Consider the following 115,343-nt stretch of genomic DNA (forward strand, 5'->3'; position numbering starts at 1 on the left):
ATTCATCAACAGTTGGCCTATGGATGTTCTGGAGGCACGAACTCGCTCAACGAACCTGGCAAGTTCTGCCAAATCAGGGTCTGGATTAAGCGGATCCGGCCCCAACCGCCGCTCTACAATTTGCGCCTCGGCTGCCGAAATTACCTCGCAAACGGTAGGCCCCCGAAGATCGGCCAAAACCTCACCGTTGAAGAACCTCGCCCGCACTTGACCTACTGGATCCGGCACAGCATCGGGGTTCACGTTCGACCAGGTCCATTTGCCATAGATTCCGAGGTGAATTCTCAGAATCAGATCGTTGTCAAACCTCAAGAACAACTGCTTACCGATGGCTTTTGCTCGGGTGAGATTGCGATCAGAGACTAATCGAGCAGAATCTGAGAACCTGCCCTGTGGCGAGGTTATGACCAAACGCGTGTCCGCGAACTTCTTATTGAACTCGTTGGCCGTTCTATGGACGGTGTGACCTTCAGGCACCCAAGCCCCTAGAGGATGTCGCCGGTTTGCTCGTAGGTTGCAATTTTCGCGATGCGACGCTGGTGGCGTTCATCCTGGCTGAATGGCTCGCCGATGAAAAGTTCGATAAGTCGTAGGACTTCGTCAGGTGAGTGCTGACGAGCTCCTACTGCAATTACGTTGGCATCATTGTGCTGACGGGCTAAAACAGCGGTTGACTCATTCCAGGCCAAGGCTGCACGAATGCCCTTTACTTTGTTAGCAGCGATTTGCTCACCGTTACCAGATCCGCCTAGGACAATACCGAGCGACTGAACCTGGGCCTGCTGATCCGCTACAACGGCAAGCGCAGCATTGATGCAAAAGCTTGGGTAGTCATCAAGCGGGTCGTAGGACGATGGGCCGTGATCAAAAACTTCGTGACCCATTTTGGTCAATTCACGAATCAAAAAGTGGCTTAGTTCGAGACCTGCGTGATCGGTTGCAATGTGAATGCGCATGCTTAAAGTTTAGGCTTCTTTTTGGCCCGGGCCTTTTCGAAGCTGCTCCTGAACGAACGCAACGCAATTGAAGCTGCGAGCGAGGTGAGCAAAACGTAGGTAATCGTCAAAGCCTGCAATTGACCGCCAAAACTAGTGCTGGCGGCAAGGCCGGCGATCACGATTGAGAACTCACCTCTTGGGATCAGGAATGCTCCAGCACGTTTCCACGCGTTACCGTCTGACATGTCGCGGGCGATATTCCAACCCACATACATTTTTCCGGCAATACCGAGGGCGGTAAGCACAACGGCCAACGGAAGTACGTCAATCATCTCGGCCGGCGAAACACTCAAGCCAAAGAATAGAAAGAAAATCGCAGCAAACAAATCTCTAAGTGGCGCCAATCTGAGGCGAACCGCGTGGGCAACCTCACCGGTGAGCGCTAGTCCGACCAAAAACGCGGCAACGGCAGATGAGAACCCGACCAATTCAGCCGAACCGGCGGCCAGCAGGGCAGCACCGAATACCGACAGCAGCAAACCACCCTGCGCCTGAGTGTTAATGAGTTTTCCGAGGGCGTTTTCTCCGCGGAACGAAATCACTAGCGCGACAGCCGTTACCAAGATGGCCACGGTGACTGAAATAAACCCGGCGATAGCCCCTGCACCGGTAACCAGCGTGGTTAGCAAAGGAAGATATGGAGCGAGCGTTAGGTCTTCGACAACCAAAACTGTGGTTACCCGGCGCGATACCTCAGACCTCTGCCAGCCAGTTTCCTTCATCATCTGGGCTGCGATACCGGAAGAGCTCACGTAGGTGATTCCTCCGAGCACAACGGCCCCCAAAATTCCCCAACCCAGAAGCAAACCGATTAGAGCACCGGGAACAGCATTCAAAAAGAAATCGATGGCACCTATCGACTTGCGTTCCATAAATGCAGCCGCAAGATTTGGCCCGGAGTGCTCAAGACCGAGCATAAGCAGCAAGAGAATGGCACCTAGCTGGGCGCCGGTATCGAGAAAAGTTTCACTTAGGTCAAGCGGAACCAAGCCGCCTTTGCCGAGCGAAAGCCCGATTACCAAATAGAACGGTACGACTGAAAGTTTTACTTTTACGGCAACGAAAGCTGCAACGCCCAGGACCAGCAAAACCAGACCGATTTCTGCCAGGGCCATGCTTTCGACCCAGGTTGAATTTGTTGCAGTAATCGGTGACCCCATTAAACGATTATCCCTTATAAATCACAGCGATTAGGCTAGCCCTGTCTAATAAACCGATGCTTGGAGAGACGATGCCTGGAGAGAACCTAACCCGTAAAGAGGCGCAAGAGCGCGCTGAACTTATCAAGGTCGCAAGCTATGAGGTTAAGTTGGACCTCACTACCGGCGACAAAACATTTGGTTCCAGCACCCGCGTTAAGTTTTCAGCTAATCAGCCAGGCGCAAGCACCTTTATCGATGCAATTACCGAATCAGTGCAGCGTGTTTGCCTGAACGGCGTTGAGCTTGACCCGGCTGAGGTTTCGGATGGCGTTCGAATTACGCTGCCGAATCTCGAGGCCGAAAATGACCTCTTGATTGAAGCCAAGGCAATTTACATGAACACCGGTGAGGGCCTTCACCGATTTGTCGACCCAGTTGACAACGAGGTCTATCTCTACAGTCAATTCGAAGTTCCTGATTCACGACGCATGTACGCGGTTTTCGAGCAGCCGGATCTAAAAGCAACCTTCAAATTTGTTGTCACCGCTCCGACCGAGTGGAAGGTTATTTCAAACCAACCTACTGAGTCAGTGGATCAGCTCGATCAGGTCAATTCAACCTGGACCTTCAAGCCGACTCCGGTCATCTCGAGCTACATCACAGCGCTTATTGCCGGCCCATACACCGAGATTCGCAGCGAACTTAAGAGCGCCGATGGCCGAGAGATTCCACTTGGCGTCTTTTGCCGAGCCTCGTTAGCTGAATTCATGGACGCCGATTACGTGTTCGAAAAAACTCGACAGGGATTCGAATTTTACGAAAAAGCTTTTGATCAGCCATACCCATTCGAAAAGTACGATCAGCTCTTTGTTCCCGAATTCAACGCCGGCGCTATGGAAAACGCTGGCGCGGTTACTTTTACCGAAACCTACGTATTTAGGTCCAAAGTAACTGACGCAATTCGCGAACGCCGCGTGGTAACAATTTTGCACGAGCTGGCTCACATGTGGTTCGGCGACCTGGTAACGATGAAGTGGTGGAATGATCTCTGGCTCAACGAGTCCTTTGCCGAGTATGCCTCGACATTGGCCACAGCCGAAGCCACCGAATGGAAAGGTGCCTGGACAACCTTCACCGCGCTTGAGAAGTCATGGGCCTACCGCCAGGATCAACTTCCTTCCACTCACCCGATCGTTGCCGAAATCAATGACCTAGCTGATGTTCAGGTCAACTTCGATGGAATCACCTACGCCAAGGGTGCATCGGTGTTGAAGCAGTTGGTTGCCTGGGTCGGCCAAGAGAAATTTCTTGCCGGTGTTGCGCAGTACTTTAAGAAGCATGCCTTTGGAAACACTGAACTCGAGGACCTTTTGGTTGAACTCGAGGAGACCTCAGGTCGAGAACTGCGCAGTTGGTCAAAGCTTTGGCTTGAGACAGCGGGAGTCAATACCCTGCGGCCTGAGATTTCCACCGATGAATCTGGAAGAATCACCAGCTTTGCTGTGACTCAAACAGCCGTGCCCGAATACCCGACGATTCGCCCGCACCGAATGGCAATCGGCTTCTACAACCTCATTGACGGAAAACTCCAGCGTGAACACCGAGTTGAGCTGGACGTAGACGGAAGCCGCACCGAAGTTATCCAGTTGGTGGGCCTTCAGCGCCCTGACCTCGTTCTACTCAATGACAATGACTTGGCTTACGCCAAAATTCGACTCGATGACAAGTCCTGGAACACTGCACTGGAACACCTGAGCAGTTTTGAAGATTCATTGGCCCGCACATTGATTTGGGGTGCCGCATGGGATGCCACGCGCGACGCAGAAGCAAGTCCGCGTGACTTTATCAAGCTGGTACTGAACAACATCGGTACAGAGTCCGAATCCACCACGATGCTCACCTTGCTGCGTCAACTAATCACAGCCGGAAACATGTTTGTGGCTGAAGAGCACCGCGCCGGGACTCTTAGAGAAATCGGAGCTGGCCTTTTGAAACTGGCACGTGAGGCCGAAGCCGGTTCAGACGCCCAGTTGCAGTTCACGAAATTCTTTGCGCAATTTGCCACCGGGTCAGATCAACTTGATGCCCTAGCTGCCATCTTGAATGGAGACGAACAGCTAGCTGGCCTTGCGATTGATGCAGACCTGCGATGGGAGTTGCTCACTGGCCTGGCAGTTGGCGGGCGCGTCGAAAAGACACGGCTTGACGATGAGCTTGCTTCAGACAACACCTCGAACGGTCAGCGCGCACATGCCGCGGCGGTGGCAGCCATTCCGACCGCGGAGGCAAAAACCGCAGCTTGGCACCAACTTACCGAGACCAATGAGCTTTCAAATGTGCTGGTGAACGCTGCGAGCCTCGGCTTTGTTCGCACCCAGGATGCCAGCCTGTTGGAACCATTCGTTGACAAGTATTTTGACAACGCAGTGCGTATCTGGACCAGCAACACGTTCAAAATCGCCGAGTACCTCATGGAAAATCTGTACCCGGCAGTTCTGGCCAACGATTCGTTGGCCAACAAGACTCGGGAATGGCTTGATCGCCCCGAGATTGTCGAAATTCCAGCGCTTCGAAGAATTTTGGTAGAGAACCTCGCTAACGTGGAGCGCGCGTTGAAGGCACAAAAAAGAGACTTGGAGGCGTAAATGCCAGAGATTACTGTGGCACTTGATTGGTTTGAAACCGCTTGGCGCGACTGGAGCACTCTGATCCGACTTGGGCTAATCATCTTCGCGGCAATCGTGCTGCGAATAGCTCTGCTGCTGTCGGTGAAGAGAATCGTCGCCGGAATTATTTCGGGCGCCAAAAAAGGCACAGGCAAAAAGGCCGTGGCCTCTTCAGATGCTTCTCCCCTAGCCAAAGCTCGACTCGTTCAGCGTGCTCAGACTATGGGATCGGTACTGAGCAATTTCATCCGATGGACGATCTACATAGTTGCAGTAACCATGATTCTCAGCGAGCTTGGTGTTGCTGTCGGCGCCTTGGTTGCCGGCGCTGGAATCTTGGGTGCCGCCCTAGGTTTTGGTGCTCAGAGCCTGGTCCGCGACCTTATTACCGGTCTCTTCATAGTCTTCGAAGACCAATACGGGGTTGGTGACTCGGTTGACCTTGGCCAGGCCACTGGAGTCGTCGAAAACGTTGGCCTGCGAGTAACCCAGGTTCGTGACTCTTCAGGAACGCTTTGGTATGTGCGAAATGGTGAGGTTGTTCGAGTTGGTAACTCATCGCAGGGCTGGTCACGCGTTGTTTTGGATGTTCCACTGGAGTACCAAACCGACATCGCCAAAGCCACCGCAGCAATCTCTAACGCGGCTTCTCAGATTGCTCTCGATGAAACACTGGCTCCGGCACTAATTGGAACACACGAGGTTTGGGGCATCGAGGCACTAAACGGCGCCCAGGTGGTCATTCGACTTGCCCAGCAAGTCAAACCTGAGAAGCAAGATGCAGTCGCACGCGCCATGCGTGCTCAAATCAAAGCAGCGCTGGATCGAGAGCAAATCAAGTTGGCTACCGGTAACCAATCGGTGTACGTCGAAATTGCGGGCAAGGCAGCGCAGTAAATGGCCAATGGCTTTGAGGAAGCCGGCCGAGTTGAGCCGGTACGAATTAAGGGCACCGATGGAACCCATGTTGGTGGCAACTTTTACGAGCAAATCGGCGGTTCGGCAACCTTTGAAAAGCTGGCAAATAAGTTTTATGAGGGCATAGCCGGCGATGAAGTTTTGCGCCCAATGTACCCGGAAGGCGACTTAGCCCCCGCTGCCCGCCGCATGCAATTATTCTTGGAGCAGTATTGGGGTGGCCCAACCACGTACCAGGAAGAACGTGGCCACCCGCGGCTGAGAATGCGTCACAACCCATACAAAATAAATCCTGATGCTCGCGACCGCTGGCTGAACCACATGAGAGTGGCGGTGGCCAGTTTGTCACTACCTCAACTACAAGAAGCCGAACTTTGGGGCTACCTGGAGCGCGCGGCAACATCGATGCTGAACACCTACGAGGACTGAGCCTCAGTAACAGCTAGAACTTGGTAGCGACCTTGGCAAGAACGTGCCCGTGTTGGCTACTCAAACGCACCCAACCATCAGCGTGATACAGGCCGACTTCTTCGTTTTCGGTAAGGAATCCAAGGCCTGCAGCAACGAAAGCGGCTCCGGTCGGAACCTTGGTCTCGAGGTCAATTCCTCTTCCCCAAATCTCACCCCTGATTCGGGCAGCAATAGGGCCTCCGACCGATTCGGGCAAAGAGGCTGCTACTTCAGCGATTCCATCGCGAGCAATTTGGGTTAGTCGAACCTCGTTGATTGCGCCCATCTGGACCCAACCCTGGCGTGGAGGTGAGATACCAGCCCAAGGTGCACGCTGGGTCTCAATCATCTGAATTTTGAATTCTTTGGTTTCAGAATCCCCAAGCAGGCGGGCCAATCTTTCCAACACAGCAGCAATCGGAACCAAGACATCTACCTCAGCTGGTTCCGCCAGTTCGCAGGTACGGAGGCCAAGCACGGTCGGCCCTGAATCCATCAGGTTTCCTGAGAAAATCGGGGCCACATAAGCAGCTAGGACGTTCCCGAAGGCACGCAAGCGCACCAAGCCCTCTGGATCAAGTCGCTTGGCGCGGTTGAGGAACGATTGGAGATCGGCTGCGGTCTGCTCATCAGCTAGGTAAAACGGGTTAATCATGACGTGTCTAAACTAGCCTGTATCCGGCAAAGTTGCCTATCCGAGATGAGTAACTCATGAACACTACAATCCCAAATAATCCTTTGGAAGAAATGATTGCCACGCTCAACCTCAGCGATGCAAACGGCGCGAAGACTCGCGAAGACATTTTTACGGGGCCCAGCCAGTGGATGCCGCACGGCCGCGTATTTGGCGGTCAGGTACTAGCCCAAAGTCTTGTGGCTGCCACCAGAACGGTTGAAAACCGTTTCGTTCACTCACTTCACGGATACTTTCTGCGCCCAGGAGACATAAACCTGCCGATTACTTTTTCGGTAGATCGCCTCCGCGACGGCCGTTCTTTCAGCACCCGCAGAGTCCAGGCCTACCAAAAGGGCGAGCCGATTTTCTCGATGATCGCCTCGTTTCAGGTAACGGACCCGGGCCTTGAACACCAAGACGCATTTCCTGCAGGAATTCCCGACCCTGAGACGCTCCCGAGCGCTGCGGAACTAATCGGTGAAAACCCGCACCCAGTTGCCCAATACTGGGCCAAGGCCAGACCTTTTGACATGAGACATGTCGGCTCACCGATCTATTTCTCTGTCCAAGGCGAGCAGGTGCCGCACCAGGCAGTCTGGCTGAAGGCACTCGGAACAATGCCTGATGACCTGACTCTCCACACCGCAGCCTTGGCCTATGCCAGCGACTATTCGATTCTGGAGAGCATTTACCGCGCTCATGGAATTGCCTGGTCGCATCCGGGACTTAAATCGGCCAGCCTTGACCATGCAATGTGGTTCCACCGCCAGGCAAAGGTAGATGGCTGGATGCTCTATGTTCAAGAATCCCCGAGCGCTCAGGGTGGTCGTGGGCTGGCAATGGGCAAGATTTTTAGCCGGGATGGACAACTGCTAGCCACGGTGGCTCAAGAAGGTATGGTTCGGGTTCCAGAAATGGCAGACTAGAGGCATATCCTCTGGAGTTCGGGCAGTAGTCAGCGCATAGGAGCACTGGCGGGGGACCCAGGAATGGACCATTGGTTCGAATGATTAATCGCGAGAAATTATCAGCACTCTACGCGCGCGAGCAGGCAACATTTGCTGAGCGCAATCCAAAATCAAAAGCGGCCTACCAGAATGCCAACCACCTATTTGGCAAAGTTCCGATGACTTGGATGAACAAAAAAGCCGGCGGGTTCCCGATTTACTTTGACCGGGCAGTCGGTAATCGAATTTGGGACATTGACGGCCATGAGTACATCGACTTTGCCCTTGGTGACACCGGAGCCATGGCAGGGCACTCAGCTCCAGCTGTTGTCGATGCCATTACCAATCAGGTAAAAGACAAAGGCGGCCTGACTGTGATGCTGCCAACTGAGGATGCCGAGTGGGTTGCCCGAAACCTGACCGAGCGCTTTGGAATGACCAAGTGGAGCTTTTCGCTGACCGCAACCGACGCCAACCGTTGGGCAATTCGCCTGGTTCGTGCCATCACCGGCAAACCAAAGATCTTGTTCAACGCCTACTGCTACCACGGTTCTGTGGATGAGGCATTAATTGTGGTTGGTCCAGATGGCGAAGGCATGAGCAGACCCGGCAACGTTGGCTCCCCCGTCGATGTGACTATGACGTCTCGTGTGGCTGAATTTAATGACCTTGAAGGCCTCGAAAGGCAGCTAAAGAACGGCGATGTTGCCGCGGTACTGATGGAACCGGCCTTGACCAACATCGGTATCGTCCTGCCTGAACCTGGATATCTTGCCGGAGTCCGCGAACTGACACGAAAGTATGGCGCGCTGCTGATCATCGACGAAACTCACACGTTCTCAGCCGGCTACGGAGGCATGACAAAGCGGGACGGACTCGAGCCTGACGTTTTTGTTATTGGCAAGGCTATTGCCGGTGGAATTCCGACCGGAACTTACGGATTGAGTGAAGCATTCGCTGAAAAAGTATTGAGCCGAACCGACCTGGACCTAGTAGACATGGGTGGCGTGGGTGGGACCCTTGCCGGCAACCCGCTTCAGGTGGCAGCTATGCGAGCCACGCTTGAGCATGTTCTGACCGAAGATAACTTCAAGTACATGATTGATCTGGCCACAGTTTTCACCGACGGCGTCGACGAACTATTCAATCGGTACAACCTACCTTGGTCGATAAACCAATTGGGCGCCCGCGCAGAATACCGCTTTGCGAAGCCGTACCCGAAAAATGGCACCGATGCTTATCATTCAGCCGATGCCGAACTAGAGGACTTCCTCCACCTCTACCTGGTGAATCGTGGAATTCTTTTGACACCGTTCCACAACATGGCTCTCATGTGCCCAACCACAACCCTGGCGGATGTTGAGAAGCACAACGCTGTATTCGAAGACGCCATAAAAGAATTGGTTGGCTAATCCCGTCCGATTAAATGAAAAGGCCCACTCAATGAGTGGGCCTTTTCATTTGCCTGTTTTAGTCGCGAGTCAGGCGGCGATAGGTGGAGCGGTGCGGTTTGGCCGCATCGGCACCTAGGCGGGCAATTTTATTTTCTTCGTACGCTTCGAAGTTACCTTCAAACCAGTACCACTGATCTGGGTTGTCATCGCTGCCCTCGTAGGCCAGGATGTGTGATGCCACACGGTCCAGGAACCAACGGTCGTGGGTAATCACAACTGCACAGCCAGGGAAGGCCAACAAAGCGTTTTCGAGGCTACCCAGGGTCTCAACATCCAAGTCGTTGGTTGGTTCGTCAAGGAGCAGTAGGTTTCCGCCCTGCTTCAGAGTTAGGGCAAGGTTTAGGCGGTTACGCTCACCGCCGGAAAGCACTCCGGCAGCCTTCTGCTGGTCTGGGCCCTTAAATCCAAAGGCTGCGACGTAGGCACGTGAAGGCACTTCTTGGTTTCCGACCTGCATGTAGTCGAGGCCGCCTGACACGACTTCCCAAAGGCTCTTGTTCGGATCGATTCCTTCGCGAGACTGGTCAACATAGGAAATCTTGACGGTCTCACCAATCTTCAAGTCACCGCCATCAAGTTTTTCGAGGCCAACAATGGTCTTGAACAGCGTTGACTTTCCAACACCGTTTGGACCAATAACACCAACGATTCCGTTGCGAGGCAGGCTGAAGGATAGGCCGTTGATCAACGAACGACCATCAAAACCCTTTTGCAGGTTCTTGGCTTCAATAACAATGTCACCGAGACGTGGACCCATTGGAATCTGAATTTCTTCAAAGTCCAGCTTTCTGGTGCGGTCCGCCTCAGCAGCCATCTCTTCATACTTGGCCAAACGCGCCTTTGACTTAGTCTGGCGTGCCTTCGGTGAAGATCTAACCCAGTCAAGTTCTTCGCTAAGACGCTTGGCTAGTTTGGCATCTTTCTTACCCTGTACCTCAAGACGTTCACGCTTCTTCTCTAGGTAGGTCGAGTAGTTACCCTCGTATGGGTAGGCGCGGCCTCGGTCCAATTCAAGGATCCACTGGGCAACGTTGTCAAGGAAGTATCGGTCGTGGGTAACAGCCAATACAGCACCCGGATACTTGGCTAGGTGCTGCTCTAGCCATAGGACAGACTCGGCGTCGAGGTGGTTAGTCGGTTCGTCAAGAAGTAGCAGGTCAGGCTTCTCAAGCAGCAACTTACATAGGGCGACTCGGCGACGCTCACCACCTGAAAGGTTAGTTACTGGAGTGTCGCCCGGTGGGCAGCGCAGCGCATCCATTGCCTGCTCAAGCTGCGAGTCGAGATCCCACGCGTCAAGGTGGTCAATTTGCTCCTGCAGGTGACCCATCTCTTCAAGCAGGGCATCAAAGTCGGCATCTGGCTCGGCCATCAAAGCTGAGATTTCATTGAAGCGGTCCAACTTGGCCTTGGTGTCCTTCACGGCCAGCTCAACGTTGCCAAGAACGGTCAGGGTCTCGTCAAGCGGCGGCTCCTGCATAAGAATGCCAACGGTGTGCTCTGGGCTTAGTCGGGCCTCACCATTACTTGGGGTGTCAAGGCCAGCCATAATTTTCAGAACGGTTGACTTACCTGCTCCGTTTGGTCCGACAACACCGATTTTTGCACCTGGCAAAAAAGCCAGGGTTACATCATCGAGGATTACTTTGTCGCCGTGCGCTTTTCGCGCCTTGATCATCTGATAGATGAATTCAGCCATGTGAAATTGGTCACTTTCGGTAGAAATTTGAAGCAGCCGGGCCACAAAGAGAAATGGCACCCTCTAGCCGTGAGATTGCTGTGGGTATAAGTTTACCCGACCAAAATTGGCTTCAAAATGAGCCTGAGAATGCAATCCAAAACTAGAGGGTGCCGCCCTCCCAAGGGGTAGGAGGTTTGGACTGAGCCGCCTTGAGGGGCAAAACGACTCAGTGGCTTTGCAGAGGCTTACTTGGTTTTACCGGCGCCAACCAACTCGGGTGCGTCGTCGATCATGGCCGGTGGTTCTTCCGACTCGTCAAACTCTCGAACCAGAACCGTTCTGGTAAACACCGAACTGCCCCAGGTTAGGTCGTGCCCGAGGCTGTCCGCCTCAATTTCAACCGAGGTACCGGCGCGTTCGCCGTTGTCCCAATCGCGAACTCGAAGTCTGCCGAAAAGCGTGACTCGATCACCCTTGGAAACGGAACCCGCTGCGTTGATTGCCAATTGGCGGAATGCGGTGACGGTGAACCAGTTGGTCTCGCCGTCGACCCATTTATTAGCTGAGCGATCAAAGCGCCGTTGCGATGATGCCAGTCGAAAAGACGTGATTGGTAGTCCGTCCTGGGTAACCAGATGACGCGGTGTTGTTGCCACTAAACCAGAAACTGCGAGCGACTCCGACATTTTTTGCCTTTCTCTTTACTCCGAGAGCCGGTTGCTATCGGTGTGTATTGAGTTTGGCTAGTGGAATGACCTGGGTGTCAGCAACCCCAGAAAATGTGGAAAACGGCTACTTAATGAAGCTTGTGAATGATTCGCGAATTTTTGCCATTTTCGGCGCAACCACAGCATTGCAGTAACCCTGAAACGGGTTTTTGGCAAAGAAATCCTGGTGGTATTCCTCACCAATCCAAAACTCAACGGCTGGCTCAACAGCAGTCACGATGTTCGGACCCCAAACTGACTTGGCTCGCTCGATTGCCGATTCAAACAGAATCCGCTGAGCTTCATCGCGGTAAAACATAACCGAACGATACTGAGTGCCAACGTCATGCCCCTGTCGGTTTAGCTGGGTAGGGTCGTGCATCGTAAAGAACATGTCCAGGATGACCTCGGCCGGAATAACCGTCTCGTCAAAGATCACTTCTGCTACTTCAACGTGCCCCGTGGTTCCCGAGCAAACAGCCTCGTAACCGGGGTTAGGTGAGGCGCCACCCATATAACCAACGACCACGTCAGAAACACCGGCCACCTGCATGTAGGCGCTATCAAGGCACCAGAAACAGCCACCACCAAGAACGAAACTCATCATGCACCTAGCCTAGGCTTTACACATGAGCTATCAAGCAGCGGATGACCGCTATTCGAGCATGAACTATCGCCGCACTGGAAAGAGTGGATTGAAGCTTCCGGAGCTTTCACTCGGACTGTGGCACAACTTTGGCACCAATGATTCGATGACGAATCAGCGTGCAATTTTGCGTCGAGCATTTGACTTAGGAATCACCCACTTTGATCTGGCCAATAACTACGGTCCGGTTCCCGGATCAGCCGAAGAAAATTTTGGTGTCCACCTCGACAAGGACTTCAGACCTTACCGCGACGAGCTTGTAATCTCAACCAAAGCCGGTTACGACATGTGGCCTGGGCCTTACGGTGAATGGGGTTCACGCAAGTACCTACTCGCTTCACTCGACCAAAGCCTGAAGCGCATGAACCTTGACTACGTTGACATTTTTTATTCACACCGATTCGACCCAAACACCCCGCTTGAAGAGACGATGGGTGCGTTGGCAACGGCGGTGCATTCTGGTCGGGCTCTCTATGCAGGTATCTCCAGTTATGACGCCGAGCAGACCCGTCAGGCCAAAGCCATCCTTGAATCTAAAGGTGTACCTCTCTTGATTCACCAACCTCGTTACTCAATGTTCGATCGGACAGCAGAAAAGTCACTATTCGATACGCTAGGCGCCGAGGGCATTGGCTCGATTGTCTTCTCACCATTGGCGCAGGGTTTACTAAGCGACCGCTATTTGGGTGGCGTGGCGCCAAAAGGCTCTCGAGCCGCCCTCAATCACTTTCTAAAAGCTCAAAACATCAGCGATGACTACCTACTGCACGCCAACGCTCTCAACGAAATTGCCAAGCAGCGAGGTCAAACCCTTAGCCAATTGGCGCTGAGCTGGGTTTTGCGGCAACCAACAGTTACCTCAGCCCTCATCGGAGTAAGCAGCGTAAAGCAGTTGGAACAAAACGTTGCAACTTTGAGTTCACCAAAGTTGAGCCTCGAGGAGATTCGGGCAATTGAACCTCATGCCATTCATGGTTTGGGATTGAACTAAAGGAACAAACACACATGGCAACTATTGAACTTGGCGCGGCAAACTTTGGCGACACTGTCGTAAAAGAGGGCATCACCATCGTTGACTTTTGGGCGGAATGGTGTGGCCCTTGCCGCCAATTTGCGCCAGTTTTCGAAGAAGCGTCGAATAAGCGCCCAGAAATCACTTTCGGTAAGGTCGACACCGAGGCGGAGAAACAGCTTGCTGGCGAGGCTGGCATCAGCTCGATTCCAACTTTGATGGTGTTCCGCGATGGCATCTTGCTTTACAACCGCGCTGGGGCATTGCCTGCGGCAGCTTTGGACGAACTAATCACAGCTGTTGAAGGTTTGGACATGGACGAAATTCGCAAAGAAGTCGAGGCCCAGGGCGGCGAAATCGGCGACGTTTCAGAACCTAACTAATCGGTCAAAGAAATAGGCCCGGGGCTGCTGCTCTGGGCCTATTTCTTTAAACAGAATATGGTTCTTTGGTATTCAAGTGAATTGCTCGCTGCCTGAGCTCGAGCCAAACCACAACCAACAAGAGTGGCAACAGAATGTCGGTGACGACGAAAATCGGGTAGTCGGCAAGATAACCGGTGTACCACTGACCTTCTTGGATGAAGAGACTGATGTGGTTGATGATTAGGGATACCGGCCACACCAGAGCGATCACCGGCAAGAATTTTATTGCCGCGGTTCTACCAGCTGCATACAGGCCCATCAGTACCACCGGGCCATTGGCAATCAGCAACCAGCCAAGACCTGTGAGGGTAAGAACAACGCTCCTGACGCCTTCACCCTGGGCATAGGGATTGAATAGGAAGAACGACGGGTAGGTTGCAATCACTAACCAGAACATTGCACTGATAAATACTCCAAAGGTGGCAACCACCAATCGCGTGGTTGCCAGATTCGAGCGGTATCCGTTGGTCATTTTTTCCTCTAATCGATTTCTTTGTTAAGCATTATGGGTAGTCACAGACAATAATCCAGCGGGCTCCGGCAAGGTTGTGCCAGCCATAAACTCCGGTGCCCACTTGCCCCGGAACTTGGCACGCCGATCCAATAATCGGCTCAAAATTCTGGAGTGGTGAGACGTAAATTGCCCCATCTACCGCGTCACTGTGGACGACATAGCCCAACTGAATAATTCGTCCGTTTACCGGCCGAGTCGAGGTCAACTCTCCATCGCCGTTTAGGTACAAAGGAGACCCAGCGGTCCAGGCAGCGGTGTTCAAATCGTGCACTAGGCCGTAGGTGGTTACAAACCCCTCCGCTCCCGGAGCAATACCCTCAGTCAAAACACCGATTACACCGGTTGCACCCAAAACGGAGTTGTTATCGGCATGCACCACATCTAGGAGCCCATTGGATGTTCCAGCCACTCTTACGGCACGGCCATTGACCAGAGCCGTTGCACCGTTGTTGTGAACTCGCTGCACCGACTCTTGGCCAACTTGAAGCGTGACCATGCCACCCTCGAGCTGAAGGTCAAGCGTGCCTACCTCCGGGTTCCAGGTAAATCTGCCTGGCGCCTCGGTTGCATCTTGGGTTACATCAAACTGTAGGTACCCAAGATTCCCTAGGTAATCAAAATCATTCATGTTGAGCGAGATTGACTGATTCTGCGAGTCGTAAACCAGTGGAGCGGTGGCTGAGATCACACCACTCGGGCCCTGTGGACCGGTTAGACCGATGGGACCCTGCACACCTTGAATACCCTGTGGGCCAATTGGACCCTGTGCTCCATCAGCACCGTTTAAGCCTGCCGGACCCTGCGGACCCATGGGTCCTGTGGCGCCAGTCGAACCCTTAGGTCCAGCAGCGCCCGTTGCGCCCATCGGCCCTCGGGCACCGTCTTGGCCTGGTTCTCCCGGGGCACCTGGTTCACCGGGTTGCCCAACCGGACCGGTTGGTCCCTGTGGGCCTGACTGCCCCTGAGATCCACCGGAATTACCCAATGCTCCGCCACTTCCGCCAGAACCACCATTTGAGACCAGATAACTTCCGAGGTCCTCGGTCACGCGAGAAAAGCCGTTCACCGTTGCGACCACGAGTGTGGTGTTAGTGAGGGTTAGAAAAGTTGCTAACGCCAAGACAGCGTTCGAACTTAGTTTGACTGCCATGACATCACCTCTCCCCTTGAGTGCCTATTTTTGATTCTAGCCACAGGAATTCTGTTTACTGGTTTCAAGTTGTTTGATCTAGCGAAAGGAACGAACATGCGAGTAGCCAACAATTCGATGGCAATGGTGGCAACAATTAGCGCCGTTGCCCTGTTCGCTTCCCTAATCGGTTTCTTTGATCCGGCTACCTGCATCGACGTTCAGGCCGAAGGTTGGACCAGCTGCGAGGCTATCGCCGAACAGAGACGTATTGGCTCTTGGTCGATGCTCGGATTGGCGATTATTGGCTTCGCTGTTTCGCTGGTTCGCCGCAAGCGCCGCTAAGCGCCCAAAACCTCTTCGACCGCAAGGTATGGCAGGTCGGGAAAAGCCTGGGCCACGCCGGTAAAGGTTAGTTTTCCATCGTGGGTATTTAGACCCTTGGCCAAAGCTGAATCAGCTGCAACAGCTGCACGCCACCCTAGGTTGGCAATCGCAATTGCATACGGAAGGGTTGCGTTAGTCAACGCGCGCGTGGCAGTAGCAGGAACCGCACCCGGCATATTTGCAACGCAGTAGTAGGTGCAGTTGTGGACTTGAAAAGTTGGGTCGTCGTGAGTGGTCGGTCTGGAATTTTCAAAACACCCACCCTGATCAATTGCGATGTCAACCAGCACCGATCCAGGCTTCATGGCCTGAACCATCTTGCCGGTCACTAACTTCGGCGCTTTTTCTCCGGGAATCAGCACAGACCCAATTACCAAATCGGCATCACGCAACTGCTCAGCAATTTCGTACGCCGTAGAGACTCGAGTCTTAACAGCGCCAGCGAAACGGGCATCGAGTTCGCGCAACTTTGGCAGCGAAACGTCGATCACGGTCACATCGGCCTGCATCCCAAGCGCAATGGTAGCTGCGTGCTCGCCGGCAACGCCGCCACCGATAACCACTACCTTTGCCTTTGGAGCACCAGGGACACCGCCCATCAATAGGCCGGCACCGCCTTGGCTTTTCATCAGGTGATAGGCGCCAATCTGGGCAGATAGGCGTCCAGCGACTTCACTCATCGGCTGCAGAAGCGGAAGCGAACGATTTGCCAGCTGGACCGTCTCATAGGCCAGCGCTGTGGTGCCAGCCTTGAGCAGTGCCTCGGTGCAAGCTCGCGAGGCAGCGAGGTGCAGGTAGGTGAAGAGGATTTGGTTTGGTCTCAATAAGTCATACTCGCTGGCGATTGGCTCTTTAACCTTGATGACCATCTCGGCACCCGACCAAACCTCAGAGGCTGTAGCCAACACTTGCGCACCTTCTCCCAGGTAATCAGCGTCACTGAAGCCGGAACCGACACCCGCACCCGCTTGTACAGCCACCGAGTGACCGTGCCTAACAAGTTCGTGCACTCCAGCTGGAGTTAGTGCTACTCGGTTTTCGTTGTTTTTTACCTCTTTAGGTACACCGATGTGCATTTGAATCTCCTTCGATACTTGCGGTCAAGTTTGCAGGATACTCAAGCGTGCGGTGAGTTAACCGTGGATTATTCGACAAATTATGAGTATTCTCAAAATAACTTCACAAAGGGGCTCGAGAATGAACGGTTCAGCGAAGAAATTTCAGCGTGAACTTGATGAGATTGACATCGAATTGCTGCGCTTACTGAGCAGCAATGCCCGCATGACCAACGCCGATCTAGCCGCATCGGTCGGAATTGCTCAATCAACCTGCATTACCCGAGTTCGCAGCTTGATTAGTGACGGGGTGATCCGCAGCTTCACTGCCAACATCGAGCCCAGTGCAGTAGGCCTCGAAAGCCAGGTGCTTATTTCGGTAACGCTGAGAGCTGGTGCGCGCGCCCACCTGAGCGATTTTATGAATGAAATGCGGGCACTACCCGAAGTGATTCAAGTGTTCTTTCTCGGTGGCGCTGAGGACTTTATGGTTCACCTAGCGGTCAAGGACAACAATCAGGTGCGTGAATTCGTGCTGGAAAATCTCTCGAACAATGCAACCGTTGCGTCAACCAGAACCAACCTGGTCTTCGAACACTTCCACAAGGGGCCACTCACATAGTTTTACTTGGCGGCTATCGCTGCTTCAATTGCCGAAACAACCTCTGGGGCATCCGGCTTGGTGGTCGGTCTAAAACGCTTGATTGAACCGTCTCGCAAGACCAAGAACTTTTCAAAGTTCCACATGACGGGTCCGGCTAGGCCCGCACTGTCCTTGGCTTTTACTAACTCCTCGAACAGCGGGTGTCGGTTTCGGCCGTTTACCTTGACTCGCTCGGTCAGTGGAAAAGTGACCCCAAATGTGGTTTTGCAGAACTCTGCAATCGCGTCGCTCGATCCAAGCTCCTGCATGAACTGATTCGAAGGCATACCCAAAACCGTGAACCCTTGATTTTCATATTTCTCTTGCAGCGCTTCTAAAGCCTCATACTGCGGCGTTAGCCCGCAGCGTGATGCAACATTTACGACCAAGACAACCTTGCCGGCAAAATCAGCAAAAGATTTCTTGGTGCCATCAATCATGGTGAGTTCGATCTGGTTTAGAGTCATGCGCTTATCAAGTGACTGTTTAGCAAATTACTTCCCGAATAATTCCCAATCGAAACGCCCGTACGATAAGAAAACCATTGAGGTAACTTCAAGTGCCACCTAAAAGCTAGGACAGAAATGAACCCGCTACTGAACCTGCGTAAGTCGATCGGCTTTGGTTTTATGAATGCTTCATGGCCCGGGTCGCCAGTGCTCACTGACGAAAAGGCTCGCGAAGCTTTTCTTGATGTCTTGAGATTCGCACTTGATGAGGGTGTCGCTTTCTTTGATACCGCAGACATCTATGCCCCTAGCTGGGACGCGATGGGCCACAACGAAATTTTGCTGGCTGATGCAATTGACGGCTGGTCAGGCTCGGCTGAACAAAAACAGAGTCTCATTTTGGCCACCAAGGGCGGAATCACTCGCAGCGAAGGTGAAGTCTGGGGTCGAAACGCAAGTGCCGATTACCTAGTTAGGGCCGCTGAGCGCTCGGCTAAAAATCTGAGGGTAGCCGTTATCCCGGTTTGGCAGCACCACCGGCTAGATCCATCACGAACTTTTTCTGAGGCATTGGCTGGCCTCAAGGCAGTCAAAGCCTCGGGCATCGCAAGGCACATCGGTGTAAGCAATTACAACGCCAAGCAATTGCGAGCCGCTTTTGATGCTGTCGGTGGCCCCGCCGATGGTGGCTTGGTGTCAGTTCAGAATCAACTGAATCCGGTTTATCACCACGACATGGATGTTCTGGAGATTTGCGAGGAACTGGGTCTGGCTTACCTGCCCTGGTCGCCGATGATGGGTGCGCGCAGCACCGAGAGCGAGAGCAAGTCATACGGGATTCTGGATGCAATTGCGCAGGCTCAGGGAGTCAGCAGATTTGCCGTAGCCAGCGCTTGGCTGCGAAGCCTTTCACCAAACTTGGTGGTTATGCCTGGAGTCACAAAACGTGAATCGGTGGTGGATTCCCTAACCGGTTTGGATTTTCTTTTGTCGGATTCCGATTTAGCTCGACTCAATCGCGAATTGGAGTCCGGTCCGGTGCATCACGAAATCATCAGCGATCAACCGCTGGCTGACTAAAGGGCGCCCCCGGCAGGAATCGAACCTGCGACCAAGAGATTAGAAGGCTCTTGCTCTATCCACTGAGCTACGAGGGCTAGCCCCGACATTGGGACCCTGATAGTTTACCGTCGACTTCGAGACCATGGTTAGAGTTAGAGCGTGCTAGGGCGATTGATAACTATTTCCAGACCGGTTCTGTGGATTAACACCATCGGAACGACACTCATGGCCGTTTGGCTTACCGGAGAGCTCTGGCGGTGGGACTCCATCTGGTTGCTGATTTGGGTGACACTGCCTTTCAACCTGCTGATTTATGGCATCAACGACATCTTTGATCAAGAAACAGACAACATCAATATTCGCAAGGGTGGATTTGGTGGCGCCAAGATTGACCCGCGCGAGGTGCCCTGGATTACATGGGGTGTAATTCTGACCAATGCACCCTTCTTGATTTTCTTTGGCCTCAACTACTCACTCGAAGCCAACATCTGGATTTGGGCCTACAGCCTAACTTTCTTGTTCTACTCAGCCCCGCCGGCTAGGTTCAAGGGCCGCCCGTTCTTGGACTCAATTAGCAACGCGGATTACGCCTTTCCGCTGGCTTTTGTGCCTCTTGCACTCGGCGAGGAACCAATCTGGCTGGCAGTGTTTGCCCTGATGGCCTGGAGCCTTGCCAAGCACACCTACGACGCAATCCAAGACATCGATGAGGACGCATTTGTTGGAATCAAAACCACTGCCGTGTATCTTGGCGTCAACAAATCGCTGGTGTGGGTTGGCTTCTGGTGGATTGTTTCGACAATCCTGTTCTGGTTTGTCAACATTCCACTAGCTCTAGCAAACTTGGCCTACGCAGCCTGGTTGATATGGCTGATTAGACAAGACAACTCAACCCAGAACGCCAAGCGCGTCTATAAGTACTCGGTGGCTTACCCCTATGTGGTTGGTTCAGTAGCGGGCGTTCAAATAGTCACCGCTATTGTCTTGGGCGCAATCTGATGACCAAAAGAATTGTTGTAGTTGGCGCCGGCCTAGGTGGCCTAACGGCTGCCGCGCTTTTAGCCAAAGCCGGCCACCACGTCACAGTTCTAGAGCGCAATAGCTGGATCGGCGGTAAATCAAGGCGCATCGATGTGGCCGGCCAGCGGATTGACACCGGACCATCGCTGGTGACATTCCCCACCGTGCTTGAAGAGCTTTTCAACCGCTATGACGCGCGGGGCACCACTGGGGAGGCTGCGAAACTCGCGGCACTTGAGCTAGAAAAACTGCCCGAGGTTGGCAGGTATTACTTCGGGTCCGAAATCGTTGACTTACCTGTTCCTGCGGACCACCCGTGGCACGAGGCTTGGGTGCGATTTGAATCCGAACATGGCCACCTCGGCCCCGAAATCACCAACCTGTTGACCTCAGACCCTTTTGATGCGGCAACCCTGCCGGCGGTGACCGCGATTACCAAGACCTATGGGCGTCACCTATCAACTCGGGCGTACCTGAATAGCCTCGATTGGATGCCTGACGGATTGCGAGAGGTGATTGCCATTCACACGCTAAATGCGGGCATCTCGCCAGAACGCACTTTGGCGCTTTATGCAACAATTGCGGGCGTCATGGCCAAGGAGGGAATCTTTGTTCCACGCGGTGGCGTTTATGAAATTGCCCTGGCCCTTGGCCGACTTGCCTCGACAGCCGGCGCAGAAATTATCACTGGCGTTGAAGTCAAGAAAATTTCAAAAGGCTCAGTACGCACCAGTGACCAAACTTATGAGGCTGACTACATCATTGCGGCCACTGATGCTCAAGTCACCGATCGACTGCTCGGCAACAAGCGCCGCAAACCAAAGCGCGTATCTTGCTCGGGAGTAGCGATTTTTGCCGTCTTGAAAGAGCCGCTCCCTGCGGGCACAGTTACCCACTCGGTAATAATGCCCTCAGACCCTCGAGCCCTGCACAAGGCTTTGGACCAAACTGTGGTTCCCAACGAGACTATGGCGTTTTTGAATTACTACGAACCTGGCCACATTTACCCAAATGACAAAGCCACCGCCGCAATATTGCTCACAGCCCCGGCCAACGGTGAGCACTTTGACCTAAATGACGAGTTCGTTCAAGCTCAACTAAAACGAATCAGCGATCAGATTGGCTTGGAGAGAAACATCCAAGACCTGATTCTGGACTACAAAATTTTGGACCCCGGATACTTTGCTGAATTTGGAGCAAACGGAGGCTCGCTTTACGGGACTACTCGACCAATTTGGCAGGGCGGCCCGCTTCACCTACCCGGATACAACTCGCTGTGGCGCCCATGGCTTTGGCGTGTAGGGGCCTCGGTGCATCCAGGCGGCGGAATTCCAGCCGTCCTAGGTGGCGCGATGATCTCTTCGGCTCGTCTAATCAATCGAATCGGGGCTAAAAATTAAGGCTGTTCGCGCTATAGCCCGGCTTTTACTGGGGGCGGCATTGGTTTTTGCCGGAACCGGTCACCTAACTTTTGCGCGTTCCGAATTTCAAGCTCAGGTTCCAACCTGGGTTCCGCTCGATCCTGACTTTGTAGTCGTTGCCTCCGGTGTGGTCGAGGTGCTAATCGGTTTGGGATTAGTTTTTTGGCCAAGCAAAAAGCGCGTTTTCGGCTGGCTAGCAGCAGGACTATTCGTGGCCGTGTTTCCCGGCAACATCTCACAGTGGATCACTCAGACTGACGCATTTGGTTTAAATACCGATTCGGCAAGAGCGATTCGACTGGCCTTCCAACCGCTGCTAATTCTTTGGGCACTGTGGTCGACAGGGATCCTCGGTGATGTTTGGCGCAAACGGGCGTATTCTAAAAATAAGTTCTAGTTAGAAGGAGAATTCCATGAAGGTCCCGGGGAAAGTAATAGTCGTTACCGGCGCCGGCAGCGGAATGGGGCGTCAGCTAACGATTGAACTGGTAAGCCGTGGAGCCAAGGTTGCTGCAATCGACCTTCGCGAGGAATCCCTGCTTGAAACAAAAACACTTGCCGGCGGAAGCGTTGAAACCTTCGTGCTCGACATAACCGACGCAGCAGCGGTGGCGGAGCTACCTCAAAAAATAGAAGCCGCCCTCGGTTCTGTTGACGGTCTAATCAACAATGCCGGCATCATCCAACCTTTTGTAAAAATCAACGAACTTACTTTGGAACAAGCTGCGCGAGTCATGAAGGTGAACTTCGATGGCCCGCTAATGATGACCAAGGCATTTCTGCCTGGTTTGATTAATCGCCCAGAAGCCCACATTCTCAACGTCTCTTCAATGGGTGCTTACGCCCCGGTCCCTGGCCAAAGCGTGTACGGAGCTTCCAAAGCTGCCATCAAGTTGTTCACCGAAGGACTTCGATCTGAACTGGCAGCCACCAACATCGGTGTCACCATCGTGTTCCCTGGAGCTATTGCAACTAACATCGCGGCGAATTCTGGAATGGCAATGCCTGCCGATGCGGCAACTGAAAGCAAATTCAAGACGACTCCCGCACCGATTGCGGCACACGCGATGATTGAAGCGATTGAGCACAACCGGCCGCGAATCACTATCGGCAGCGATGCTCGACTTATGGATATCATTAGCCGCATCAATCCTGTTTTTGCAGCCAACCTGATCCAGAAGCAGATGGCCTCACTACTCAAGTAAACTTGGGTCTCATGACTAAAGTTCTTGCATCCCTACCTGTTGGTGAAAAAGTCGGCATTGCCTTTTCTGGTGGCCTAGACACTTCTGTTGCTGTGGCATGGATGCGTGAAAAAGGCGCGGTTCCTTACTCATACACAGCCAACCTTGGTCAGTACGACGAAGACGACATTGATTCAATTCCAGATCGCGCTCTGGTTTACGGCGCCGAAGCTGGACGCCTAGTCGACTGCCGCCAGTCACTTGCAGAAGAGGGACTTGCTGCCTTGGCGTGCGGCGCATTCCACATCCGTACCGGCGGCAAGGTTTACTTCAACACCACTCCCCTGGGCCGAGTCGTCACCGGAACCATGCTGGTGCGCGCAATGCACCAGGACGGTGTTGAAATCTGGGGCGACGGATCAACCTACAAGGGCAATGACATTGAGCGCTTCTACCGCTATGGTCTTTTGGCCAACCCAAACCTAAGAATTTACAAGCCTTGGCTTGACGCTGACTTTGTCAACGAGCTCGGCGGTCGCCACGAAATGAGCGAATGGCTACTCGAGCGCAAACTGCCTTACCGTGCATCAGTAGAGAAGGCGTATTCAACGGATGCCAACATGCTGGGCGCGACCCACGAGGCAAAGACCCTGGAAAACTTGGATACCTCATACGAAATCGTCGAGCCAATCATGGGTGTGAAGTTCTGGGACCCATCAGTGGAAATTGAGACTGAAGACGTTAAGATCACATTCCGTCAGGGCCGACCGGTGGCAATCAATGGTGAAAGCCTTGAAAACGCTGTTGACCTAATTATGAAAGCCAACGAAATTGGTGGGCGCCACGGGCTAGGCATGAGCGACCAGATCGAAAACCGCATTATTGAGGCCAAGAGTCGCGGCATTTACGAGGCTCCGGGCATGGCTTTGATTCACATCGCCTACGAGCGCCTAATCTCGGCAATTCACAATGAGGACACCGTAGCGGCTTACCACGCAGAAGGCCGCCGAATGGGCCGCCTACTTTACGAAGGCCGCTGGCTAGACCCTCAGACCCTGATGCTGCGTGAATCACTCACTAAGTGGGTTGCCTCAGCAGTAAATGGATCTGTGACCCTGCGCCTACGTCGCGGAGATGACTACACCATTGTGAACACTGAGGGTGAAAACTTTAGCTACCACCCTGAGAAGCTGTCGATGGAACGCACCGAGGATGCAGCGTTTGGCCCAACCGACCGAATCGGCCAGCTGACCATGCGCAACCTTGACATCGCTGACACCCGTCAAAAGCTAGACATGTACCGCAAGCAAGGACAAATTGAAGGCGGCCAGTTCGAACTGGCTTAAAAAGCTTTTCTAGGAATACCTCTACTGACCCCTGGGTTAGCCTAGAGGTATTGCTATTTAAGGGGCCCAATGCATCTTCTATCCAAGCTCAGTCTTGCTAATCGCTCAGTCGTCGCGCTAATCACCGCAATTGTCGCGGTTTTCGGCTTCATCTCACTCGGATCATTGAAGCAAGAGCTCATTCCGAGCTTTGAGACACCGCAGGCTGCAATTGTCACGACCTACATCGGGGCCTCTCCAGAGGTTATCGATAAGCAGGTAAGCCAGCCAATTGAAAATGCCGTTCGGCAGCTAGATGGGCTAGTCACCTCGACTTCAACCTCCCAAAGCAACATCTCTATTGTTCGCGTTGAGTTTGACTACGGAGTCACCTCCGCACAGGTCAAAGAGGACCTTGCCGCTGCCCTAGCTACAGTTCAATCCTCACTTCCAGAGGATGCAAATGCTGAGATTTTGTCGGGCAGCTTTGACAGCGTTCCTATTTTGGTGCTGGGTGTATCTGACAACTCGGGCAACAACGATGAGCTGGCTCAAACTTTGCCAGACATCGCAGAACCACTGTTCGGCGAGATTCCGGGCATGCGCGAAGTCTCAATTTCTGGCGCGGCCGAGAAACGAATCAATCTGAAACTTGACCAGGCCAAACTGGCGGCCAACGGTCTTTCTCAGCAGTCGATTACCACTGCCCTTCAGTCAAATGGTTTCGTGATTCCTGCGGGAACCATCGATGATGCAGATGGCCAGATTTCTGTAGAAGTTGGCGAGACCGTTAATTCAGTGGAAGATTTTAAGAACCTTCCGCTCATCGGCACCAGAACTTCGGTGACCACCCCTACGGTTCCGACAATCCCGGGAATGCCAAGCTTCACCGGCACCCCGACGGTTTCTACCTCGACCGTTGCGTTGAAGGTGTCGGACGTTGCAACCGTGAGCTACGAAGATGCCCCGGTTACCAGCATTGCGCGCGTAAACGGCAACTCGGTATTGTCTATCGCGTTTACCAAGACTCAGGATGCAAACACAGTCGCCATCTCCCACGCCGTTGAAGAGAAGTTGACCGAACTTCAAGACAAGCTTGGTGGCGATGTCACTATCGTGACTGTTTTTGACCAGGCACCTTATGTTGAAAAGTCGCTCGAGAACCTAACCACCGAGGGCCTACTGGGACTTGGCTTTGCAGTGCTAATCATCTTGGTTTTCTTGATGTCCGTTCGATCAACTTTGGTTACGGCAATTTCCATTCCAACCTCGGTTCTCATCACGTTTATAGGTTTGAGCGCCTTTGATTACTCACTGAATCTGTTCACATTGAGCGCTTTGACTATTGCTATCGGTCGAGTCGTCGATGACTCAATCGTGGTAATCGAGAACATCAACCGTCACCTTTCGTACGGCGAAGAAAAGAAACAGGCAATTATTCGCTCGGTTCGAGAGGTTGCCGGAGCAATCACCGCAGCGACCATCACCACAGTTGCGGTGTTCCTGCCGATTGCCCTAGTCGGCGGCCTGGTGGGCGAGCTATTCCGTCCGTTCTCATTCACCTTCGCAATCGCGCTGGTTGCCTCACTGTTCGTCTCGTTAACCATCGTTCCGGTGTTGGCTTACTGGTTCTTGAAGTCACCTAAGGGCATCGTTCACGAATCGGAAGAGGCAGCACGTCAGCACGAGGCAGAGGTCCGCGAGGCCGAGGAAGCCAAGGAAAGAAAGAGCTGGTTGCAGCGCGGCTACATCCCGGTTCTAAATTGGACCCAGCGCCGACCAGTGGTAACCCTACTGGCGTCTTTCTTGATTTTGGTGTTCACTTTTGGACTTGTGCCTCAGTTGAAAACCGACTTCATCGGCTCATCGGGTTCAAATAGCTTTGTGCTGAACCAAACCCTGCCTGCCGGCGCAACATTCGAACAACAGGATGAAGCCGCGGCAAAACTCGAGGCCGTGCTCTTAGACGAACCAGCAGTGGACGTTGTTCAGACAACCATTGGCTCATCGGGCGACGGACGTGTGGCATTTGGTGGTGCAGCCGGCGGAACATCACTTCAGGTGACAACAGCTGACGGAACCGATCAGGTTGCCCTTCAGGAAAAGCTTGAGGCCAAGTTCGCAGCCGACTCAAGCCTCGGAGAGGTCAAATTCACATCGGGTGGCGGCGAGGCCTTTGGTGGCTCGAGCACCATCGACATCAAGGTAATCGCCTCTAGTGATGAAAATCTGAACCAAGCAATCTCCGCGATTCAGGCAGCTATGGCCGACACTCCGGATGTATCAGGTGTGACAAACTCGCTTGCCGAAAAACAAAGGACCCTGCGCATTACGGTAGACCGAATGGCAGCAGCTGAGAAGGGTCTTACTGAAGTTGCTGTTGGTGGCATCGTGGCGTCGACCATGCGTCCAACCAGCATCGGCAAGGTCAACATCGATAACGTCGAGACACCGATCTACATCGTCAAGACCGACATCCCTGAGACCGTCGCGGAAGTTGAAGCCATCAACATTCCAACAGCGACCGGCCTAATCAAGCTTTCATCGATTGCCAAAATCGAAGAGGTTGAGGTGCCGGTATCAATCTCGAGCGAAAAGGGTGACCGAACCGCAAAGGTCTCATTGACCCCTTCGGGAGATAACTTGGGTGCCATCTCAGCAGACGTAACCAAGCGCCTAGAAGATGTCAGCCTTCCGGCCGGAACCACAGCAACAATTGGTGGAGTCAGCGCCTCACAGGCTGAATCATTCGGCCAGCTCGGGCTAGCGCTGCTGGCTGCGATTGCGATCGTATTTGTTGTCATGGTCGCAACGTTCTCAAGCATCATTCAGCCGCTGATCCTGCTCATCTCCATTCCGTTCGCCGCTACCGGCGCCCTGGGCATGCTACTCATTACTGACACAGCACTGGGTGTTCCTGCGCTGATCGGAATGTTGCTCCTCGTGGGCATCGTAGTAACCAACGCGATTGTGCTGATCGACCTAATCAATCAGTACCGAAGAGAAGGTCGCCCAACGCAGGTTGCCATCATGGACGGCGCAAGACAGCGTCTTCGCCCAATTCTGATGACTGCGCTTGCCACCATTTTTGCCCTAACTCCGATGGCCCTCGGGTTCACCGGCGGTGGCGGTTTCATCTCGCAGCCTCTGGCCGTGGTTGTTATCGGTGGCTTGTTCTCTTCAACCGTGCTAACCCTGGTGATCGTGCCGGTTCTTTACTGGCTGGTAGAAGGCCGCAAGGAGCGCAAGGCAGCTAGACGCACCCGAAAGGCAAGCAAAGCCGCAGGTGCGGTTTCGCCTGCTCAGCTTGATAACTAGCCGCAATCGGTAGAATTGGGAGGTCCTCGGCTTTTGTCGGGGGCCTCCTCTACTTTTGGAACGTGATTGAGATTTCAGAGAACCTCGTTTGGATCGACTGTGAAATGACCGGCTTGAACCCGGAGTCGGATTGCCTAGTTGAGGTAGCGGTAGTTATCACTAACTCCGAGTTAGAAATCCTCGACGAAGGTTTTGATGTGGTCATCAAACCACGTGAGGATTCTTGGGCAAACATGAACGATTTTGTTCGCAACATGCACACCGAATCCGGCCTAATCAACGAGGTAGAAAACGGCCTCGAGCTTGCTGACGCAGAGCACCTGATCCTCGAATACATCAAGCGCTTTGTACCTAACGCCAAAGAGGCTCCCCTAGCGGGCAACACCATCGGCACTGACCGCATGTTCCTGAACCGCTACATGCCAGAACTAGACCAACACCTGCACTATCGAAACATCGATGTCTCTTCGATCAAAGAACTTACCCGTCGTTGGTACCCGAGAGTTTATTTTCAGATGCCAAAGAAGGGCGGCGGTCACCGCGCTTTGGCTGACATTCTCGAATCGATTCAAGAGCTTCGCTACTACCGCGAGACCGTTATGGTTCCGCTTCCTGGCCCAACCTCAGAGCAGGCCAAGGCAGCTGCCGAGTTGGTAGCTAAAAACTAACCGCATTCATCTCCACAATCTAGCCGAACGCACGTAAACAACTGATAGACTCTATGAGTTGTTGCGTAAGGCACAGCACTTGGTGGGTATAGCTCAGCTGGTAGAGCACCTGGTTGTGGTCCAGGGGGTCGCGGGTTCAAGCCCCGTTACTCACCCCAAGAAAAAATCCCGATGACTTAGGTCATCGGGATTTTCTGCTTTTTGATGGCTTGTTTAGGCGTTTGCTTTCTCAATCAGCAATTCGCGAACACGACCAGCATCAGCCGAGCCCTTCATTGCCTGCATCACTGCACCGATAACGGCACCAGCGGCCTGCATGCGGCCCTCACGGATGGCATCAAGAACATCTGGCTGCTTGGCCAAGGCTGCATCAATTGCGGCAATCAGTGCGCCGTCATCTGAAACAACTTCAAGACCGCGTGCGGCCACAATCTCTGATGGAGAGCCCTCTCCAGCCAAAACATAGGTAAGTACCTCACGAGCTAGACGGTCGTTTAGCTTTCCAGCCTCTACTAGTCCGGCAAGCTCAGCCACCGAAGCACCAGAAATGTTCAACTCGGTGACATCCTGGTCTTGGCTGTTGGCAATTCGGGCAAGTTCGCCGGTCCACCACTTGCGGGCCGCCTGAGGCTTGGCTCCAGCGGCAACTGTTTCTTCAATCTGGTCAAGCAGGTCCGCGTTTACAACATCGCGGAATTCAAGGTCGGCAAAGCCCCATTCAGCCTGAACCCGCTTGCGGCGGTCAGCTGGCTTCTCCGGTAGCTTGGCGCGAAGCTCCTCAATCCACTCCTTTGAAGGCTGAACTGGAACCAAGTCTGGCTCTGGGAAGTAGCGGTAATCATCAGCATCTGACTTAGGGCGTCCTGAGCTGGTCGATCCCTTATCCTCGTGCCAGTGACGGGTCTCCTGGATAATTGAGCCGCCTTTGGCCAAGATTGCTGCCTGGCGCTGAATTTCGTAGCGAACCGCACGCTCGATTGAGCGAAGCGAGTTAACGTTTTTGGTCTCTGTACGAGTGCCTAGTTTTTCTTGACCGTGTGGGCGAAGCGAAACGTTGGCGTCACAGCGCACATTTCCGCGCTCCATCTTGGCGTCAGAAACACCCAAGCCCTTTACGATTTCACGAATCGAGCGCACGTAAGCCGCTGCCAGCTCTGGTGCCTCAGCACCGGCACCGTAGACAGGCTTGGTAACGATTTCAACTAGCGGAACACCGGCGCGGTTGTAATCAACTAGTGAGTACTCAGCGCCTTGAATACGACCGGTTGAACCACCAACGTGTGTTAGCTTGCCAGCGTCTTCTTCCATGTGAGCGCGTTCAATCTGAACTGTGAAACTCTTGCCAGAAGGAACCTCAACGTCAAGAGAACCTTCAAAAGCAATTGGCTCATCGTACTGAGAGGTTTGGAAGTTCTTGGCTAGGTCTGGGTAGAAGTAGTTCTTGCGAGCAAAGCGACCGGTAGGCGCAATTTCGCACCCCAAGGCCAAACCAATTGAAATGCTTGATTCAATGGCGCGCTTGTTTACAGCTGGCAATGATCCCGGTAGTCCAATACAGATTGGGCAAACGTTGGTGTTTGGCTCATCACCAAACTCGTTGCGGCAACCACAGAACATCTTGGTGTTGGTGTTTAGTTCAACGTGAACTTCTAGACCAATCACAACCTCGAACTGCTCCAAGGCCTTTTCGTAATTCATCAATTCGTCTTTAGCCATTAGCCGCGAACCTCCAACTCTGGTGCAAAATCAATCATTCGCTTGCCCCAGACATCTTCATGCATCTTTTCAAGCGCGGCACCTACCTGGTACAGGCGGGCATCGGCACGAGCCGGCGCCAGCAACTGAATACCCGATGGCAAATTAGTGTCTTCGGCCAAACCATTTGGAATTGCCATACCCGGGATACCTGCCAAGTTGGCCGGAATGGTGGCGATGTCATTGAGGTACATGGCCAGTGGGTCTTCAAGCTTCTCGCCCAACTTAAATGCGGTGGTTGGTGCAGTCGGTGAAACCAGTACGTCGGCTTTTGCAAACGCGGCATCGAAGTCACGCTGAATTAGTGTGCGCACCTTCTGGGCTGATCCGTAGTAGGCGTCGTAATAACCACTCGAAAGCGCATAGGTACCCAGGATAATTCGGCGCTTTACCTCAGGGCCAAAACCAGCCTCACGAGTAGCAGCCATAACGCGCTCGATGGTAGGCGCACCTTCTGGAGTTACGCGCAGACCAAAGCGGACCGAGTCGAATTTAGCCAGGTTTGAAGAAGCCTCGGCCGGAAGAATCAGGTAGTAGGCAGCAATTGCGTATTCAAAGCTTGGGCAATCGACCTCAACAATTTCGGCACCCGCGTTTGTCAGGAGCTCAAGGCTCTCGTTGAAACGCGCAGAAACACCTGGCTGAAAACCCGCGCCGGTGAGCTGCTTGATTACACCTATGCGCATGCCCTTGACGTCAAGTTTTTTAGCGGCCTCGGTCATAGAACCTAGAGATTCTGGCAACGAGGTGCTGTCGTGCGGGTCGTGGCCGGCGATTACGTCCTGAAGCAATGCGGCATCCAGAACATTTCGCGAAACTGGACCGATCTGGTCAAGTGAGCTTGCCAGAGCAATCAGGCCGTATCGAGAAACCGCACCATAGGTTGGCTTGGTTCCCACAGTTCCGGTTACGAATGCTGGGTAGCGAATCGAACCACCGGTATCAGAACCAATGGCCAGAGGCGCCTGGAACGAGGCAACGACAGAACTTGAGCCACCGCCCGAACCGCCTGGGATTCGGTCTAGGTCCCAAGGGTTGCGGCTCGGCCCGTAAGCCGAGAATTCGGTAGATGAACCCATGGCAAATTCGTCAAGGTTGGTCTTACCCAGAATTGGCATGCCCGCATCGCGAAGCTTCTTAACTACAGTTGCGTCGTACTGCGGAACCCAGCCCTCAAGGATTTTTGAACCAGAGGTAGTCGGGGCATCTGTGGTGGTTAGGTTGTCCTTGACTGCGATTGGAAGACCGGCAAGCTCGTGAAGCTGCTCCCCCGCCGCACGTCTACGGTCAATGTCTGCTGCGGCAGCAAGAGCCGCCTCTGGACCAACGTGCAGGTAAGAGTGGACTGCATCATCAACGGCAGCAGTGCGGTCTAGATGCGCCTGGGTGACTTCAACAGAAGAAACCTGGCCAGACTTGAGCAAATCAACCAGTTCACTGGCATTTTTACGAATGAGTTCAGACATTAACTACTCCCCATCCAGGATTGCGTGCACGCGGAAACGTCCATCAGCACTGTCGGCTGCACCTGACAAAGCCTCGGCTTGAGTTAGCGAAGGCTCGACGATGTCCTCGCGGAAAACATTTGCCATTGGGATTGGGTGGCTTGTTGCCGGAATGTCACCCTCAACCGCTGCTTTAACGGTTGCAACCGAATCAACGATCAGGCTAATTTGTTCGGCAAAAAGGGCTACTTCTTGATTAGTAACGTCAATGCGGGCCAGGTTGGCAAGATGCCTAACCAGGTCGGGCGTAATTTCAGACATAAATCCACTCGCTAGGCAACAGATGATTGACTCCTAGCCTACCAAACCGCCCCCAAAGGCACGGCTGTCTAGCCCTTGAGTCTGAGGATGAACTCATCCTCAGTAATTACCTCAACGCCAAGTTCCTCTGCCTTTGAAAGTTTGGATCCGGCATTTTCACCAGCCACCACAAAAGCGGTCTTTTTTGACACCGATGACGCCGCCTTGCCTCCGTTGGAAATGATGGCTTCCTCAATCTGCTCACGAGTGAAATTCTTGAGCGAACCAGTGGCAACGATGCTCATACCTTCAAAAATCCCGCCCGAAACAGCGGCCTCGCCCGGGCCTGCGTGGCCTGGAATTTCAAGTTGCACGCCAGCTACACGCCACTTTTCGATGATCTCGCGGTGCCAATCGATTGAGATCCACTCTTTGATTGACGCGGCAAGCGTTGGCCCAACGCCATCGACACGCGAAAGTTCGTCTTCGGAAGCAGTGAAAATTCGATCCAGCGAACCGAAGAAACTCGCCAACGACCTGGCTGCTACCGGACCAACATGCCTAATCGACAGAGCAACCAAAATTCGCCAGAGCGGCTTGGTCTTGGCCTCTTCAAGGTTTCGAATCAGTTTTAAGGCAACTTCAGCCGGCGAACCGTCTTTCTTTCTAAAAAAATCGACGATTTTTGGATCGCCGTTGGCATCAAGTTTTGGTAATCCAGAGTCTGGATCTAGAACCAGAGCCCGGATAGGCAGCAACTGATCGAGAGTTAGGTCGAACAAATCAGCCTCGGACCTAAGCGCTGATGAAGCAGGTTCGACCGGCTGGGTAAGTGCACAGGCGGCCACGTAACCCAAAGCCTCAATATCGAGGACTCCCCTTGAGCCTAAATAAGCTACCCGTTCACGCAACTGGGCTGGGCAACTGCGAGAGTTTTGGCAACGCAGGTCAACATCTCCCTCAGAAGATGGCGCTAGCGGCGAACCACAATCTGGGCACACGGTCGGCATGACAAAGGCGCGTTCCGCACCGGTCCGCAGCTCAACCACCGGCCCAAGAATTTCAGGAATTACATCGCCGGCCTTGCGAAGAACAACTGTGTCACCAATCAAAACACCCTTGGCCTTGACGACATCCTGGTTGTGAAGGGTCGCGAACTCAACCACAGACCCAGCGACCTTAACCGGCTCGACAACCGCGTAAGGGGTAGCCCGGCCGGTGCGGCCAACCGACACTCGAATGTCGAGAAGTTTGGTGTTCACCTGTTCGGGGGCGTACTTATAGGCAATAGCCCAACGAGGTGCGCGGGACGTGAATCCCAGATCTCGTTGGACAGCAAGGTCATCAAGTTTGACCACCACGCCGTCAATTTCGTGCTCTAGCGAGTGGCGTTTTTTCTCAAATTCATCGATGTATTTCAAAACCTCATCGACAGAATTCACAACCCGGAAGCGCTCTGAAGTCGGTAGACCCCAAGATTTAAGGAGTTCGTAAAGGTCCGACTGATTTTTGACCGGAGCATCAGGCCAAGCACCAATGCCGTGAACCAGCATTTTGAGCGGGCGGGTGGCTGTGACGCCGGCGTCTTTTTGCCTGAGCGAGCCACTGGCCGAGTTTCTAGGGTTTGCAAACGGAGCCTTACCCTCAGCAACTAATCCCTCATTCAACTTGGCAAAATCTTCGAGGCCAAAATAGATCTCACCGCGAACTTCGACGACCGGCGGATGGCCAGAACCAGAAAGTTTGCGCGGGATCGACTGGATAGTCAATACGTTTGCAGTTACGTCCTCGCCGACCACGCCGTCGCCTCGTGTGGCGGCCGAAACCAAACGGCCATCGACATACCGAAGGTTGATTGCCAGGCCATCAATTTTTAATTCACACAGATACGGGCCATCGCCACCTCGTTCGGCCCAAGAGCGAAACTCTTCGAACGAAAATACATTGTCGAGGCTCATCATCCGGTCCAGGTGCTCGACCGGTGCAAATGCCTGATTGGCAGAACCACCCACGGTTTGTGTTGGACTGTCGCCCGAAATAAGTTCTGGATTTTCGGACTCCAGAGCTTCAAGCTCGTGCAAGAGCGCGTCGTACTCTGCATCGCTAATCAGAACGGTGTTGCCCTCGTAATACGCAGCACGGTGATGATTGAGTTGGTCAACTAGTTCTTCGATGCGTTTAGCTGCCGCCGCCTTCAACAGATCCACAGGTTACTCAGCACCGACTGGAACTGCCGATACGGTTTGATCAATTGTCATCTGACCTAACACCCTGGTACCGAGGTACAGAACGGCGGTCTGCCCTGGCGCAACACCAAGCAGTGGTTCGCTGACTCGAATTACCATGGCGGAATCTGTGACCTTGAATTCAGCTGCAATTGCATCGCCGTGCGCACGTACCTGCACATGAATTTGCGTCCAGTCAGACGTATTTGCCGGAGCCTGTCCGCACCAGGTGAACTTTTCACCGACCATCTCAGCAATAGCCAAAGCTGCCTGAGAGCCGACCACCACAGTGTTGGTCTTTGGTCGAATTTCAAGCACATAGCGAGGTTTACCGTCAGCAGCCGGCCGACCGATTGAAAGACCCTTACGCTGCCCAACTGTAAAACCGTGTGCGCCCTCGTGAGAACCCAGAACATTGCCTTCACGGTCAATGATTGGTCCGGTCTCTTTGCCAACCTTGTCGGCTAGCCAATCCTGGGTGTCACCCTCTGGAATAAAGCAGATGTCATAGCTATCCGGCTTATTAGCTACCGCCAAACCGCGTTCCATTGCCTCAGCACGAATTAGATCTTTTGAGGCGGTGGCACCAAGGGGAAACATTGAATGCTTGAGTTGCTCAGCGGTAAGCACGCCCAAAACATAAGACTGATCCTTGGCCAGGGCTGCCGAACGGTGCAACTCAAGATTGCCTGCCTCGTCTGTCAGCAGGCTGGCATAGTGCCCGGTGCAAACAGCATCGAAGCCCAGAGCCAAAGCCTTTTCAAGTAGGGCAGCAAATTTGATTCGCTCGTTACAGCGCATACACGGATTCGGAGTGCGCCCGGCTTGGTATTCGGCAATGAAATCGTCGACAACATCAGCCTTGAACCGCTCGGAGAAGTCCCACACATAGTAGGGAATTCCGAGGATATTGGCCGCACGCTGGGCATCCATCGAGTCTTCAATGGTGCAGCAACCACGGGAACCGGTTCTGAGCGTGCCAGGCATGCGCGAGAGTGCTAGGTGCACTCCCACAACTTCATGGCCGGCTTCAACGGCCCTCGCAGCAGCAACGGCTGAGTCAACCCCGCCAGACATCGCAGCTAAAACCTTCATGCCACAAGTCTACTTTCCAGCACCGTCAGGCTATTGAGTTACCGACCTGAAACCCCAGCCTTTCTGGCGGAGGCGTAGGCTGCCGGCAACGCAGCTAAAAACTGATCAATTTCAGCGCGAGATGTTTGTGGACTGATTGAAAGCCTTAGGCAACTTCGAGCCTCAACCTCAGACCTACCGGTTGCAATCACTACGTGCGATGGGTCAGCGACTCCTGCTCTGCAGGCTGAACCAGTAGACACTGCGATGTTGGATGTGTCCAGCAAGAACAGCAAGGAGTCTCCGGCGCAACCTGGAAACATGAAGTGAGCATTTCCAGAAATAGCTGGGGCATCTCCTCGCGTGAAGATCGCCTCAGGAACCAATGTGCCTACCTGCTCGCGCAAATAAACAATCAAGCCGCTCATCTGCTCAAGTTTGGCGTCAAGGTCAGTAACCGCCAGTCGACAGGCTTCGGCGAGCGCAACGGCAAGTGCAGCCGACAGCGTGCCCGAACGAACCCCTCGCTCCTGACCGCCGCCATGAATCACCTCGGTCAAATTGGTCTTTCTCGAGACAATCAAGGCGCCGATGCCTACCGGCGCACCAAGCTTGTGGCCAGAGATCGACATAGCCGCCAGCCCTGATTGGCCGAAGTTGACCGGCGTATGACCAAAGGCTGCCACTGCATCGGAGTGGACCGGAACTTGGTGAGCTGCAGCCAGAGCGGTGATTTCTCTAATTGGTGCAATTACACCAATTTCGTTGTTGGCCCACATGAGTGAAATGAAAGCGATTTCAGACGAGCGTTCGGCCAGCACATTTCTGAGCCATTCGAGGTCAAGCTCACCCCGTTGGCTTACCGGACACCAGAGAACTTCGGCTCCCTGCTCTTTCTCAAGCCACTCAAGTGGTTCGATTACAGCGTGGTGCTCGGTGGCCGCTGAAACGATTACGGTCCGCTTAGCGTCTTGCCCAGAACGATGCCAGAACAATCCCTTCACTGCCAGGTTGTCAGCCTCTGTACCGCCAGAGGTAAAAATTACCTCACTCCGGTGGGCTCCTACGGCAGCAGCAATTGCTTCGCGTGCCTCTTCGACCACCCGCCGTGCAGATTGTCCGAGGCTGTGCACTGATGAGGGGTTGCCGATGAGGTCAAGATTCTCGAGGTAGGCGCGCTTTACCTCGGGCAACAACGGAGAAGTTGCTGCGTGATCTAGGTATACGGCCATAGGTCAAGACTAATCTTTGGCCGTACTGGTTAATAAGACTGAAACCGTTTGCTGGTTAGGATTAGCGAGTTGCTTTGTTTGACCCTACGAACATAAATGGTGCAAATGTCTGATTTTCAAATGCCTGAACCAGGCCAGATGGGCGTTACCGTCTCTGACGGCATCGGCACTATTCGCGTGTACTCAGATTCGGCGACCACAATTGAAGTCTGCATTCTGAATCCTGAGAATCCTCGCGAAACAATCGAAACCATCGACTTGGTTCGCGGTGCCCACGGAATTTGGTCGGCTTCTAGCAGCCACTTGGTCCCTGGTACCAAGTACGGCCTTCGAGCAACGGGCCCAGAGGGTCCACGCCACCGCTTCAACAGCAGCCTGCTGCTGATTGACCCATACGCCAAGGGTGTTATTCGCGAGAGCGCGAGAGAGTTTCACTGTGTTGTGGTCGACGGGGACTTCGATTGGCAGGGCGTTGCCAAGCCAAACATTCCGCTAGACGAATTAGTTATCTATGAGGCACATGCCCGTGGCCTCACTCGTGGCAATAGCGCACTGCCTGATGAACTTCGCGGCACCTATGCGGCACTTGGCCACCCCAGCACGATTGAGCATCTAAAGAACATCGGGGTAAACGCCGTTGAGCTATTGCCGATTCAGATGTTCATCTCTGAACCGCGCCTGATGAACATGGGCCTCATTAACTACTGGGGCTACAACTCAATCAATTTCTTTACCCCACATCACCGATACGCCACCGCTGCGGCTATTAAGGCTGGCCCTGAGGCAATCTTGGTTGAGCTCAAGACCGCCATCCGTGAATTGCACCGCAATGGCATTGAAGTACTGCTGGACGTGGTCTACAACCACACTGCCGAAGGTGGCGGCGGCGGCCTGACCCACTCATATCGTGGATTGGACAATTCCAACTACTACCGTCAAGACGAAAAAGGTTGGTACCACGACACCACTGGTTGCGGTAACTCACTGGATTTCAGCAACCCTCATGTGGTTCACATGGTGCTCGAAAGCCTGCGCTACTGGACTACAGAGCTGCAGGTAGACGGCTACCGGTTTGACCTGGCCACCACTCTTGCTCGCGACGAGAACAACCACTACGACCCGAACCACCCGCTGCTCCGATCAATTGTGGAGGACCCTATTTTGGCCGAGGCCAAGATGATCGTTGAGCCTTGGGATGTTGGCCTTGGCGGCTGGCAAACCGGAAACTTCCCTGAACGGTTCAGCGAGTGGAACGACCGCTACCGCGATTCAGTCAGACGGTTCTGGCTCGGTGACATCGCTGCGGCAAGAAATTCTGGAAGCCACTGGAATGGCGTTAGCGATCTTGCCACCCGCCTATCCGGGTCTCGAGACATCTTTGACAGCCCGACCGGCACTGTTGGAGCGGTAAACTTCATAACCGCACACGATGGTTTTTGCCTTCGCGACTTGGTTAGCTACGACGTCAAGCACAACCAGTCCAACGGTGAGAGCAACCGCGATGGAACCAACGGCAACCACTCGTTCAACCATGGGCACGAGGGAATCGGTGCTACTGAGCAGATTGTGGCTCAACGACACAAGGCTGCCCGAAACCTGATGGCAACGCTGCTGTTCTCTTACGGAATTCCGATGATTACCGCCGGTGACGAGCGACTAAAAACTCAGAACGGCAACAACAACGCATACTGCCAAGACAACGTCATGACCTGGGTTAACTGGAATCCAAGCCGAAGTGAACGCGACTTCGAAAAAACCTTCAGCTACCTAACGCAGCTACGCCGCGAAAATCCGGTACTGCGCCCTCGAAACTACAGCTCGTTCGATGACGCCACCTCAGAACACGACCTGCTCAAGTGGTACAACGCAGCCGGTGAAATTATGTCGACCGATGACTGGCACAACACCGAATGCCGAACCATCAGCCGCTACAGCCTGCACATTGCGGCAAACGGTGAGAAAAACTCAATGCTGTTGGTAATCCACGGTGTTGAGAAAACCACCGAGGTTACCTTGCCGGCCGCCGACGGAGTAACCGGTTACGAAATGCTCTGGAATAGTGCCCACGATGTTCCACGGGCTTCAACCCAGACCTATCTGCCGGGCGACACTGTGAATCTGTCGGGCACATCGATGCAGCTTTTCCGCGCCAGCTTTGCCTAACTCACCACTAACTTGCTAACGGATATGTAAAGCCTTGGTAAACCGGGCAATCCGTCAATAATTTGTCGCTAAGTTATGGAGTGTGAGCAAAGTTAACCAGATCAGCTACCGACACGCACGACCATTTGGGCGCCTACCGATTTTGTCAGTCTCTCCGGCTGTCGAGAATGGTCGCTGGCCAGCCAAAGCCTATGCCGGTGAAGTAGTTCCTTTTGCCGCCACAGTTTTTCGCGAGGGTCACGACGCGCTCGCCGCAGAGGTGCTACTAACCTCACCGACCGGAACCCAAACCGTGCACCGTATGGTGGCTGGCGCTCCAGGCTCAGACCGCTGGCACACATCGGTGTTGCTTTCTGAAGAAGGCACCTACACCTTTCAGATTCGTGCTTTTGCAGATGATTTTGAAACCTGGCACCACAACGCCAGTGTCAAGCTTGCCGTTGGGGTTGACGAAGAACTGATGATGCTCGAGGGCATTGCCCTCTTGACCCGGGCCGCAGCCGAAAAAGGCCGCACAGCCGCAAACGCACGCAACTTGGTTGAACTAGCCGAAAAACTTGGCGACACCTCACGTTCTGCCCAATCGCGATTTGCCGAGGCCGAAACCAAAGCCATCGCAAAGGCCATCGCCAACCAACCGATTCGCAGTCTGATTACCCTCAGCGAAGATTTCGAGATCAAATCCGAGCGCTCACGGTCAGGTGTTGGCGCATGGTACGAGTTCTTCCCGCGCAGCGAGGGAGCCAAGTTTGATGCCAAAACCAAGACTTGGACCTCGGGCACTTTCAAAACAGCGATGAAGCGTCTGCCAGCTGTGGCGGAAATGGGCTTCAACGTGCTGTACATGCCGCCAATCCACCCAATCGGTGTTGCATATCGAAAGGGGCCGAACAACACGCTCACAGCCGGGCCACAGGACCCTGGATCACCTTGGGCAATTGGTTCCGAGGCTGGTGGCCACGATGCCATTCACCCAGACCTAGGAACCGAGAAGGACTTTGCCGCATTTGTTAGAGCGGCTAATGATCGTGGAATTGAAATTGCCTTGGACTTTGCGCTGCAGGCATCACCTGACCACCCGTGGGTCAGGTCCAACCCTGAGTGGTTTACAACTCGTGCGGATGGGTCAATTGCCTATGCCGAAAACCCTCCTAAGAAGTACCAGGATATTTTCCCGATCAACTTCGATAACGACCCAGAAGGCATCTACTTCGAGTCACTTCGGATTATCAAGCTGTGGGTTTCGCGCGGAGTAAAGATTTTCCGGGTTGATAACCCACACACCAAACCGGTGGCTTTCTGGGAATGGCTGATCAATGAGGTCAACGCAGAGTTTCCTGAGGTGGTCTTTTTGGCCGAAGCTTTTACTCGACCTGCCATGATGCACGCTCTTGGTAAGGCCGGTTTCCAGCAGTCCTACACCTACTACACCTGGCGAAACACCAAGGCGGAGCTAGAAAGCTACCTGACCGAGATTTCCAAGGCCAGTTCGGACTTCTTCCGCCCAAACCTATGGGTGAGCACCCCTGACATTTTGACCGAGTACCTGCAGTTTGGTGGCCCGGCAGCACACAAGATTCGCGCTGCAATCGCAGCTACTGCCTCACCTAGCTGGGGAATGTATGCCGGCTACGAACTTTGCGAGTCGGTGGCCCGCCCAGGCGCAGAAGAACACATTGATAGCGAAAAGTTTGAGTACCGGCCACGTGACTGGCAGGCTGCTGAAAAGGGCGGTCGAAGCATTGCCCCATACATCACCAAACTTAATCAGATTCGTGCCGCCCACCCTGCCCTGCGTCAACTGAGAAACTTTGAGCTTCACCACACAGACGACTCGGCAATCATCTGCTACTCAAAGCATCTGGCGGCAGAACACACCGAGAGCGGAAAAGCAGACACCGTTTTGGTGGTGGCAAATGTTGATCCGCACGCTGTGCGCGAAACAACAGTGCACTTGAATCTAGCCAAACTTGGCCTACCTGAGGGCGCAACCTTCGAAGTGCATGACCTGATTACTGGCGAGACCTACAAATGGTCCACCGATAACTACGTCCGCCTCGATGCATTCCACGAACCTGCACACATTTTCAAAATCGGCAAAGTGCTTTAAGAGAAAGATCAACCATGGCTACTCGTAAAAAGACTCAAATCACTCTGCCTGAGCTCTCTGGCGATTTCATTGAGCGGGTTGCCAATGGCGCCCACCACGACCCTCACTCGTTGCTGGGTATTCACCCGCACGAAACCGGATGGGTGATTAGAACCCTGAAGCCATTGGCAAAAACTGTCACTGCGATTCTGGACGGCGCCGACCCAGTAACCCTTGTCCACCTCTCACACGGGGTCTGGCAGGGGTTTGTGGACGCAAAGAAGGTTCCTGACTACCGAATCGTTGCCACCTATGAGGGCGATGACGCAGAGGTTGAATGGCGCATCGACGACCCTTACCGCCACGTGCCGACTCTAGGGGAACTTGACCTTCACTTGATTCGCGAAGGCCGCCACGAAGAGCTTTGGCGAGCACTGGGCTCGAACCTTCACAGCGTTAAGGGATCGTTGGGTGAAAGCCACGGCACCCGTTTTGCAGTCTGGGCTCCAAACGCTCAGGCCGTGCGTGTGGTTGGCGAATTCAATCACTGGAATGGTGTTGCACACTCAATGCGCGTAATGGGCGCCTCTGGCGTTTGGGAACTGTTCATTCCGGGCATCGGTGCTGGCACCAAATACAAGTACGAAATTTTGACCCAGGACGGCAACTGGATTACCAAGATTGACCCGCTGGCCCGGGCTACCGAAGTGCCGCCTTCAACCGCATCAATCGTGTCTGAGTCCACCTATAAGTGGAAAGACAAGAAGTGGATCGACGCTCGTACCAAGCGGGATGCTCTGAAAGCACCGATGTCTATTTACGAACTGCACGCCGGTTCGTGGAGACTTGGCCTGGATTACCGCGGACTTGCCGACGAGCTGATTCCATACGTTAAAGAGATGGGCTTTACGCATGTTGAGTTCATGCCGCTTGCCGAGCATCCTTACGCACCATCCTGGGGTTACCAGGTAACCGGTTACTACGCCCCGACCTCAAGATTTGGCTCTGCTGATGACCTCAAGTACCTAATCGACCGTCTGCACGCCGAAAACATCGGTGTGATTCTTGACTGGGTTCCAGCTCACTTTCCGAAGGATGAATGGGCCTTGGGCCGCTTTGATGGGCGTGCGCTGTATGAGGCTGAAGACCCTCGACGCGGTGAGCACCCAGACTGGGGTACCTTCATCTTTGATTTTGGCCGCACCGAGGTTAAGAACTTCTTGGTTGCCAACGCCCTCTACTGGCTTGAAGAATTCCACATCGATGGACTCCGCGTGGATGCGGTTGCTTCAATGCTGTACCTTGACTACTCGCGCGAGAGCGACAACTGGCTACCAAACCAATTTGGTGGCCGCGAAAACCTTGATGCCATCTCGTTCATGCAAGAGGTAAACGCCACCGCGTATCGCCGCAATCCTGGAATCATGATGATTGCTGAGGAATCAACCAGTTGGGGTGGCGTAAGCGCACCAACCGACGGTGGCGGACTTGGCTTTGGATTCAAGTGGAACATGGGCTGGATGAACGACACCCTCCAGTACATCGAAAAAGACCCGGCCTACCGCAAGTACCACCACGGCGAACTGACCTTCTCGATGCTCTATGCCTACGACGAGAAGTTCATCCTGCCAATTAGCCACGACGAGGTAGTACATGGTAAGGGCTCGCTGCTTTCAAAGATGCCGGGCGACCGCTGGCAGCAATTGGCCAATGTTCGTGCCTACCTGGCATTCATGTGGGCTCACCCTGGCAAGCAGCTGTTGTTCATGGGTTCAGAGTTTGGTCAGCAGTCAGAGTGGAACCAAGAGCGCGGACTCGAGTGGTGGATTTTGGACCAGCCGATTCACCGCGGTCTGCAGCAGTTGGTAGCAACGCTCAATCGCGTTTACCTAGAAAACCCATCGATGTGGCAACTTGACCACGACCACAGGGGCTTTGTTTGGATCGACGGCGGCAACGCAGACGGCAACCTGCTCTCATTCCTTCGCTATGACGAAAAGGGCGAGCCAATAGCTGTCGTGATCAACTTTGCCGGCCACCCTCACCATGACTTCAAGCTCGGATTACCAAAGTCGGGCAAGTGGAATGAAATTTTGAACACTGATGCCGCTGAGTTCGGTGGCTCGGGAGTCGGAAACTTTGGTCAAATAGAAGCGACTGGTGACGGAACCCACGGTCAACCGCACTCGGCTAGCATTTCGGTGCCACCGCTCGGTGCCGTTTGGTTCAAGCCGGCCAAGTAATTTTGGAACGGTAGCCGCTATCGGTGGCTGTTTAGTAGAGCAACGCTGCCAAGGCTCGACGAGCTTGCGCAAGTTCTGGTGCATCAGGCTGTGAAATCGAGAAGAGCTCGAGCAGGTGTTTTCTTAAAACCTCGCGCTCATCTTTGTCGGCCACAGCGAACCGGGTGAGAACAGTTTGGTACCCCTGACCCGCGTGACCGATGGCAACGAGCACATCTGCCTTTAGAAGTGCCTCTGCCTGGTTCTGTGGCGCTGACCCAAGTACGGCGTCAAAGTCCACTCCCCTGGTTCGCTCCAGCAATTTGGCCTGGGCCAAGCCAGCTACGGCCAGTGCATCCGCTGGGCTATCCAACAAAATTCCCTGATAAATAGCCACGGCGCCCTGATAGTTGCCAGCCTCAATTGCCTCGATGGCCTCTAGGTGCTTTGGAGGCAGAGTTGGCTCTGCTGGGCCGCTGAATTCATCTGAGACGGTCAAGGCCCCAGCAACGCCGTTTTCTTGCGCAACCTGCAAGAGGCGGTTCAGATAGGCGTTTACGTGATCCAGCGGCTGATCACCTTCGAACAGTGGAACTGGCTGACCCTTGATCAGGGCGACGACGCTTGGTATGGCCTGGATAGCAAAAGCCTGAACAACCTCTGGCGAAGCCTGGGCGTCGATGCGCACCAAAAGGGTTCGGCCACCGAGGGAGCGAACGGCCTTTTCGAGCGAAACCGCTAGGGCATCACTCTGGGGGTTTCCGGCGGAAAAGAATTCGATGACAACCGGAACGTTCGCTGAAATCGTGACGAAACCTTTGAGGTTATTGGCGTTTCCGAGGGCGACTAGGTCAGGGACACGGATTGGTTCCTGAACACCAGTTTGGCTCTGTGCGCCGGTAGCCTGATTGACCTCAGGTTTTCTCAAGCTGGACAAGTCAACGGCCCCGGCCAAACTTGCTCTAGACATCGAATCGGCCATTTTTACAACACCTTTACGCTGAGTAGTCCCTGGGTCACACCAAGCAAACGAGCCTTTTTGTCGGCCTCACTCAAAGCCGGCACATAGAACAGCAGCATGTTTCCGTACACACTGGTTACACCCGTGGTCGAACCATCTGCGCCCAAAAGCAACTTCTCCTGCCCAGAAACCGCAACAGCGGATCCGGCCGACTTTGGCTTGATCTTGTAGGTATCGGTCATGTAAACCGCGACCAAGGCCCCCGAATCGCTTGTAGACAGGGCGGGAACATTTGGATTGCCGAGCTTATGCGTGAATGTGATTTTTGCTTCGGTCAATGTTTCAATCTGCTTTTTCTGGCTGGCAGACACCTGGATGAAGAACTCGTCCTCAGCTGTATCAAACAGGCTAAAGCTAAGGCTGGCTTGACCCTTGTTGATTGCATCTCCATAAGCAGCCGGCAGTGCCTTCGGTTCCAACTTCAAGAACAAACTGTCTGACTCAACCGGAATAGCACCGATGTCCGAACCGGCAACACCTGGAATTTCGGCGCCCGGCATGAGGCGAATGTTGTACCAGAGGCGGTACTTGCTTCGCGGAGTATCTTGCTGCAAAACCAGCATCTGAGGAAGGGCTTCGTCACCAGGGGCATCGGTTACGGCCATGACCACGCGAGGCCAAGCGGTACTTGCTGCCGGCAGACTAAAGGACAGCGGTGAGTCAACGATCGCTGGCATTGCAGCAACAGTGTCTGACTTCTTCTGCAGCTTGTAGTGGGTGGTTCGGATAGCAAGTGCCGGGCCAACAATTCGTGACTTGAGCAGCTTTGCATCCTTGGCATCGTCACCCGATAGCGCAACGGCGGCAACATCCGCAAGAATTCGCTTTAGTTGAGGCTCAGTGACCACTGCAGGCGGAGCATCGCTGGCAGATGCACTTGGGCTCGGGCTAGGTTCAGCCACCGGCAGCAGTTGGCAACCGGTCAGCAAAGAAAGCACCGATAGCGTAGCTGGAACGGCAATAAACGCCCTGCGTCGTGCCGATCGGCGACCCTTCACCGGCGCATTTCCCTTGGTTTTTTTGGCACGGTAACGCGGAGGCTTCGGCGGAGTTGGGGTTCGACGGCGAGGCCCACGGTTGCGGCGCATGGTTTGGTAGGCAATCAGGTTCATGATGAATGCTGCCAGAAGCACCACGCCACCACCGATTAGCAAGATGTTTGACGAGGTGAAATCCGGAACAATCGACCAAACTAGTCGGATTCGGTTCGGAGCGGGAGCGACACCATCAGAGGCAAGGAGCACCGCATTCTCATCAGCGGTTGGCACCGGCAAGCTGGCATCAATTTCATCGTTGGTGAAATCACGCCAAAGATCTGAGCCAACCGGAGTGCCGACGTTCTCAGAACCCATCACAAAGTCTGCCTGCACGCCGGTCTTTGCATCGCCAACAGCAAGCTGGTTGTGATTAACGGTGCCTATCCAAGCTTCAATGTCACTTTGGCGCCCAGTGGCAATAAAGACCGTTTCTGAACCCATGGCCTCAATAACAGGAGTACCGGGATAGGAAGTCAGAACTGAGTTTGGGACAACCACAAGTGAACTTGGGTTTTCAATACTCACTTCGGCAACGTGTGCCTCAGGCGGGGCCCAGATGGTTCGCTGCGCCAGACCGAACACCAACATGAAAACAGAAATGACGAATAGCGCAGCTGCAATCAAAAAGCGCATGCGATATCCAATCAGGTAAACTTGGCGGAGGGCGAAAACCTCCCTTTATTGTACCCAAGTGCCTAGGAGCCTTCATTTGTCAGGCGAAGAGACCAGTTTCCCGGTAGTCGTTCGAGGCTACGATCGTGGGTTGGTTGACGACGCCCTAAAGGACCTTCGCCGAGACCTGATGCAGCTTTCAGCGCAAAATGCACAGCTTGCCCAGGAACTAAAAGAAGCCGCCACCAAGCGGGACCAGGCACTGATGGAACTTGCCGAAGCGGGCGACCCTTCATACACCGGCGTTGGAGCACGTGCTGCCCTAATTCTGAGCACCGCCGAAGATCAGGCTCGGTTCTTGTTGGCCGAATCAAACAACGTAATTTCAAAGCAGCGCAAAGAACTAGAGGCCGAAGTATCGGCTCTTCACGGAGAAGCCAAGGGCTACTACGACTCTTTGGTTGCTGAGGCCCAGCGCCGCGCAGATCGCATCTCTGCCGCTGCCCGCGCTGACTACGACGAAATCATCAACCAGGCCAAGAATGATGCGGCTCGGGTTATGGATGAGGCCATTCGCGAGGCCGGAGCGACTCGCGGATCGGTAGCTACCGAGGCCGCGAAGATGCGCGCAGCGGCAAAGCGCGAGGTTGAGACGCTGAAGTCAAAGGTTGAACGCGACCTAGCTGAACGAAAGTTACTTGCCTTCCGCGAGAATACCCGCGATCTAGACCTCGATTACGCGCAGACGTTGGTAACTGAACAAGCCCGTATCGACCTGGAGCTAGAGCTTACTGCCCGCCGCGCAGAGGCAGAGGCCGAGTACCTGCGTAAGCACCAAGAGGCCGTGGCAACTACTCAAAAGTACTTGGATGACGCGAATGCCCAATTGGCTCTTGCACTGGCCCGAGCCAGCGCAGCCCGCCTAGAGGCAGAAACTCTCGAAGCCGCAGCAATCTCAATCAACCAGCAGAACACTGAGGCTGCTCGCAAGAAGGCAGACGCAATCATGGCGGCGGCCGAAGCCGAGGCTCGCAAATCAGTAGCCGAGGCACAGGCAGAGATTGACCGCCGAATTGCTCAGTCGAAGGTAATCCTAGAAAGATTGCAGGCTGAACGAGATTCGGTTGAGGTTTACCTCAAGAATCTTCGCAACTTGTTCAACGGAAAAGATCTACTAAACCCTCCGCCACAAAGTTTTAGCTAAGCGATAGGTTTAGAGGCATGCAGCAGCACATCAAGATTTCTAATGCCTTCCAGATTGGCCTATTGGGTGGCCTCGGTGTTCTAACTGCCCTGATCATCGGTGGAGCCATCACCACCATTGCCAACATCATCGCCTATGTGGCCGCCGCGATCTTTATTGCCCTCGGTTTTGAACCACTGGTAAATAAGTTGATGAGCTGGGGACTAAAGCGTCGCTACGCAATTCTGGCCGTGGCACTCACAATTCTTGCCCTGTTAGCCGCCTTGTTCAGCCTGGTCTTGCCAACGCTCGCCACCGAGACGGCTCATTTTATTGAGACGGCACCGGGAGTACTGGCCAGTGTCAGCGATCTGCCTTTCATCACAGCGATTGATGAGCGTCTGGGCGGGGCAATTAGCGATGCCCTAAACTCAACCGGAGCCTATCTGGGTGACTCAGCAAACTGGCCGACAATGCTCGGTGGCGTGGTTCAGGTTGGAATTTCAATTTTCAATGGTGCTTTCGGGGCCATCATCATCATTATTTTGAGCCTGTACTTTATGGCATCGATGAACACCTTCAAGCGCTGGGTTTACTCACTCGTGGCAGCTAGCAAGCGCGAACGTTTTGTTGACTTGTCAGAGCAAATCTCGACCTCGGTAGGCCGCTATGTAATGGGGCAGGCCAGCATCGCAGCAATTGCCGGTGTGACCAGCTTCATCTTTATGAGCATCGCCGGTGTTCCATTCGCACTTGTCCTTGCGATGATCGCATTCCTGCTTGGTCTGGTCCCGCTAGTCGGAACCATCAGCGCCGCCGTTCTGGTGACGCTGGTAGCACTCAGCGTCTCGCCGACCGTGGCTCTAATTTCGGGTATTTACTACATCATCTACATGCAGGTTGAGGCCTACATCATCAGCCCAAAAATCATGAGCCGCGCAGTTTCTGTACCGGGTGCTGTTGTTGTGGTTGCCGCACTTGCCGGCGGTGCACTGATGGGTGTGCTTGGTGCTCTGGTTTCGATTCCGGTGGCGGCCTCAATCATGCTGATTCTGCGCCAGGTTTACACCCCGTATCAAGAAGCGCGCTAAAGAACCTCGGGCTGCCAGGATTCAGGCAGCGGGTAACTATCCGGTTGTACTGCGCGAACAATCTCGTTTAAGACTCGCTTGGTAGCATTTTCTCCGACCCACAGGTGCTTTGCGCCGTCAACACCGATTAACTCGGCGTGGGCAACGCTCGCAAAGCGTTCAGCTGCCTCTGCTGGCTGCAGGAAGTCGTCAAACTCAGGTACCAGAATCACCAATCGTTTCTCGCTACCGCCCCAGCGTGCAACCTCAACATCGGTGGCTCGGTGCAGCGGAGGGGAAAGCAAAATGGCGCCAACAACTTCGTGAAAGATGCCGTACTTCAAAGCTAATTCGGTGCCAAAAGACCAGCCGACCAGCCAAATGTTTGGCAAACCGCGCTTCTTAGCGAAGGCCACCGCTGCCGCTACATCGTGTTGCTCAGTTACGCCCTCACCAAACGCACCCTCGCTGGTTCCACGAGGAGAAGAGGTGCCGCGGGTATTGAATCGCAAAACAGCTATGTCAGCCAACTCTGGCAGGCGATTGGCAGCCTTCTTGAGGATGTGGCTGTCCATGAAGCCACCGTGGGTTGGCAGCGGGTGGAGAGTCACCAGGGTGGCTTTTGGCGCCCGACCAGCCGGAAGCGACAGTTCTCCGACCAGCGTCAACCCGTCTGCAGTTAGGAGGGTAATTTCTTCACGTACTGAAGGCAGTTCGACACCAGAGCGGATCTCGATCGGAAAATTCATAGCAACGGCCCCTGAAATTGCTTCCAGCAGGCATTGTGAAAGTGTCTCCGGGTGTCTACTCCCCTGACGCTGTCCCAAGCCACAATGTGACTCAAGCCCTTGTTGATTTGCAAATTGCAGTTGGGGCAGGTCCATGATTTTCCGTCATCAGCATTCGCACCAACGCTGGTTTGAGTGGTGTATTCCACGCCGCGCTTTACCTCGACATTACGAATGCCATACCGCGATGCACTGAATTCCAATTCTTCGTGAACCTCAGGCTTTGCCCTTCGTGACCGGTTTGAACGCGGCACTAGTACCAACCAATTTTGTCGGAGTGAGCCAGAGCTCCACACGGAGAACCGTAACGACCCTTGATGTACTTCACACCCCAGCGTATTTGAGTCTCGTGGTTGGTTTTCCAGTCAGGGCCCTCAGATGCCATCTTGGTGCCCGGTAGGGACTGAGGAATACCGTAGGCGCCCGAAGATTTGTTTAGCGCGTTGACACGCCAGTTTGACTCGCGCTCCCAAAGTTTGACCAGGCAAGAGTACTGGTCCGCGCCAAAGTTCATCGATGTCAACAGCTCGAGAGCATAAGCCTTGGCCGTACCTGGGTCAGGAACCGCAGCCGTTTCTACGAAGAGCGCAGCTGCATCGCTGCCGGTGACGATGTTGAAACCACCGCGGGCAAAAGAAATCTTTTGGGTGCTTGCGTAACCGTAAGTTTCTTCAGGAGCAGCTTCATCGATGTCAAAAATTTGAATCGTGCTGGCACTGGCCATGGTGCCTGAATAAGGGTCAACGATGGTTACCAGGATGAAGCCTGCTGAGAAGAGGAACCCCCACAGCGGCTGAAAAGCGCGCTTCTTGAGCCTCGGAAACTTAGGGCGCTTGAACGGGGTCTTTTCTAGAGCCTGATCAATCTTGGTACCCAATCGGTGCGACAGTTCTGGCCTATCGGCCTCGTGTCTACCCATTGTTCACCTCCGCGTGCTAGTTACTCGCAATGTTTCAGTCTACCTTCGAGCCTGTTTTATTACCAGAATCTGTTAACCAGGTAAACGCTGAGTTGGGCACTTCGACAGCACAGATGCCATGGCTGTTTTCTCAGCCGAGGTTACCCACAGTGCGTATTTGCGCTTCACCGCGATCTGCCGGGCCACGTAGGCGCAACGATAACTCTTATTGGGCGGCAGCCAACTTGCGGCATCGGAATCACCCTTCTGGCCATTGGTTGGCCCATCCACCGCCAGCAAATTTAGCGGGTCGTTATAAAAGGCATACCTGCGTGCGTAAGTAAGCTTCTGAGCGCCCTTTTGCCAGGCATCACTGACGGCCACCACGTGGTCGATTTGAACTTTGATTGAGGTAGATTGACCTCGCACAAAATTTATCGTCTTGGCTGTGTAAGGGTCACGAAGAATGCCGGTTTCGACGATGCAGCTGTAACCTCTACGCATAACTTCGCTGCTTAGGTCACGCTTGAGAATGTAATTTCTGAGATCGCAGCTGCCGATGTCACCCCAGCCATCTGAGAATTTCTCGCGAGCGTAGCCAGTCTTGGCGGCCCGCCCCTTGACGCCAAGCTCTTGCAGGGCAGTTTTAGCCAAAGGGTTCAGAGCCTCCGCTGGTGCTGCCGAGCCGGCCGCCACAAACCCCGATGCAATCAGAGTGGCGCCAACTAAACCGGCAAGTAGGGCTCTAGCAGTTCTTTTCAATCTGCAGCACCTCGACCACTCGATCGATGAAGGCATCAACCTGACTTTCGACATAACCGGCGCGGGACGCTTTGAAAATCGTTCGTCGAACAGCGGTTAGGTCGAGTGGCGTCTCTGAATCTAGGTGGCGGGCAACTGAATCGCAAAGGGCATCAACTTGCTTGCGGTTGTATCCGCGAAGCAAAAAAGAAACGTTGGAAAATTTTTGATTCTTTGGTCGTTCAACCCGGCCGCGAAGAATTTCTTGGATTCGGGCCAAGCGGTCGGCAACGGCATAGTCACCAGACTTTGCAATCTGGCGCTTAATTTCTCTCGAGGCAAAAGTGTCTTCTAGTCGATCTAACGCCGAATCAACTGGACCGATGAGGTAGCCACCACGAATCAAATCGAAGTGAGTATTGCGAATTAGATCAGATGTCACTTGATCGGCATCCGGGCTATTGAATTGCTCGCGAGCCTGGTCGATAAAAGCGTTTACCTGCTCGGGCACGTAGCCAAGTTCCTTTGGCCCAGCAACTGGAAAAGAAAAACTCATTTTGCTTCCAAACTAGAGGGCAGTTACCAGCTGCATGAAGAGGTAGGTAATTAGGGCAGAAGGCAGGATTGAATCCAAACGGTCCATGACGCCGCCATGCCCCGGGAGAATCGACGACATGTCTTTGACACCAAGGTCACGTTTGATGAGCGACTCGGCTAGGTCACCGAAGACTGCCGCGAGCAGCAAGGCTGCAGCAAAAACGACACCAAGCCACCACGGTAGGCCGAGTGCAAAAATGCTGAACAGGACTGCTGATACCGAACCGGCTGTAATTGAAGCGAGCAGGCCTTCCCAAGTTTTCTTTGGACTTACCCCTGGGGCAAGTTTGTGTTTGCCAAATTTACGACCAACCAGATATCCGGCGGTATCAATCAGCGCAACCGTAACCACAAAAGCAATGACCCAACTAGCACCATCTGGGCGGCGCAGCAGAAGCATTGTGAAACTGGTCATTAGTGGCAGGTAAATGACCACAAATGCCGCAGCTGCGTAATCGCGAAGGGTGTGCTGGATGGCTTGGATCGGTTTTTCACGCCGTTCCCAAAGCAAGTGCACTGTTCGCCACAGAATCAATGCCGCAACGATGGACAAGGCCACGAGCCACTGCAGTTGGGCTCCCCCGTAGAACGCAGCCGGCATGATTAGGACTGAGCCGACAACCGAAGGAACTCGAGGAACGTACCACCCCTTGAGCCTCAAAGCGGTTGAAAGCTCCCAGGCACCGAAACCGGCAGCAGTAGCTGCGAATACCATGAAGAGTTCTTTGTAGATGAGTACCGAGAGCAAAAATGCAGCGCCCAGCGCTAGTCCGACCGCAACCGACTTAGATAGGCTGCGCCCACCTGAAGTTGGCTGCTGAGTAGTCAAATTAGACCTCTAGAAGTTCGGCTTCTTTGCGCTTTAGAGCGTCGTCGATGGCATCCACGTGCGTCTTAGTGATTGCATCAAGCTCTTTTTCGCCACGGGCGATTTCATCATCGCCAGCAAGGCCATCCTTCTTCAGCGCTGCCAAATCATCGTTGCCCTTGCGGCGAATGTTGCGAACTGCCACTCGGTGGTCTTCAGCCTTGGCCTTCACAAGTTTGACGTAGTCGCGGCGACGCTCTTCGGTAAGGTCTGGCAAAGTCACACGGATTAGGTTTCCGTCATTCTGTGGGTTTGCGTCAAGGTTTGGCATCTCGCGCAGAGCGGTCTCAATAGCCTTCAGCGCGCCCTTGTCATAAGGGGTGATAACGATGGTGCGAGCTTCTGGGTTAGCCAACTGACCGAGCTGACCAAGAGGGGTTGGGGTGCCGTAGTAGTCAACCATTACCTTCTGGAACAGCTGAGGGTTTGCGCGACCAGTGCGGACGTTTGCAAAATCTTCGCGGGTAGCGTCAACGGCCTTGGCCATCTTTTCGGTGGCGGCTGCCAGAATCTCTGAAATCACTTTTTCTCCTGTTTTGATTAATTCTTTACCGCAATTAGGCGGTTACGAAAGTTCCAATTTTCTTGCCGAGAATTGCATCGGTTACGTTGCCGGCCGGCTGCATTCCAAATACGCGCATCGGCATCTTGTTGTCCATGCAAAGGCTGAACGCAGTCGCGTCGACCACCTTTAGGCCCTTCACCAAGGCATCCTGGTAGGTAATCTCATCGAGGCGCACCGCAGTTGGGTCTTTCTTTGGATCCGCCGAATAAACGCCGTCGACGCCGTTCTTAGCAACCAACACCTCATCGGCCTTGATTTCTAGGGCACGCTGCGCGGCCACTGTGTCGGTCGAGAAGTATGGCAAACCGGCGCCTGCACCGAAGATTACAACTCGGCCTTTTTCGAGGTGACGAATTGCACGAAGCGGGATGTAGGCCTCAGTTACCTGTGCCATGTTGATTGCAGACTGTACGCGGGTGCTGACGCCGGCCTGCTCCAAGAAGTCCTGAAGAGCCAGGGCGTTCATAACAGTTCCAAGCATGCCCATGTAGTCAGCGCGTGATCGCTCCATGCCTCGCTGTGAGAGCTCGGCTCCGCGGAAGAAATTGCCGCCACCAACCACGATTGCAATTTCAGCGTGCTTGGCGCCCTCTGCAATTTCACGCGCCATTTCAGCCACGATGTCAGGGTTCACACCAAGGGTGCCGCCACCGAACGCCTCACCCGAAAGCTTTAGCAGTACACGGCGTTTTTTGTTTGGCACGAAACCCTCCTGGATTGTTGCTTTTATCTCTGTCTATCCTAAACCGAGCAACAAAAAAGGCCCGGTCGAAATGACCGAGCCTTCCTTGTTTTTAAGGCTTTTTGTTATGCACCGACGCGTAGGCGAACGAATGCAGAAACGGTTACGCCGGCGTTCTCAAGAACCTTAGCAACGGTCTGCTTGGTGTCCTTTGCGAAGTCCTGCTCAAGAAGCACGTTCTCCTTGAAGAAGCCGGTTACACGTCCTTCAACGATCTTTGAAAGCGCAGCCTCAGGCTTGCCTTCGTTGCGTGCGGTCTCTTCAGCAATACGGCGCTCTGTGGCAACAACGTCAGCGTCAACGTCATCGCGGGTTAGCACGCTCGGTGAGAATGCTGCGATGTGCACTGCAACGTCGTGTGCGGTGGTTGCGTCTGAACCGCTGTAAGCAACAAGCACGCCAACCTGTGGAGGTAGGTCCTTGCTGGTGCGGTGTAGGTAAGCGTCAACAGCAGCATCCTTGATTGAAACTACCTTGCGAAGCTCAACCTTCTCGCCCATGATCGCGGCTTCGTCGTTGATTGCGTCTAGAACTGACTGACCGTTTAGGTCTGCAGCAAGTGCAGCCTCAAGGGTCTCGGCGCCAGCGGCAACAACAGCGTCTGCAACGCGGTCTGCAAGCTCAACGAACTTTGGAGCCTTAGCAACAAAGTCAGTCTCGCAAGCAAGCTCGATTAGGTAGCCGGTGCCACCCTCAACACGAGCAACGATCAAGCCGTTGCTGGTGGTGCGACCTTCGCGCTTGGTAACGCCCTTTAGACCCTTTAGACGTAGGACTTCCATTGCCTTGTCGATGTTGCCATCGGCTTCGTCAAGGGCGCCCTTGCAGTCCATCATGCCGGCGCCTGACTTCTCGCGAAGCGCCTTTACATCTGCGGCGGTGTAGTTAGCCATCTTTACTTTGCTTCCTCTACTGCAACAGCCTCAGCAGCTGGTGCCTCTACAGCCTCTGCTGCAACAGCAGGAGCTTCTACGGTCTTGGCAGCAGCCTCGGCGGCGCCCTGCTCTAGAAGCTCGCGCTCCCACTCAGCTAGTGGCTCTGCTGCTGCTTCTGGCTTTGCGTGACGAGCGATTAGACCCTCAGCAACTGCATCTGCGATAACGCGAGTTAGCAGCTGAACTGAACGGATTGCATCGTCGTTTCCTGGAATACCAATGGTTACCTCGTCTGGGTCACAGTTGGTGTCCAAGATACCGATTACTGGGATACCCAGCTTCTTGGCCTCGGTGATTGCTAGGTGCTCTTTGTTGGTGTCTACAACCCAGATCGCAGATGGAGTCTTGGTGATGTTGCGGATACCGCCTAGAGCCTTCTCTAGCTTGTCCTTCTCGCGGCGAAGGATAAGTAGTTCCTTCTTGGTTAGACCAGTCTTGGTCTTACCTGAGAAGTCCATAACCTCAAGTTCCTTTAGGCGTGAAAGACGCTTCTGGATGGTCTGGAAGTTGGTCAAAAGACCACCCAACCAACGCTGGTTGATGTAAGGCTGGCCAACGCGCAGAGCCTGCTCAGCAATTGCTTCCTGTGCCTGCTTCTTGGTACCGACAAACAGGATGCTTCCGCCGTGAGCAACGGTCTCCTTGACGAAGTCGTATGCCTTGTCAATGAAAGCAAGTGACTGCTGAAGGTCGATGATGTAGATGCCTGAACGGTCGGTCAGAATGAAACGACGCATCTTTGGGTTCCAACGACGGGTCTGGTGCCCGAAGTGAACGCCGCTGTCGAGCAGCTGGCGAATTGTTACTACTGCCATGAGCAGTCTCCTTTTTTGGCGCGCAAAGGCGCCACTCAGTTGTCTGTTCGAGCGGTTGCCCGAAACACCTGGTGCCGGATCCTTCTCGCCAAATTGCTTTGGACTGAGTGAGAAGTAAATCTGATTCGGCACGCGAAGTCGGCAAGCGTAAACACCCTTCAAAAAAAATGAGGAATGTCGCGAGCCTGCCGCTTCGATAATTCTAACAGTCGAGGGGCCGAGTTATCCACCATTTAGCAGTGATTTATTGGGCAAGAGAGGCAAAGCCTCAAAGTGGAAACATGAGATGGGTCACCTTCGCGCTTTCCCTGCTGCTTAGCAGCGTAATTCCGTTTGGCATAGCTCGAGGCGAAGGCCCAGAGTGGTCCTTGCCGTTCGAGGATAGCGACACAGGAACCAGTACCGTTACTGGCAAAGGATTGCAATTGATCAATCACTACCGCCAACCAAATAGCGAATACTCCGCTGGCCACAGAGGAGTGGACTATCGGGTCTCGTTAAACCAGACCGTATTAGCACCGGCGGATGGTCAAGTTAGATTTGTCGGCGTGGTCGTTGACCGCCCACTTTTGACTCTCAGCCATCCTGGCGGAGAAATTACCGAGTTTGAACCGCTCTGCACCGATCTAAAAGTCGGAGATTTAGTGAGAAGGCAAGATCCAATCGGATGGGTGTGCGATGCCAAACCTTCTTATCGGCAACACTGTCAAGACGTTCGATGCCTGCATTTCTCTCTGCGAAAAAACGATTGGTATCTGTCGCCACTGGCTTTGATTGGCGGCCTGAATCCAAGCCGATTGCTACCCACCAATGACTGAAATCAAGCCCGAGGGTGAGCGTTTTTGTAACTGTCCTTGAGTCGTTCTACAGACACATGGGTATAAATCTGCGTGGTTCCCAAGCTTGAGTGTCCAAGGAATTCTTGCACCGCCCGAAGGTCAGCTCCCCCATCAAGAAGGTGAGTTGCTGCACTGTGCCTCAATGAATGTGGGCCCGCAGATCCGGTTGGAGTGCCTCCTAGTAGTTTTGCCACCAGGGCGTAAACCTGTCTGACTCCAAGCCGGCGGCCTCTTGAATTTAGCAGCAGCGCTGTGGCGCTGGACTCATTTGCCAACTGTCCTCGACCAGCGCGAATCCAGAGGTCAAGGGCTTCCGCTGCCGGCAGGCCGTAGGGAACCATTCGCTGCTTTGACCCTTTACCTGTCACTCTTAGAAGCCTTCGGTCGTAGTCAACATCCTCCAGGTTCAAACCAACCAACTCGCTTACACGAGCACCAGTGGCATAAAGCATTTCGATAACTAGTAGGTCCCTCAACCCCTGAGGGTTATCGATTACCGCCAGCGGCCTCAGGTGTTCAAAAATCATTTCGAGGCTCTCGCGCGAAACCACTGTTGGAAGAGACCGCGAAGCCTTCGGAGATCGCAGCCGCTGACCAGGGTCCGAGTTTGAGATACCCGCCTGGTGCAACCACGATGTGAACGACCTGATGGCTGCGCTCTTCCTGGCCAAGGTGGTCTTACTGAGACCGCGCTGATTTAGGTGCCACAGGAAATCTCGGATGAGTTCGAGGTCTAAGTCAGCGGGGCGGTTTAGGCCCCGAGCCTCACCGAAAGCTAAAAGTTCGGATATGTCGGACAGGTAAGCCCGCGTGGTATTCGGCGAGCGCCCCCGACCTGAACCCAAATGGGTTTCAAATTTATCCAGGGTATGCACAAAGGCTTCGTTCACAATCAAAGGTTAGTTTGCACTTGACGCCAATCGGAACCGCGGCGCTCAACGAGTCCGGCTAATTCAAGTTGAGCTAAACCAAATTTCGCTTCGTTGCGAGTGAGGCCTGCCTCTCGGCAAATAATTTCAAGGGATTCTTGGCCGAACCCAATTGCATCAAGGACCCGCGTTTCAATCGCTCCAAGACCCGCTATCGGCTGATCCACTTCAAAGGCCCCGCTGATTGGAAGTAGTTCCCTGAGGCTGGCCGTGCCGCTCACCAATGATGCCTGCCCGGCCTCAATAAGTTGATTGCACCCCGCTGACTTTGGAGAGTATATTGGCCCCGGCACCGCACCCACCGTGCGGTTTAGCGCCAGGGCATGGCGGGCTGTGCTGAGGGCCCCAGATCTCCAGTTGGCCTCGGTAACCAAGGTTGCGTGCCCAAGTGCAGCAATCAACCGATTGCGCTGCAAAAAGCGCCACTTGCTCGGAGCCGAACCTGGAGGTAATTCGCCAACAACCGCACCCTCTGAGCAAATCCGCTCCAACAGAAGGCGGTTTGCGCTTGGATACAACCGGTCTACCCCTCCAGCTAGCACGGCGATGGTCCCTGGCTCCGACGCAAGCGCAGCTTGATGGGCAACAGCGTCAACCCCCAGAGCCCCTCCCGATACGATTACCGCACCCAGCTGACTTGCGGTGTAAGTGAGTTCGGCTGTAACTCTGCGACCATATTCGGTCACTCCCCTGGATCCAACAATGGCCAGACTTAGGTTTGAACCGAGCAGGTCGGTGCGACCTCTAACCCAGAGCGCAAAAGGGGCAAAACTTCCGAGGTCAGCAAGACCGTTTGCCCATATCCCCTCATCTGGAACCAAGAGGCTTCCTCCGGCCGAGCGGATGTATTCAAGAGCTCTAAAAACAGCCTGGGAGCTCAGCCTTTGACTCCATCTCGCACGAGCGTCATCCAGGTATTTTTGACCGTTTTCAAAGTTCGGCAGTGTATGCAGCGAGAACCCCACCTGATTCAAACTGCGCTCAACGGAGTTGGATTCGAGTCCGGCAATCAGTAATTCAAGAGCCCTGACCGGCCCAAGAATAGACACCAGACAACCAGCGAAACCATCCCCCGGCTCGCAAATTGTGCTCCACGCGGCTCGAGCAAAGATGTCAAAATTGGCCGAGCGGTCCGTAGCCATCCCGCCAAGGGCTAAATCGACCTCTTTTGGGTTCATCCGCAAGGTTGTATCGGTGGCCATCAGGCAGCCTCCAACGGATTATCGCCGCCACGCAGGATCAACGCTTCGCAGATGTTTTCGACGGTTGGTGAATGGTTGCCGGCCAGGTCGGCAATGGTCCAAGCCAACCGCACGCAACGGTCGTAACCTCGCATGCTCAGCGAACCCCGCTCAAGAGCACGGTCGAGTTCTTTAGTGACTGCCCGTCCTAGTTTTAGTTGCCTCCTGAGGTAAGGCCCAGGCACCTGCGCGTTTAGTTTCCAAGGTGTACCTACAAGCCTTGATTCAGCTGCCGCTCGAGCCTGTGAAACCTTGGCCCGCAGTTCGGCAGAACTTTCGCGAGGAATGGCCGAATCTCGATGAAGCGCTATCTCTGCCGAACTAACTGGCAAAAGCGGGAGGCGAATGTCGATACGGTCCAGCAGCGGACTTGAAAGTTTGGATGCGTATCGGTGCTTTTGGAGATAGCTGCAGGTGCACTGCGCGCCCTTACCAAAGCCTCGACCGCAAGGGCATGGGTTAGCCGCCATGACCAATTGAAAACGAGCCGGGAACCTAGCCGTGCCGGCAGAGCGATTGATCATTACCTCGCCGGACTCAAGTGGTTGCCGCAATGCCTCGAGCACCGGAAGCATAAATTCAGGTGCCTCATCCAGAAAAAGGACGCCGTGGTTTGCCAAAGAAATCAAACCAGGCCGAGGAAGTCCGACACCTCCTCCGACCAGTGAAGCCACCGAGGCGCTGTGATGAGGCGACTCGAATGGTGGCCGCCGGATCAAGCTAGTAGCACGAACTTCAGGGGTTGCTGCTGAAATTGAATGAACCGCTGTGGTCTCTAATGCAGCCTCAAGCTCTAGATCGGGCAACAAAGTTGGTAGGCGCTCGGCCAGCATGGTTTTACCAGCACCGGGTGGCCCAACCATGAGCATGTGGTGACCTCCAGCGGCCGCCACGGTCAGAGCCTCGACAGCAGAATCCTGACCGACCACATCTGAAATATCCACACCACTTTCATGCATAGACTCCACCATGGGCTGCACCTCAAAGGTTTGCGCCAAAGAAACATCGTCTGTACGAACCTCAGCTCCATGGATAGCAGCAACCTGCCTCAGGTGCTCGACACCGGTTACCTCAATGCCATCGATAAGGCTGGCCTCAGCAAAGTTCACCTGGGGAACAAAGGCTCGGGTGCAACCGGCTGCCTTAGCCGCCAGCAGCGCCGGCAACACTCCTCGAACACCACGAATCAAGCCATCCAGGCCAAGCTCACCTAAGAAAATTTGCCCCGGATTTATAGACACCTTTAGGTTTGCAGCCAAAATAGCCATCGCGATGGCTAGGTCAAAACTTGCGCCATACTTGGGCACTGAGGCTGGCGAAAGATTGACCGTGACTCGACGCACAGGCATTTCTAGGCCACTGTTCTGGATGGCCGAGCGGACTCTATCTTTGGCCTCGCTCAGCGAAGCATCGGGCAAACCGACCAACACAAACGAGGGCAGATTACTTGAAATTTCAGCTTCAATTTCAACCAGGGTGCCGGCTAAACCGAGCAAACTGATGGCAAAAGTTTTTGCAACTGGCATCAGAACACCTGCTTTAGGTGTTCGATTGCGACTTTGCCCTGATTGACCAGCACCGCTATTGCATCAAGCCTTACCTTGACACCAGAAACCTCGTGGTCTCGGCACCATTCGGCAACTAGTTTGCGCATGCGCGAAACTTTGAGCGGAGTGATTGCCTCAAAAGGATGTCCGAAACCCGAGCCATTTCTGGTCTTGACCTCGACAAAAACGTATCGCCCCTTTTCTAGAGCCACCAGATCTATTTCACCGCTGGCGCCTCGCCAATTGCGATCTACTATTTCGTAACCGCGGTCGGTGAGAAATTGCGAGGCGCGGTCTTCGCCGTATCTACCCAAGAGTTGTTTTTGATTCACCCAAACAGACTGCCCCGGTTAAATAAAAGATGGTCACCGCAGTGACCATCTGTGTAAAAGGGTGCCCAAATCTAGGCTGTGGATTTACTCGCCGACCGCAAGTTCTTTAGGCAGATCAAATGCTGCACCAGTGAGTTCTTCAACGTTCACGTCTTTGAAGGTCAGCACACGAACACTCTTAACGAAGCGATCCGAGCGGTATATATCCCAGACCCAAACGTCTTTCATGTTCAACTCAAAGTAGAAATCGGTTCCAGCATCAACACGTTGCAGGTCAACCTCGTTGGCCAAATAAAAGCGGCGCTCAGTTTCGATTACGTACTTGAAGGTTCCAACGATGTCGCGATACTCCCGATACAAAGCCAATTCAGCTTCGCGGTCGTAGTCCTCAAACTCGTTTTCTTCCATAACTAAAGTCTATTCACCAATGCCCTCGAGCTGCCCATCAGCCAAAATCTTTGTCAACCAGGTGTGCCTGTGATGCACCGAGGGGCCAAGCGTGCGAATTGCGTCAATGTGAGCCCCCGAGGCATATCCCTTGTGGCCTTCGAAGAGGTATCCCGGTGTCTCATTGGCCAGCCGAATCATGAAATTGTCTCGTTGAACCTTTGAAATCACCGATGCGGCTGCGACCGATACACAGTCTCGGTCGGCTTTGGTTTGAACTACGACTGGTATTCCACTGGCCATAGCTCCCAACCAGTTATGTGAACCATCAAGGATTATTGTGGCTCCGTCTTGAACAATTTCGGCACGCAGGTGTGCATCGGCAAGAAGATCATCCAGAGCCATTGCGCCGGCCTTTGCCAAGGCCGCGATGATTCCGTGTGAATCAATTTCTGCCGCGGAAACCATACCAACAGCTGATCCGACCACCCATTCGGTTACTGGACCCACAATTTGATTCCGAATCTTTTCACTGATTAGTTTCGAATCGCACAGCTGCTCAGGCCACGGCGTGCTTGCACGGGGGCCTGAACGGTCGATCAGCGCGACGCCAACTGCAACTGGTCCGGCTATGGCGCCGCGACCAACTTCATCCATGCCGATTACAAACCGCGAACCACTGGCCCACAGTTCTTGTTCTCGACTAAGGGTTGGGAACGTCTTTGAAGACATCTGGAAAATTATCCAAGTATTGCCAGTTTTCAAATGGCCAGCTGACCACAAAAGCGCGACCTACGACGAAGTCTTTAGAGACAAAACCCTTGCTCGGTAGGTCACCGTGGAAGCGAGAATCCTGGCTGTTATCACGGTTATCACCCATGACCCATACCGAGCCCTCTGGAACAACTACGTCAAAGTCAATCAGCGAAGGTTCAGAGCCTGGGGCTATGTAGGTTTCATCAATGGCAACCCCATTGACTGTGAGTTTTCCATCAACGTCACAGCAAACCACGTGGTCACCAGGCAATCCGATGACCCGCTTTACCAAGTGTTGACTGCTATCAGGCGCGGTCAATCCAAAAGCTGACAGGAACCACTCGATGCCCGAAGCAACCGGATCTTTTTCAACTTCAATGGGAGAACCAAGCCAGCCACCTGGGTCCTTGAACACGACCACATCTCCGCGCTGAAGCGGAATCAGATCGGGAACTAATTCATTCACGATGATTCGGTCATCGATCTGCAGGGTCTCGAGCATTGAGCCCGAAGGAATGAAAAACGAACGAATTAGGAATGTCTTGATTAACAAAGAAAGCACCAACGCAAACCCAACAATCACGACCAAATCGATCAGGAAGGAGACGAAAACGTTCTTCCGGAACCGCTTCAATTTCGATTGATAGAAGTTGCGTGGTGCTTTTCTTTGCGGGCTTTCAAACTGCCCGAGGTCTGTCATACGTAGAGCGTATTAGATGTTGTCGCGCTTTTCAGCAATCTTTGCCTTCTTACCGCGAAGGTCGCGCAAGAAGTAAAGCTTCGCACGGCGAACGTCACCGCGGGTTACGACTTCGATCTTCTCAAGTACTGGTGAGTGCACTGGGAAAGTACGCTCTACACCAACTTGGAAAGAAACTTTACGAACGGTGAAGGTCTCGCGAACTGACTCGCCTGAGCGGCGGATAACGATGCCCTGGAAAACCTGGACACGGCTGCGGTTACCTTCGATGATGTTTACGTGAACCTTGACGGTGTCACCAACACGGAAAGCTGGGATGTCTGAACGTAGCGACGCTGCGTCTACTGAATCAAGAATGTGCATTTTGAATCACTCTCTGTTACTGCACGCAGGTCAACAACGGGTTAGGTTTCGATTTGTTGTCCTTTTAGCCAAACTCCCCTGCGGCAGAGCATCATGTGGCAAACAACTTTTCTAGTTTAGCCTGAACCCGGCGAACAAGCAAAGGTAGGGGTTATTTATCCAGCAGGTCTGGCCGCACCCGGCGCGTACGTTCGATTTGTTGTTCGCGTCGCCACGCGGCAATTGCCGCGTGATTTCCGCTGGTCAAAACCTCAGGCACGTCAAAACCTCGCCAAGACGCGGGCTTGGTGTAACTCGGGTATTCCAAAAGACCGTCAGAGTGAGATTCCTCAATCAGGCTCTCGGCATTTCCAATCACGCCAGGAATCAGGCGGACTATGGCTTCAGTCATTGCTATCGCAGCAACCTCACCGCCGTTCAACACGTAGTCACCCAAGCTAATCAGTCGAACTTTGGCTTTTGTAGCGGCGTAGTCGACGACACGTTGGTCAATGCCTTCGTAGCGTCCGCAGGCAAAAACAATCTGCTTTTCCTTAGCAAGCTCATAAGCGGTGGCCTGCTTAAACTGCTCTCCCGCAGGGGAGGTAAAAATTACGGTGCAGTCGCCATCGGCCGGAAGAATCGCATCGAGCGCCTCACCCCAAGGCTCGGGCTTCATCAGCATTCCGGCTCCGCCACCGTACGGGCTGTCATCGACGGTGCGGTGCTTGTCATGGGTATAGTCGCGCAGGTCATGTGCGGTGAATTCAATCAGATTCTTTTCACGGGCCTTACCCAGCAGTGAAAGATCCAGTGCATTGAAGTAGTCAGGAAAAATCGTGACGGCATCGATGCGCATTTTTAGGCCTCTGAAAGCTCTTCGAAGAGTCCGCCAGGAGGAGTTACAACCACTTCACCGGCTTTTACATCCACGGTCGGCACGAAGGCCTTGATGAAAGGTAGAAGAACCTCACCGGCCTCGGTCTTGATTGCCAGGCAGTCCTGGGCTGGCAGGTGATCAACACGGATTACCTGACCGATCAGTGCACCATCTCTGATGACCTTAAGGCCAATCAATTGGTGGTCGTACCAGGCATCTGGCTCTTCAGGTAGAACCTCTACATCGGCATCAACCAGCAGGATTGCCTTGATCAGAGTCTCAGCAGCGGTGCGGTCTTCGGCCTCATTTAGGAATAGGACCGGTGCTTGGTTGTAGTAGCGCAACTCTTTTACGGTTACGGTTTTACCGAACCATGGGGAGGAGTCAGGTACCTGAAGTTTCAGCACAGCACCTGGTGCAAAACGCACATCTGGGCTGTCTGTATATAGTTCGAGTTTGAACGCTCCCTTTAGGCCGTGGGCCTTGACCAAACGGCCAACTCGGAGCGTAGTCTTGCTAGAAATCTGTGTCCACCACGTCTACGCGGACTTTTTTACCGTCGGCTAGGGCGTTCACTAGCGTGCGGAGCGCTTTGGCGGTGCGGCCGTTGCGCCCGATCACACGACCCAGATCATCTGGGTGCACGTGAACCTCAAGCAAGTCTCCTCGCGAGGTTGATCGTGCAGTCACGGTTGCATCGTCTGGATTGTCAACGATGCCTTTGACTAGGTGTTCGAGCGCAGCGGCTAGCACTTATTAAGCCTCTTCGTTTACAGCAGCTTCTTCAGCAGCAGGAGCCTCAACGGCCTCGTCTGCTGCGTCTGCAACTGCATCTTCGATTGACTGGACTGCTTCTTCAGCTGCGTCAGCAGCCTCTGCGATTACGTCCTCAGCTGCGGCCTCAGCTGCTGGAGCTGCTTCCTCAACTGGTGCAACCTTGATCTCAGCCTTTGGGCGAAGAACGGTCTTCTTGGCACCGTCAACGATGAACTCAGCCTTTGGAGCCTTGGTCTGAACGGTGTTCTTTGCTGACTTGTCGCCCTGTGAAGCCTGTAGGTCACCGGTGAGCTTTAGTAGCACTGCTACCTGCTCAGTTGGCTGTGCGCCAACGCTTAGCCAGTACTGAGCGCGCTCAGAGTTGACCTCGATAAGTGATGGGTTCTCGGTCGGAATGTAACGACCAATTTCTTCGATGGCACGACCGTCACGCTTGGTGCGTGAGTCTGCTACAACGATGCGGTAGTGCGGCGCGCGGATTTTACCCATGCGCTTCAAGCGGATTTTTACAGCCACGATTGCTCCTGATTTTCGTAATGGTGCGAACGTTCAACCGTGAGCGTGGGGGCACACTCGGTGAAAAAGCTCTAGGGGTTGTCGTAATCGTTTGGTTAGAGGGTCAAACGGCGACAACCGCTCTATTCTGCCAGAAATTCGCCTCTGGCGCTAGTTTCTCGGGCTAGTTTCCCAATCCAAATGCAGAACCGGCAGAACCCGTTGCATCTGAACCAGGTTTATTGCCCGCCAGACGCGCCGCCTCCTCAGCCGCGCGCTTGGCTGGGTTTCCAGACTTTGAACCTTTTTTCTTGTCCTTTGCCTTTGACTTCCCGCCACCAAACGAGCCCATGCCCGGCATCTGCGGCATACCCGGCATCTGCGGCACACCTCCCTTGGCAACCGTCTTCATCATCTTGGCTGCCTGTTCAAACCGGTTGACCAGAGAATTAACATCAGTCACGGTCATGCCAGAACCCTTGGCAATACGGGCGCGGCGAGAACCATTCAAGATCTTTGGCTGGCGACGTTCTGCAGGCGTCATCGATCTGATGATTGCCTCGGTACGGTCAATTTCTCGTTCATCGAAGTTATCAAGTTGCTGACGCATCTGACCTGTACCCGGCATCATTGCCAGCATGCTCTTGAGGGAGCCCATTTTGCGCAGCTGCTGCATTTGCTCCATGAAGTCTTCAAGTGTGAAAGCATCTTTGGCCAGCTTTTCAGCCATGGCCCGTGCTTCGGCCTCATCAAAGGTTTTCTGAGTTTGCTCAATCAGGGTAAGAACGTCACCCATGTCCAGAATTCGGCTGGCCATGCGGTCTGGGTAGAACGGCTCGAAGGCATCAATGCCCTCGCCATTCGACGCAAAAATAATCGGTTTGCCGGTAACTGAGGCAACCGATAGCGCAGCACCACCGCGGGCATCACCGTCAAGCTTGGTCAAAACAACGCCGGTGATTCCAACGCCCTCGTCAAAAGCCTTGGCAACGTTCACCGCATCCTGGCCCAACATTGAGTCCACGACAAACAGGACTTCATCTGGGTCAACGGCCGCACGGATGTCTGATGCCTGCTGCATCAGTTCTTCGTCAACACCCAGGCGACCGGCTGTGTCGACAATCACCACGCTGAACATCTTTTGCTTGGCGTGCTTGATTGAATCTTGGGCAACCTTTACCGGATTACCTACTCCGTTGCCTGGCTCGGGTGCAAATACCGGAACATCTACTCGTTCGCCAACAACTTGGAGCTGATTTACGGCATTCGGGCGCTGAAGGTCGGCTGCAACCAAAATTGGGGTTTGCCCCTGGTCCTTCAACCACTTAGCCAGCTTTCCGGCAAGCGTGGTTTTACCGGCACCCTGTAGACCAGCCAGCATTATGACAGTCGGTGGGTTCTTAGCAAAAGTGAGCTTCTTTTGCTCGCCACCAAGAATTTGCACCAACTCTTCGTTCACGATTTGAACTACCTGCTGAGCCGGGTTTAGTGCTTTAGAAACCTCGTCGCCGAGCGCACGCTCGCGAACCGAACCGGTGAAGGCCTTGACTACGTCTAGAGCTACGTCAGCCTCGAGCAGTGCGCGGCGAATTTCACGCAGGGTGGCATCGATGTCAGCCGGGCTTAGTTTTCCCTTGCTGCGAAGGTTCTTGAAAGTATCGATCAAGCGATCTGAGAGATTTCCGAACATACGGGCTTTTCCTAACTAACTAGTCCGCGTGCAAATTCGCCGGCATCGAAGAAGGCAAAATCATTAATACCCTCGCCAACCCCGACCAGTTTCACTGGTATGCCAAGCTCGCGCTGGATTGAGAAGACAATGCCACCTTTGGCGGTGCCATCAAGTTTGGTGAGCACTACGCCGGTAACTTTGGCTACTTCGGCAAAGGCCTTGGCCTGGGCCAGCCCATTTTGACCGGTGGTTGCGTCGAGGACCAAAAGAACCTCAGAAATTTGAGCCTGCTTCTCAATCACCCGGCGAATTTTTTCAAGTTCGCCCATGAGGTCGATCTTGTTTTGAAGCCGCCCAGCGGTGTCAATTATGACGATGTCGGCATCGGCCTTAATCGCTGCCTCGACCGACTCAAATGCCACCGAAGCAGGGTCCTGACCCTCTTGCTTGGGTCTAATCAGCTGAGCGCCGGCTCTCTCAGCCCAAGTGGCAATCTGATCAACGGCAGCAGCCCTAAAGGTATCTGCCGCACCGATAAATACCGACCACTCGCCTTCGGTCAGCCAGTTTGCCAGCTTGCCGATAGTTGTGGTTTTACCAACGCCGTTAACACCAACGACTAGAAATACGTACGGAAGTTTTCCATCACTTAGGTTTAGGGCTGCGTCGTCACGCTGCAGCGCCCCCGCAATTACACCAGCCAGGATGTCCTTGAGCTCCTGCTCAGACTCTGCCCCTGATGCCTTGGCCTGGCGCTTTACTTCGTCAACAATTTCAATCGCGGCGTCGAGGCCGAAATCGGCTTGAATCAGTATGTCTTCGAGTTCATCGAGGTTTGCTGGGTCAAATTTGACCCGACTAAAAAGCGATCTAATGCCCTTGCGAGAGCTCCGTTTTGGAAGCTCTACTGCAACCAGATCGGCTGCAGCCTGAGGCTGTTCGGTAATCTCCGGCTCTTGAACCGGAAAGGCATCGGCATCGGGTTCCGGAACGGGAACGGGTTCAGCAACCGGCGCTGTATCAGGAAGGGTAACCGGAGCCGGTTCTGCAACAACTGGCGATTCGGAAGAGTCAGGTGCGTCCAGTGCCTCACGGACTTCAACCGGCGCCTCTTCCCCGCGCTTCTTCTTCCAGAACATAAAACCGGCCACTTTATTTGCTCTTCTCTAGCAGACGTTGACCGACCACGGCAGAAACGCCGTCTTGGCGCATCGAGACTCCATAAAGCGCATCGGCAATTTCCATGGTTCGCTTTTGGTGCGTAATGATGATCAACTGCGAGTTGGAGCGCAGGTCTTCGAAAATTTGAAGCAACCGGCCAAGGTTGGCATCGTCCAGCGCAGCTTCAACTTCGTCCATGACGTAGAACGGCGAAGGGCGCGCTTTGAAAATTGCCACCATGAGAGCCACAGCAGCCAATGAACGCTCACCACCAGACAACAAAGACAGGCGCTCAATACGCTTTCCGGCTGGCTTGACTGTAACTTCCAAGCCAGTGGTGAGCATGTCATCTGGGTTGGTCAAGAAAATCGAGCCAGTTCCGCCTGGGAACAGCGTTGGGAACACCTGCTCGAAGGCCTTGCGGGTGTCTTCAAAAGCGTCAGCAAAAATCACCTGCATTTTTGCATCCAGGTCTTCGATGATCTGCATCAAGTCTTTACGAGTCTGGGTTAGGTCTGCCAACTGTTCGGTGAGGAACTTATGTCTTGCTTCAAGAGCTGCAAATTCTTCAAGAGCTAGCGGGTTTACTCGACCCAATTTTTCAAATAGTCGCTCGGCCTCGCGCAGACGCCTTGACTGCTCATCGCGGTTAAAGGCCTTGAACCCACCATCGGCTGTTTCGTCTGGAATCGGCAACTCTGGATTGTATTCAGCAAGCAGAATCGACTGCTCCATACCGAGTTCATCGTTGGCTCGCGAAACTAGGTTCGATAGGTTTAGACGCTTTTCATGGTTTGCCAATTCCATGTCGTGAACATTTTGGGTGAGCGCTGCGAGTTTCATCTGAATCTCGGCAGTCTCTCCGCGCAGCTTAACTAGTTCGGCGTTTTGATTGGCGCGGGCAGTTTCCAGCTCGTGCAGTCGTACTCTCGCCTGGGTTGCGCTCTCAGCCACTGCTTCCATGACAATCGGTAGAGCGTCCAAAACTCGCTGGGCTGAGTCAAGCTGTGCCTTTTGTGCAGCTGCAGCCGCCTTTGACTTTTCGATGGCAACTTGAGCTTCACGTACCTGCGATCGAAGGTTACGACCCCGCTCAGTCTCGACCCGAACTCGCTCAACGGCCGCGCCCAAATCCACCCGCAACTCGAGTTCGCGCTGGCGCTCCTGCTCCAAGTTTTCAGCCAGGGTCTGGCGGTTTGCCAAATCTAGAGTTGGTCGCTCGCGCGCTGCAAATTCATCATGATCGACGATTGCTTGGTTTAGCTGACGTTCAGCTTCGCCAATTCCGAGCGCTGCCTGTTCAGCAACCCGGCCAAGTCTGGCAACTTCGGCTTCTGAAGCCTCAACCTGAACTCGCAAACGGCCTAGGCGCTCAGCATTGGTGGCTAGGGCTGCATCGTGCTCATTCAGGGCTGCCAGTGCATCTTTGGAGCTTTGCTTGGCTGCCTCTTCAGTCGAACGCGCCTGAGCAAGTTCAGCACGGCCCTTTTCAACTAGATCGGTAACCTCAGCCAAACGCTTTTCAGCTGCATCGCGTTGAGCAACAAGCTCAACTTTTGAAGGCTTATTAGAAGACCCACCACGGATGATGTTGTCCGAGAGGACGTCACCCTCGAGAGTGATAAGAGTGAACTTGTTGGCGTTGGCGTCCGAGGCATACAAGGCCCTGGCTGCATCGATGCTGTCAACTATGACCACACCGGCAAGCAGGTTTAGTATGCCTTGCGGGGCCTCGACAACTTCTGAGGCGGCGCGCGAGCCGGCAAGTTTTGGCACGTCAGGGCTGTTTTTGCCACCATCCACGTCAGCAATAATCAACTCAACGCGGCCACCCTGAGATTTCTTGAGGTGCTCGATGGCCGAAAGACCTTCGTCGCGAGAATCAGCAACCAAGGCGTCAGCCAGTGAACCGAGTGCCGCAGCAACAGCGACTTCAAACCCTTTTTGAATCTTCATGTGGCTTGCTACTAGCCCACGGATACCGCGCAATCCCGCAGCGGTCAGCTCGGTTGTACCGTCTTTTTGCTCCAGCGTTAAGTTCAGGGCGGAGCGTTTTGCCGCAAGCGAGTCACGCTCACGCTCGGCAACATGGATTTCATCCCGAAGTGCTTCAATGCGAGCCTGCGATTCCGAGACCGCCTTTTGGGCCGCTTCGTACCTAAGTTCGAGACCGTTGTCTGCCGGTGACTGCTGGTTTTGCAGCTGACTTTCGAGATTTTGGTACTCGGCTTTACGTGCTTCCAAGCGCTCATTGGCTTCGGCGAGCGCCTGTTGGTGACGAACAACCTCTCCCATGAGGCTGGCAAGCCGCGATTCTGCGATGTTTGCCTCATTGGCCAGCCTGGCCTTGTCTAGGTCAAACTTCGAGATCAGCGCGTTGGCCTCGGCAACTTCGTTGTCAAACTTTTCCAGAACATCGCGCGCTTCACTTCTAGACTTTTCAGCCTCGTGGAGTGCTTTTTGCAGGGCCTCGACCGATTGCGCTAATTCGACTGCTGTTGCTTCTGCGGCAAGTGCCTCGGCTTCAATAGATGCTGGGTCGACCTGCGCACCAGAGACCTCAGCCTGCGAGCCCAAAAGAGCAACCTTTTGAGTTGCGATAGAGAGCAGAGACCGGAGACGCTCCGCCAGCGAGTCGAACTGGTAAGCCAAATTGCGAGCCTGGTCGAGTTCGGTAGATACTTGGGCTGCCTCCAGCTGAGCCAAGCGAGCTGTATTTTCTGAGAGCAATTCCTGCAGGATGTTGCGCTCACCACGTCGATCCGACTCACTCTTGGCGGTTTCCTCGAGTGCTCGGTGGAGCTCTGTGATGTCTGCAGCCAAAATACGGGCTTTTGCATCTCGGACAACGGCAGCGATGCCCTGCGCTTCGCGGGCAACTTCTGCCTGTTGGCCAAGCGGCTTTAGCTGCCTGCGCACCTCGCCAGCTAGGTCATTAAGTCTGGTTAGGTTGGCCTGCATCGCCTCAAGCTTGCGCTGAGTCTTTTCTTTGCGGCGGCGGTGCTTCAAAATTCCAGCAGCTTCTTCGATGAATCCGCGGCGTTCTTCTGGCGTGGCACGAAGAACCGAATCCAGCTGACCTTGCCCGACGATAACGTGCATCTCGCGACCGAGACCTGAGTCGCTCAGGAGTTCTTGGACGTCCAACAACCTGACCGGCTCGCCGTTGATCGCGTACTCGCTACCGCCGTTGCGGAACAAGGTTCTCGAAATGGTTACTTCGGTGTAGTCAATTGGTAGAGCGCCATCGGAGTTATCGATGGTCAAAATTACTTCGGCTCGACCAAGGGGACCTTTGGTGCTGGTGCCAGCAAAGATTACGTCTTCCATCTTGCCGCCGCGGAGGCTCTTGGCGCCCTGCTCACCCATCACCCAGGCAAGCGCGTCAACTACGTTGGATTTACCGGAACCATTTGGCCCAACTACGGCGGTTACGCCTGGCTCAAAAGCAAATGTGGTTGGCTGTGCGAATGATTTAAATCCCTTGAGGGTGAGGCTCTTTAAGTACAAGCTGCCACCTGCCCCTCATTGCTCGAAATCGACTTTCGACAAAATTGCCGTAAAGGTCAAAAATACCCCACTTTTAGCGCAGTTTTTGGCACTTTGGACAGAAGTGCGAACCTCGGTTCATCCAGCTATCGCGCCGAATTGGTGTTCCACAACGCTTACACGGATTTCCGGTCATGCCGTAGGCGTTGAGCGAAACGGCAAAATAGCCGCTCTCCCCGTTTACATTTTTGTATTGCTCATCAAAACTTGTTCCGCCCTCAGCAACGGCGTCAGTCAGAATTTCGTGCACGTGCGCCAAAAGCTCACTGGACTTAGCCGGCGTCAAGGTAGCGGCAGGTTGGTCATAATGCAGTTTGGCCCGCCACAGGGCTTCATCGGCATAGATGTTGCCAATTCCGCTAAGTGTCTGCTGGTCTAGCAAGACTCGCTTAATTCCAGAGTTCTTTTTCTTGAATTTTGCTGTCACCTGCTGGGCATCAAAATTCTCGTCCAGAGGGTCTCTCCGAATGTGCGCCGCTTGTTCCGGAATCAGGTTTTGCCACCACTGCCCCGCACCAACTCCAGCACTGAAACCTCCAGGCTTACCATCGTCGGTCGGCACTAAGCGGTCGATAGCCAGCGAACCAAATAGGCGCTGATCTACAAATCTGAATTCATAGGGGCTACCGTCCACACCCCGGACGTGAATGACAACGCGCGTCAATTTGTCTTCGGTGAAACCTGGGGGTCGCAGCAACATTTGACCACTCATACCCAGATGTCCGACTAGGGCAAGGTTGTGTTCAGAGTTTTTGGTTGTCTCGAGCGGGTACCAGAGAAATTTTCCACGCCGGACAACACCCAGAATTTTTGAACCAATTAGCGTGGCTTTGAAGTCCTCTGGTCCACCCGGATGACGCTTGAGCGACCGCACATCCAGGATGTCGATAGCGGTGATGGTTGCGTTGGTTAGCGCTGGCGCCAAACCAGCACGGACAGTTTCAACTTCTGGTAACTCAGGCATTATTTAGCAGCGAGTTTTGCTAGAGCATCGATGGCGGCCTCGGTTTCAGCGCTCTTTCGTGACCGCCCCTGACCTTCACCTAGCAGGCGATCCCCTGAAGAAACTTTCGCGAAAAAGACTCGGTCGTGATCGGGCCCCTCATGAGTGGTGACATATGTAGGCACTGGTTTGCCTGAGGCTTGAAACCGCTCTTGCAGGGTTGTTTTTGGATCGCTGTTTTCACGCAGAGAATCAGTGTCTCTCAATAGCGGGAACACAAATCGGGCAACAAATTCTTGGGCAGCGTCTAGACCTTTAGAAACGTAAATTGCCCCGAGGATTGCCTCAAAGGCATCGGCAAGCAAATTTAGTTTGGTACGCCCACCGGTTTGCTCTTCACCCTTGCCTAGCCTCAAAAACTCGCCGACACCTAGCTCTGCGGCAATGCCGCTGAGTGCACGTGCTGAGACGACAGCGTTTTTGACTTTGGTGAGTTCGCCCTCAGATAGGTCGGTTAGTAGATCGTGAATGTGAGATGTAACAACAAAACCCAACACTGAGTCGCCTAGAAACTCTAGGCGCTCGTTGTTGGGTAGGTTGCCGTTCTCGTACGCATACGAGCGGTGAGTCAGTGCGAGCTCGAGCAGCTGAGGCTCGAGGTCAACGCCTAAGCGATTGCATAGAACGTTGAGGTTCATCGCGTGACCTTAAAAAGTTTTACGCGTCAGCGACCTTGCGGCCCTTGTACTCCATGAACAGCGCGTTGCCGGCTGAGTCGGTTACAAGCTTTGCGCGGTGAGGCAGGCTGTAGACGGTCTTGCCGTTTTCAATGGTCTTGACGAGAGTAACCTCGGCAGCCTTCCACTGTGAACGACGTGCGTGAGTGCGTGCTCGTGAGAGGCGTCTCTTTGGTACTGGCATGGTACTTACTCTTCCTTTTTTATGAAGCTTTCCAGGGCACTCCAACGCGTATCTACAGCGGCTTCGTGCACGTGATGAGGATTCTCAGCCAACTTCACACCACATTCTGGGCACAGGCCAAGACAGTTTTTTCTACAAACTGGGTGGAACGGGAGGCTTAGAACAACCGCATCACGGATAACTTGTTCAAGATCGATTTCTTCGTCTTCGACAACATAGTCATCCTCGTTAGTTAAAGAATAGGCGAAAAGCTCTTGAAAATCTACCTCAATCGGCAGTGTCAGCGGTTCTAGACATCTACTGCACTCGGCATCGGCATCGACAAACACCTCGCCGGTGGCCAAAATACCCTCGTGAACTGACTCGACACGGATGTCTAGATCGAGTTCAACGCCCTCAACGACCTTGGCGATACCCTCGCCAAACTCAGAGTTTGTGATGATGTCCAACTTGTATTCGCGCATGGCGCCGGGTTTGTGCATGATGTCACGCACTGAAATTAGGTACGGAGAAGCAGCCATTAGCCCTTTGCCTTTCTATTCGCCGAAGAAGAGGCTAACGCACGGGCAACTACCTCGGGAACATATTTCTGAACTGAGCCTTCAAGGTCAGCAACTTGCTTGACCAAGGTGCTCGAAATGTGACCGTGGATTGGATCGGCCGGAATGAAGCAGGTTTCGACATCAGCCAAATCGCGGTTTACCTGAGCCATCGGCAATTCGTAATCGAGGTCAACACTGGTTCTAAAGCCTTTTACCAAAGCTGTGGCGCCCACCATGCGGCAATAATTGACCAACAATCCTGAGTCCAGAGTATCGACCGTGATTTTCTTGGATTCAATACCAACCTCAGCCAGGCTTGCTCGAACAAGTTCCACACGCTCTTCACTGCTGAATCTTGGTGACTTTGCCGGGTTGTGAACCACCAGGATGTGCAGTTCATCAAATAGCTTGGCCGCGCGCTCAGCGATATCAAGGTGCCCGAACGTTATTGGATCAAAAGACCCCGGATACACGGCAATTGTTGGCATAGGACAAGGTTACCTAAGACTTGGCTAGGTTGGCCTGTCGCACAGAATCTTGATCAGCCAGAACTTGCGCTATGGCCGGTGACTTTTCGAGAGTTGGATCAGCCTCAAGCAGTTGTTCGGCGTCAACCCGTGCTGCCTGAATTAGCTTGGCGTCTTGAATCACTCGAAGTAGCCGAAGACTTGAGCGCCCGCCCGACTGGTTCTGACCAAGCACATCACCCTCGCGCCTTAACTCGAGGTCAATTTCACTGAGTTCAAAACCGTCGAGAGTAGACGCCACTGCCTTTACTCGTTCAAGCGCAAGTGATCCCTCTTCTGCGGAGGTGAGCAGAAGACACAAACCCGGATTTCCGCCTCGGCCGACGCGACCGCGCAATTGATGTAATTGACTCACACCGAATCGGTCGGCATCCAAGACAACCATGACCGTGGCGTTCGGAACGTCAACTCCAACTTCGATAACAGTAGTCGACACCAGAACATCGATCTCGCGAGCCGCAAATTTGGCCATGACATCGGCCTTTTCTTCCGATGACATTCGACCATGCAGGGTCTCAATTCGCAGCCCCTTGAGAGCGGGATTTAACCGAAGCGAGTCTGTCATGCCAATGGCTGACGAAAGCATCTGACGTGGTTTCTTGGCCAGCTCCAGTGCAGCCTGGTCAGTGCCATCCGAGAAGGTAAGTTCATCCTCAGCGGCACCGCCCGATTCTAGGAGCTCCTCTTCCGGATCATCCTCGTCAATTCTTGGGCACACCACAAAGGCCTGACGCCCATTTGAGACCTCTTCAGCAATCCGTTGCCAAGTCCGGGCCACGAGCGGCGCCTGGGCTAGCTGAACCACGTGCGAGGTTATGCCCTGTCTTCCGGCAGGGAGCTCCGTGAGAGTAGACACATCGAGGTCACCGAATACCGTGACGGCCAGGGTGCGCGGAATCGGGGTGGCTGTCATGGTGAGAACATGTGGCGGTAATTTGCCCTTTAGTCTCAGGGCTTCGCGCTGATCAACCCCGAATCGATGTTGTTCGTCGACAACAATGAGGCCGAGGTCTAAGAATTCAACTTTGTCAGCAATCAGCGCGTGGGTGCCGACCACGATTTGAGCCTTGCCACTGACCAACTGCAAGAGCGCCTTCTTGCGGTCAGCTACCGGCATTTGGCCGGTGAGCAGAGTAAGCCCCAACTCCTTACTTAGGTCGTCACCGAGAGTTTTCTGAATCGAGCGAAAATGCTGCGCAGCAAGTACCTCGGTAGGAGCTAGGAGCGCAGACTGACCCCCGGCATCAGCAACAACCAACATTGCCCTGAGCGCCACCAACGTTTTTCCTGAACCAACCTCACCCTGCAGCAAACGATTCATCGGATGAGCTCGAGCAAGGTCATCGGCAATTTGATTGCCCACGGATACCTGACCATTTGTGAGGGTAAAGGGCAAGGTCGCATCAAATTTGGCAAGCACGCCATTGGCTCTAGCGACTCTAGGAGTGGCCCGCACATGTTTTTTTTGAATTCTGCGGGTTAGCAGCGTGATCTGAAGCATAAAAGCCTCGTGATACTTGAGAGTATCGCGGGCGGTGCGCCAATCCTCATGGACTTCTGGACGGTGAATCTTTTGAATGGCCTCATGAAGGGGCAACAGACCAAGTCGTTGCACCAGGGCATCCGGTAATTCATCAACGATTGGGGCGAGAGTGTCTAGAACGATAGCCAAACTGCGCTGAATGGCCCAGGTGGTTACGGCTGAGGCTGCCGGGTAAATCGGAATCGGTAAATCAGCCCAGCGCTTGGCCTCTGCATCTGAAATCTCTTCGGGGAAGAGTTCGTAATCCGGGTGAGCCAGCTGTAGACGCCCCTGATAACTTCCGATTTTTCCGGCAAACAGTCCCCGATGACCTGGCCTCAGTTCTTTTTGCCGCCAGGCCTGATTGAAGAACGTGAGGGTCATTTTGCCGTGACCGTCAGTAATTAGAACTTCCAGGATGCTGCCGTTGCGCCCTTTCATGCGGCGCTCTTTGACTTCCAAAATATCGGCAACAACGGTGGCCGGCTCCCCCAAAGGAATTTCGCTGATTGGCGTTAGTGTGCCGCGGGATGCATACCGCCGGGGAAAATGCATGAGGAGGTCACCGACAGTTTTCAAGCCGAGGTGTTTGGCAAACGACTTGGCCGTGCGGTCCCCGAGGACTCGGTCTAGTGGCTCAGTCGGCAGTAGCATGCTTCTATCTTCGCCGACCCGAGCGCTATAGAAGGTAGGCTTGGCAAGTTATGACAAGAATCATCGGCGGAATAGCTGGCTCGAGACAACTCGCCAGCCCAGCAAAATCAACCCGGCCAACCAGCGACCGCATCCGTGAGGCAATTTTCAACCGCCTGGAAGCTCGCGACATGGTCGACAATAAACGAGTTTTGGATCTTTACGCCGGAACCGGCGCACTTGCTCTGGAGGCCATCAGTCGCGGAGCTATTTTTGCCATGATGGTCGAGCGCGATGGCAAAGCCGCTGCGGTCTGTGTAAAAAACACTCAGATGATCCAGAAGGCTATGGAAAAAGAGGGTTTCTACGACCAGGTAACCAAGGTTGCCAACAAAGCCGTTTCTTCATTTTTGAGCACCGATGTCCTCGAATACGATGTGGTTTTCATCGACCCACCTTATGAAATAAGCAACGAAGAGGTTTCCGAAAACCTCACCGCCCTGGTTCCGCGACTTGCTGCAGACGCCATCATCATGCTGGAGCGATCAAGCCGCAGTGGTCCTGTTGAACTACCGGCGGGTCTTGAGTTGGACGAAGAAAAAAACTACGGCGACACCACGGTTTTTTGGTTGAACAAGTCTGAATAAGTTCATAAAAAAAGACCTCCCGATGGGAGGTCTTTTTTATTGTCTAGTGGAAAAACCCTTTCAGGTTTCGTTCCTCTTGGCCGATGTAAATCTGCTGTGGGCGGCCGATTTTGGTCGCTGGATCCACATTCATTTCGCGCCAGTGAGCAATCCATCCCGGTAGTCGACCCATCGCGAACAATGCGGTGAACATGTGCGGAGGGAAACCAAGCGCCTTGTAGATTACACCGGTGTAGAAATCCACATTCGGGTAAAGCTTGCGCTCCTGGAAATAAGGGTCAGCCAGCGCAACGCCCTCAAGTTCTTTAGCGATGTCTAGCAGAGGGTCCTGCACACCAAGCTCAGCGAGGACCTTATCTGCGGTTGCCTTAACAATGCGAGCACGCGGGTCTAGGTTCTTGTAAACGCGGTGACCAAAGCCCATCAGACGGATTCCGTCTTCTTTGTTCTTGACTCGGTTAACGAATGACTGAACACCCTCTCCCGATTCACGAATTTGGGTGAGCATCTCGAGAACAGCCTCATTGGCACCGCCGTGGAGCGGACCAAACAGGGCATTGATGCCAGAGGAGATAGATGCAAACAGGTTTGCCTGGCTTGAACCAACAAGGCGCACCGTTGAAGTAGAGCAGTTCTGTTCGTGGTCTGCGTGCAGCACCAGGAGTGTGTCGAGAGCCTTGGTTACCACTGGGTTCTGCACGTATTCCTCGGCCATGTTGCCAAAGTTCAGGCGCAAGAAGTTCTCAACGTAAGAAAGTGAGTTATCTGGGTAAAGCAAAGCCTGACCCATGCTGTTCTTGTGCGCGTAGGCAGCCAAAACTGGCAACTTTGCCAGCAGGCGAATCGTTGACAGCTCAACCTGCTCTGGGTCGTGGGGATCCAAAGAATCCTGGTAGAAAGTTGATAGCGCAGAAACACCAGCAGCAAGCACAGCCATTGGGTGAGCGTTCTGAGGCATTGCCTGGAAAAGGTTTTTAAGGTCCTCGTGAACCAGCGTGTGGCGGCGGATACGCTCTTCGAAGCCACCTAGTTCTTCAGCGGTAGGTAGTTCACCGTAGATGAGCAACCATGCAGTTTCTAGAAAGCTCTTGTTGCCCGCCAATTGCTCGATTGGGTAGCCGCGGTGACGCAAAATGCCATTGGCACCGTCGATAAAGGTGATGGCTGACTTGGTTGATGCGGTGTTAACGAAACCCTGGTCATAAGCGGTAAGACCGGTTGTGGCTGTCAACTTTGAAATGTCGACAGCATCAGGTCCGTCTACGGCTGAAATAACTGGAAACTCGGCGGTGGTATTGCCGTAAGTAATCGTTACTTTGTCGCTCGAGGTCATCGAAGCTCCTACTGCTGGTGTTATGCCTTTTTAGGCGTTCTTCAAGCCTATGGCATCGCGCAACCTGCGCGCTCCCTCAGCGATTTTGTCGTCGGTTGCCGTGATAGAAAAACGAACGTGCTCGGTGCTGTGTTCGCCATAGAAGGTACCTGGAACCACGACGATTCCTAGCTCAGCCATTCGGTCCACGGTTTGCCAGCAATCCTCGTGAAGGGTTGCCCATAGGTACAGGCCAGCATCGCTGTCTGAAAGCTCAAAACCGTAATCGCGAACCGCTGCCAAAAGGATATCGCGGCGCTCTCGATAGATTTCTTTCTCAGCTGCTACGTGGTCTTCATCTCCGAGGGCTACAACCATGGCTCGCTGAACCGGGCCTGGGGTGTTGAGGCCAGAATGCATACGAAGGTTTACTAGGCCTTTGATAAGTGAGGCCTCGCCAACAGCAAATGCTGCGCGGTAGCCCGCCATGTTGGACTGCTTGCTCAGCGAATAAACAGCCAAAACACCTTCGTGTGAGCCGCCGCAAACGCGAGGATCAAGAACGGATGGGATCAACTTTTCTGACCATTCATTCCAACCCAGCTCGGCATAACATTCGTCGCTGGCGATCAGGGCGCCCAATTCGCGAGCTCGGTCAACGGCGGCCTTCATCTCGGCAACGTCAAGAACTCGACCATCCGGGTTGCCAGGAGAGTTGATCCAAATTAACTTTGCGTTGCTTGGCCACTTGGCAGGATCATCTTCAGAAATAATCTCGGCCCCACAAAGTGCAGCACCAACCACATAGGCCGTGTAGGCCACCTTTGGCTGGACCACGACATCGCCCGGACCGAGACCCATCAGCAGCGGCAACCAAGAAATCAGCTCTTTAGAACCGATGGTCGGCATGACCTGTTCAGGCTTTAGACCTGGAACTCCTCGGCGGCGCTCAAACCACTCAACCACGGCGGCCTTGAACTCTGGCGAGCCACCGGTTGAAGGGTACCCGGGTGCGTTTGACGAAGCGTTAAGCGCATCTTGAATAATCGATGGAGTTGGATCAACCGGGGATCCCACAGATAGGTCGACTGCGCCACCTGGGTGAAGAGCTGCTTTGGCCGCGAATGGCTTTAGCTGCTCCCACGGATACTCGGGCAGTCGATCGAACACTATTACTCGCCCTGTGGCGGAAGTGCGGTGATTACCGAGTGGTCTAGGTCAAGCTTGCCGACTTTGGCAGCTCCGCCTGGTGAACCAATCTCGCTGAAAAACTCTACGTTGGCCTTGTAGTAGTCAGACCACTGTGATGGCAGGTCATCCTCGTAGTAGATTGCCTCGACCGGGCAAACAGGCTCACAGGCACCACAGTCAACACACTCATCCGGGTGGATGTAAAGCATGCGGTCACCCTCGTAAATGCAGTCGACTGGGCACTCTTCAATACATGCCTTGTCCTTGACGTCAACGCAAGGTAGTGCGATTACATAAGTCATGGGTGATCCTTTCGTTTCTAAGTTCTAGTTTAACGATGCCCGCGCGAACTTCTGCGCCAAGCACCCGGTTGAACACGGGGAAAAAGAATAATAAAGGCACAAATTCCGATCGAACCGAAGGCCCAAAAGGTTCCAATGTCATTGCCCGGAATGAAGAGCTCCCCGCCGGGTTGCCGCTGCGATAGCCAAAAAATAGTCGCGCTCAGGCCCGCGGTGAGCAAATACAGGGCTCCCCTGGATCGACGCATAAGACGCAGACCTAGCGCTATCGATGCTGTCATGATCAAAGCAACGATGAGCCCCAGCTGCGTTTGAGCTGGGTCATTGGCCCGCACCTGGTGAAGCATGGTGCCGGCAAAGGCAAAAAGCACGCCCAGCGGCAGGGCCCAGAACGACGATAGGAACGGCTTCCAGTGAGCAAAACGACTAATTGACTGTCTACGGAGTCGCTCAGGGCGGTCATAACGGATTTCTTTGCCCGGCACGACCGAATAGGTCTCGGCGTGAACTGCGACCTGGCTAGCGTGCGCCTCTAGAGCCGCCTTCTTGACCAACGCGGTCTTGGCATCACCGATTTCAACGTCAAAGCGCTCACGCGGTTCTGCAATTACCCAAAACTCAGGCGCACGACCACTTTTCTGCTTGATGATTCGACGAATAGCCATCGAAGTTGCTTCAAAAGCCATTTTGTGGTCCGGGTGACCAAAACCGCCTCGACTGTTGTAGGTCAAGACCACATCGGGGTTGAAATCTGATATTGCCTTGGCGATGTCGTCAGCAATCACCGATGTTGCTGCGGCAGACAACGCCATTTCATCTAGGTCGCGAGGTTTTGCAGGCTTACCCATCGAGTTGATCCGAAGGCCGGAATCAAGATAGGCGCGAGTTCCGGCGAACGCATGACGCACATTTCCAAAAGCAGCCAAGGCTTCGCGTAATTCGGTGGCCCGGAAAGAGCCCATGGCCTGTAGGTTACCTTCGAGGGCGCGCAGCTCATCGAGCTTCACCTTGCCTCGCTCACCGCGAGTGAGCGTGAAAACCATGACCTCAGCCTTCTTGGCCACAGTGTCTGCAATTACATGGCCGGTGAAGAGGCTTTCGTCATCTGGGTGCGCATGCACGATGAAGAGACGTTTTGGATTGAACTTTGCCTTTGCCATACAAACACTTTAGGCGATTACAAAAAAATCCCCGACCACCTAAGCGGCCGGGGACTTTTCGAGATTTACTACTTGCCTTCGCTGGCGTTCTTGCGCTGTGATGCTAGACGAGCACGAAGGTTTGAGTCCAGCTCAACCTTGCGAATGCGGGTAGCCTCAGGGGTTACCTCAACACACTCATCTTCGCGAGCAAACTCTAGACACTCTTCAAGTGAAAGGGTGCGTGGCGGGGTCAGTGACTGGAACTCATCAGAAGAAGAAGCACGCATGTTGGTGAGCTTCTTTTCTTTGGTGATGTTGACTTCCATGTCGTCGGCTCGTGAGTTCTCGCCGATAACCATACCTGCGTAAACCTCGCTGGTTGGCTGAACGAAGAACGAACCGCGCTCCTGCAGACCGATCATTGCAAACGGAGTTACCACACCGGCACGGTCAGCTACAAGAGAGCCGTTGTTACGGGTAGTGATGTCGCCAGCCCATACGTCGTATCCAGCTGAGATCGCGTTGGCGATACCGGTTCCCTTGGTTTGAGTTAGGAACTCGGTGCGGAAACCGATTAGACCGCGGCTAGGCACACGGAACTCCATGCGGGTCCAGCCGGTTGCGTTTGCAACCATGTTGGTCATCTGACCCTTGCGGGCAGCAAGCAACTGGGTCATTGCACCCAAGAACTCTTCTGGCACGTCGATGGTTAGGTCTTCGTATGGCTCGTGCAATTTGCCATCGATACGCTTGGTAACCACCTGTGGCTTACCAACGGTTAGTTCGTAGCCTTCGCGACGCATCTGCTCAACAAGAATTGCAAGTGCAAGCTCTCCACGACCCTGGACTTCCCATGCGTCTGGACGCTCGGTAGGCAGAACTTTCAGCGAAACGTTACCGATTAGCTCCTTGTCAAGGCGGTCCTTTACAAGTCGAGCGGTAACCTTTGCACCCTTAACACGACCGGCCATCGGTGAGGTGTTGATACCGATAGTCATCGAGATGGCTGGGTCGTCAACGGTAATCATCGGAAGCGGACGAACGTCGTTCGGGTCGGCCAAAGTTTCACCAATGGTGATCTCTTCGATACCTGCAACAGCAACGATGTCACCTGGGTTGGCTTCCTCGGTCGGGAAGCGCTCAAGCGCCTTGGTCTTTAGAAGCTCGGTGATCTTCACGTTCTGAGTAGTGCCATCCTGGCGAACCCACGCAACCTGCTGGCCCTTACGAAGGGTGCCGTTGAAAATGCGTAGCAGCGCCAAACGTCCCAAGAACGGCGAAGCATCTAGGTTGGTGACGTGCGCCTGTAGCGGAGCCTCGTCGTCGTACTGAGGTGCAGGAATGTACTGCATGATTGCGCCGAATAGTGGCTCTAGGTTTTCACCCTCAGGTAGGGTGCCATCAGCAGGCTTGGTTAGCGATGCGATTCCGGCTCGTCCTGATGCGTAAATGATTGGCAACTCGAGGATGCCATCGATGTCTAGGTCTGGAACTGTGTCGTGTAGGTCAGAAGCTAGACCCAAAAGCAGGTCGTGGGTTTCTTCAACGACCTCGTCGATGCGAGCATCGGCACGGTCGGTCTTGTTCACCAAAAGGATTACCGGGAGCTTGGCTTCTAGAGCCTTGCGAAGAACAAATCGGGTCTGTGGCAATGGGCCTTCAGACGCGTCAACCAAAAGAACAACGCCGTCAACCATTGATAGACCGCGCTCAACCTCGCCACCGAAGTCGGCGTGACCCGGGGTGTCAATTACGTTGATGGTGATTTCTTTACCGTTTGAGTGGTCGCCCTTGTAGGCAATCGCGGTGTTCTTGGCGAGGATGGTAATACCCTTCTCGCGCTCAAGGTCACCCGAGTCCATAACGCGCTCGCCAACGGCGGCGTGGTCACTGAACGAACCGGTCTGGCGAAGCATGGCATCAACCAAAGTGGTCTTACCGTGGTCTACGTGGGCAACAATCGCAACGTTGCGCAAATCATCTCTGGTGGCCTGAGCCATAGGAACATCCTCTTTTGAGCGCGCCAAGCAAATCAAAGCTGGCACAGAAATTAATTAGGGGGTGCAGAATTGCATCTTTGAGCCCCTGCCCTCTTATTCTATCGGGACAAAGGCAGTTAGCCTAGGGATGTGACGGACGACGCGGTGAACCATGAGTAAATCTTCAAACTTCAAAGTTGAGATCTGGATCGTGCTAGCCCTGAGTTTAGGAGCCTCGGCTGTTTACTCAACTGTCTCGCTGATCAACAAACTGACTGCTCCATCAGGCCTAGCTGGTCAGACCACCAGCATCAACCCATCTCTGGCGCGGGCCGAGTGGCTTGATTTCACCTATCAAATTCTGGGAATCACGTTTGGTTTGGCGCCGGTTGCGCTGGCCTTGTATTTGGTTTGGCAATCTGATGGAAACCCGCTCAAACGCCTTTCGCTAACTTTCGAAAAACCATCCTTTTGGATTACTCGAGGCTTGGGCCTAGCTGCACTTATTGGGATACCTGGAATCGGCCTTTACGTAGCTGCTCGACTATTGGGGCTTTCCAGCAAAATCCTGCCCGCCGAGCTGCCGGATTACTGGTGGGTTGTCCCGGTGCTTCTCTTGGCCGCAGTCAAAGCTGCCGTGCTTGAAGAAGTCATAGTGGTTGGATTCTTATTCGACCGTCTCGAAAAAATTGGTTTTAGTTGGGCTAAACAGCTATGGATTAGTTCGATCCTTCGAGCCAGCTACCACCTTTACCAAGGTTTTGGCGGTTTTGTCGGCAACTTGGTTATGGGGTTAGTTTTCGGACTCGCCTACAAAAAATGGGGTCGCCTAACACCCTTGGTCGTGGCGCACTTTTTGCTAGATGCGATTTCTTTTGTTGGCTTTGCACTAATCGGTAACAATCTGCCGCTGCCGTAGAGCTGTCGCAGGCAAGACTGCTACATTTGACGCAGTTGCCCTAAACCAGCAACCCTTTTGCCTAGAGCAGGGAAAGTCCGGTGAGAATCCGGCGCTGACCCGCAACCGTAAGCCTTTTTGGTAAGTCGGAATGCCTGCCTGACAGCAATTGACTCCTTATTCACCGTCGAGGTCTACGGTCGGAGTCGAATGGTTCCATACCTTTCGTCTTCGCATTCAGATCGCATAAAGCGAAAGGTTTCAAAATGTTTGGAACTAAATCTGGATTGCGCAAACTTGTTGCAATCACATCAATAACCGCCACACTTTCACTCGTTGCGCCAACAGCGGCAGTTGCGGCTCCCCCATACCAAACCACCGTTTCATACCTGAGCGGCAAGTTTGTGAGCGGAAAATATCTGGCCGGCTTCAGCGCAGGTTCGAAAGATTTTGGCATGTCGATCGAGGCCTTGCTTCAGCTGAATGCTGGCGGGCATGATCTGGCCAAACTGGGCTCCAAGGCACAGTACCTGCTCAACACAAAATCTGTGGTCGGTGACGTTGTTGCCCGAACGGGATATGTCTTCAACACCGATGCCAACAAGACCCTAAATGTTGGCTTGGCTGGCAAGTACCTGTTTGTATCACGAGCACTTGAAGTGCCAGCTGAGTATTTGCAGTATCAGATCTTCAAGGAGCTGAAGACCCGAATTGCTGCCGACGGCACCGTCTACGGTGCAACCAACGACTTTGACTATGCCTGGGTTGCTTTGGGTTTGAACGCCTACCTCGAGCACACACTGGCGAACAAAGTAATTCAAAAGCTGATCACTCGCCAAAACACAGATGGCGGCTTTAGCTCGTACGGAACCGCCAGCTCGGCTGACGCCACCGGCCTTGCACTGCAGGCACTGTCACTCCGCCGCTGGTTCGGCAACGCCACAGAAGACAAAGCTCGTTCGACAGCAATTGGCAAGGCGCTTAGCTATGTCCGTAAAACCGACTCTGGCGACAGCCACATTGAGTCCGATTACGGATACGACGTCAACGGCACGGCATACGTGGCAATGGGACTGAAGGCTGCCGGCAAACTAGAGGAGGCTAAGCCTTACCGAATCTGGCTGAAATCTAAGCTGGCCTCGACCGGCGGATTCACCGTGCCATGGAGCTCTGGCAGCGCTGACGTGATGGCCACTTCTCAGGCATACGTACCGCTGATTGCCAAGAGCTACCTAGATCTACTTACCGACTGAGCATGCCAAAAGGCTTAGTGCTGACCCTAGGCCTACTGCTAGCCGCAGTAGGCCTATTCGGGGTCCTCTCGAAAAACCCAGCATCCACGCCAGCACCTGAATCGAGCGCTGTCAGCAGTGGGCCGTGCCTGGATTCTGGGGTGACTCTAGTGATTGATTTTGGGTCTGAATCAGCTCTGGAAAGCAAAGTTTCATGCCTACAAGATTTTGCGGGCAATGGCTGGCAATTGCTAGAAGAAGCTGATTTGGCACCAACCGGAACAAGTCAATACCCAGCAGCGTTTGTTTGCCGCATCGGCGGATGGCCTACCGAAACTGCACAGGATTGCCTTGACACCCCCAGCTATCAAGAAGGCACCTGGGTTTACTTCAAATCTCTAGCCGGTGAGTGGGTCAGAAGCGGACAGGGTGCAGCCGACCCGAACAATCGAGTTGCCTGCGGAGCGGCGGAGGGCTGGGTGTTCATCACGCCGAACACACCTAAATCCGAGCAATCACCATCGGCGTCCGTTCCAGAACTTACCTGTGCCACCAAATAGGCCATGTTCAAGACTTTGACCGCACAGGTACACCCCGGAGTTTGGTGGCTACTTGGCCTGTCCTTTGCCGTCGCAGCAAGCTTGCAGGACTTTTGGCTCCCGCTTGCAATTATTTGCCTGACAGCCGTTGCCCTCGCATCTGCTGGAGCCGCCGAAAACGCAGTGCGGCAAACCCTTCGGCTCTACCTAATCCTGGCAATCCTGGTGGTTTTAGTCAGAGTTTCTTTTCGAGTTATTTTCAATTTTCCAGACCCCACTAAACCGGTCTTTTTGAACCTTCCTCTAATCAACCTAGATCTAGGATTTGGCACGGTTACCTCGCTCTTCGGGCCGGTATCGCTGGCGTCAATTACTTCAGGCCTCACCGATGGCTTGCGACTGGCAGCGATAATCCTGGCCGTGGCCATGGCAAACAGCTTGGCCAACCCAAAACGACTTTTGAAGAGCACGCCGGCAGCACTCTACGAGCTGGCCACAGCAGCCGTAGTGGCGATTAATCTTGCGCCGCAGCTTATTTCAAGCCTCCAGCGAGTCAGAAAAGCTCGCGAGCTGAGAGGGCGAAGTCGAAAAGTTACCGCACTGACTGGCACGATTATTCCGGCGCTGGAAGACACGATTGACAGCTCTCTAGATTTGGCAGCAAGCATGGCATCCCGAGGTTTCGGAAGGCGTGGGCCAGTGCCAGCTGTTCAGCTACGGCAGACCCGTCTCCTAACATTGACAGCGCTGGTTGCGATGATTTTTGCCATTTTCTCGATGCTGAGTGTTGGGCTGAGCGACCTGGTAACCCCAATTAGCTTTTTTATCGCCTTGATAGCCAGTCTTACCTCAGTGAAACTTGCTTCGCGACACGGAGTTAGAACTCGATTTCGAGTCCACGCCTGGGCAGCAGCTGATTTTGCAATCATGGGCCTGAGCGCCTCCATAGTCTTCGTTGGCTTCTGGTTTGGAGGCTAATGTGATCAAGACTTCAAACCTGACCCTTGGGTATAAATCGAGCGAGACTCCGATCCTAAGAAATGTCAACCTATCCGTTGCTGCTGGCGAGATGGTTTTGGTTTGCGGCCCCACCGGGAGCGGAAAATCAACACTCCTGAAGTGCCTTAACTCACTAGCCCCTGCATTCACCGGAGGGACTCTCACCGGGTCGGTCTCAATCGACGGACAAATCACCTCTGGAGCCGCTCCCCACGAAATTGCTCACCTGGTTGGCTATGTGAACCAGCAGCCAGAAGGTGGGTTTGTGTCTGAAACAGTTGAGGATGAGCTGGTTTTCGGCATGGAGCAACTAGGTGTTACGCCAGCTGAAATGGCCAGCAACCTTGCTCGGGTGGCCGAGATTTTTGATCTTGCTGCGGTTCTGGATCGACGACTCAGTGAGCTTTCGGGTGGGCAACAGCAAAAAGTCGCTATCGCCGCCGCTGTTGCAGCAGGCCAAAAGGTTCTGTTGCTAGATGAACCGACCTCAGCGCTTTCACCGTCGACAGCAGCCGAGTTGCTGTCCCTTCTAAAAAAACTGAGCACCGATGAGGGCATCACGGTGATTCTCGTTGAACATCGAATCGAACGGGTGCTTGAGTTAGTTGATTCCGTGGTCATGGTGCACGGTGACGGTTCAGTGACCCAGGGCGACAAAACAACCCAATTCAGCGACTCCAGATGCGCCCCGCCGCTCATCGAACTAAGTCAAAAACTGGGATGGGCCCCGGTGGCCACCGACGTCTCAGAGGCACGAAATCACTGGCGTGAATCCAATCCGAAATTCCGCCCTCGTGTTGCTCTGAAACCTCATCCAGAAATTGCCCTGAGCGTCCGCGAGCTCGATGTCAATTACGGTAGTGAAGCCGCCGTATCAGGAGTCACTTTTGACCTGCCGTTCGGCTCCATCTCGGCTCTGATGGGGCAAAACGGAGCGGGAAAAACCAGCCTGGTTAGCGCTATCAGGGATCCGAAATTAATCTCTTCCGGAACAGTGATTTTGGGTGAGCGCAGCACCACCGACCTGTCGTTGCAAGAGCTGCTTCGAGCAGTGACCATGGTTCCGCAGAAGGCCTCTGACCTGCTTTTTCTGAATTCGATCGGTAAGGAGTTGCAGGAGTCCGACAATTTCGGCGGGCTTTCGGCAGGATCAACAGCCCGTTTGCTGACTAGATTGAACGGCAGACTGGACCCTAATCAGCACCCTCGAGACCTCTCAGCTGGACAAAAACTTTCGTTAGTTCTGGCCATGCAGTTGGCCAATGGGGCGCGTGTCCTACTGCTAGACGAGCCGACTCGTGGTCTCGACTATTTTGCCAAGCGCCAACTGGCCGAACAGTTAAAGTCACTGCAAGTCTCGGGTGCATGCATCTTGGTGGCTTCGCATGACGTGGAGTTTATTGCTCAAATCGCCGACCGCGTGCTCCTCTTAGATCAGGGCAAACTTATCCAGGACTGCGCTCCCGAAGACCTGCTTGGATTTCAAAAACCATTCGAAACTCAAATTGCGCAGGTCTCAGAATCGCCCGACCTCATTTCAATTAGTCAGGTGGTCGAACTCTGATGAAATTCAAACACCAAGCCATGAGAGCCCTGACTCTGTCACTCGCTGCCGTGGCGGCGCTGATGATGTTTACCTGGCCACTGGTTATCGGGGTAACTGCCCAGAGTGAAGCTGAAATTGCCCAGACAGCATTTTTGGTACTGATGCCACTGGTTCTTGTTTTGCTACTGATCGAATTTTCAACCGGCGGAATCGATGCCCGACAAATTGCCCTCTTAGGCGTTCTAACTGCGCTCAATGCTGTGATTCGCATGCTGGGCGCCGGAACCGCCGGCGTGGAGACAGCATTTTTTCTCATCATTATCGCTGCCTACGTTTTTGGGCCAAGTTTTGGATTTCTCTTCGGAGCGCTGTCGCTGCTGGTTTCAGGACTGCTCACGGGCGGTATTGGCCCGTGGTTACCGTTTCAAATGATGGCCGCTGCCTTGGTTGGACTAGCAGCTGGTGCATTGCCAAAAGTAAGCCGAACTTGGCTCCAATTCCTGATGCTTTGCGGGTACGCATTCGTCGCCAGTTTTTTCTATGGCGGATTGATGACCCTTTGGAATTGGCCATTTCTTGCCGGAACTGGGACTTCAATCTCGTATGTAGCCGGTGCGAGCCTCATCGAGAACCTAACCAGATTCGTTCAGTATGAACTCTTCACCGGTGGTCTGATATGGGACTTTGGTCGAGCGATAACTACATCAGTTTTGATCTTGTTAACGGCACCAGCCCTGCTGGCCACTCTGAATCGAGCAGCAAACAGGGCTGGTTTTGTGAAGCTACCGGATTAGAAAACCGGAAGAATTACCACTGCCTGAAGAACCGCAGCTGCAGCGCTGAACAGGAACAGCTTTGAAGTCATCTTCCAGGTGTATTTGTTCTCACCACGAACTGTGTGCATGATGTGCGCTACTGCCATGGTCAGAGCCAAACCAGCTGCTGCCAATACACCCCAAATTTGTGCCCAGGCAAAACCTGGAACAAAGTAGGCAGCAAGAGGCGCCAGGATGATGCCAACCGCACCAAGAAGCTCAACCCAAGCAATTAGACGAACCAAGCCAAACGGAATGTTGGCAACCCAGCCAAAACCTGCGCCAAGCAGGGTCTCTTTAGTTGCAGTGGCCTTGAACTTGCCGGCCTTGTAGAAGCTGAACGCGACCAAAGCTGAAAGCGCCAGACCCGCGATTGCATAAACGATGTTCATTGAAGTTCCTTTTATAGTCTTGAATTTCGGATCATTCCGATTTACAGTAGTTAGTAAAGCATGGGTTGACTAAATTAGTCAAGTAGCCCTTTACAAAAAGTTACGAGTTAGGAGTCGCGATGGAAATCAAGGCACTTTGCGAACGCCAGGATGACGGCTGGTTGATTGCCGTGCCGGAACTCGGCAACTTTAAGACCACTGCCAAGCGCCTGGATAAGGCAACCGAGCAAATCAAACTGCTTGCCGAGCAAACCACCGGCGAGTCCAAGTGCGACATCGTGGTCAAGGTTGAAGCGGTTATGCCTGGAATCATCTGCGACATCGAATCAGCTCAAGCAAAAATGCGCGAGGCAACCCGCCTTCAAGAAGAAGCTTCTAACGAGATTCGCGATGTGGTCGGACGCATGCGTGATCGCGGCTTGACGATGCGAGACATCGCAGTGTTGCTTGGAGTTACACCTCAGCGCGTGGCTCAATTGGCGCCTTGCACCGAAGAATCAGTAGTCGCCTAGCTAGACACGCCAGGTTGGTAGTCGCCAACCGAGCCCAACCGCGATCATTCGGAGTGCAACGATGGCTGCGGCCGAAATACTGACCGACCAAAACGCACCCCAGTTGAGAGCGTTAAGCAAAACCACTAGCCAGGCCCCGGCAAACGCCACCACTGCGTAAGGCTGGTGGTCATTGAAAGCGCGTGGAATTTCATTTACCACCACGTCTCGCAAAACGCCACCAAAGACCGGTGTGATCACACCCATAATTACCGCGATGATCGCCGGCATTCCAGCCTCAATAGCAATCTGAGTACCCGTTGCGGCAAAAATGCCTAACCCAAGCGCATCTGGCCATTGCATCGAGCGTTCAGTTAGTTCAATGTGACGGGCGCGCATAAAGAGCAGCGCTAGCGCGCAGAGACCAAGAATCACCCAAATCCAGCCCCAGTTTTCAACCCAAAAAAATGGCCGGCGGTCCAAGAGAATGTCACGAAGTGTTCCGCCGCCGAAGGCAGCCAGCGCGGTGACAATTGCCATGCCGACAAGATCAAGCCGCTTACGGGCAGCCTCGATCAAACCGGAAAGGGCAAACGCCAATGTACCAATTACCTCGAAGGCTAGGGCGCCATAGGAGACTAACCATTCGGCAACGGAAGAGGCTGAGGACATAGGTTAATCGTAGAGCAAGGCCAAGGACGAGTTCCCAAGGGCTGAAACTGGATTCGGTTAAACACTAAAACCCCCTATTTCTAGGGGGTTTTGCGCTATGGGATGACTCGTAGCTTCTTGCCGAAACAAAAGCCTGAGTGGAGATGGGGGGAATTGAACCCCCGTCCAATACAGAGTTTCTGACTCTTCTACGGGTGTAGCTTCAATAAGGTTCTACTCGGCCCCGGCACTAGCTTGAAGCGACATATCCGACGGGCCCAGCCAAAGTGAAAGTCCCGAGCAGCCCTTAGGCACAACTACTCAGCAAGATCTCTAAATGACGCTAGGGTTCAGAACGAAATCAAATCTGATCTAACGGACTTCGGGGCTAGCGCTATTAAGCAGCTAGGGCGAAGTCGGTGCGTGATGATTTAGCACCTATAGTTTGCAGCGGACATTAACGAGTTGACGCTACATTCTCGACCCGCTTCTTCCAGTTACACATGCACTGTCGAAACCGATCATCCCCATATTTAGTTATCATCACCCCGAAAGACCTAACCTAAACGTCTGGGCCTTGATCTTTTGGGGTTATCTCAAGAATAAGCCCTACCGCCGACAATAGGCTGTGGTTTCCCTGAGAGGACTGGATTGACTGTTACCAGTCCTTGCCCTTAGTCGACATCGCGCGGGCTGCCTCACGTTTGTCCGTCTGCTCCTTGAGCGTCTGGCGCTTGTCATACTCGCGCTTTCCCTTTGCTAGAGCAAGCTCGACTTTGGCACGGCCATCTTTGAAGTAAATCGATAGCGGCACCAAAGTAAAACCAGATTCCTTGATTTTGCCCATCAATTTATAAATCTCATGACCGTTCAAAAGCAACTTGCGCTTGCGACGGGCCGGATGGTTGTTCCAAGTGGCCTGGGTGTACTCAGGAATATGCACGTTCTCTAGCCAAACCTCGCCACCCTCGATGGTGGCATATCCGTCTACAAGAGAGGCTCGGCCAGCCCTCAGGGACTTAACCTCTGGACCGGTTAGCACCATGCCAGCCTCGTACACGTCAATAATTAGGTAGTCGTGACGGGCCTTGCGGTTGCTGGCAACAACCTTTTGTCCACGTTCTCTTGGCATAAGGGTTCTATATTCGCAGGTATCTGCGGATAGCCAAACCAGAGGCCCCGGCAGCCAGGACAATTCCAGCAGCAATCAGCAGCGGAACCACGAGCAATCCATCAGCCAGCGTTACAAAGCTGGTGAACGGTAGACGTTCGGCCAGGTAACCCTGCACAAAGAATTGAACGATTCCAAGAACCGCACCGCCAGCCAATACCGATCCAATCGTGGCCGCGACAACACCCTCAAGGATGAATGGCAGTTGGATGTAGAAGTTGCTGGCACCGACAAGACGCATGATTCCCAGCTCACGCCGGCGACTAAACGCACTCAGTCTGATTGTGGTTGAAATCAGCAGGGCAGCTGAGAAAAGCATGAGAACCGCAACACCGATGGACGCGATCGACGCAGCGTTGAGAATGCTAAAGATTTGATCTAGGTAGGTTCGCTGATCGCGCACTTCTTCAACTCCGGCCACGCCACCAAAACTCTCGGCAATGATTTGGCTCTGAGTTGAATCTTCAAGCTTTACCCAGAAGGTCTCGTTGAGCTGATTCTTCGAAACGTACTTTGCAACGGCGTTGTCCTTGAACTGCTCCTGGAAAGTCGCGTAGGCCTGATCGTGATCCTCGAAGTAGTACTTTTCAACGTAGGCAGCCAAAGTCGGCGAGTTGAGCTTCTCTTCGACAGCAGCCTTCAGGTCATCCGAAGCCTCCCCCTGAGGGCAAACATCCGCCGGCGAAACTTCGCTGCAGAGGTAGATTGCCACCTGGGCTCGGTCGTACCAGTAGTTTTTCATCTGGCCAATTTGAAGCTGTAGCAGCGACGCGGTTCCTACGAAAGTCAACGAAATAAAGGTGACCAAAATCACCGATACCACCATCGATAAGTTGCGGAATAGGCCCTGACGGATCTCGCTCAAAAGAAATTTCATCGGTAAGAGCCACCCACTTCATCACGAATAATCACACCGTGCTGAAGCTCAACCACGCGCTTCTTGAGGCGGTCGACTATGCCCCGGTCGTGGGTTGCCATAACCACCGTCGTGCCATTTAGGTTGATGCGCTCGATCAGAGCCATAATCTCTTCTGAAGTTGACGGATCAAGGTTTCCGGTCGGTTCGTCAGCTAGCAAAATCGCAGGTTTGTTGACAATCGCGCGGGCCAGGGCAACTCTCTGCTGCTCTCCACCCGATAGCTCACTTGGCAGGCGGTCTGCTTTACCTTCAAGTCCGACAAGCCTCAAAACATCTGGCACTGCCTCTTGAATGAAACCCTGAGACTTGCCAATAACCTCGAGGCTAAAAGCAACGTTTTGCGCAATGGTCTTGTTAGGCAACAACCTGAAATCCTGAAAAACAACTCCAAGGCGCCTGCGGAAGAATGGGATTCGGCGGCTCGGAATACCGACTAGGTTTTCACCGAGCACATGGACTGAGCCTGATGTCGGAACGTCCTCGCGCAACATTAGGCGCATAAGCGAGGATTTGCCAGAGCCAGAGGCTCCAACCAGAAAGACAAAATCACCCTTCTCAATTTCGAGAGAAACAGCATTCAAAGCCGGCCGAGGCGAGCCTTTGTACTGTTTGGTGACGTTCGAGATGCTAATCATGATGCCTCCAGCCTAAGTTGAGGCTATGGAATCAGGGCCTAAGCGCCGAGTTGTGTCTGCTTGCGCCAGCGAATGCCCGCAGCGATAAACCCGTCAAGATCTCCGTCGAAAACCGCGGAAGGGTTGTTGACTTCGTAGTCAGTGCGCAGATCTTTGACCATTTGGTAGGGGGCCAAAACGTATGAACGCATCTGCTCACCCCAACTTGCCTTGACGTCACCGGCAATTTGTTTCTTTTTAGCTTCTTCTTCGCGTCGACGAATCTCTAGCAATCGAGACTGCAAAACGCGCATCGCAGCAGCTTTGTTTTGGATTTGGCTTTTTTCATTCTGGCAACTCACGACAGTTCCGGTTGGCAGGTGGGTAATTCGCACAGCTGAATCAGTCGTGTTAACCGATTGCCCGCCTGGCCCCGATGAACGGAAAACATCGATGCGAATTTCATTCTCGGGAATCTCGATAGCTTCAGTTTGCTCAACCAAAGGAACAACTTCGACTGCAGCGAATGAGGTCTGGCGCTTACCAGCGGCGTTGAATGGACTCATTCGAACCAGTCGATGCGTGCCGGCCTCGACAGACAGTGTTCCAAAAGCGAATGGCGCATCGATCTCAAAAGTTGCCGACTTGATACCGGCGCCCTCCGCGTATGACGTGTCCAGCACTTGAACCGGCATTTTCTGTTTCTCTGCGTAGCGCAGGTACATGCGCATGAGCATCTCGGCAAAATCAGTTGCGTCGTCACCGCCGGCACCTGACCGAATGGTCACCACGGCGGCTCTGGAATCGTATTCACCATTCAGCAGGGTTTGAACCTCGAGCTCTGAAACCAGCTTTTGCAACGACTCGAGCTCAGATTTGGCCTCTGATTGAACACTGGCATCAGCGGCATCATTTGCCAACTCAACTAAAACTTCAAGGTCATCAAGACGCGATTGAACCGATTCGAGTTTGTTAATCATGTTTTGCTTGTGGGAAAGCGCACTGGTAACCCGCTGAGCATTGGCGGCATCGTCCCAAATGTTCGGGTCAGAGGCTTGCTCCTTCAGCTCCAGCACCTCGCGGGCCAGCTTCTCGACATCTACAACATGGCCGATGTCGGCAAAAGTTGCGCGTAAGTCGCGTATTTCTTGAGTGAGGTCCAGGTCTGCCATTTCTCCCCTAGTTTAGGCGAGGGGCATAATTGAAAGGTGCCGGCCAAGAAGAACTTTCAGATTAGAGAGCTTGTTCTGCCGGTTTACCTCCCGGCGATGCTGTTTTCAATCGGTGAAGCTGGTCTGATTCCGATTATTCCGGCGAGCGCGGAACGTCTGGGCGCCGACATTCCTACAGCTGGCCTCATCGCAGGCTTGGTCATGATGGGCACCCTTGCCGCCGACCTACCCGCCGCCAAATTTGTGAATCGAGTCGGCGAACGCAAATCCATGATTTGGGCTTCAGCGGCCGCCGCGCTGGGAATCCTGTTTGCAGTTTTTGCTGCGAACATCTTCATGATCGGCCTCGGAGTTTTCATCCTGGGCGGTTCTGCTGCGATTTTTGGCTTGGCTCGGCACGCCTACATCGCTGAAACTGTGCCGGCAAATCAACGAGCTAGAGCCCTATCCGTTTTGGGTGGAATGTTTCGAATTGGAACATTCATTGGCCCGCTCCTTGGCGCTTCAGTTATCGCCACCCTGGGTATCGAATTTGTTTACTGGAATGCCGTTATTTTTTGCGGCGCAGCCGGAGTAGTTCTGCTTTTCACCCGTCCAGAGAAAATGCTCAACACTCCCCCAGACAATGGTGGAAGCGTTTGGAAGATTGCGAAGCTGCATCGACGCACCCTATTGACGCTGGGAACAGCATCGATGATTGTGGCCATGTCGCGCACCGCAAGGTTTATCGGCCTCCCACTATGGGCTCTATTTATTGGACTTGATGCCGCTGAGACCTCGCTTTACATAGGCATCGCTGGGGCAATTGACTTCACCCTCTTCTATCTGGGTGGCCAAATTATGGATAAGTACGGCCGAAAAGCTGCAGCAATTCCAACCCTCTTAGGCATGAGCCTTTGCCTTGCGCTGGTCCCTTTCACCAGCGATGGCAGTACTTTTCTAACCGTGGCAATCATGATGGCCCTGGCCAATGGAGTTGGCAGCGGCCTTGTGATGGTTATCGGGGCAGACGCATCGCCGGCCGTTGGACGCAATGAATTTTTAGCCGGCTACCGCTTTTTGATGGATGCGGGAGTGGCGGCGACCGCCCCAATAATGTCGCTAATTACCGTGATTGCCTCGCTGTCTGGCGCCATGTTTTTCATGAGCGGACTCGCGGTAATCGGTGCGGTATTTATGTATCGCTACCTGCCTACACACAAGCGCACCTAGCCCCTCGGCTAGCCAGCCCGCGCTGATGCCTGACTGCAAACCATCAGATTCGATGGGGTTATTGAAATCGATATCGGCGCCTGCCACCGACCACAGACCTGAACCGTGACGGTTTTCCCGTCGGGGGCTTCTATGTCGCTCAGCACCAAGCCCAAACCGGCATCCTCTGGCAGTTTACCGAAGTAATTGTCTGCCGGAAGACCCTGCTGAGCCGACCAAAGAGCCGCACCCTCGGCCAAGCTAGTAAGCCTCTTTTGAAAAATGACCAGCGATGTTGCCGCGACAATCACCAACAGCGTGGCCGTTGAAAACATCAGCAACCCAATAAACATAGGCGCCATCGACCCCCGCTCAGATCGAACACCTTCAGGACGCAAGCTGAATCGAGGCCGCATCATGGCACCGGCAGGAATGAAGTAGCCGAGACGGCACCGATTTGCACCCTCAGTGCTGCGATGCTGCCAGAGTCAGCGCAACTTCCAGCGCAATCCAATACCCAACTCACCTTTGATCCAACCTGAAACTGGGCAGTCAGGTCGTCAACGGTTTCTTGGATTGGCAATCCATGCAGCAGGTGTGACCTGAGAGCGTGCCTAGATATCGATTCAGATGCAATCTGGTCATGCTGCCAAGCAAGCAGAGCGGTGCCAGAGGCCAGCAGGGTCAGCTGAAGCAGTAGACCCAGGACAACAAACTCAATCAGGCTCGATCCTCGCTCATCATTCAGCTTCACGCTGGGCATGTGACACCTCGTTCAGCTCCAGACTGGGTGCTAAGAACCCCAACGTTGGAATCTTGATAGAGGCTTGGACTCTTTCAGTGCTAATTCCGTCAGAATCCAATCGACTGCAAAGCACTGTGGTCGACCATTCCGGACCAAATGTGTGGGCAAGCAGCTCCCGGCTGCGAGCGCACCCGGTGGCGGAGGTCTGATCAGCTAGTGCTGCGAATCGAGCCCCTTCAACAGCGGCATCCAGTAAAAGCGAACGACTAAAGCCAGCGAGGAGCACGCTGATTACAGTTAGGCTGAGCAAAATCGCTGGTGCGGCGAGAAGAACGAATTCCACCACCGATGAGCCACGCTCTGGATCTGCTTTAGAATGCGACAACTTTATTCATGGCCTGCTGAAACACACCCTGCAGAGCTGGTCCGGCAACAGTCCACATCAGCACAACCAAACCTGCGGTCATCAGCGTGATTAGGACCCAACCTGGAACATCTCCGCGGTCATCGATTAGTTTCTTCATTTTTTCCTCCTAGATGTAATTCAGATTGAGCAGTTGCAAACTTGGGTAAATCGCAAAGAGGACGGTAACCGGCAGGATCAAGAACACCAGGGGAATAAGCATCCGTGTTTCGTTTCGGCCAGCAATTCGTGACAGCTGGTTGCGCATGTCACCGCGACTGGCAGAGGCCTGCTCAGCCAAAACTGAGACCAGCGGTGTGCCCCGCTCAAAAGACCACAGCAATTTGTGGCAAAACTCCTGAACCTGTCTCGAAGGTAGCCGCTGTGAAAGCGCGGTGATTTCGCGCTCGAGACTTGAGCCCTGATCCAGGCTCACCACAATCCGGTCCAGCTCCGCAGCCAAGCTTCCGTTCATTCGACCGCGCAAATGAGATATCGCCGCGTAAAGCCCCGACCCGGAGAACACGGCTACCCACAGCAAATCGATAAAGTCCGGCAATTCAAGATTGACCCGATCGAGCCGCCGCTTGGCAGTAACCTTCTGCCTCAGCCACATCGATAACTGGTCAAATTTGGTTGCAAAACTGCCCTCTTTGGCCGAATCCAGCTGAGTACTAGATGCATTGATGCGTGCCATCAACCTGTTTCCACTCGCAGGCTTGAGCGCCAGGGCACCCAAGTAAAAGGCTGCGCCCAGCAACCCTGCAGCAAACCAAATCACCATTAGCCAAACACCCTCGGTTGCTGCGGGAGTACTGCCATTACGTGAATGAGCCGATAGGCACCGAGTGAGACTATGAAGCCAACGAGCAATACCGCCGAGCCGTTCGCAGTATTGTAAATCGCGGCGTTCTCGGGCCTACTCGACAACAGAGCAACAATTATCCACGGAGCAGCGACAGCTAACTTGGCCGTGCCGGCAACCCAACTCTGCTTGGATTCAAGCTGCCCTATCAGCAGCAAATCTTCTCTCAATTGCTTGGACTGGGCTTTGAGAGCCGGCGCCAACCCCTCGCCGCCGTTCAAACTAGATAGGCGAAGTAATTCGATGAGTCGGTCGGAGTGGGCCTCGCCGAATTGAGACTTCAGCCAATCGAGAGAATCTAAATTTGACCAACCTGAATCGAGCCTCCGATTGAAACCGGCAAAAGCCTGTCGAAACCTCATGGGGCCACGTTGGGCGAGGGCATCAAATGCTTCTGGGATGGAGATTCCTGCCGAGACCGCCGAGGACATCGAGTCAACTACCTCAGGCCACGCCTTGATGAGCTCCGACCTTCGGTTTTGGGCAATAAGCGCAAGCGCCTCAAACCCCAAACCAACTAAACCCAAGGTTGCAAAAACCGCAAGAGCTGCCACTTTCGATGCCAAGAACAGCGCGTAGCCCACGAAACCTGACAGCAAAATCAAGCCCGATAAGAAGCCTGAAACACCAACGCGATGCAAGCCTGCGCCCTCGAGAGTCGATCTAAGCCAACGCATCTGTTGCCTCTATCTTTGAAACTTTAATGTCTCCAGAAAGCCATTCCACGCGAGAGATCTCCCGCACGCTTCTAGCACCACTGGAAGCCAGCTCACAGTGCACCACCAACTGAATGCAGTTGGCTACTGTCGGATCGACAAAGCTACTGGTGATGTTCTGGCCGGCCAGGAGAGGCAGCGTACACAGCTTGGAAATCGCCTCAGCGGCTGAATTGGCATGAATGGTACAAAGGCCCGGTAGCCCAGAATTTAGCGCAATCAGAAGGTCAAGACTCTCGGCCTCGCGGACCTCTCCGACCACCAAACGGGTTGGCCGCATTCTGAGTGACTCTTTGACCAACCGCCTTAGAGATACCTCTCCAACGCCTTCAAGGTTTGACTGACGAGTCTGCATTGCCACCCAGTCGGCACCCTGAATTCGAATTTCAAAAGTCTCCTCGACCGAGATGATGCGTTCGGTAACCGGCAGTTCGGCTAGCAAGGCGCAGAGCATGGTGGTCTTCCCAGATTGAGTGGCCCCAGACACCAAAATGTTTTGACCTGCTCGAACCGCCTGGGAAAGAAAGTGCGCCTGGTTCTCGCTTATGGCACCTCGGACGACCAGGTCGGCGAGCGAGATAATCCGCTTGGGAAACTTACGAATATTTAGCGACCAATGCTGCCTGGTGATGTCTGGGATAACTACGTGCAGGCGTGATCCATCCGGGAGCGACGCGTCAACGAATGGTGATGACCGGTCCAGCCTTCGGCCAGTTGAGCGCAGCATTCTCTCAATGACGTTCCTGAGTTGGTCATCGGTGAATTCAACCGAGTGCGTCTCAGGCCTGCCACCCCTTGCGCAATGGATCTCTCCCGGTCGGTTAATCCAAACCTCTTCAATCCCATCGTCTGACAGGAAATCCTGCAGAAAACCGAACCCAAAGAGTTCATGGCTAGCTCGGGTGGCTAACCATGATTCTTGACTAACCAAAGCTGGCTCTGCCTCAATTAGTTCATCCAGCGCTAATTCGAGCGCTTGATCTGCGGGAAGACTGTTTTCGTGCGCAAGCAATCGGGCTTTTGACCCGATTTTCTCAACGATTGAGCTCACTTTTACTCCGATTTTGGATGGCTGCTCAATATTTATTGACTTTTTTTGCGATTACCGAAGTTATCCACAGAGACTATCCCTTATGCTTATAAGGCATGCGGGAGTGGCGAAATTGGCAGACGCACTGGATTTAGGTTCCAGCGCCGCGAGGCGTGTGGGTTCAAGTCCCACCTTCCGCACCAGCTAGAACAGCCGGACAAGTTTTTACTTGGTCCGGCTTTTTCTTTTAACTGCTCTGGCTTCTGCTTTTTAGCGGCTGTGGATTTTATTGGCGCGAACGTAATCGGCTATCAATACGGCAAATGCCACCGTGTGAACAATTACCACTAGCCAGACAACCCATTCGAGCCTCGCCCAATCGGCTGGCATCCGCACCCACTCAATTCCTAGTGAAGCCGGGTCGGCTGCCCTCGGACTGACCAATGCGGCCACTGGGGAAAACAAACCGTGACCGGCTGAAGCCGAAGCCTGGACCTGAGCGTTGTACACCTGGAGGTTTGCGGCCAGGATGGCATGAAGGTTCACCGTATTAGCCGCAGCAAGAGCCACAAGAATAAGCCGACGCCCAAGTTTTAGTGCCCAAACCAGAGCCAGGACCGCAAATGCTTGTGCCAGATACCGCTCGTGCACACGCGTCGGCAGCATAAAAAAGCCAAAAAGAAGAAGAGCAAATGCCGTCAAAACTTGTTCGGGATTATGTCGCTTGATAAGCATCCAAAAAATTCCAGCCGCCAGGAGAAGAAACAGCACAGTCCCCCAGATACCCGCTGGAATACCGAGGATTGGCAGGTTATCCATGCGCCAATAAACCGTACCGGTTTCAATTTGCTGCGCCAACGAAGGTGAACCAATCAGTGCCCATGGGTTGTACGCGTTTGCGGTGAGGACCGGGAACAGTCCGGCGGTTGCAAAATACTGATAAAGCAGTCCAAGCAGGTCACCCAGGATAGGAACGTCCCTAAGCCCACTGTTGACGTAGGACTCCATCGACCAAGGAACAGCAATCAGGGTGAACGTTAGCAAACCGGTACCGATTGTCGATGCGAATCTTCTAGCCCTTAGTTCACGATGAACAATCTGCCCAATCAGAACCGGCAGCAGGATCAGCACTACCAGCGCACCCTGCGGTTTGGTCAGGACAGCGAGGACCAAAAACACGGATGAAAGCTCGGGTTTTTTATCGATAACAAATATGACGGCCAGCAGCATAGGCAAGGCGGCTAGCGAGTCAACTTGACCCCAAATCGCTGAGACGTACCAAGTGACCGGAACAAATAGATAAAGCCCGGCAGCGATCAGGCCAATTTTGGAGCCAAACCATTTACGTCCAGCAAATGCCAGTGCTCCGGCTACTCCGAGGTCGGCAAATATAGATGGCAACTTCAGGAGAGTCCAGGTATTGACCGAACCCAAGACCTCGCCATAGGGCCGGATTTCCCTACCGAGCCACAACAGCCCCTGCAAAATGTCGGCAAAAACCGGCGGGTAATTCATGGCCGGCAAGTAGGTATAGGCGTCATAACCCCACTGGTCGATTTCAATCATCCAGTCGACGAACGTGGCAAGGTCCCACGCGAATCCTTGATTTAGAAATACGCCAAACGCCAGATACCAGCGCAAAATCAATCCGGCGGACATCAGCCCAGTAAGAATGAGCCAAAATCTGCGAATCGACATTTTGACCCCTAAACCAACCTAGATAACTGAAACAGTGTCGGAATTGTGGTCAATTGTGAAGGTGCGACCGCCACGCTTAATCACTTCAACCCCACTGCCACCCTCGGTTGCAATTCCCAACTCACTGATAATCCCAGCGAACAGGCTCTCCAACGAATCTCCGTCTAGCGAAGTAGCCAGATACCAAGACGGATGCACTTCGCCGCATCGGGCAACTGCCACCGAGTCCTTAGCTGCACCGGAGGTAAAACTTGCCAGTACCTGTGCACCACGAGCCGAGGAAACTTCTGACCAAGTTTGGGATTTCATGCCATTGCTTAGCTGAGCCACTTCGCCGGCCCTGAGAGGTGCAAATTCTTCAACGAACACTCCGAGTACATCGCGAACAAGACGCCCGCCATAACCGCCCAGCTTCACTGCATCACGCTCATTGGAGATTCCGCTGAAGTAAGAAACCACTAGGCTTCCGTGGTTGCTTGCGTACTCAATAAGCTGCGCCTCGGTGTTTTCACTAATCAGATAAAGCATCGGAGCCAGGACCACCTTGTAGCGCGACAGCTCCTCGACCGATGAATTGGGCTTAACGAAATCGACCCGTGCGCCCAACTTCCACAGTGCCGCGTACCACTCGTGAGCAACATCGGTGTATGAAAGGTTTTCAGACGGAAGGTTCTTTTGTGACAGCGCCCACCACGACTCGTAATCGAACATGATTGCGATCTCAGCCGATTCTGTTTCAGTGCCAACCAGATCAGCCAGCTCGCCGAGCTTCGAACCAAGTTCAACAACATTTCGCCAGGTTCGGCTGTCGGTCCCGGTGTGAGGAACCATTGCCGAGTGGAACTTCTCTGAGCCGCTGATTGATGCACGCCACTGGAAGAACATGGCGCCATCAGAACCGCGTGCCACGTGCGAGAGTGAGTTTTTCAGCATCTGCCCAGGCTCTTTGGCCAGGTTGTTTGGCTGCCAATTCACCGCGCTGGTTGAATGCTCCATGAGCAACCACGATTTTCCTTTGGCCCAACCACGGGTTAGGTCAGCTTCAAAGGCCAAATCGATGTGGTTCTCAGGATCTTCGGCAATCAGGTAGTGGTCGGTCGATACAAAATCAACCTCCTCTGCCCACTTCCAGTAGTTCATGAACTTGGTGTGTTTCATGGTCATAAAGTTCGTGGTGATTGGGTGAACTTCATCAATCGCACGGATAGCGTCTCGCTCCATGGTGAACAGCGCCAAAATCTCGTCATTCGAGAAACGGAAGTAGTCGAGCATCATCGATGGGTTTGGATAGGTGCCGTCCGGAGTCTGGCGCGGTGGCAAAATTTCATCCCAGTGGTGATAGCGCTGGGACCAAAAACTGGTTCCCCAGGCCTTATTCAGCTCATCTAGCGCACCGTACTTGTCACGCAGATAGCGACGCCAGGAGGCCGCGCTGACATCACAGAAACACATCGGATTGTGGCAACCGTATTCGTTATTTACGTGCCACATTTTTAGTGCCGGGTGTTGACCGTACCTTCGCGCCAACTGTTCAGCCAAAGCCTTAGCCCGTTCACGGTAAATCGGTGAGCTAGCGCAATAGGCCTGACGACCTCCGTGCGAGAGACGAGTGCCGGATTGGTTTACTGGCAAAACCTCTGGGTACTTGACTGTCAACCATGCTGGCGGCGAAGCCGTGGCGGTGGCAAGGTCAATTCCGATTCCGTTTTCGTGCATAATTTCGAAAACTTCGTCAAGCCAATCAAAGCGGTAATCACCTTCGGCAAACTCCAAATTTGCCCAGGCAAATACGCCCAGAGTCACGAGATTTACGCCTGCTTCGCGCATCAACCGCGCGTCCTCCAGCCAAACCTCTCGGCTCCACTGGTCAGGGTTGTAGTCCCCGCCGTACTGCAGTTGGCTTGGTTTGAATTGAGGCATTTTTAGACTCGCTGTACCTCTACCAAGAAGCCATTTTCTGGAGCAAGGATTGGTGGACGAACACCGATCTTTGAAAGTGCGGCACCCGACAATTCGACGCCGTCAATCCAGGTAGGCATTCCTCGCTGAACGTACTCAGGTGAACCGGCAGGCTGGACCATCTTGATTCGATAGTTGGCCTTCGGGTCAAGACCCTCTAGGCGCAGTGCGGTAGGTGTCATACCTGGAATCGCACGAAGAGTCACGTAGGCAAAAATTGCCTTGGACTTATCCTGCGAGACCACGCCGTGAACAAATGAGCTGTCGTCAGGTTGCTCAACACGAATCATTTTTCCGGTGTGTAGCAGCGATCGGTTGGCCTTGTAGTAGCTTGCCCAACTCTTTAGTGCAGCGCGCTCTTCAGGAGTGGTTTCAGTGACATCCCACTCGATTCCAGCGTGGCCAAATAGAGCCGAAATAGCGCGGAACGACAGCGAGTGGGTGCGATGAGTGGTGTGCGAGTGGGTCGGCCCGATGTGAGATCCGAGCATCTCAGGTGGAATCGCAAACTGGGTGTATCGCTGAATGTATTGACGCTCCAGTGCATCATTGCAGTCACTGGTCCAGAAACGGTCAGCGTGTTCGACCATACCGAGGTCAATACGGCCACCGCCAGACGAACAAGATTCAATTTCTAGGCCAGGGTGGTTGGCTTTCAATTGGTCAAACAGGCGGTAAATTGCCTTGGTCTGCTCGCGAACAGCAGCCTGACCAAGGTGAGCGGCCTCGATCAAGGGGCGGTTGTGATCCCACTTGATGTAGGCAATGTCATACTCGCTGAGAATTGCATCAACCTGCCCGAATACGTGGTCGTAAGCACCCTGGTGAGTAAGGTCAAGTACCTGCTGAAATCTACCCTCAGGCGGCACTCGGTCGCCAACGTGCAAAATCCACTCTGGGTGCGCGCGGTAAAGGTCTGAATCTGGGTTGACCATTTCTCCTTCAAACCAGAGCCCAAATTCCATTCCGCGTGACTTCACAACGTCGATGAGCGGCTTCAAACCATTCGGCCAAACATCCTTAGAAACCACCCAGTCCCCCAAGCCTGAGTGGTCGTCGCGTCGAGATCCAAACCAGCCGTCGTCCAGAACAAATCGTTCAACACCGATTTCCTGCGCAACGTCAGCAAGTTGCTCCAGCTTCTCAAGATTGTGGTTGAAGTAAACCGCCTCCCACACATTCAGAGTCAATGGACGTGGGCGAACATTACTTGGGTGGGTCGGGCGCGAGCGCAACCAGCGGTAGTGGCGATCGGTGATGCCATCAACACCCTCGCCTGAGTAGCTGGCCACAACAGTCGGAGCCTCATAGATCTCTCCTGCAGCCAGGATGACTTCACCCGGCAGCAAAAGCTCGCCGGCACCCATGGTGGTGCGGCCAGTTGGCTGGCGCTCCACTAGGTGACGGGTGTTTCCGCTCCACTGCAGACCAAGAGAGAAAACCTCGCCGCGCTGGTAGTCAGCGTCTTTGGTCATGGCCAACTGGACGATTGTGTAGTCATGGCCAGTGCGACCTTCGCGAATTTCGCGGGCCCAGGTTCCGACCTGAATCTCGCGTCGCTGAGGCTGACGCTCCTTGACCCATCGGCCGGTAAAGTCAACGGTCTCCGAAACGTAATCCGGGATTGGCAACCAGGTGGTTAGCTCGCCTAGCGAGAAGGAAGTGGTGCCAAGGTTTTTGATGGTCTGAGAAATTTTTAGGATGCCCGAGGCGCCCAATTCGAAGTTGGCTGTTACCTCAAGGCCCGCGGCAAGATCTGCGCTTCGAACAAATAGAGTGTTTTCGCCCGCCGAAACTTCGGTGATGTCAAACATTTGTGACCAGTCCTGGCCATCGCGGTGCCCCTGCACTGCTGGGCGGCCTAGGTAGCCACGAGAATTCTCACGCCAGATGCCTGGGTTCTGAAATGCATCCAAATCTGAGTGAGGTAAACCCTCCTGCATCGCGCTCAAAAGACTCTTGGCATCGATGGCGCTGCCGAGGTCAGCACCCCAGTGCAACACCACAGGCCTGCCGGTAGACAAATCAATAATTACTGAGACGCCGTCGGCTGAAAGAGTGTAAAAAGTTTGAGCGGTCATTTTGAAAAATCCTCAGGATGTTTGGGTGTTGCTTTGATTTTGAAACGGGGATTAAAGAAGGTCCGGTGTCGCCGATGTTGCACGCCACCGGACCTCCCTTGTAATCAACTCACTACTGGAATAGTGCCTTTACCTGGTCGTTCGCTGCAGTTAGCGAGTCGGCCTTTGCCTTGCCAGACATGATGGCTTCCATTGCTGGGGTCATGATGTCGTTGATCTTTGACTTCTTGTCTGCAATTGGGAACAAGAAGGTGGTGCCGTTCTCGATGTGTGTGGAGAACGCTGATACGTCAACGCCCTTTGCCTGCATCGCTGCTACAGCCTTGTCGGTTGCAGATGGGATAGCTGGGAACACAACTGCAGCCTCAGCTACAACGTCCTGACATGCAGCTGAACCTAGGTATTTAACCCACTGCCATGCAGCTTCTGGGTTCTCGGTGGTTGCAGAGATGTTGTCTGCTAGACCGTTGTACATAGATGCACGTGAACCGGTTGGGCCAACTGGGGTCGCAGCAAGAGCTGGCTCAAAAGTGTCGCTCTTCGCGCCAAAGATTGAACCGGTCATCCATGAACCGTTTGAAGCCATTGCAACAGTTCCGGCAGCTAGCTGGTCTGACCAGCCCACACCCTGCTGCTGGTCGAATGAAGGCATGTAGCCCTTCTCAACTAGGCTGTACCACCAGTCGATGGTCTCCTGTAGCTTGATGTCGTCGTAGTGGTAGTTGGTGTCCCAAGGACCGTCGTTTACCTTCCAGCCGTTAGCAGCTGCGAGGAATGACCACTGAGTCTGACCATCGCCACCGCCTGAGCCTTCCATCCAGATACCGTAGGTCTTGACCTTGCTCTTGTCGAAGCCAGCCTCGTCACCGCGAACGCCGTTTTCGTCAACGGTTAGGTGAGCAATTGCCTTCTCGTAGGTTCCACCGTCGGCTGGGTTCCAGTCAAGGTTGCTCATGTCCACGCCAGCTGCATCGGTTAGCTGCTTGTTGTAGAACAAAGCGATGGTGTCAAAGTCCTTTGGAAGACCGTACTGAACACCATCAGGTGAGGTCCAAAGTGATGCAAGACCTGGCTGGTAGGTGTTGTCTACGTCTACGCCGTCACGAGCAATGTACTCGTCAAGGGCAAGAATGGTGCCGTTGGCAACGAACTCTGGGTAGAACGCAAGGTGTGAGGTGAAAACGTCATAGCCATCGCCTGATACGAAGCCAGCGTTAACCTTCTTCCAGTAGTCATCCCAACCGATCTGCTCGATCTCGATGGTGATGTCTGGGTTAGCTGCGGTGAAGTCATCAGCACACTGCTGGTAAGCAGGCAACTGGTTTGAGTCCCATAGACCGTAGCTGATGGTGCCCTTTGCCTCAGGCGCTGCTTCTGGAGCACAACCAGCTAGCACTAGAGGAAGAGATGCTACTGCAGCAACTGCTACAGCCTTCTTCATAATCTTCTTCATTGAATTTCCTTTTTTATATAGTTGTCGGCAGCTAGTAGGCAGCCTGTAGCTCGTCCGGCGAACGAGCCCCCTGTTGTCAAATACTGGTTACTTGACTCCAGAAGCTTGGATGGACCCGACGATCTTCTTACCGAAGAAGATCATGAGTAGAACCATTGGAATGGCAGCCACCAGGGCACCTGCCATCAGGCCACCCCAGTCGGGGCTTCCCTGAGGTGTCTGCGATTTGAAGACACCCAATCCAACGGTCAAAACTGTGGAGCTTGGTTTTCCTGATCCCACATAGAACGGCCATAGATAGTCGTTCCAGTAGTTGATGAACTGCAGGATTGCCAAGGTGATGATTTGTGGCCAAGCTAGTGGCGCAACAATCTTGAAGAAAATACGGATGTGCGATGCGCCATCGATGATGGCCGCCTCAATAATGCTTAGGTTTGTTCCCAAGAAGAACTGACGCAGGAAGAAAATCGCGAATGGCGACATCAGAAGGTTTGGAAGCATCACACCTAGAAGTGTGTTGAGCAAACCTAGCTCGCGAATCAATAGGTAGTTTGGCAGCACCAAGAAGATGCCGGGCACGGTCATCGAGATCAAGAAGACAAAGAATAGAGCGTCTCGACCGCGGAACTTCAAGATAGAGAAGGCATACGCTGCTGCGGCGCTGAAGAGAACCTGAGAGACGGTAACCACGGTACAAACGATGACCGAGTTGATCGCGTACTGACCAAAGTTGATGTCAGCACCTGAACCACCTTCGGCCAAGGCATCGGCGTTTGAAGCCAAACCAAGGACTCGCTCAAATCCACCCCAGGTGAAGTTGACCGGCAAGAGACTAAACGGGTCACTGAACAGGGTCTTGGTGGTGCTAAGTGCGGTGCGCAGCATCCAGTAGATCGGAAATAGCGTGGCTAGAACAGTGATACCGAGTAGGACGTATCCAACAACTCGAGCTGGGACGCTCTGAGACTGAACCTCGTCTGGCTGCTCGCGCATGCTCTTGGCTTTTAGTTTTAGAAGACTCATGGCTTATCGGTCCATATCTGACTGGTTGGCACCAAGAAGCTTGGTTTGAGCAAAGGCAATCAACGACAGCATGACCATGAGTGCAACTGAAATTGCTGCAGCGTAACCGAACTCGTTGTTGCCCCAGGCGGTGTCGGCAATCAGGATGCTGAAGGTTCGCGTGGCGTGGATTGGTCCACCGCCGGTTGTTACTGCGATGGTGTCGAAAATCTGGAAGGCTCCAGTAACTGTGATGACCATAACGAAGGCCATAACTGGACGAAGCAGAGGCAAGGTGATGCTGCGGAAGGTTCTCCACTCGCCAGCTCCATCGATGGCCGATGCCTCGTAGATGTCTTTTGGAATTGCCTGTAGGCCGGCAAAAATCAGAAGTGCGGTGTAGCCGAGGTGGCGCCAAACGTTGATCATGGCGATGGTCGGCATCGCTAGCTCACCCGAGAAAAATGTGACGCGGTCAATGCTAAAGAAATCGAGGGCAGAATTGATGAAACCTAGGTTGTAGTCGAGCAGCCAGAACCAAACCATTGCGACGATTACGTTCGAAATCAAGTAAGGAAGCAGAACAATTCCACGGATCACTACTGATTTGGTGAATCGGTGCAATAGGACTGCCAGGCCTAGAGCTAGCACTGTCTGGAAACCGATGTTGATAACCACGTACTGCAGAGTCACCCAAAGTGCGTTCCAGAAACGCTCATCGGCAAACATGCGCTCGTAGTTCTCAAGGCCGGTGAATACCGGTGGACGGAAGATGTTGTACTCGGTGAAGCTGAGGTAGACACCGCGAGCGCCAGGGATCAGAACGAAGATCAGAAGCCCCAGAAAAGCCGGCGCGATGAACGGAATAGCAGTAAGAAACTCGCTCTTACGCTTTCTGCGGGTTGCAACCGTCTTTGCCAAAATAACTCCTAGTTCGTGTTGTTGGGTTCACACTATCCGAAGAATTTTGCAATAGTTCACAAAAACTAACAAAAGTAATCAAGTCGTTACAAAATTCGTAACATTCGTTATTTTTTGCTTTTAGAGTTAGTTACAGAACCACCCGTACCGAAGAGAGAGAAACCGAATTGCTAGCTGCACAACGCCAGGGGCTAATCCTCAAAGAGGTTGCCGGCCGCGGAGCTGCGCGAATCTCAGAACTGGCCGAAGAACTCAACGTTTCTGAGATGACAGTTCGACGCGACATCGACCTTCTTGCCGAACAAGGATTGGTCGACAAAGTCCATGGAGGCGCTACCGCCATCGGTTCTAGCTCAGTTTCTGAGCCTCCATTTACTGCCAAGTCATTGCTTGAGTCAGCCAACAAGGATGCAATTGCGGCCCAAGCTGCCAAGCTGGTGCAGCCGGGCGCGGCTATTGCCCTCATGGGAGGCAGCACGGTCTATTCTCTTGCCCGAAAACTTGCGGACATCCCACTACTGACTGTGGTGACCAACTCTTTGCCTGTCTCTGATTTCTTGCACAGCGAGGGCCGAAGCGACCAAACGGTGATTCTGACCGGCGGTATCCGCACCCCTACTGACTCTTTTGTTGGTCAGGTTGCCGTAAACGCCTTTGCTGGCTTCAACCTTGACTTGGTGTTTATGGGAACCCACGGCATGCACCCACACGCGGGTTTTAGCTCACCAAATTTGATCGAGGCAGAAACTAACCGCGCTGTCCTAGCTCAGGCTAGAAAACTCGTAGTTCTTGCCGACCACACTAAATGGGGCGAGATGGGTTTCAGTACCTTTGCTCGCATTGAAGATGCCGATATTCTGGTGACTGATGACGGCATGCCAGAAGACGCCATGGGTATTTTGCGCTCCCGCATTTCGCAGATTGAGCTGGTCAAGCGCCCGCTCTAAAACCGATCGGTAAGCGCTGAGCTAGCCGATATCGAAAATTAGGTACCTGAGTGCCTCGGCAGCGTTGGCAATCCCTGTTCCACAGTTTCCCGAGGTAGCGCAAAGCGTGCCCGATTCAAAAGGCCTGGCCGAACTCATCAGAGCATCGGTGACTTGGTCATAATTTGCATTGGGGCGCACCGATAGCATCAGCGCAACAATGCCTGCAACCACAGGTGCTGCCATGCTGGTACCCGAAATACCCAGGTAGGTGCCGGCTGCTTGCGACGAGGTGCCGGTGTTCCAGGTTGACAGTATCGTGCCGTTGAACGATCCAAATTGACTCAAGTTTGGTGCCCCGTTCGGGTTTTCATAGGTGCCACCCGGCGCCGAGATTTTAACATCGAAGTTTGTGTAGCTGGTTTTGTCACCGCTAAAGCCAGTGGCGCCCACTGAAATTGGACCCAAACAGTTGGTTGGGGACACCGTGGAGTTCGAGACACCTGAGTTTCCGGCAGCGGTCACCAAAATTGAGCCTCTTGCCTGCGCCGCATTGATGGCGCTCTGAACCACAGCAGGGCAGTTTCCAGAAGCCTCTAGCGAGATGTTGATCACTCGAGCTGGGGTTTTGTTTACCGGTACACCTGAGAAGCTCTCACATCCAGGAATGGGTTCATAGTCAACGCCGGCAGCCCAGCGAATGGCATAGGCCAGGTCGCAAGTGGTACCACCCTTTGGGCCCACAACCCTAACCGGTTGAATTTTTACCTTGGGTGCAACACCGATAACACCAGAAGTGTCTTGCTTGGCAGCAATAATGCCTGCCACATGTGTTCCATGCCATTCAGCATCGTCATCGGGATTGTTCGGGTCGTCGTATGGATTGCCCGGGTCTGTGGGGTTCGAATCCCAGCCGTCGCCGTCACCAGATGGGTACCACCCCTCGGTGCCTTCGGGTGCACTCACGCGGTTTCCAACAAAGTCGTAACCGGCCACAGTTTGCCCGTCTAGGTCTGGGTGCCTGGTGATTCCGCTGTCCAGGACAGCAACCACAAGACTAGTTGAGCCCTTGCTTGCGGTCCAGGCGCGGGTTGCTGAAATTCCGTTCGACGCACCCAAATACCACTGGAGGCTGAATAGCGAGTCAGCCGGCAGTGCAACATCGGTGTTGCTTCCCACTCCCCGATAGTTGCTCACCTTGAGTGAGATTTGATAAACCGACTGGCTGCTCAAGCCTGTTAAGTCACAGGAATTAACCGGTGTCTCATTTGAATAGAGTCTGGCTACCGAGCAGGTAGCTACCTGATTGCCGTTCAGCGAGGCAGTGGCAGTGTAGGTTACGTTGAGCCCACCGCGTTGCGAGTAATTCTGAGGCAGCCAAACTGCCACGTAGGTGCCTGATGTTCCAGGCGCAATGGACGAGTCACCAAGGAGAATTGGGTTGGTTGGCTTGGCCGTAGGTTTGCGAATAACCTCTGTCGAATAGGCGCCCCACATGGTTTTGGAATACCTCTTGGTTATTGCCCTAACCCTGAAGTAGTTGTTTACACCAACTGCCAAACCAGCAGAAACTGTCGCCACGGTCGCAGTGGACTTGGTATTCGAAACAATCGTCTTCCAGTCGCCGTACTTAGTTTTTGCCTGGATTGCATATCCGATTGTGGCAGCGCCGTAGGTATAGGCCGGTTTGGTCCACGAAAGCTTGATCTTTGGAGTCCGCGGGGCATCGCTGGTCCAGGCATCAACGCTTCTAACCGATAGAACAGCGCTGGCAGCCTTGTAGGTCACTGCCTGAGCACCCTGAGCGGGCACCAATGTCGCAATGGCAATAAGTGCCGCGATTACTGCAGCAATGCCAGTGCGCGAAGTCTTCATCAGTCCAGACTATGGCTCAAAACTGAAAATGGGCTGAATAACTAAAGGCTCTTTTGCATCAGGATAGTGCCGAGCCAGCGGCCAAACTTGAAACCGACCTTGCCTAGATGACCCTGGTGCTTAAAGCCAAATCGCTCGTGAAGGGCGATCGACGACTCGGCGCCTTTATCTGAGATCACCGCAACAATTTCTTTAACGCCGGCTGCTCGGGACTGCTCAATCAGCTCACCCAGCAATTTCGTACCAACTCGCTTGCCAATGGCCGCGGGGCGCAAATAAATGGAGTCTTCAACGGTCTTTCGGTAGGCGGCCTTTTGACGCCACGGCCCAACGTAGGCAAATCCAAGGGTCTGACCACCGGCCGACTTTGCGACCAAAAAAGGCATACCCAAGCTGGTCAGCCAAGTGAATTTTTCTCGCCACTGCTCGAGAGTCATCGAGTCTTCATCGAAGGTGACAACACTGTTGCGAATGTAATAGTTGTAAATCTCAGCGCATTGCGGAATGTCTTGGAGGGTCGCAGCCTGAATCGTGATTTCGTTGGACTCCGGGACGTCACCCTTAGCTTTTTTTAGTCGAACTAGACGCCAGCGTGATTCTGAATCAAGTGCCAATTTAAATTCCTAACAGGACCAATCGACCGGCGAAAGCCCAGCCGAAACGAGTGCAGCATTTGCATTTGAATATGGTTTTGAACCAAAGAATCCGCGGCGAGCCGACAGCGGGCTCGGGTGGGCCGATGTGATTACGGTGCAGTCGCAAAGCGCACCTTTTAGTTCCTGTGCCTGATTGCCCCACAAAATGGCAACCAGATTTCTACCAACCTGCCGATTCAGCACTGCAACCACCCTGTCGGTGAACTGCGCCCAACCTAGGTTCGAGTGAGCACCAGGTTCAGACAGGTCCGTAGTCAGGTGACGGTTCAGAAGAAATACACCCTGCTGAACCCAGCGAGTAAGGTCGCCTTCGCTAGATACGCCTTTACCTAGATCATCCTTGAGCTCGATCATCATGTTTTTGAGACTGCGCGGAAGAGGCTTTACGTCCTTGGCAACCGCAAACGACAATCCGATGGCGTGACCGGCAGTCGGGTACGGGTCTTGGCCAACAATCAACACTCGCACCTGATCAAGCGGCATCTCAAATGCCTTCATGACCTGCGCCATGGCCGGCACCATTTCAGTTTCTCTAGCCGCCACCTTGAGCTCAAGTTCGTCGAGCAACGGTTTGCTTGTGGCCAGTGCCTGCTGCCAGGTTGGGTGCATTTGCTCGAAAAACATAGTTCAAGCATATGCTCCGCAACCGGGTTAGCGAGCCGATAGGCTTAAACCTCTATGGAATTTCAAACCCCTGAGGACACCGTCCCATCGTCTTTCATCACGGATGAGCTGAGCCGACAACTAATCGGCCGCCCACCCGCAACTGGCGCATGGCGAGATGGCGACCCAGCGGGAGACCGACAGTTTGCGCCGCTATCAAATCTGAAACTTGAAAGCGGTCGAGTACTACCATCTGTACGAATCGCATTCGAGACTTGGGGTGAGCTCAATCACGAGCACACCAACGCCATCCTGGTGCTTCACGCACTCACCGGCGATTCACACGCAGCTGGCCCAGCAAGTAAGCAGCACCCGACCGAGGGCTGGTGGAGCGACCTAATCGGCCCTGGCCTAGCCATCGACACCGACAAGTACTACGTCGTCGTGCCAAATATTCTTGGCGGCTGCCAGGGCACCACCGGACCTTCGTCACTAGACACCAATGGCCGTGAGTTCGGCGCGCTGTTTCCGTACCTAACCATTCGCGACCAGGTTCACGCTCAGCACGAATTTGCCCACACCATTGGCATCAAGAAATGGGCAGCCATCATCGGCGGCTCGATGGGTGGCATGCACGTTCTTGAGTGGGCGATTACCTACCCCGATGAAGTGCGCAAGATTGCCGTAATCGCGGCACCTGCTGTCTCTTCAGCCGACCAGATTGCGCTGAACTCGGTGCAGGTTGAGGCAATTAAAACTGACCCAGCCTTCAATGACGGCAACTACTATGACGCCAAGGCAGGCTTTGGTCCGCACCGTGGCCTTGCACTGGCCAGACGCATGGCTCTCATCAACTACCGCTCACCGGGCGAACTCAATGAGCGCTTTGCAAGAAGCTGGCAATCTGGCGTGAGCCCACTGGGCGGCGGTGGCCGTTTTGCAGTCGAGAGTTACCTTGACTTCCACGGAAATAAGTTCACTCGACGCTTCGACGCAAACAGCTACATCACCTTGGTTGAGGCCATGAACTCTCACGATGTTGGCCGCGGGCGCGGTGGAGTTGAAGCAGCGTTGGCAACTATCAAGGCCATTAGCCTCGTGGTGGGAATCTCGACCGATCGACTGTTTCCGATTCAGGACCAAGCCCTGATTGCCGAGCACATCGGTGGCCCATTGATTGGTGGCGGACTCAGAACTATTGAATCGGCCTACGGTCACGACGGCTTCTTGATCGAGCGCGACGTGGTGGGACCGATGATCACCGAACTGCTTGAGGCTTAGCCAACGAACCTAGTTTTAGGTTGGCCCAAACCAAAAGCAGAATCAGGCCCAGGTTACGGACGGTAAGCAAACCTATGCTCAGCCACCCCAGACCCATCAGGTCTAGGTAATAAAGCGGGTAAATCAAGTAGGTAAGGGCCGCCAAACCAAGACCGCCAACCATTGCCACACGCCAGCCCTGCAGTTGAAAAATAATCACCGCGATGATCGGCACAGCTAGCCAGCCGATGAATTGTGGCGAGCCAACCTTGTTGAAAACGATCAGGTCCAGGACGGCCGTCAGTGAAACGATTGCAAACACCTGACTTGAATCTGCCCCGGCACGAGCAGCACGCCAGCCGAGCAAAGCGGTTATTGCAATTGCAACCGCCATGGCCGGAGTCATGAGCGCTGCTACCTCAGCAACACCCGGACCCGACACCTGATTGGTCAGCAGAACGTCATCGAAGTAGATGCCGGCGCCGACTGTGCCGAGTTTTGCGGCCCAGAGCCAGATAGTTGCGATTGGCGACTCAATTTGAATACCGCGATTGCCCTGCGTTGACACGAATGAAAACAACGATAAATCGCCGCCCAAAAGCAAGCCCAATGCTAAGACCGCTGACACAGCAATAGAAGCCGTGAGTAGCAAATTTTTCTTGAGATTTGATGACAAAAACAGACCCAGCGCCGTTGCTATCGGCCAAATCTTGACCCAGGCGCCCAGGGTGAAGAAAGTCACAGCCTGGCGAATTTTTCCGTTCGAGAAGGCCACTAATCCGAATCCGGCAATGGCGGTAGCTACGGCATCGATTCGCCCAATCGCCACCGGCCCGAGCAGAAATAAGAAACCCAGCCAAAACCAGGCGGCTACAAAGGCTTTCGATTGCCCGCGACCCCAGTCAGTAATTTGACCAATCAGCAGAGTGTTGAGGATGGCCATCATGGTGACCCATCCCAACAGAATGTTTACGCCACCACCCAGAGCCGTTGCCACAAAAATTGGTATCAGCGCCGGATACGGATACACCCAGTCGGCCGACACTCCTAAAATCGGGCCGCCCTGCATTTCAAAGAGCCACCAGCCGTAAAGCAGAACATCATTGAACGGAGCAACCCGGCCGTACATACCTGAGGTAGCAAACAAAAAGGCGTGAACCAAAACTGATGAGCCGGCCAGTGCCAGGAATTTGCGATTAAGCAAGGTGTCTCCGCACAATCTCTCGAACACTCTCGGCAACATCCAGAGCGCCAATCGGCCCACCTTCTGCAGCCAATCGGGCGGCAGCGGAGTGAAGCTCTACTGCGGCAGATAAAACATCAACCACTGAAAGATCCCCGGCAACAATTTCAAATGCGTTGCTGGCCAAAAGCGCACCGATAATTCCAGCGAGAACATCACCCGTGCCGGCAGTAGCTAGATCAGCCGGTCCGGGCTCGCACTCCAAGCAGCGGTCCGGGGTTGCGATTACCGTAACGGGGCCTTTCAGAAGCACGGTTTGGCCGGTAAGTTTTGCCGCAAGTAAAGCAGCCGCGGAGGGGTTAGTTTCAACAGCTGCTCGGTCTCTAAGCTGGCCGTATCGAGCTAGGAGTTTGACCATTTCTCCGGCGTGCGGGGTCAGGACGCAATCTGCCACGGCGGTAGCAAAATCAATCACTTCTAGAGCACCTGCGTCTACGACCAGGAGCCCCGGCTGAGAAGCAAGGACCTTGATTCGCCGCAGCTGATCAGAGCTTAATTGAGGGTCTACACCCGATCCAACCACCCATGCCTGTGCTCGACCCGGTTGAAAAACAACCTCAGGCCTAGCCTCGATGAGCAGGGTGGTAATTTTTTCGGGACCCAGATACCGAACCATTCCGATGCCGGTTCGAATCGCTGCAGTGACGCCCAAAATGGCAGCGCCTGGGTACTCATTCGACCCAGTTACAAAACCAACGACGCCCCGCGAATACTTGTCATCACTGACTTTTGGGGCGTGCAGGACACGGTTTAGGGTTGACTCCATTTGAATAGACTAACCACATGAGCAAACTCTTCTCTGAACTCACTCTTCGCAAATTAACAATTAGAAATCGCATTTTTATTGCACCGATGTGCCAGTATTCATGCGAGCAAAAAGACGGAGTGGTTTCAGAGTGGCACCTAGTTCACCTGGGTGCGCGTGCTGCCGGCGGCGCTGGGCTCATAATTGCTGAAGCCACCGCGGTTGCACCCGAGGGAAGAATTTCACCTTGGTGCCCTGGCATCTGGAATCAACAGCAGGTTGAAGCTTGGGCTCGGGTGAACAAGTTCATTCATGAGAACGGAGCCAAGTCAGCTCTCCAGCTTGCGCACGCCGGCCGAAAAGGCTCTAGCTACCGCGAATGGTCTGGCTCAGGTAGCGTCCCGCAAGCAGACGGTGGCTGGCAAACTGTGGCCCCAAGTGCGATTGCTTTTGATGGGTATGAGCCCCCTCGAGAGCTCAGCCTCAATGAAATCGAAGAGGTTATTCAGGCATTTGCCGCCGGTGCAAAAAACGCAATTGCCGCCGGGTTTGATGCCGTAGAAATTCACGCCGCTCATGGCTATCTCCTTCACCAATTCCTCTCCCCTCTGACCAATCAGCGCACCGATGATTTTGGCGGTTCTCTTGAAAATCGTGCCCGCCTGCTGCTCGGGGTAGTCAAGGCTGTTCGTTCAGCCATCGGTGAAGAGGCACCGATACTGGTTAGGTTTTCGGCAACCGACTATAAAGGCGGCGGTTGGAACGAGGCCGAAACATCTCGCGTTGCTACTTGGTGCTCAGAGTTGGGCGCAGACCTATTCGATATTTCTACCGGTGGCTTAATCACCGGAGTCCAAATTCCTACCGGGCCGGGTTACCAAGTTCCGATGGCCGAGTACGTGGCCGACAGGGTTTCATCGCCGGTGGGTGCTGTTGGGCAAATCACAACCGGTGCGCAGGCAGAAGAAATTCTCTCGGGCGGCAAAGTAG

Annotated in this window: 113 protein-coding genes, 3 tRNA genes, 1 other RNA gene, 1 pseudogene and 1 riboswitch (2 of these 119 cut by a window edge); of the genes and pseudogenes, 37 read left to right on the forward strand and 81 right to left on the reverse strand. The window is 53.7% G+C overall.

What is annotated here, in order from left to right; translation table 11 throughout:
- The 3 genes in view from OO731_RS03995 to OO731_RS04005 are tightly spaced (at most 8 nt apart) and all read right to left on the reverse strand, a layout consistent with a single transcriptional unit that may run on beyond the window.
- A protein-coding gene (locus OO731_RS03995) for a DNA-formamidopyrimidine glycosylase family protein (RefSeq protein ID WP_264889746.1) crosses the window boundary here: on the reverse strand, positions 1-477 show its 5' portion. 324 nt of this gene lie to the left of the window's left edge; only the first 477 of its 801 coding nucleotides appear in the window; it begins with the start codon at positions 475-477; its stop codon lies beyond the left edge, outside the window.
- Positions 478-485: 8 nt separating this feature from the next.
- Entirely contained in the window at positions 486-956 is a 471-nt protein-coding gene (locus OO731_RS04000; protein ID WP_138275507.1) for a ribose-5-phosphate isomerase, read from the reverse strand.
- Positions 957-958: 2 nt separating this feature from the next.
- Complete coding sequence (locus OO731_RS04005; RefSeq protein ID WP_264889747.1) at positions 959-2,158, reverse strand: cation:proton antiporter; 1,200 nt, start codon at positions 2,156-2,158, stop codon at positions 959-961.
- A 71-nt stretch (positions 2,159-2,229) separates the two neighbouring features.
- Between OO731_RS04005 and pepN the strand changes: the two genes are divergently transcribed.
- Genes pepN through OO731_RS04020 form a run of 3 tightly spaced genes read left to right on the forward strand, consistent with a single transcriptional unit; the run spans position 2,230 to position 6,153 of the window.
- The gene (pepN, locus tag OO731_RS04010) at positions 2,230-4,785 is read left to right on the forward strand and encodes an aminopeptidase N (RefSeq protein WP_264889748.1); all 2,556 of its coding nucleotides are present in this window, start codon (positions 2,230-2,232) and stop codon (positions 4,783-4,785) included.
- Positions 4,786-5,703, forward strand: coding sequence for a mechanosensitive ion channel family protein (locus tag OO731_RS04015; RefSeq protein WP_264889749.1), 918 nt, complete (start codon positions 4,786-4,788; stop codon positions 5,701-5,703). It begins immediately after the preceding gene.
- The gene (locus OO731_RS04020) at positions 5,704-6,153 is read left to right on the forward strand and encodes a globin (RefSeq protein WP_138275511.1); all 450 of its coding nucleotides are present in this window, start codon (positions 5,704-5,706) and stop codon (positions 6,151-6,153) included. It abuts the gene before it with no gap.
- Between the two features lie 13 nt (positions 6,154-6,166).
- On the opposite strand, the gene OO731_RS04025 is transcribed toward OO731_RS04020, so the two are convergent.
- Positions 6,167-6,829 carry a hypothetical protein gene (locus OO731_RS04025; RefSeq protein WP_264889750.1) on the reverse strand — a complete coding sequence of 221 codons (663 nt, stop codon included), beginning with the start codon at positions 6,827-6,829 and terminating at the stop codon, positions 6,167-6,169.
- Positions 6,830-6,885: 56 nt separating this feature from the next.
- Here OO731_RS04025 and OO731_RS04030 point away from each other — a divergent pair, with 56 nt between their 5' ends.
- Both OO731_RS04030 and OO731_RS04035 read left to right on the forward strand, forming a co-directional pair.
- The gene (locus tag OO731_RS04030; protein WP_264889751.1) at positions 6,886-7,776 is read left to right on the forward strand and encodes an acyl-CoA thioesterase II; all 891 of its coding nucleotides are present in this window, start codon (positions 6,886-6,888) and stop codon (positions 7,774-7,776) included.
- An 80-nt stretch (positions 7,777-7,856) separates the two neighbouring features.
- The gene (locus tag OO731_RS04035; RefSeq protein ID WP_264889752.1) at positions 7,857-9,209 is read left to right on the forward strand and encodes a transaminase; all 1,353 of its coding nucleotides are present in this window, start codon (positions 7,857-7,859) and stop codon (positions 9,207-9,209) included.
- A gap of 58 nt (positions 9,210-9,267) precedes the next feature.
- Here the strand turns inward: OO731_RS04035 and ettA are convergent, their stop codons facing one another.
- The 3 genes from ettA to msrA all read right to left on the reverse strand — a co-directional run bounded on the left by ettA (position 9,268) and on the right by msrA (position 12,246).
- Positions 9,268-10,950, reverse strand: a complete 1,683-nt coding sequence (ettA, locus tag OO731_RS04040) for an energy-dependent translational throttle protein EttA (RefSeq protein ID WP_264889753.1) — start codon at positions 10,948-10,950, stop codon at positions 9,268-9,270.
- A 227-nt stretch (positions 10,951-11,177) separates the two neighbouring features.
- Positions 11,178-11,618: a single-stranded DNA-binding protein gene (locus OO731_RS04045; protein WP_264889754.1), complete on the reverse strand. Its 441-nt coding sequence runs from the start codon at positions 11,616-11,618 to the stop codon at positions 11,178-11,180.
- Positions 11,619-11,724: 106 nt separating this feature from the next.
- Positions 11,725-12,246: a peptide-methionine (S)-S-oxide reductase MsrA gene (msrA, locus tag OO731_RS04050; protein ID WP_264889755.1), complete on the reverse strand. Its 522-nt coding sequence runs from the start codon at positions 12,244-12,246 to the stop codon at positions 11,725-11,727.
- Positions 12,247-12,268: 22 nt separating this feature from the next.
- Between msrA and OO731_RS04055 the strand changes: the two genes are divergently transcribed.
- Both OO731_RS04055 and trxA read left to right on the forward strand, forming a co-directional pair.
- A complete protein-coding gene (locus OO731_RS04055) occupies positions 12,269-13,276 on the forward strand; it encodes an aldo/keto reductase (protein WP_264889756.1) in 1,008 nt (335 codons plus the stop codon).
- A gap of 14 nt (positions 13,277-13,290) precedes the next feature.
- On the forward strand, positions 13,291-13,680 hold the full coding sequence (gene trxA / locus OO731_RS04060; RefSeq protein ID WP_264889757.1) for a thioredoxin: 390 nt from the start codon (positions 13,291-13,293) through the stop codon (positions 13,678-13,680).
- 46 nt (positions 13,681-13,726) lie between these two features.
- On the opposite strand, the gene OO731_RS04065 is transcribed toward trxA, so the two are convergent.
- On the reverse strand, positions 13,727-14,194 hold the full coding sequence (locus OO731_RS04065; RefSeq protein ID WP_264889758.1) for a hypothetical protein: 468 nt from the start codon (positions 14,192-14,194) through the stop codon (positions 13,727-13,729).
- 31 nt (positions 14,195-14,225) lie between these two features.
- Positions 14,226-15,386 (reverse strand): collagen-like protein, encoded by a 1,161-nt coding sequence (locus OO731_RS04070; RefSeq protein ID WP_264889759.1) that lies wholly within the window; start codon positions 15,384-15,386, stop codon positions 14,226-14,228.
- 96 nt (positions 15,387-15,482) lie between these two features.
- Here OO731_RS04070 and OO731_RS04075 point away from each other — a divergent pair, with 96 nt between their 5' ends.
- Positions 15,483-15,710: a hypothetical protein gene (locus OO731_RS04075; RefSeq protein WP_138275520.1), complete on the forward strand. Its 228-nt coding sequence runs from the start codon at positions 15,483-15,485 to the stop codon at positions 15,708-15,710.
- On the opposite strand, the gene ald is transcribed toward OO731_RS04075, so the two are convergent.
- Entirely contained in the window at positions 15,707-16,828 is a 1,122-nt protein-coding gene (gene ald, locus OO731_RS04080; protein ID WP_264889760.1) for an alanine dehydrogenase, read from the reverse strand. The two genes, OO731_RS04075 and ald, sit on opposite strands and share 4 nt — an antisense overlap.
- 121 nt (positions 16,829-16,949) lie before the next feature.
- Here ald and OO731_RS04085 point away from each other — a divergent pair, with 121 nt between their 5' ends.
- A complete protein-coding gene (locus OO731_RS04085; RefSeq protein WP_264889761.1) occupies positions 16,950-17,429 on the forward strand; it encodes an Lrp/AsnC family transcriptional regulator in 480 nt (159 codons plus the stop codon).
- Positions 17,430-17,431: 2 nt separating this feature from the next.
- Here the strand turns inward: OO731_RS04085 and OO731_RS04090 are convergent, their stop codons facing one another.
- The gene (locus OO731_RS04090; RefSeq protein WP_264889762.1) at positions 17,432-17,917 is read right to left on the reverse strand and encodes a glutathione peroxidase; all 486 of its coding nucleotides are present in this window, start codon (positions 17,915-17,917) and stop codon (positions 17,432-17,434) included.
- Positions 17,918-18,034: 117 nt separating this feature from the next.
- On the opposite strand from OO731_RS04090, the gene OO731_RS04095 reads away from it, so the two are divergent.
- Positions 18,035-18,979: an aldo/keto reductase gene (locus tag OO731_RS04095; RefSeq protein ID WP_264889763.1), complete on the forward strand. Its 945-nt coding sequence runs from the start codon at positions 18,035-18,037 to the stop codon at positions 18,977-18,979.
- A 4-nt stretch (positions 18,980-18,983) separates the two neighbouring features.
- Here the strand turns inward: OO731_RS04095 and OO731_RS04100 are convergent.
- A tRNA-Arg gene (locus tag OO731_RS04100) sits at positions 18,984-19,056 on the reverse strand.
- 64 nt (positions 19,057-19,120) lie between these two features.
- Here OO731_RS04100 and OO731_RS04105 point away from each other — a divergent pair.
- From OO731_RS04105 to OO731_RS04140, 8 genes are all read left to right on the forward strand, one after another.
- Positions 19,121-19,960: a UbiA family prenyltransferase gene (locus tag OO731_RS04105; protein ID WP_346732376.1), complete on the forward strand. Its 840-nt coding sequence runs from the start codon at positions 19,121-19,123 to the stop codon at positions 19,958-19,960.
- Positions 19,960-21,381 carry an FAD-dependent oxidoreductase gene (locus OO731_RS04110; RefSeq protein ID WP_264889764.1) on the forward strand — a complete coding sequence of 474 codons (1,422 nt, stop codon included), beginning with the start codon at positions 19,960-19,962 and terminating at the stop codon, positions 21,379-21,381. Before OO731_RS04105 ends, OO731_RS04110 begins: the two co-directional genes overlap by 1 nt.
- On the forward strand, positions 21,377-21,799 hold the full coding sequence (locus OO731_RS04115; RefSeq protein ID WP_264890666.1) for a hypothetical protein: 423 nt from the start codon (positions 21,377-21,379) through the stop codon (positions 21,797-21,799). Before OO731_RS04110 ends, OO731_RS04115 begins: the two co-directional genes overlap by 5 nt.
- Positions 21,800-21,815: 16 nt before the next feature.
- Positions 21,816-22,607: an SDR family NAD(P)-dependent oxidoreductase gene (locus OO731_RS04120; RefSeq protein ID WP_264889765.1), complete on the forward strand. Its 792-nt coding sequence runs from the start codon at positions 21,816-21,818 to the stop codon at positions 22,605-22,607.
- 11 nt (positions 22,608-22,618) lie between these two features.
- Complete coding sequence (gene argG / locus OO731_RS04125; RefSeq protein ID WP_138316409.1) at positions 22,619-23,932, forward strand: argininosuccinate synthase; 1,314 nt, start codon at positions 22,619-22,621, stop codon at positions 23,930-23,932.
- 69 nt (positions 23,933-24,001) lie between these two features.
- Complete coding sequence (locus OO731_RS04130; RefSeq protein ID WP_264889766.1) at positions 24,002-27,229, forward strand: efflux RND transporter permease subunit; 3,228 nt, start codon at positions 24,002-24,004, stop codon at positions 27,227-27,229.
- A 62-nt stretch (positions 27,230-27,291) separates the two neighbouring features.
- A complete protein-coding gene (orn, locus tag OO731_RS04135; protein WP_138275531.1) occupies positions 27,292-27,897 on the forward strand; it encodes an oligoribonuclease in 606 nt (201 codons plus the stop codon).
- Positions 27,898-27,979: 82 nt separating this feature from the next.
- Positions 27,980-28,055 (forward strand) — tRNA-His (locus tag OO731_RS04140).
- A gap of 55 nt (positions 28,056-28,110) precedes the next feature.
- On the opposite strand, the gene gatB is transcribed toward OO731_RS04140, so the two are convergent.
- The 6 genes from gatB to OO731_RS04170 all read right to left on the reverse strand — a co-directional run bounded on the left by gatB (position 28,111) and on the right by OO731_RS04170 (position 35,928).
- Positions 28,111-29,613 carry an Asp-tRNA(Asn)/Glu-tRNA(Gln) amidotransferase subunit GatB gene (gatB, locus tag OO731_RS04145; RefSeq protein WP_264889767.1) on the reverse strand — a complete coding sequence of 501 codons (1,503 nt, stop codon included), beginning with the start codon at positions 29,611-29,613 and terminating at the stop codon, positions 28,111-28,113.
- Positions 29,613-31,118: an Asp-tRNA(Asn)/Glu-tRNA(Gln) amidotransferase subunit GatA gene (gatA, locus tag OO731_RS04150; RefSeq protein ID WP_264889768.1), complete on the reverse strand. Its 1,506-nt coding sequence runs from the start codon at positions 31,116-31,118 to the stop codon at positions 29,613-29,615. The genes gatB and gatA overlap by 1 nt, the downstream gene beginning before the upstream one ends.
- Positions 31,119-31,121: 3 nt before the next feature.
- Complete coding sequence (gene gatC, locus OO731_RS04155) at positions 31,122-31,418, reverse strand: Asp-tRNA(Asn)/Glu-tRNA(Gln) amidotransferase subunit GatC (protein WP_264889769.1); 297 nt, start codon at positions 31,416-31,418, stop codon at positions 31,122-31,124.
- A 68-nt stretch (positions 31,419-31,486) separates the two neighbouring features.
- A complete protein-coding gene (ligA, locus tag OO731_RS04160) occupies positions 31,487-33,598 on the reverse strand; it encodes an NAD-dependent DNA ligase LigA (RefSeq protein WP_264890667.1) in 2,112 nt (703 codons plus the stop codon).
- A 9-nt stretch (positions 33,599-33,607) separates the two neighbouring features.
- Complete coding sequence (gene mnmA, locus OO731_RS04165) at positions 33,608-34,717, reverse strand: tRNA 2-thiouridine(34) synthase MnmA (RefSeq protein WP_264889770.1); 1,110 nt, start codon at positions 34,715-34,717, stop codon at positions 33,608-33,610.
- 38 nt (positions 34,718-34,755) lie between these two features.
- Positions 34,756-35,928 carry a cysteine desulfurase family protein gene (locus OO731_RS04170; RefSeq protein ID WP_264889771.1) on the reverse strand — a complete coding sequence of 391 codons (1,173 nt, stop codon included), beginning with the start codon at positions 35,926-35,928 and terminating at the stop codon, positions 34,756-34,758.
- A 105-nt stretch (positions 35,929-36,033) separates the two neighbouring features.
- Between OO731_RS04170 and glgX the strand changes: the two genes are divergently transcribed.
- From glgX to glgB, 3 genes are all read left to right on the forward strand, one after another.
- Entirely contained in the window at positions 36,034-38,091 is a 2,058-nt protein-coding gene (glgX, locus tag OO731_RS04175; RefSeq protein WP_264889772.1) for a glycogen debranching protein GlgX, read from the forward strand.
- 82 nt (positions 38,092-38,173) lie between these two features.
- Complete coding sequence (locus OO731_RS04180) at positions 38,174-40,201, forward strand: alpha-1,4-glucan--maltose-1-phosphate maltosyltransferase (protein ID WP_264889773.1); 2,028 nt, start codon at positions 38,174-38,176, stop codon at positions 40,199-40,201.
- Positions 40,202-40,215: 14 nt separating this feature from the next.
- A complete protein-coding gene (gene glgB, locus OO731_RS04185; RefSeq protein ID WP_264889774.1) occupies positions 40,216-42,423 on the forward strand; it encodes a 1,4-alpha-glucan branching protein GlgB in 2,208 nt (735 codons plus the stop codon).
- 31 nt (positions 42,424-42,454) lie between these two features.
- Here the strand turns inward: glgB and OO731_RS04190 are convergent, their stop codons facing one another.
- Complete coding sequence (locus OO731_RS04190) at positions 42,455-43,372, reverse strand: tetratricopeptide repeat protein (RefSeq protein ID WP_264889775.1); 918 nt, start codon at positions 43,370-43,372, stop codon at positions 42,455-42,457.
- Between the two features lie 14 nt (positions 43,373-43,386).
- Positions 43,387-45,093 (reverse strand): hypothetical protein, encoded by a 1,707-nt coding sequence (locus OO731_RS04195; RefSeq protein WP_264889776.1) that lies wholly within the window; start codon positions 45,091-45,093, stop codon positions 43,387-43,389.
- 76 nt (positions 45,094-45,169) lie between these two features.
- Between OO731_RS04195 and OO731_RS04200 the strand changes: the two genes are divergently transcribed.
- Positions 45,170-46,276 carry a hypothetical protein gene (locus OO731_RS04200; RefSeq protein ID WP_138275541.1) on the forward strand — a complete coding sequence of 369 codons (1,107 nt, stop codon included), beginning with the start codon at positions 45,170-45,172 and terminating at the stop codon, positions 46,274-46,276.
- Positions 46,277-46,293: 17 nt separating this feature from the next.
- Positions 46,294-47,346 (forward strand): AI-2E family transporter, encoded by a 1,053-nt coding sequence (locus OO731_RS04205; RefSeq protein ID WP_138275542.1) that lies wholly within the window; start codon positions 46,294-46,296, stop codon positions 47,344-47,346.
- Here OO731_RS04205 and OO731_RS04210 read toward each other — a convergent pair.
- The 10 genes from OO731_RS04210 to rpsB form a co-directional block, all read right to left on the reverse strand.
- Complete coding sequence (locus OO731_RS04210) at positions 47,343-48,074, reverse strand: alpha/beta fold hydrolase (RefSeq protein ID WP_264889777.1); 732 nt, start codon at positions 48,072-48,074, stop codon at positions 47,343-47,345. The genes OO731_RS04205 and OO731_RS04210 overlap by 4 nt on opposite strands.
- Positions 48,071-48,367, reverse strand: coding sequence for an ATP/GTP-binding protein (locus OO731_RS04215; protein WP_138275543.1), 297 nt, complete (start codon positions 48,365-48,367; stop codon positions 48,071-48,073). Before OO731_RS04215 ends, OO731_RS04210 begins: the two co-directional genes overlap by 4 nt.
- Entirely contained in the window at positions 48,367-49,032 is a 666-nt protein-coding gene (locus OO731_RS04220) for a lytic transglycosylase domain-containing protein (RefSeq protein ID WP_264889778.1), read from the reverse strand. The genes OO731_RS04215 and OO731_RS04220 overlap by 1 nt, the downstream gene beginning before the upstream one ends.
- Positions 49,033-49,104: 72 nt before the next feature.
- Positions 49,105-49,773 carry an HNH endonuclease family protein gene (locus tag OO731_RS04225; protein WP_264889779.1) on the reverse strand — a complete coding sequence of 223 codons (669 nt, stop codon included), beginning with the start codon at positions 49,771-49,773 and terminating at the stop codon, positions 49,105-49,107.
- The gene (locus tag OO731_RS04230) at positions 49,757-50,308 is read right to left on the reverse strand and encodes a DivIVA domain-containing protein (RefSeq protein ID WP_264889780.1); all 552 of its coding nucleotides are present in this window, start codon (positions 50,306-50,308) and stop codon (positions 49,757-49,759) included. The genes OO731_RS04225 and OO731_RS04230 overlap by 17 nt, the downstream gene beginning before the upstream one ends.
- Before the next feature lie 12 nt (positions 50,309-50,320).
- Positions 50,321-51,178, reverse strand: coding sequence for a phosphatidate cytidylyltransferase (locus tag OO731_RS04235; protein ID WP_264889781.1), 858 nt, complete (start codon positions 51,176-51,178; stop codon positions 50,321-50,323).
- A gap of 1 nt (position 51,179) precedes the next feature.
- Positions 51,180-51,740, reverse strand: a complete 561-nt coding sequence (frr, locus tag OO731_RS04240; RefSeq protein ID WP_138315640.1) for a ribosome recycling factor — start codon at positions 51,738-51,740, stop codon at positions 51,180-51,182.
- A 34-nt stretch (positions 51,741-51,774) separates the two neighbouring features.
- Positions 51,775-52,485 (reverse strand): UMP kinase, encoded by a 711-nt coding sequence (gene pyrH, locus OO731_RS04245; RefSeq protein ID WP_138275549.1) that lies wholly within the window; start codon positions 52,483-52,485, stop codon positions 51,775-51,777.
- Positions 52,486-52,589: 104 nt separating this feature from the next.
- The gene (gene tsf / locus OO731_RS04250; RefSeq protein ID WP_264889782.1) at positions 52,590-53,417 is read right to left on the reverse strand and encodes a translation elongation factor Ts; all 828 of its coding nucleotides are present in this window, start codon (positions 53,415-53,417) and stop codon (positions 52,590-52,592) included.
- 2 nt (positions 53,418-53,419) lie between these two features.
- Positions 53,420-54,274: a 30S ribosomal protein S2 gene (gene rpsB / locus OO731_RS04255; protein WP_264889783.1), complete on the reverse strand. Its 855-nt coding sequence runs from the start codon at positions 54,272-54,274 to the stop codon at positions 53,420-53,422.
- 239 nt (positions 54,275-54,513) lie between these two features.
- Here rpsB and OO731_RS04260 point away from each other — a divergent pair, with 239 nt between their 5' ends.
- A complete protein-coding gene (locus OO731_RS04260) occupies positions 54,514-55,092 on the forward strand; it encodes a M23 family metallopeptidase (protein ID WP_264889784.1) in 579 nt (192 codons plus the stop codon).
- Positions 55,093-55,094: 2 nt separating this feature from the next.
- Here the strand turns inward: OO731_RS04260 and OO731_RS04265 are convergent, their stop codons facing one another.
- The 22 genes and pseudogenes from OO731_RS04265 to OO731_RS04370 all read right to left on the reverse strand — a co-directional run bounded on the left by OO731_RS04265 (position 55,095) and on the right by OO731_RS04370 (position 74,990).
- Positions 55,095-55,640, reverse strand: coding sequence for a tyrosine-type recombinase/integrase (locus tag OO731_RS04265; protein WP_264890668.1), 546 nt, complete (start codon positions 55,638-55,640; stop codon positions 55,095-55,097).
- Between the two features lie 102 nt (positions 55,641-55,742).
- Positions 55,743-56,003, reverse strand: a pseudogene (locus OO731_RS04270) (site-specific integrase); the annotation flags it as partial.
- Positions 56,004-56,005: 2 nt separating this feature from the next.
- On the reverse strand, positions 56,006-57,244 hold the full coding sequence (gene dprA / locus OO731_RS04275) for a DNA-processing protein DprA (RefSeq protein ID WP_264889785.1): 1,239 nt from the start codon (positions 57,242-57,244) through the stop codon (positions 56,006-56,008).
- Positions 57,244-58,809, reverse strand: coding sequence for a YifB family Mg chelatase-like AAA ATPase (locus OO731_RS04280; protein ID WP_264889786.1), 1,566 nt, complete (start codon positions 58,807-58,809; stop codon positions 57,244-57,246). The genes dprA and OO731_RS04280 overlap by 1 nt, the downstream gene beginning before the upstream one ends.
- Complete coding sequence (locus tag OO731_RS04285) at positions 58,809-59,162, reverse strand: YraN family protein (RefSeq protein WP_138316424.1); 354 nt, start codon at positions 59,160-59,162, stop codon at positions 58,809-58,811. The genes OO731_RS04280 and OO731_RS04285 overlap by 1 nt, the downstream gene beginning before the upstream one ends.
- 84 nt (positions 59,163-59,246) lie before the next feature.
- On the reverse strand, positions 59,247-59,570 hold the full coding sequence (locus OO731_RS04290; protein ID WP_138275556.1) for a DUF2469 domain-containing protein: 324 nt from the start codon (positions 59,568-59,570) through the stop codon (positions 59,247-59,249).
- 9 nt (positions 59,571-59,579) lie between these two features.
- Positions 59,580-60,281 carry a ribonuclease HII gene (locus OO731_RS04295; protein WP_264889787.1) on the reverse strand — a complete coding sequence of 234 codons (702 nt, stop codon included), beginning with the start codon at positions 60,279-60,281 and terminating at the stop codon, positions 59,580-59,582.
- The gene (gene lepB / locus OO731_RS04300; RefSeq protein ID WP_264889788.1) at positions 60,253-60,939 is read right to left on the reverse strand and encodes a signal peptidase I; all 687 of its coding nucleotides are present in this window, start codon (positions 60,937-60,939) and stop codon (positions 60,253-60,255) included. The genes OO731_RS04295 and lepB overlap by 29 nt, the downstream gene beginning before the upstream one ends.
- Before the next feature lie 78 nt (positions 60,940-61,017).
- Positions 61,018-61,368, reverse strand: coding sequence for a 50S ribosomal protein L19 (gene rplS / locus OO731_RS04305; protein ID WP_138275559.1), 351 nt, complete (start codon positions 61,366-61,368; stop codon positions 61,018-61,020).
- 151 nt (positions 61,369-61,519) lie between these two features.
- The gene (gene trmD, locus OO731_RS04310) at positions 61,520-62,206 is read right to left on the reverse strand and encodes a tRNA (guanosine(37)-N1)-methyltransferase TrmD (RefSeq protein WP_264889789.1); all 687 of its coding nucleotides are present in this window, start codon (positions 62,204-62,206) and stop codon (positions 61,520-61,522) included.
- 2 nt (positions 62,207-62,208) lie between these two features.
- Positions 62,209-62,751 (reverse strand): ribosome maturation factor RimM, encoded by a 543-nt coding sequence (rimM, locus tag OO731_RS04315; RefSeq protein ID WP_138316428.1) that lies wholly within the window; start codon positions 62,749-62,751, stop codon positions 62,209-62,211.
- A complete protein-coding gene (locus OO731_RS04320; RefSeq protein WP_138275562.1) occupies positions 62,744-62,980 on the reverse strand; it encodes an RNA-binding protein in 237 nt (78 codons plus the stop codon). Before OO731_RS04320 ends, rimM begins: the two co-directional genes overlap by 8 nt.
- Positions 62,981-62,983: 3 nt before the next feature.
- A complete protein-coding gene (gene rpsP, locus OO731_RS04325; protein WP_138315647.1) occupies positions 62,984-63,520 on the reverse strand; it encodes a 30S ribosomal protein S16 in 537 nt (178 codons plus the stop codon).
- A 163-nt stretch (positions 63,521-63,683) separates the two neighbouring features.
- Complete coding sequence (ffh, locus tag OO731_RS04330; protein WP_264889790.1) at positions 63,684-65,189, reverse strand: signal recognition particle protein; 1,506 nt, start codon at positions 65,187-65,189, stop codon at positions 63,684-63,686.
- Positions 65,190-65,200: 11 nt separating this feature from the next.
- Positions 65,201-66,310, reverse strand: coding sequence for a signal recognition particle-docking protein FtsY (gene ftsY / locus OO731_RS04335; RefSeq protein WP_264889791.1), 1,110 nt, complete (start codon positions 66,308-66,310; stop codon positions 65,201-65,203).
- Between the two features lie 13 nt (positions 66,311-66,323).
- A complete protein-coding gene (gene smc, locus OO731_RS04340; protein WP_264889792.1) occupies positions 66,324-69,842 on the reverse strand; it encodes a chromosome segregation protein SMC in 3,519 nt (1,172 codons plus the stop codon).
- Between the two features lie 73 nt (positions 69,843-69,915).
- Positions 69,916-70,845, reverse strand: coding sequence for a bifunctional DNA-formamidopyrimidine glycosylase/DNA-(apurinic or apyrimidinic site) lyase (mutM, locus tag OO731_RS04345; protein ID WP_138316431.1), 930 nt, complete (start codon positions 70,843-70,845; stop codon positions 69,916-69,918).
- A complete protein-coding gene (gene rnc / locus OO731_RS04350) occupies positions 70,845-71,522 on the reverse strand; it encodes a ribonuclease III (RefSeq protein WP_264889793.1) in 678 nt (225 codons plus the stop codon). The genes mutM and rnc overlap by 1 nt, the downstream gene beginning before the upstream one ends.
- A 19-nt stretch (positions 71,523-71,541) precedes the next feature.
- Positions 71,542-71,745, reverse strand: coding sequence for a 50S ribosomal protein L32 (gene rpmF / locus OO731_RS04355; protein ID WP_138275569.1), 204 nt, complete (start codon positions 71,743-71,745; stop codon positions 71,542-71,544).
- Positions 71,746-71,750: 5 nt separating this feature from the next.
- Complete coding sequence (locus tag OO731_RS04360; protein WP_138275570.1) at positions 71,751-72,266, reverse strand: YceD family protein; 516 nt, start codon at positions 72,264-72,266, stop codon at positions 71,751-71,753.
- Positions 72,266-72,775: a pantetheine-phosphate adenylyltransferase gene (coaD, locus tag OO731_RS04365; RefSeq protein WP_138275571.1), complete on the reverse strand. Its 510-nt coding sequence runs from the start codon at positions 72,773-72,775 to the stop codon at positions 72,266-72,268. The genes OO731_RS04360 and coaD overlap by 1 nt, the downstream gene beginning before the upstream one ends.
- 13 nt (positions 72,776-72,788) lie before the next feature.
- Complete coding sequence (locus OO731_RS04370) at positions 72,789-74,990, reverse strand: ATP-dependent DNA helicase RecG (protein WP_264889794.1); 2,202 nt, start codon at positions 74,988-74,990, stop codon at positions 72,789-72,791.
- 50 nt (positions 74,991-75,040) lie between these two features.
- On the opposite strand from OO731_RS04370, the gene rsmD reads away from it, so the two are divergent.
- Positions 75,041-75,616: a 16S rRNA (guanine(966)-N(2))-methyltransferase RsmD gene (gene rsmD / locus OO731_RS04375; protein WP_264889795.1), complete on the forward strand. Its 576-nt coding sequence runs from the start codon at positions 75,041-75,043 to the stop codon at positions 75,614-75,616.
- A gap of 43 nt (positions 75,617-75,659) precedes the next feature.
- Here the strand turns inward: rsmD and OO731_RS04380 are convergent, their stop codons facing one another.
- The 5 genes from OO731_RS04380 to typA form a co-directional block, all read right to left on the reverse strand.
- Positions 75,660-76,949, reverse strand: a complete 1,290-nt coding sequence (locus tag OO731_RS04380) for a citrate synthase (protein ID WP_138275574.1) — start codon at positions 76,947-76,949, stop codon at positions 75,660-75,662.
- Positions 76,950-76,979: 30 nt separating this feature from the next.
- Positions 76,980-78,098 (reverse strand): succinyldiaminopimelate transaminase, encoded by a 1,119-nt coding sequence (gene dapC / locus OO731_RS04385; RefSeq protein ID WP_253786118.1) that lies wholly within the window; start codon positions 78,096-78,098, stop codon positions 76,980-76,982.
- A gap of 2 nt (positions 78,099-78,100) precedes the next feature.
- A complete protein-coding gene (gene fdxA, locus OO731_RS04390; RefSeq protein ID WP_138275576.1) occupies positions 78,101-78,421 on the reverse strand; it encodes a ferredoxin in 321 nt (106 codons plus the stop codon).
- A 29-nt stretch (positions 78,422-78,450) separates the two neighbouring features.
- Entirely contained in the window at positions 78,451-79,581 is a 1,131-nt protein-coding gene (locus OO731_RS04395; protein ID WP_264889796.1) for a PIG-L family deacetylase, read from the reverse strand.
- Between the two features lie 68 nt (positions 79,582-79,649).
- Positions 79,650-81,563 (reverse strand): translational GTPase TypA, encoded by a 1,914-nt coding sequence (typA, locus tag OO731_RS04400; RefSeq protein ID WP_264890669.1) that lies wholly within the window; start codon positions 81,561-81,563, stop codon positions 79,650-79,652.
- Positions 81,564-81,714: 151 nt separating this feature from the next.
- Between typA and OO731_RS04405 the strand changes: the two genes are divergently transcribed.
- The 6 genes from OO731_RS04405 to OO731_RS04430 all read left to right on the forward strand — a co-directional run bounded on the left by OO731_RS04405 (position 81,715) and on the right by OO731_RS04430 (position 87,550).
- Positions 81,715-82,461: a CPBP family intramembrane glutamic endopeptidase gene (locus OO731_RS04405; RefSeq protein WP_264889797.1), complete on the forward strand. Its 747-nt coding sequence runs from the start codon at positions 81,715-81,717 to the stop codon at positions 82,459-82,461.
- Between the two features lie 16 nt (positions 82,462-82,477).
- A riboswitch (cobalamin riboswitch) is annotated at positions 82,478-82,618 on the forward strand.
- A gap of 88 nt (positions 82,619-82,706) precedes the next feature.
- Positions 82,707-83,693, forward strand: coding sequence for a hypothetical protein (locus OO731_RS04410; protein ID WP_264889798.1), 987 nt, complete (start codon positions 82,707-82,709; stop codon positions 83,691-83,693).
- Between the two features lie 149 nt (positions 83,694-83,842).
- Complete coding sequence (locus tag OO731_RS04415; RefSeq protein WP_138316441.1) at positions 83,843-84,232, forward strand: hypothetical protein; 390 nt, start codon at positions 83,843-83,845, stop codon at positions 84,230-84,232.
- 3 nt (positions 84,233-84,235) lie between these two features.
- Positions 84,236-85,189: an energy-coupling factor transporter transmembrane component T gene (locus tag OO731_RS04420; RefSeq protein WP_264889799.1), complete on the forward strand. Its 954-nt coding sequence runs from the start codon at positions 84,236-84,238 to the stop codon at positions 85,187-85,189.
- A 1-nt stretch (position 85,190) separates the two neighbouring features.
- Positions 85,191-86,774, forward strand: a complete 1,584-nt coding sequence (locus OO731_RS04425) for an ABC transporter ATP-binding protein (RefSeq protein WP_264889800.1) — start codon at positions 85,191-85,193, stop codon at positions 86,772-86,774.
- Positions 86,774-87,550 (forward strand): ECF transporter S component, encoded by a 777-nt coding sequence (locus OO731_RS04430; RefSeq protein WP_264889801.1) that lies wholly within the window; start codon positions 86,774-86,776, stop codon positions 87,548-87,550. The genes OO731_RS04425 and OO731_RS04430 overlap by 1 nt, the downstream gene beginning before the upstream one ends.
- Here the strand turns inward: OO731_RS04430 and OO731_RS04435 are convergent.
- Positions 87,547-87,963 (reverse strand): DoxX family protein, encoded by a 417-nt coding sequence (locus OO731_RS04435; RefSeq protein ID WP_138316445.1) that lies wholly within the window; start codon positions 87,961-87,963, stop codon positions 87,547-87,549. The genes OO731_RS04430 and OO731_RS04435 overlap by 4 nt on opposite strands.
- Positions 87,964-88,082: 119 nt before the next feature.
- On the opposite strand from OO731_RS04435, the gene OO731_RS04440 reads away from it, so the two are divergent.
- Entirely contained in the window at positions 88,083-88,475 is a 393-nt protein-coding gene (locus OO731_RS04440; RefSeq protein ID WP_138275586.1) for a hypothetical protein, read from the forward strand.
- Here the strand turns inward: OO731_RS04440 and OO731_RS04445 are convergent, their stop codons facing one another.
- From OO731_RS04445 to prfB, 6 genes are all read right to left on the reverse strand, one after another.
- Positions 88,476-89,126: a trimeric intracellular cation channel family protein gene (locus OO731_RS04445; RefSeq protein ID WP_138316447.1), complete on the reverse strand. Its 651-nt coding sequence runs from the start codon at positions 89,124-89,126 to the stop codon at positions 88,476-88,478. It abuts the gene before it with no gap.
- A 135-nt stretch (positions 89,127-89,261) separates the two neighbouring features.
- Positions 89,262-89,634: a transfer-messenger RNA gene (gene ssrA / locus OO731_RS04450) on the reverse strand.
- Positions 89,635-89,763: 129 nt separating this feature from the next.
- On the reverse strand, positions 89,764-90,237 hold the full coding sequence (smpB, locus tag OO731_RS04455; protein WP_138275589.1) for an SsrA-binding protein SmpB: 474 nt from the start codon (positions 90,235-90,237) through the stop codon (positions 89,764-89,766).
- A 7-nt stretch (positions 90,238-90,244) separates the two neighbouring features.
- Positions 90,245-91,153, reverse strand: coding sequence for a permease-like cell division protein FtsX (gene ftsX, locus OO731_RS04460; protein WP_264889802.1), 909 nt, complete (start codon positions 91,151-91,153; stop codon positions 90,245-90,247).
- Positions 91,150-91,830 carry a cell division ATP-binding protein FtsE gene (gene ftsE / locus OO731_RS04465; RefSeq protein WP_138275591.1) on the reverse strand — a complete coding sequence of 227 codons (681 nt, stop codon included), beginning with the start codon at positions 91,828-91,830 and terminating at the stop codon, positions 91,150-91,152. Before ftsE ends, ftsX begins: the two co-directional genes overlap by 4 nt.
- Before the next feature lie 38 nt (positions 91,831-91,868).
- Positions 91,869-92,981 carry a peptide chain release factor 2 gene (gene prfB, locus OO731_RS04470; RefSeq protein ID WP_138275592.1) on the reverse strand — a complete coding sequence of 371 codons (1,113 nt, stop codon included), beginning with the start codon at positions 92,979-92,981 and terminating at the stop codon, positions 91,869-91,871.
- Between the two features lie 36 nt (positions 92,982-93,017).
- Here prfB and OO731_RS04475 point away from each other — a divergent pair, with 36 nt between their 5' ends.
- The gene (locus tag OO731_RS04475; RefSeq protein WP_264889803.1) at positions 93,018-94,193 is read left to right on the forward strand and encodes an MFS transporter; all 1,176 of its coding nucleotides are present in this window, start codon (positions 93,018-93,020) and stop codon (positions 94,191-94,193) included.
- Positions 94,194-94,201: 8 nt separating this feature from the next.
- On the opposite strand, the gene OO731_RS04480 is transcribed toward OO731_RS04475, so the two are convergent.
- From OO731_RS04480 to OO731_RS04505, 6 genes are all read right to left on the reverse strand, one after another.
- Positions 94,202-94,534 carry a hypothetical protein gene (locus tag OO731_RS04480; protein WP_264889804.1) on the reverse strand — a complete coding sequence of 111 codons (333 nt, stop codon included), beginning with the start codon at positions 94,532-94,534 and terminating at the stop codon, positions 94,202-94,204.
- A 53-nt stretch (positions 94,535-94,587) separates the two neighbouring features.
- Positions 94,588-94,935, reverse strand: coding sequence for a hypothetical protein (locus OO731_RS04485; protein WP_264889805.1), 348 nt, complete (start codon positions 94,933-94,935; stop codon positions 94,588-94,590).
- Between the two features lie 353 nt (positions 94,936-95,288).
- Positions 95,289-95,441, reverse strand: a complete 153-nt coding sequence (locus OO731_RS04490; protein WP_172956005.1) for a hypothetical protein — start codon at positions 95,439-95,441, stop codon at positions 95,289-95,291.
- Positions 95,442-95,450: 9 nt separating this feature from the next.
- Entirely contained in the window at positions 95,451-96,104 is a 654-nt protein-coding gene (locus tag OO731_RS04495) for a type II secretion system F family protein (RefSeq protein ID WP_264889806.1), read from the reverse strand.
- The gene (locus OO731_RS04500; protein WP_264889807.1) at positions 96,104-96,862 is read right to left on the reverse strand and encodes a type II secretion system F family protein; all 759 of its coding nucleotides are present in this window, start codon (positions 96,860-96,862) and stop codon (positions 96,104-96,106) included. Before OO731_RS04500 ends, OO731_RS04495 begins: the two co-directional genes overlap by 1 nt.
- Positions 96,849-97,952, reverse strand: a complete 1,104-nt coding sequence (locus OO731_RS04505; RefSeq protein WP_264889808.1) for an ATPase, T2SS/T4P/T4SS family — start codon at positions 97,950-97,952, stop codon at positions 96,849-96,851. The genes OO731_RS04500 and OO731_RS04505 overlap by 14 nt, the downstream gene beginning before the upstream one ends.
- Positions 97,953-98,049: 97 nt before the next feature.
- On the opposite strand from OO731_RS04505, the gene OO731_RS04510 reads away from it, so the two are divergent.
- A tRNA-Leu gene (locus OO731_RS04510) sits at positions 98,050-98,134 on the forward strand.
- A gap of 67 nt (positions 98,135-98,201) precedes the next feature.
- Here the strand turns inward: OO731_RS04510 and OO731_RS04515 are convergent.
- From OO731_RS04515 to OO731_RS04540, 6 genes are all read right to left on the reverse strand, one after another.
- Positions 98,202-99,629, reverse strand: a complete 1,428-nt coding sequence (locus OO731_RS04515; RefSeq protein ID WP_264889809.1) for a hypothetical protein — start codon at positions 99,627-99,629, stop codon at positions 98,202-98,204.
- A gap of 18 nt (positions 99,630-99,647) precedes the next feature.
- Complete coding sequence (locus OO731_RS04520) at positions 99,648-101,549, reverse strand: beta-galactosidase (RefSeq protein WP_264889810.1); 1,902 nt, start codon at positions 101,547-101,549, stop codon at positions 99,648-99,650.
- Positions 101,550-101,551: 2 nt separating this feature from the next.
- Positions 101,552-103,669: an alpha-galactosidase gene (locus OO731_RS04525; protein ID WP_264889811.1), complete on the reverse strand. Its 2,118-nt coding sequence runs from the start codon at positions 103,667-103,669 to the stop codon at positions 101,552-101,554.
- A 112-nt stretch (positions 103,670-103,781) separates the two neighbouring features.
- Positions 103,782-105,122, reverse strand: a complete 1,341-nt coding sequence (locus OO731_RS04530) for a sugar ABC transporter substrate-binding protein (RefSeq protein ID WP_264889812.1) — start codon at positions 105,120-105,122, stop codon at positions 103,782-103,784.
- A gap of 87 nt (positions 105,123-105,209) precedes the next feature.
- Positions 105,210-106,145 carry a carbohydrate ABC transporter permease gene (locus OO731_RS04535; RefSeq protein WP_246030920.1) on the reverse strand — a complete coding sequence of 312 codons (936 nt, stop codon included), beginning with the start codon at positions 106,143-106,145 and terminating at the stop codon, positions 105,210-105,212.
- 3 nt (positions 106,146-106,148) lie between these two features.
- On the reverse strand, positions 106,149-107,045 hold the full coding sequence (locus OO731_RS04540; RefSeq protein WP_216641463.1) for a sugar ABC transporter permease: 897 nt from the start codon (positions 107,043-107,045) through the stop codon (positions 106,149-106,151).
- Positions 107,046-107,212: 167 nt separating this feature from the next.
- On the opposite strand from OO731_RS04540, the gene OO731_RS04545 reads away from it, so the two are divergent.
- Positions 107,213-107,992, forward strand: a complete 780-nt coding sequence (locus OO731_RS04545; protein WP_264889813.1) for a DeoR/GlpR family DNA-binding transcription regulator — start codon at positions 107,213-107,215, stop codon at positions 107,990-107,992.
- Positions 107,993-108,013: 21 nt separating this feature from the next.
- On the opposite strand, the gene OO731_RS04550 is transcribed toward OO731_RS04545, so the two are convergent.
- Genes OO731_RS04550 through OO731_RS04560 form a run of 3 tightly spaced genes read right to left on the reverse strand, consistent with a single transcriptional unit; the run spans position 108,014 to position 111,126 of the window.
- Positions 108,014-109,846 (reverse strand): S8 family serine peptidase, encoded by a 1,833-nt coding sequence (locus tag OO731_RS04550; RefSeq protein ID WP_264889814.1) that lies wholly within the window; start codon positions 109,844-109,846, stop codon positions 108,014-108,016.
- A 41-nt stretch (positions 109,847-109,887) separates the two neighbouring features.
- The gene (locus OO731_RS04555) at positions 109,888-110,460 is read right to left on the reverse strand and encodes a GNAT family N-acetyltransferase (protein WP_264889815.1); all 573 of its coding nucleotides are present in this window, start codon (positions 110,458-110,460) and stop codon (positions 109,888-109,890) included.
- Between the two features lie 9 nt (positions 110,461-110,469).
- Positions 110,470-111,126, reverse strand: a complete 657-nt coding sequence (locus tag OO731_RS04560; protein WP_264889816.1) for a uracil-DNA glycosylase — start codon at positions 111,124-111,126, stop codon at positions 110,470-110,472.
- 54 nt (positions 111,127-111,180) lie between these two features.
- On the opposite strand from OO731_RS04560, the gene OO731_RS04565 reads away from it, so the two are divergent.
- A complete protein-coding gene (locus OO731_RS04565) occupies positions 111,181-112,386 on the forward strand; it encodes a homoserine O-acetyltransferase (RefSeq protein ID WP_138275607.1) in 1,206 nt (401 codons plus the stop codon).
- Here the strand turns inward: OO731_RS04565 and OO731_RS04570 are convergent.
- The gene (locus OO731_RS04570) at positions 112,364-113,569 is read right to left on the reverse strand and encodes a hypothetical protein (protein ID WP_264889817.1); all 1,206 of its coding nucleotides are present in this window, start codon (positions 113,567-113,569) and stop codon (positions 112,364-112,366) included. The genes OO731_RS04565 and OO731_RS04570 overlap by 23 nt on opposite strands.
- Positions 113,562-114,374 carry an ADP/ATP-dependent (S)-NAD(P)H-hydrate dehydratase gene (locus OO731_RS04575; RefSeq protein WP_264889818.1) on the reverse strand — a complete coding sequence of 271 codons (813 nt, stop codon included), beginning with the start codon at positions 114,372-114,374 and terminating at the stop codon, positions 113,562-113,564. Before OO731_RS04575 ends, OO731_RS04570 begins: the two co-directional genes overlap by 8 nt.
- Positions 114,375-114,391: 17 nt before the next feature.
- Between OO731_RS04575 and OO731_RS04580 the strand changes: the two genes are divergently transcribed.
- A protein-coding gene (locus OO731_RS04580) for an NADH:flavin oxidoreductase/NADH oxidase (protein ID WP_264889819.1) crosses the window boundary here: on the forward strand, positions 114,392-115,343 show its 5' portion. Its footprint extends 119 nt past the window's final position; only the first 952 of its 1,071 coding nucleotides appear in the window; its start codon is at positions 114,392-114,394; its stop codon lies beyond the right edge, outside the window.

The organism is Rhodoluna sp. KAS3 (genome assembly GCF_026000575.1).
In the GTDB taxonomy this organism is placed as follows: Bacteria; Actinomycetota; Actinomycetes; order Actinomycetales; family Microbacteriaceae; genus Rhodoluna.

Bases quoted from the DNA above. Each gene is read 5' to 3' on its own strand.
- OO731_RS04000 (WP_138275507.1), bottom strand. From the start codon at position 956: ATGCGCATTCACATTGCAACCGATCACGCAGGTCTCGAACTAAGCCAC.
- OO731_RS04005 (WP_264889747.1), bottom strand. From the start codon at position 2,158: ATGGGGTCACCGATTACTGCAACAAATTCAACCTGGGTCGAAAGCATG.
- pepN (WP_264889748.1), top strand. From the start codon at position 2,230: ATGCCTGGAGAGAACCTAACCCGTAAAGAGGCGCAAGAGCGCGCTGAA.
- OO731_RS04015 (WP_264889749.1), top strand. From the start codon at position 4,786: ATGCCAGAGATTACTGTGGCACTTGATTGGTTTGAAACCGCTTGGCGC.
- OO731_RS04020 (WP_138275511.1), top strand. From the start codon at position 5,704: ATGGCCAATGGCTTTGAGGAAGCCGGCCGAGTTGAGCCGGTACGAATT.
- OO731_RS04025 (WP_264889750.1), bottom strand. From the start codon at position 6,829: ATGATTAACCCGTTTTACCTAGCTGATGAGCAGACCGCAGCCGATCTC.
- OO731_RS04030 (WP_264889751.1), top strand. From the start codon at position 6,886: ATGAACACTACAATCCCAAATAATCCTTTGGAAGAAATGATTGCCACG.
- OO731_RS04035 (WP_264889752.1), top strand. From the start codon at position 7,857: ATGATTAATCGCGAGAAATTATCAGCACTCTACGCGCGCGAGCAGGCA.
- ettA (WP_264889753.1), bottom strand. From the start codon at position 10,950: ATGGCTGAATTCATCTATCAGATGATCAAGGCGCGAAAAGCGCACGGC.
- OO731_RS04045 (WP_264889754.1), bottom strand. From the start codon at position 11,618: ATGTCGGAGTCGCTCGCAGTTTCTGGTTTAGTGGCAACAACACCGCGT.
- msrA (WP_264889755.1), bottom strand. From the start codon at position 12,246: ATGATGAGTTTCGTTCTTGGTGGTGGCTGTTTCTGGTGCCTTGATAGC.
- OO731_RS04055 (WP_264889756.1), top strand. From the start codon at position 12,269: ATGAGCTATCAAGCAGCGGATGACCGCTATTCGAGCATGAACTATCGC.
- trxA (WP_264889757.1), top strand. From the start codon at position 13,291: ATGGCAACTATTGAACTTGGCGCGGCAAACTTTGGCGACACTGTCGTA.
- OO731_RS04065 (WP_264889758.1), bottom strand. From the start codon at position 14,194: ATGACCAACGGATACCGCTCGAATCTGGCAACCACGCGATTGGTGGTT.
- OO731_RS04070 (WP_264889759.1), bottom strand. From the start codon at position 15,386: ATGGCAGTCAAACTAAGTTCGAACGCTGTCTTGGCGTTAGCAACTTTT.
- OO731_RS04075 (WP_138275520.1), top strand. From the start codon at position 15,483: ATGCGAGTAGCCAACAATTCGATGGCAATGGTGGCAACAATTAGCGCC.
- ald (WP_264889760.1), bottom strand. From the start codon at position 16,828: ATGCACATCGGTGTACCTAAAGAGGTAAAAAACAACGAAAACCGAGTA.
- OO731_RS04085 (WP_264889761.1), top strand. From the start codon at position 16,950: ATGAACGGTTCAGCGAAGAAATTTCAGCGTGAACTTGATGAGATTGAC.
- OO731_RS04090 (WP_264889762.1), bottom strand. From the start codon at position 17,917: ATGACTCTAAACCAGATCGAACTCACCATGATTGATGGCACCAAGAAA.
- OO731_RS04095 (WP_264889763.1), top strand. From the start codon at position 18,035: ATGAACCCGCTACTGAACCTGCGTAAGTCGATCGGCTTTGGTTTTATG.
- OO731_RS04110 (WP_264889764.1), top strand. From the start codon at position 19,960: ATGACCAAAAGAATTGTTGTAGTTGGCGCCGGCCTAGGTGGCCTAACG.
- OO731_RS04120 (WP_264889765.1), top strand. From the start codon at position 21,816: ATGAAGGTCCCGGGGAAAGTAATAGTCGTTACCGGCGCCGGCAGCGGA.
- argG (WP_138316409.1), top strand. From the start codon at position 22,619: ATGACTAAAGTTCTTGCATCCCTACCTGTTGGTGAAAAAGTCGGCATT.
- OO731_RS04130 (WP_264889766.1), top strand. From the start codon at position 24,002: ATGCATCTTCTATCCAAGCTCAGTCTTGCTAATCGCTCAGTCGTCGCG.
- gatB (WP_264889767.1), bottom strand. From the start codon at position 29,613: ATGGCTAAAGACGAATTGATGAATTACGAAAAGGCCTTGGAGCAGTTC.
- gatA (WP_264889768.1), bottom strand. From the start codon at position 31,118: ATGTCTGAACTCATTCGTAAAAATGCCAGTGAACTGGTTGATTTGCTC.
- gatC (WP_264889769.1), bottom strand. From the start codon at position 31,418: ATGTCTGAAATTACGCCCGACCTGGTTAGGCATCTTGCCAACCTGGCC.
- mnmA (WP_264889770.1), bottom strand. From the start codon at position 34,717: ATGAAGGTTTTAGCTGCGATGTCTGGCGGGGTTGACTCAGCCGTTGCT.
- OO731_RS04170 (WP_264889771.1), bottom strand. From the start codon at position 35,928: ATGGCCGTATACCTAGATCACGCAGCAACTTCTCCGTTGTTGCCCGAG.
- glgX (WP_264889772.1), top strand. From the start codon at position 36,034: ATGTCTGATTTTCAAATGCCTGAACCAGGCCAGATGGGCGTTACCGTC.
- glgB (WP_264889774.1), top strand. From the start codon at position 40,216: ATGGCTACTCGTAAAAAGACTCAAATCACTCTGCCTGAGCTCTCTGGC.
- OO731_RS04190 (WP_264889775.1), bottom strand. From the start codon at position 43,372: ATGTCTAGAGCAAGTTTGGCCGGGGCCGTTGACTTGTCCAGCTTGAGA.
- OO731_RS04195 (WP_264889776.1), bottom strand. From the start codon at position 45,093: ATGCGCTTTTTGATTGCAGCTGCGCTATTCGTCATTTCTGTTTTCATG.
- OO731_RS04205 (WP_138275542.1), top strand. From the start codon at position 46,294: ATGCAGCAGCACATCAAGATTTCTAATGCCTTCCAGATTGGCCTATTG.
- OO731_RS04210 (WP_264889777.1), bottom strand. From the start codon at position 48,074: ATGAATTTTCCGATCGAGATCCGCTCTGGTGTCGAACTGCCTTCAGTA.
- OO731_RS04220 (WP_264889778.1), bottom strand. From the start codon at position 49,032: ATGGGTAGACACGAGGCCGATAGGCCAGAACTGTCGCACCGATTGGGT.
- OO731_RS04230 (WP_264889780.1), bottom strand. From the start codon at position 50,308: ATGAGTTTTTCTTTTCCAGTTGCTGGGCCAAAGGAACTTGGCTACGTG.
- tsf (WP_264889782.1), bottom strand. From the start codon at position 53,417: ATGGCTAACTACACCGCCGCAGATGTAAAGGCGCTTCGCGAGAAGTCA.
- rpsB (WP_264889783.1), bottom strand. From the start codon at position 54,274: ATGGCAGTAGTAACAATTCGCCAGCTGCTCGACAGCGGCGTTCACTTC.
- OO731_RS04265 (WP_264890668.1), bottom strand. From the start codon at position 55,640: ATGATTTTTGAACACCTGAGGCCGCTGGCGGTAATCGATAACCCTCAG.
- dprA (WP_264889785.1), bottom strand. From the start codon at position 57,244: ATGGCCACCGATACAACCTTGCGGATGAACCCAAAAGAGGTCGATTTA.
- OO731_RS04280 (WP_264889786.1), bottom strand. From the start codon at position 58,809: ATGCCAGTTGCAAAAACTTTTGCCATCAGTTTGCTCGGTTTAGCCGGC.
- OO731_RS04290 (WP_138275556.1), bottom strand. From the start codon at position 59,570: ATGGAAGAAAACGAGTTTGAGGACTACGACCGCGAAGCTGAATTGGCT.
- OO731_RS04295 (WP_264889787.1), bottom strand. From the start codon at position 60,281: ATGTCTTCAAAGACGTTCCCAACCCTTAGTCGAGAACAAGAACTGTGG.
- rplS (WP_138275559.1), bottom strand. From the start codon at position 61,368: ATGCACATTCTTGATTCAGTAGACGCAGCGTCGCTACGTTCAGACATC.
- trmD (WP_264889789.1), bottom strand. From the start codon at position 62,206: ATGCGCATCGATGCCGTCACGATTTTTCCTGACTACTTCAATGCACTG.
- ffh (WP_264889790.1), bottom strand. From the start codon at position 65,189: ATGTTCGGAAATCTCTCAGATCGCTTGATCGATACTTTCAAGAACCTT.
- ftsY (WP_264889791.1), bottom strand. From the start codon at position 66,310: ATGTTCTGGAAGAAGAAGCGCGGGGAAGAGGCGCCGGTTGAAGTCCGT.
- mutM (WP_138316431.1), bottom strand. From the start codon at position 70,845: ATGCCTGAGTTACCAGAAGTTGAAACTGTCCGTGCTGGTTTGGCGCCA.
- rnc (WP_264889793.1), bottom strand. From the start codon at position 71,522: ATGAACCTCAACGTTCTATGCAATCGCTTAGGCGTTGACCTCGAGCCT.
- rpmF (WP_138275569.1), bottom strand. From the start codon at position 71,745: ATGCCAGTACCAAAGAGACGCCTCTCACGAGCACGCACTCACGCACGT.
- OO731_RS04360 (WP_138275570.1), bottom strand. From the start codon at position 72,266: ATGGCTGCTTCTCCGTACCTAATTTCAGTGCGTGACATCATGCACAAA.
- coaD (WP_138275571.1), bottom strand. From the start codon at position 72,775: ATGCCAACAATTGCCGTGTATCCGGGGTCTTTTGATCCAATAACGTTC.
- OO731_RS04370 (WP_264889794.1), bottom strand. From the start codon at position 74,990: ATGCTACTGCCGACTGAGCCACTAGACCGAGTCCTCGGGGACCGCACG.
- rsmD (WP_264889795.1), top strand. From the start codon at position 75,041: ATGACAAGAATCATCGGCGGAATAGCTGGCTCGAGACAACTCGCCAGC.
- OO731_RS04380 (WP_138275574.1), bottom strand. From the start codon at position 76,949: ATGACCTCGAGCGACAAAGTAACGATTACTTACGGCAATACCACCGCC.
- fdxA (WP_138275576.1), bottom strand. From the start codon at position 78,421: ATGACTTATGTAATCGCACTACCTTGCGTTGACGTCAAGGACAAGGCA.
- OO731_RS04395 (WP_264889796.1), bottom strand. From the start codon at position 79,581: ATGGCAAAGGCAAAGTTCAATCCAAAACGTCTCTTCATCGTGCATGCG.
- typA (WP_264890669.1), bottom strand. From the start codon at position 81,563: ATGGCTCAGGCCACCAGAGATGATTTGCGCAACGTTGCGATTGTTGCC.
- OO731_RS04405 (WP_264889797.1), top strand. From the start codon at position 81,715: ATGAGTAAATCTTCAAACTTCAAAGTTGAGATCTGGATCGTGCTAGCC.
- OO731_RS04410 (WP_264889798.1), top strand. From the start codon at position 82,707: ATGTTTGGAACTAAATCTGGATTGCGCAAACTTGTTGCAATCACATCA.
- OO731_RS04420 (WP_264889799.1), top strand. From the start codon at position 84,236: ATGTTCAAGACTTTGACCGCACAGGTACACCCCGGAGTTTGGTGGCTA.
- OO731_RS04430 (WP_264889801.1), top strand. From the start codon at position 86,774: ATGAAATTCAAACACCAAGCCATGAGAGCCCTGACTCTGTCACTCGCT.
- OO731_RS04435 (WP_138316445.1), bottom strand. From the start codon at position 87,963: ATGAACATCGTTTATGCAATCGCGGGTCTGGCGCTTTCAGCTTTGGTC.
- OO731_RS04440 (WP_138275586.1), top strand. From the start codon at position 88,083: ATGGAAATCAAGGCACTTTGCGAACGCCAGGATGACGGCTGGTTGATT.
- OO731_RS04445 (WP_138316447.1), bottom strand. From the start codon at position 89,126: ATGTCCTCAGCCTCTTCCGTTGCCGAATGGTTAGTCTCCTATGGCGCC.
- smpB (WP_138275589.1), bottom strand. From the start codon at position 90,237: ATGCCAAGAGAACGTGGACAAAAGGTTGTTGCCAGCAACCGCAAGGCC.
- ftsX (WP_264889802.1), bottom strand. From the start codon at position 91,153: ATGAAATTTCTTTTGAGCGAGATCCGTCAGGGCCTATTCCGCAACTTA.
- ftsE (WP_138275591.1), bottom strand. From the start codon at position 91,830: ATGATTAGCATCTCGAACGTCACCAAACAGTACAAAGGCTCGCCTCGG.
- prfB (WP_138275592.1), bottom strand. From the start codon at position 92,981: ATGGCAGACCTGGACCTCACTCAAGAAATACGCGACTTACGCGCAACT.
- OO731_RS04480 (WP_264889804.1), bottom strand. From the start codon at position 94,534: ATGGCGCCTATGTTTATTGGGTTGCTGATGTTTTCAACGGCCACGCTG.
- OO731_RS04485 (WP_264889805.1), bottom strand. From the start codon at position 94,935: ATGCCCAGCGTGAAGCTGAATGATGAGCGAGGATCGAGCCTGATTGAG.
- OO731_RS04490 (WP_172956005.1), bottom strand. From the start codon at position 95,441: ATGAAGAAACTAATCGATGACCGCGGAGATGTTCCAGGTTGGGTCCTA.
- OO731_RS04495 (WP_264889806.1), bottom strand. From the start codon at position 96,104: ATGGTGATTTGGTTTGCTGCAGGGTTGCTGGGCGCAGCCTTTTACTTG.
- OO731_RS04500 (WP_264889807.1), bottom strand. From the start codon at position 96,862: ATGCGTTGGCTTAGATCGACTCTCGAGGGCGCAGGCTTGCATCGCGTT.
- OO731_RS04515 (WP_264889809.1), bottom strand. From the start codon at position 99,629: ATGTCGATTCGCAGATTTTGGCTCATTCTTACTGGGCTGATGTCCGCC.
- OO731_RS04520 (WP_264889810.1), bottom strand. From the start codon at position 101,549: ATGCCTCAATTCAAACCAAGCCAACTGCAGTACGGCGGGGACTACAAC.
- OO731_RS04525 (WP_264889811.1), bottom strand. From the start codon at position 103,669: ATGACCGCTCAAACTTTTTACACTCTTTCAGCCGACGGCGTCTCAGTA.
- OO731_RS04530 (WP_264889812.1), bottom strand. From the start codon at position 105,122: ATGAAGAAGATTATGAAGAAGGCTGTAGCAGTTGCTGCAGTAGCATCT.
- OO731_RS04535 (WP_246030920.1), bottom strand. From the start codon at position 106,145: ATGAGTCTTCTAAAACTAAAAGCCAAGAGCATGCGCGAGCAGCCAGAC.
- OO731_RS04550 (WP_264889814.1), bottom strand. From the start codon at position 109,846: ATGAAGACTTCGCGCACTGGCATTGCTGCAGTAATCGCGGCACTTATT.
- OO731_RS04560 (WP_264889816.1), bottom strand. From the start codon at position 111,126: ATGTTTTTCGAGCAAATGCACCCAACCTGGCAGCAGGCACTGGCCACA.
- OO731_RS04565 (WP_138275607.1), top strand. From the start codon at position 111,181: ATGGAATTTCAAACCCCTGAGGACACCGTCCCATCGTCTTTCATCACG.
- OO731_RS04575 (WP_264889818.1), bottom strand. From the start codon at position 114,374: ATGGAGTCAACCCTAAACCGTGTCCTGCACGCCCCAAAAGTCAGTGAT.